The sequence below is a fragment of the Streptosporangium sp. NPDC048047 genome (assembly GCF_040653115.1).
Lineage (GTDB): Bacteria > Actinomycetota > Actinomycetes > Streptosporangiales > Streptosporangiaceae > Streptosporangium.
This window is the reverse complement of the sequence record NZ_JBEZNH010000012.1, coordinates 111,277-195,395: the sequence shown is the minus strand read 5'-3', so window position 1 is coordinate 195,395 and position 84,119 is coordinate 111,277. Positions and strand designations below refer to the sequence as shown.

Sequence of the window (84,119 nt, the reverse complement as noted above, 5' to 3'; positions counted from 1 at the left end):
CAGACCGCCGGCGATCTCGTATCCCATGCAGGAGTAGCCGTACTCCACGTGGTAGTTGCCCGGGTCGGCGGCCCGCCACAGCTTGTGCAGGTCACCGGGCATCGACCCGGCGGCGTTGACCACCACGCCGTCCGCGGCGATCTCGTTGAGCACGCCGAGCAGCACCGGCTGGGTCAGCTCGGTCCCGCCGTAGATCCGGTCGGTCTCGGCCCGCCAGCCGTCGGCCAGGCTCGCCGCCCGGCCGGTCCAGCCGGCCTCGGCCCGCCAGTCGTCCGGCCGCAGGGCCTCCAGCGCCTCGCGGGCGTCGGCCACCAGCGTCTCCCCGGCGTGCTTGGCGGCGTCGAAGGCCGTCACGTTGACGTTGAGGAACGCCGCCGGGCCGAACAGGGTGCGCGAGGCGGTGGTGAAGTCGGTGTAGCGGGTGCCCACCCCGATGACCAGGTCGGCCTCGCGGGCCAGGGCGTTGGCCGCGGCGGTGCCGGTGTGCCCGATCGCGCCGACCGCGCACGGGTGGTCGTGCGGCAGCGCGCCCTTGCCCGCCTGGGTCTCGGCCACCGGCACGCCGTGCCGGGCGGCGAACGCCGCCAGCGCCTCGCACGCCCCGCTGTACTTCACCCCGCCGCCCGCCACGACGAGCGGCCGCCGGGAGCGGCGCAGCATCTCCAGCGCCCGGGCCAGCGCGGCCGGTTCGGGCACCGGCCGGGCCACGTGCCACACCCGGCGGGCGAACAGCTCCTCGGGCCAGTCGAATGCCTCGGCCTGCACGTCCTGCGGCAGGGCCAGGGTGACCGCGCCGGTCTCGGCGGGGTCGGTCAGCACCCGCATCGCGGCCAGCAGCGCCGCGGGCAGCTGCTCGGGCCGGTCGATCCGGGCGAAGAACCGCGACACCGGCCGCAGGGTGTCGTTGACCGACACATCCGGGCCGCGGGGGTCCTCCAGCTCCTGAAGGAGCGTGCCGGCGGCGCGGGTGGCGAAGACGTCCCCGGGCAGCAGCAGCACCGGCAGCCGGTTGATCGTGGCCAGTGCCGCGCCGGTGACCATGTTGGTCGCGCCGGGCCCGATCGAGGTGGTGCAGGCCAGGGTGGACAGCCGGTCGCGGGTGCGGGCGAACCCGGTCGCCGTGTGCACCATGGCCTGCTCGTTGCGGGCCGGGTAGTACGGCAGCGCTCCGCCGACACCGGCGCCCTGCTCGGCCAGGGCCTGGCCGATGCCGGCCACGTTGCCGTGGCCGAAGATGCCCAGGCATCCGGCGATCAGGCGCTGTTCGGCGCCGTCGCGCTCGGACCACTGACTGGCCAGGAACCGCACCAGCGCCTGCGCGGTGGTGAGCCTCATGGGGTACCTCCGGTAAGTCCGCTCCGGATCTCGGTGACGCGGCGTGCCACGCGCGGGTCGATCGTCTGCTCGGCCCAGGAGGAGCGGATCCAGGCGTGCCGGGGATCGTCGGCGCAGGCCATGGTCCGCTTCTCGGCGGGACCGGCCAGCACGTTGAGGTAGTACAGGTCGTAGCCGGGGGCGGCCATCGACGGGCCGTGGTAGCCGCGCGGGACGAGCACCACGTCCCCGCCCGCCACCTCCGCCAGCGTCTCGTGACCGCCGTAGACCCGCTGGTAGCCCGGCCCGCCCTCGAAGTAGTAGATCTCCTCCAGCACCGCCTCGCACTCCGAGGCGGTGTCGTGCTTGTGCGGCGGGTAGGACGACCAGTTGCCGCCCGGGGTCAGCACCTCCACCGCGACCAGCCTGTCGCACTCGAAGGCGTCCGGCGCGCAGAAGTTGTTGACCTGCCGGGTGGCCTGCCCGGCCCCGCGGATCTCGACGGGCACGTCGCGGGCCGCGCCGTACCGGACGGGGAGGGAGCGGGTGGCGCGGGCCGAGGGGAGCGCGAAGCGGCCCGAACCGGTGATCCGGACGGACGTCCCGATCGGCAGGTAGGCGAAGTCGGTCACCCCGTCGAAGACCGACGCGCGCCCGGACAGCGACAGCCGCCGGCCCGCGGCGACGACCTCGCACGGGCCCGACAGCGGCAGGACCAGCATCTCCTCGTCGCCGGTGTCGAACTCCACGGGACCGTCCGCCAGGTCGGCGACCCGCAGTCCCGCGTAGGTCCAGCCGGCCGTCCCGGGAGTGATCTCCACCGTCCACGGGGGCGCGGCGGCGGAGCCGCTCGGGATGTACGTCATGCCGCCTCCAGCAGGCTCACCGCGGCGTCCACGGCCGCCGCCACGTCGCCGTCGGGCGGGTAGAGCAGTGCCCGGCCGACGACCAGGCCCCGCACACCGGGCAGGCGCAGCGCCTTCTCCCAGGTGTCGAGCATCCGGTCGGGCCCGGGGTCGCCGCCGAGCAGCAGGACCGGCAGCGTCGTGGCGGCCAGGACGCGTTCCATGTCCTCGACGACCGGGAGCTTCAGCCAGGTGCGGGCGGAGGTCGCGCCGAGCCCCTGGCCGACGCTGATGGCGTGGATCATCGCCTCCGGCGACAGGTCGTGCCGCACCACGCCCTCGACGCGCTTGGACCAGAACGGTTCGACCATCGCCATCAGGCCGTTCCGGGCCAGCCGGGTGACGGCCTGCCCGCAGCTCGCCAGCGTGGCCGCGGTCGAGGTGTCCTCCAGCGCGATCCGGCAGAGCATCTTGCCGCCGTCGAGACCCATCTCCACGAGAGAGTCGGCGTCGTAGGCGGTGAAGCGGTCGTCGAACTCGAACGCCGCCCCCTGCACACCGCCCCGGTTCATCGAACCGATGACGATCTTCTCGTCGAGGGCGCCGAGCAGCAGCAGGTCCTCGACGATGTCGGGGGTGGCCAGCAGCCCGTCCACGCCCGGCCGCGCCAGCGCGGTCATGAGCCGGTCCAGCAGGAGGGTCCGGTTCTCCATGGCCATCGGGTGGCCGGCCGCGCCGAGGGCCCCCCTGGCCGGGTGGTCGGCCGCGATGATCAGCAGGCGGTCCCGGCCGGTCAGCAACGGTCTGCGCCGGCGCGCGGCGGCCGCCTCGGCCACCCGTTCCGGGTGCCAGGCCCGGTCGTCGCGCAGGCGGCGGTAGTGGTCCTCACGCATCCGCGACGCCTCCTCGCAGGGAGCCGGCCAGCGGCTCCGGGGATCCGCCCGCCAGGACGGCCTCGATCTCCTCCACCGTGGGCATCGCGGGGGCGCACGCCAGCCGTCCGGCCACGATCGCCCCGGCCGCGTTGGCGAAGCGCAGCGTCCGCGCGAGCGGCCAGTCCGCCAGCAGACCATGGCAGAGGGCGCCGCCGAAGGCGTCGCCCGCCCCCAGCCCGTTGACCACCTCGACCTCGACGGGCGGTATCTCCACCGTCGTGTCGGCGGTCATGCCCAGCACCCCGGCCGCTCCCTGTTTGATGATCGCCAACTCCACCCCCGCGTCCAGCAGCGCCCGTCCGGCCGCGCTGGGATCGCGCGTGCCGGTGGCGACCTCGGCCTCGTCCAGGTTGCCGACCGCGACGGTCACCTGTCCCAGTGCCGCGCGCACCCGTTCCCGGGCGGTCTCCGCGTCCCGCCAGAACATCGGCCGGTAGTCGAGGTCGAGCACGGTGTGCCGGGCCCGGCCTCGCGCCCGCCATGCGGCCAGGTGCGCGCCGAGCGACGGCTCGGCCGACAGCCCGGTCACGGTCGTCCAGAACAGCGCCGACGCGGTGACCGCGGGCAGGTCGAGCTCCTCCGGGAGGATCTCCAGGTCGGGGGCCTTGGGGTAGCGGTAGAAGTAGAGCGGGAAGTCGTCCGGCGGGCGGATCTCGCAGAACGTCACCGGGGTCGGCAGGTGCGGCACCGCCGTGACGTAGCGGTCGTCGACGCCGTACTCGGCCAGCGCGTCGTGGACGAACTCCCCGAACGGGTCGGCCCCGGTGCGGGTGATCACCGCGCTGGAGCGGCCCAGCCGGGCCGCGGCCACGGCCACGTTGGTGGGGCTGCCGCCGAGGTACCTGCCGAAGGACGTGACCTTCCGCAGCGGCACGCCCACCCGCAGCGGGTAGATGTCCACCCCGACCCGTCCCATGGTCAGCACCTCGAAGGCGGGGGCCGGTGCACCGGGCCCGTGCGCGGGGGCGCTCATGCGGTGATCCCCCGCAGGAAGGCCAGGCTCGCGCGGACGTCGCCGGCCGGGTCCGCGTCCTCGGAGGCGAGGACGACGTCCTGCTCCATGACGTACCAGCCGGCGTATCCGGCCGCGGTCAGGCCGGTGACGATGCCGGTGACGTCGACGTCCCCCCGGCCGAGCGGGCGGTAGATCCCCGCCCGCACCGCCTCGGTGTAGGTGATCTCCCCGGCCCGGACCCGCCCGGCGAGCGCGGCGTCGACGTCCTTGAGGTGGACGTGGGCGATCCGCCCGGGGGCCCGGCGGACGACGTCCAGCGGGTCGGTCCCGCCGGCCAGGAGATGGCCGGTGTCCAGGCAGAGGGGGACCCCGCTGCCGTCCAGCACCCGGTCCACCTCCGCGCGGGTCTCCACCATGGTCCCGACGTGCGGGTGCAGGGTGACCGGCCGGGACGTCTCGCGGTGGATCCGGTCCAGGTTGCCCAGAAGCGTCCGCCAGCCCTCTGCGTCCAGGACGGGGCGGGCGTCGTAGCCGTCGGCGCCGGTGGCGGCGGCCAGGACGACCACCGCGTCCGCCGGGAAGGAGTCCAGTACGGCCGGCAGCTCCGCGAGCGGGTCCCGGTCGGGGTCGTGCAGGACGACGGGGACGAATCCACCGATCGCCCGCAGGCCGTACCGGTCGAGCAGCCGGGCGCGGTCCTCCGGTTCCGGGGGCAGGAACCCGTCGGGGCCCAGTTCGGTGGCGGTCAGGCCCAGCTCGGCCATCTCCGCCAGGACTCGGTCCGGGGCGAGCTGGAGGCCCCAGCCGGGCACCTCGCACACGCCCCAGGAGATGGGGGCGGCGGCGATTCTCACTTGGCAACCTCCAGAAGACGAACCGGACGGTCGGTACGGCGGGACAGATCCGCCGCCTCGGCGATGTAGAGGGCGGCCAGGGCGTCCTGGACCGTGCAGGGGCTCTCGCGCTCGCCGCGCGCCGCCGCCAGGAACGCCTCCATCTCCGCGACGTAGGCCGCGTCGAACCTGGTGAGGAAGTCCGGCCACGGCTCGCCGCCCGGGGTCAGGCCCTCGACCGAGCGCAGCGGGGCCCGGTCGCCGAGCCCGACCGCCCAGGTCGCGCGGGTGCCGGCGATCTCCATCCGCACGTCGTATCCGGCGCCGTTGTAGCGTGAGCCCTGCAGGGTGACCAGCGTGCCGTCGTCCATGGTCATCAGCGCGGAGCTGGTGTCGACGTCACCGGCCTCGGCGAAGAAGTCCTCGCCCCGGTTGGCGCCCGTCGCGTAGACGACGTCCACCTCGTGCCCGGTGACCCAGCGCAGGATGTCGAAGTCGTGGATGTGGCAGTCGCGGAAGATGCCGCCGGAGAGCGCGACGTATTCGGCGGGCGGCGGCGCGGGGTCGGCGGTCACCAGGTGGACGCGGTGCGCCTCACCCAGTTCGCCGCCGTGCAGCGCCTCGCGCGCGGCGGCGTAGCCGGCGTCGAAACGCCGCTGGAACCCGATGTGCACGAGGGTGCCGCTGCGTTCGACGGCCTCGGCCACCCGCAGGGTCTCCGCCACGCCGGGCGCCACGGGTTTCTCGCAGAACGCCGGCACTCCCAGCTCGCACGCCCGGAGCAGCGCCTCCGCGTGGGTCGACGTCGGGGTGGCGATCACCACCGCGTCCGCGTCGAAGGGGTCGCCGACCCGGGCCCCGAGCCGCGCCGCCACGTCCTCGGCTCTGGCCCGGTCGACGTCGGAGACGACGAGTTCGTCGGCGAGCGTCGAGAGGGTGGTGGCATGGAAGAGGCCTATCCGACCAAGGCCCAGCAAACCCACACGCATGTTGGCTCCTCGTCCAGGGGACTTCAGTTCTAAACGACCATCAAGAACTAGTCAATAGTTTGTCCTGACATTCGGATGAACTGACATCCAGCAGAGCCATCGGGCGCCGTACGGCCGGCGCCCCGCCCGGCCGTCCCCGGCGCCCCACGCCCTCAGCTCTCTCAGCGCTCTCAGCGCTCTCAGCGCTCTCAGCGCTCTCAGCGCTCCACGAGCGTGACCTCCAGCGCGTAGTGGGAGGCCCGGTAGACGTGCGAGCCGTGCTCCACGGCCCGGCCCTGGTCGTCGTAGGTCGTGCGGACCATCGTCAGCAGCGGGCAGCCGCGGCGCTCCTCCAGCAGGCGGCCCTCGGCCGGGGTGGCGGCACGGGCGCCGATCCGCTGGTTGGCGACCCTCATCCGGACGCCGGCCGAGCGCAGCAGTTCGTAGAGCCCCCGCGCCTGGAGCGCCTCGGCGGTCAGGGACGCCGTACCGGCCGGCAGCCAGTTGTGCAGCAGGGCCAGCGGCTCCCCCGAGGCGTACCTGAGCCGCTCCAGCCGGAGCACCTCGGTGCCCGGCTCGACGCCGAGGACGCGGGCGATGTCCTCCTCCGCCAGGACCGTGTCGATCGACAGCACCCGGGTCTCCGGCTGCTGACCGGCGCGGCGGAGGTCGTCGTAGAGGCTGGTGAGCTCGACCGCCCGCTTCACCTGGCCGTGCACGACCTGGGTGCCGACGCCGCGCTTGCGGACCAGCAGCCCCTGGTCCACGAGATACTGGATGGCCTGGCGGACGGTGGGGCGCGACAGTCCCAGCTGGTCGGCGAGCTGCACCTCGTTGTCGAGCCGGGTGCCCGGGGACAGCTCGCCGTTCTGGATGGCCTCCGCGATCCGCTCGGCCATCTGGAAGTAGAGCGGAACGGGGCTCGATCGATCGAGGTCGATGTCCAATCTCGTCACAGTCACGGGAAAACGGTAACTGACATCAGAATGTCCTGACCAACGGTCAAACCGTCCAACCTCGCCTGGTTACGGAAGTGTTCCGGATGCCGCAGGCAAGTAAGTATGTCTTGACAAAATATTCACATGACGTTCATCGTTGAGCAACCGCGGCGCCGGATCGGGGGCTCTGGGCGGCGCCCACCACCCCGAGAGGCAAGAGGAGTGACGCCACTTGAGGCGTACCCGGAAGATCGTGCCCATGGCACTGCTGGCGCTGGCCGTCGCGGCCTGCGCCCCCTCCACCGCCACCGACGCCCCGTCGGCGGCGGCGACGGCCGCCCAGCCGCTTCCCGCGGCCTCGATGGACGCGACCCTCGACCTGGACGCCCTGGTCGCCGCCGCCAAGAAGGAAGGCAGCCTGCTGGTCTACGACTCCAGCGGTGACATCGAAGAGGTGGCCAAGGCGTTCACCGCGAAGTACGGCATCACCATGGAGGGGGTCAAGTCCGACACCCCGCAGACCGCCGAGAAGATGATCAGAGAGCACGCCGCGGACAACGTCACGATCGACGCGGCGATGTACGAGGACGGCGGGGTCCTGGTGGGCCAGCTGATCCCGCAGGGCGTGGCGCAGACCTGGGTGCCCGCCGACCTGAAGGACCAGATCCCGGCCGAGAGCCGGAATCCGCTGCTCGCCCTCTCCAAGGCGACGGTCTTCGCCTACAACCCCAAGCTCTCGCCTGAGGGATGCCCGGTGAAGAACGTGTGGGACCTGACCGAGCCGGAGTGGGCCGGCAAGCTGGTGATGCAGGATCCCTTGGGCAAGCCCACCGTGCTGTCGTTCTTCACCCAGCTGGACGCGCACGGCAACCAGGCGCTGCAGGACGCGTACCAGGCGAAGTACGGCAAGCCCTTAGAGATCAAGGAGAAGAGCGCCGCCTACGAGTGGATCAAGCGGATGGCGGTCAACCGGCCGGTGCTGACCGGCTCCGACGAGGACATCTCCGGAGCGGTGGGCGCGCCCAACGCCACCGACAAGAAGATCGGCTTCATGTCGATCTCCAAGTTCCGCAACAACGAGGACAAGGGATACGCCCAGAAGACGTGCGAGGGCATGGCGCCGTTCGCAGGCTTCAGCTATCCCAAGTTCGTCGGGATCGCCACCAAGAGCAAGCATCCCAACGCGGCCAAGCTGTACGTCCACTTCATCATGACCGAGGAGGGCGTCAAGCACGAGATCGGCGAGGGCGGAGTCTCCGGCAACAGCACGGTCAAGCCGCTGGTCGTCCCGCCCGGTCTGCCCGACTGGCAGGGGCAGCTCTTCCACACCGACCCGGCCGCGCTCCTCGGCGACCTGCGCGGCCGCCAGGCCGTCTCCGACTTCTGGCGAGTCAACCACGGCTGATCCGGCGGCGGGCGGCGCACGCGCGAGGGGAGCACTCCGGTGGGGGTGCTCCCCTCTTGACGTCCGGCTCCGGCTCCGGACGGACCTCCGGCGTCCGGCTCCAGCCTCGGACCGACCTACGGCGGCCGGCTCCGGCTCCGGGTGGACCTCCGGCTTCGAACCGACCTCCCGGCGGCCGGCTCCGGCTCCGGACGGACCTCCGACGTCCGGCCCGGATCTCCCACGCCCGGTCCGGCGCTCCGGGGTCCTGTCCCGACCTCCCGGTGTCCGGCGCGGAGGCGGAGCGGACACGCGACAGCCCCCGGTGGCAAGGCACCGGGGGCTGTCCGTCTCTCAGGTCACTCAGGTCACTCAGGTCACTCAGTCACGCGGGTCCCAGCCATCGGTGTCCACGTCCAGGTCGAGCGGTTCGGCGATGTCCTCCCAGGCGGTGAACTTGAAGTTCGTGATCTCCCGGCCCGGCTCGGCCGGCGTGTTCTCGCCGTCGTGCGCGACGAACAGCCCCTCGTCGAAGTCTCCCAGCGGGACGTTCAACACGGTGGAGCCGTCACTGTGCTCGACGCCGTCGATGCCGTCGTGGTCGCCGACCCGGAACTGCCCCAGGTAGGCGTTCGACCCCTCCCTGCGGTAGGCGGCGAAGGTGCTGTCACCCTGGCTGGAGGCCAGCAGGTAGCCCTTGCCGTCCTTCCGGTAGTAGATCGTGAGTCCCTCGGCGTCGGCGGCCAGGTGCTGGCCGCCGTAGCCCGGGTTCGCACCGGGGGTGCACTCATCCGTCACCGGGTCGTAGGTGCCCGGCACGCCGTACTCCCGGACCTTGTCCACCAGCGTGGGGGTCCCGGTGAGGTCCGCCCGGATCCGCCAGATGCCGACGTCCTCCTGGGCCGCGTAGAGGACGTCCCTCTCCTGGTCCACGACCATGCCCTCGACCTGCGGCTGCACACCGGGCTCCAGACAGGGCGTCCACGTCTGGCCGTTCGGCAGGGTGAACGACGTGGGGAGGTTCAGCGTCCTGACGAGCTGGTAACCGACCTTTCCGTTCGGCTTGGAGAGGAGCTTGACCAGGCCGACCGAGGTCCTGTGGCGGCGGCTGACGAGAGCGTAGGTGCCGGTCGAGTCCTTCCAGGTGGTCAGACCGTAGGCGGTTTCGGCGTCGTTGACCTGCTGCTGAGTCGTGTTGAACACGAACGGCGCAGCCGGGTCGGTCACGTCGGTGAGTTGGCCGTTCGAAATGGCATAGATCCGGAGCTTGTCCTGGCCACGGTCGGAGACCACGGCCAGGTCCCGCTTGTTGAAGCCGTAGGTGACGTCAACGTTGTTGAACCGTCCGGCCTCGTCGTCGGGCCCCGGGGCCGCGGGTGCGGGGAGGTGCTGTAGCTGGCTCCCGTCGAGGCCGTAGACGAAGAGCCCGGCCTTCTTGGCGGTGGCGATCACCACGCTCTCGTCGTCGTCAGAAGGGTTGACCCAGATCGCGGGGTCGTCACCGTTGGCGTCGCCGCCCGCCTCGTCGTCGTACAGGGCGGGGGTCTCCACCTTGGCTGCCACCGACGGGACGGCCAGGCCGGACGCAGGCATCGCCAGCCCTCCCGCCAGCGAACAGGTGAGGGCCGCCAGAAGAAGCCTGGACAGGGGACGCATCGCGCCTCCTCGGTTGGGGGATGTTCTTGCCCAAGAAGGTAACGACAGATTTACTTTAAATCAATAGGACGTACATATGTCATGACATAAGGACGCGCGGCGAGCCCTGGTGAGCCGGGTGATGGGATGGGAAAGACAGTCCCCGGAACATCACCGGCCCGCGTGTCGCCCCCGGTCCCGGGAAGGTGTCCTCCGTACAAAGGTCCACGTGGGCATCGCCGCGGCGGCTTCGGCGCCGCACCGGTGGGTAAGACGACGTGCGGCCCGGCGGCCGGGGAACGGCCGCCGGCCCCTCGCCGCGCTCGTCGTGGCCGTGATGGCCGTGATGGCCGTGATGGCCACGACGGTCATGTCGGTCACGGCCTCCGCAGCCGTCTCCGCCGCACCCGGCCCCGCCTCGTTCGGCCCCGTCCCATCCGCACCCGGCCCGGTCTCGCCCGTGCCCGGCGCCGTTGCACCCGGCCCCCCCGCGCCCGGCCCCGTCGCGACGGCGGGGAACTGCCGGGTCCGCGCCTTCGTCACCAACTTCGGCTCGAACACCGTCTCGGTGATCGACACCGCCACCGGCCGCGTCATCAGGACCATCCCCGTCGGTCTCGGTCCCAGCGCGGTGAAGGTCACGCCCGACGGCACCCGCGCCTACGTCACCAACTTCGGTGCGGGCACCATGTCGGTGATCGACACGGTCGACGGAACCGTCATCACGTCCATCACCGTCGGCGCCACGCCCATAGCGGTGGAGATAACCCCCGACGGCTCCCGCGCCTACATCGCCAACTTCGGCACCGGCACCGTCTCGGTGGCCGACGTCACCTCCGGGAAGGTCGTCGCCACCGTCCCCGCCGGCCTGGCGCCCATCGGGATGGCGATCACCCCCGACGGGAGGCGCGTCTACGTCAGCGACGCCGTCTCCAACACGGTGTTCGTGATCGACACCGCCACCGACGAGGTCACCAAGGCCGTCCCCATCACCGTCGGTCAGGAGCCGTTCGGGCTGGCGCTCACCCCCGACGGCAGGTTCCTCTACGTCACCAACCTCCGTTCCAGCACCATGTCGGTGATCGACACCCGCACCGACACGGTCTCCGCCACGCTCGACACCGGGAAGTCCCCCCGTCAGGCGATCTCCTCCCCCGACGGGAACTTCGTCTACTTCAGCAGCGCCTACTTCAACATCGTGTCCGTGATCGACAACAAGACGCTCACCCCGATAGACGTCGTCCAGGTCGGGGACGAGCCCCGCGGCCTCGCGATCCTCCCGAACTCCACCCGGATCTACGTCGCCAACCAGGGCTCGGGCACGATCTCGGTGATCGACTCGGTGAGCAAGGACGTGGTCGCCACCATCGACGTCGGCGACAACCCCATCGGGCTGGGCATCGGGTGCGTCCCCAGCCCCTCCGCCGTGCGGGGCGAGCAGTCGCCGGGTGCGGGGCCGCGGGCCGCCCCGCCGGGACGCGGCACGGAGCACAGGCCACGACCCGGTGGTGCCGGGAAGACGACGGAGCGCGGCGGCCGGTCGCCGTCGGAGCAGAGCGGCAGGCAGGACGGCAGGCAGGACGGCGGGCGGCGGGAACACGCCGGGGGCGAGATCCGCTCCGTCCAGCGGCAGCGGCAGGTCGTCCGGCTGGACCGGACGGCCGTCCGCCGGCCGCACCGCGCCGTGACCGGGCGGCCCCGGGGACGGGCGGCGCCGCGGGCGTCGCGGAGGCCCGGCCGGATCCGGTGATCCCGCGGCTCCGACGGCCGGGCTCCGTCCCGCGTCCCCGGCCGGGCCGTACCGGGGACGCGGGGGAACGCGCCGGGGCGGCAGGTCAGGCCGGGTCCCGGTCGCGGGCGCGGGCGACGGCCCGCCGGGCGAGCACCCGGGCCAGATGGGCCCGGTACTCGCCCGAGGCGACGTCGTCGGACTCGAAGACGCCGTCGAGCCGGGGCTCGGAGCCGTTCCCGGAGGCGGCCGCCGCGGCGTCCTCCAGTTCGGGGACCCGGCGGGCCGGGCCGGGCCCGCCGCAGACGGCCACCCGGCAGGCGCCGACCGCGCCGCCGGGGCGGAAGGTCAGGCTGACCGCCACGCCGCAGAGCGAGGAGAGCGCCGCGGGCTCGGCCAGCCTCTCGTAGGCGCCCCGGGCCGTCGTCGCGGGGATCTCCACGGCGACGATCACCTCGTCGCCCGCGGGTCCCTCACCGGCGAGGAACCGCTCGACGGAGACGCGGCGGGACCGCGCGCCCCCGCCGCGCAGGTGCAGCCCGGCCTCCAATGCGATGAGCGCCGCGGCCACGTCGGCCCCGGCGACCACCGCGCCGCCCGCCGTCGCCCGGTTCCTGACCTGGGCGTCCGGCATCGCCGCCGCGGCGTCCGCGAGCAGTCCCCCGGCGTGGGAGCCGCGCACCAGCGGGTCGGCGACCAGGTCGGTGATGGTGGTCGTGGAGCCGATCTCCAGTCCGCCGTCCGGGCCGCGGCGCACGCCCCGCAGCTCGTCCAGCCGTCCGAGGTCGACCAGCAGCGGGATCCGCCGGGCCCGCCGCTTCATGTCGAGGATCAGCCGGTGCCCGCCGCCCATGGGGCGGGCGCCGGGGGTGGCGCGCAGGGCCTCCAGCGCCTCGTCGAGGGTGGCCGGCGCCGTGTAGTCCAGCAACTCCATGATCAACCCTTGGCCTCTCGGATGGCCCGCCAGATCTTCTCGGAGGTGTACGGCATGTCGAGGTGCCGGACGCCGGCCTCGCGCAGCGCGTCGCACACGGCGTTGGCCACGGCCGCGGTCACCGGCACCGTCGCGATCTCGCCGGCGCCCTTGACGCCGAGCGGGTTGTGCGGCGACGGCGTCTCCGTGGTGTCCATGACGAACCGCGGGATGTCGTGGGCGCGGGGCATGGCGTAGGTGGTCAGGTCGGCGGTCAGCAGGGCGCCCGTCTCGTCGTAGCGGGCCCGCTCCATCAGTGCCTGGCCGAGACCGTGCGCGATGCTGCCCTCGAACTGGCCGTTCACCACCAGCGGGTTGCCGATGGGGCCGACGTCGTGGACGGCGACGTAGCGGACGATCTCCACCTGGCCGGTGGTCTCGTCGATCTCGACGACGGCCAGGTGCGAGCCGTACGGGTAGTTGAAGTCCGGCGGGTCGAAGAAGGTGGTGACGTCGAGGGTGGGCTCCATGCCGGCGGGCAGGCTCCAGCCGTACCACAGCGCCATGGCCATGTCCTGGAAGGTCTTCGACGCCCCTTCCCTGCCGGGTACGGAGAACGTTCCATCGGCGTACTCGACCTGGTCCTCGGGAACGCCGAGGAAGTGGGCGGCGGCCGTCCTCATCTTGGCGATGACCTGCCGTGCCGCCAGGGCGAGGGCGGGGCCGCCGACGCTGTAGGAGCGGCTGCCGTAGGTGCCCTGGCCGTACGGGGCCTTCTGGGTGTCGGCCTGGAAGACCGTGACCGCGGACGGGTCGATGCCCAGCTCGGAGGCGACGATCTGCGCGAAGGTCGTCGTGTGGCTCTGCCCGGTGGAGGTGGACCCGATGGTGGCCGCGACCTCGCCGTTGGGGTGGACGCGGATGTTCGCGCTCTCCCAGGTGCCGCCCAGCATGCCCTCGGCCTGCATCCGGGTGGAGGGGCCGACGCCGCAGATCGCCACGAAGGAGCCGATGCCGACCCCGAGCAGCTTGCCGCGGTCGCGCGCCTCGCGCCGGAGGACCTCCAGCTTGGAGTAGTCGGCGAGCTCCAGGGCGCGGCGCAGCGCGGTGGGGTAGTCGCCGGAGTCGTAGGTCCAGCCCAGGCCGTTGTCGTAGGGGAACCGGTCCGGCGGGACCATGTTGCGCAGCCGGATGTCGGCGGGGTCGGCGCCGATCTCCTTGGCGTACAGGTCGAGGACCCGTTCGGTGATCGTGGTCGCCTCGGCGCGGCCCGAGCCGCGCTGCGCGCCCAGCGGGACCGTGTTGGTGAAGACCGCGTGGACCTCGCAGAAGGCGTTCGGGATGGCGTAGGGGCCGGTGACGCTGCGGCCCATCAGCGCGGTGGCGACGCCGGGGCCGATGGTGGAGGGGTAGGCGCCGAGGTTGGCGTAGCTGGTGCAGCGCAGCGCGGTGATCCGGCCGTCGCGGGTCCCGGCGAGGGTGACGTGCTGGAGGTGGTCGCGGCCCTGGACGGTGGAGCGCATCAGGCCCTCGCGGGTGTCGGCCCACCGCACGGGCCGGCCCAGGGTGCGGGCGAGGAAGAGCACCAGCGGCATGTCGGGGTAGAGGTAGCCCTTGGTGCCGAAGCTGCCGCCGATGGGCGGGGCGATGACGCGGAGCTTGTTGAACGGGATGCCGAGGACCAGCGCGGACAGCAGGAAGCGGTGGTTGTGCGGCGACTGGGTGGTGGCGTAGAGGGTGTACTCGTCCTTGACCGGGTCGTAGTCGCCGACGGCGGCGCGGGGCTCGATCGGGTTGTTGATCGTCCGCTGGTTGTACAGGTCGAGTTCGACGACGACCTCGGCCTCGGCGATGGCCGCGTCGGTGCGCTCGGCGTCGCCGCAGGTCCACAGGGCGTTGAGGTTGCCGGGCACGGTGTCGTGAAGCTGCGGGGCGCCCTCGGCGAGCGCCTGCCGCGGCGTGGTGACCGCCGTCAGGGGCGTGTAGGCGACGGCGACCTTCCGCGCGGCGGCCCTGGCCTGCTCGGCTGTCTCGGCGACGACGGCGGCGACGGGCTCGCCGATGAACCGCACCACGCCCTCGGCGAGGACGGGGCCGGCGCCGGGCACGCCGTACGGGTGGGGCGGGAAGTGGCTCTCCACGCCGCCGGGGATCCAGATGCACGGCATCGGCATGAGCTTGCCGGCGAGGTCCTCGCTGGTGACGACGGTGACGACGCCGGGCATCTCCCTGGCCCCGGCGGTGTCGATCCCGTCGATCCGCGCGTGGCCGTGCTCGCTGCGCACGAACTCCATGTGCAGCATGCCGGGGAGGCGGAGGTCGGAGGTGAACGTCGTGTCGCCCCGGAGCATCGCGGGGACGTCGCGGTCCTTGAGGCCCGCGCCGAACGTCTCGGTGGTCATGACTTGTCCTTTACCTTCTGTACGGCGCGCACGACGGCGCCGTACCCGGTGCACCTGCAGAGGTTCCCCGCGATCCCGGCGCGGATCGCCTGCTCGTCCGGTGCGGAGTCGTGTTCGAGGAGGTCGGTCAGGGACATGACCATGCCGGGGACGCAGAAGCCGCACTGCGCTCCGTGCTCCTCCCACAGGGCCTCCTGAAGAGGGGTCAGCTCTCCGCCCTCGGAGAGGCCCTCGACCGTGGTGACCTCGGTCCCGTCGGCCTGTACGGCCAGCATCTGGCAGCTCTTGACCGAGCGGTCGCCGAGCCGTACGACGCAGGTGCCGCACTGGCCGGTGTCGCAGCCGACCTTCGCGCCGGTGAGGTCGCAGGTGTCGCGGAGCAGGTCCACGAGGAGGACGTTCGGCGGGACGTCCAGCTCGACGCGGTCTCCGTTCACCGTCAGGGTGATCCGCATGGCCGTCACCGCGCCGTGGACAGTCGCTTGGCGAAGGCGTCGGCCAGCGCCGTGGACGAGTAGGGGTTCTGGCCCGTGATGAGGTTGCGGTCCTCGACGACGCGGGAGTCCCAGATCACATCCGCCTTCTCGTAGCGGGCGCCGAGCCGTTCCAGCTCCATCTGCAGGACGAAGGGGAGCTGGCCGGCCATGTCCGTGACCATCTCCTCGTCGTGGGAGAAGGCGGTCATCCGGTAGCCCTCCAGCGGCCAGCGGCCGTGGGAGTCGCGCAGCGGCAGCAGCGCCGACTGGCCGTGGCACACGACGGCCAGCGGGAGGTCGAGTTCGAGGATCCAGCGGACCACGCGGGTCAGGTCGGGGCTGTGCGGCATGTCCTCCATGGCGCCGTGGCCGCCGGAGATGTAGACGCCCGCGTATCCGGCGAGCCGTTCCCGGGTGATGTCCCCGACGTCCATCGGCGCTTTCAGCGCCGGCAGGGAGCCGATCACCTGTCTGTAGTGCTCGACGCTCTCCTCGTCGTGGTCGGGTGAGCCCTGGGGCCTGGTGAGGCCCACCACGTAGGGGGTGAGGCTGCCTTCGTCCGGGGTGGGCGCCTCCCCGCCCACCGTGGCGATGTCGACGTTGTGGCCCTCGGCCACGAGGCGCTCGTACGGTACGACGAACTCCTCGGCCCAGAACCCGGAAGCGTGCTGTCTGCCGTCCAGCAAGCCGAGGGTCTTCGCCTTGGTCATCAGAATGAGGACGTCGGCCATCTCGGTCACTCCTTCTCTTTCCGGGCATTTCAAGCACACGATGGCGGCAGTTCCGGAAGGCGGCAATGGCGGGACGGAGCGGCGGGCGCACTTGATTATCTAGAACGCCGGACTTTATGACCTCGGCAAGATACTCCCATGAATGACCTGGGCGGGATTGGACCCGGGGGAACACTCCCCCGACAATCGTCCCCATGAACATTTCGCTCCCCCAATGGTTCACCGAACGCGTGGACCCCGTCCCCGACCACGAAGAGCTGCGGGTTTCCACGATCGAGCTCTTCTTCGACCTGGTGTTCGTCTTCACGGCCACCCAGCTCACGGTCCTGCTGGCCGCCGACTTCGGCAGCATCCCCCAGGTGCTGCTGATGTTCGGCGTCCTCTGGTGGATGTTCGCCAGCTACGCCTGGGTGACCAACGCCGTCCCCCCGCTGCGGGTGGTCCGCCGGTTCTTCATGCTGCTGGCGATGGCCGGCTGGCTGATCATCGCGCTGGCCATCCCCGGGGCCTTCGCCGAGAAGGGCACGGGCTTCGCGATCGGCCTGTTCGTGATCGTCGTCGTGCACGGCCTGCTGTACCTGCAGTCGACCTGGCGCTTCCTGCGGATGTTCACCACGAACCTCGCCGGCGCCGTGCTGATCCTGTTCGCGACGGGGGCCGACGGCGGGCTGAAGTACGCGCTGTGGGGGGCCGCGCTGCTCGTGATGTGGATCTCGCCGTACCTGACCGGCCAGGAGGGGTTCCCGCTGCACCCCGGCCACGTGGCCGAGCGGCACGGCCTGGTGGTCATCATCGCGCTGGGCGAGTCCGTCGTCGCCATCGCGGTCGGCATCGGCAACGGGCACGGCCCGCTGGACGCGCCGACGATCGGGACCGCGCTGATCGGACTGGCGCTCAGCGCCAGCCTGTGGTGGGCGTACTTCCACGCCGACCTGGAACGGGCGGAGAACGCGCTGGTCATGGTGACCGACCAGGTACGGCGCACCCGCCTGGTGCTGTTCGGCTTCTTCTACGCCCACATGCCGATCCTGCTGGGCATCATCGCGGTGTCGGCCGGGGTGAAGAAGGCGGTCGCGCACCCGGGCGACCCGCTGTCCGTCGGCGCGGAACTCGCCCTGGCCGGCGGGGTGGCGGCCTTCCTGCTCGGGTCGGCGGCGTTCCGGATGATCCTGGGCCTGCCGGGCGGCCTGGCGCGGGCGCTGACCGCGCTGCTGGCGCTGGCCACGATCCCGGTCGGCGGGGTGTCCGCGGTGCTCCAGCTGAGCCTCCTCGCGGTGCTCCTGGTGGCCGCGCTCGTCATCGAGGAGAGGGCCGGCCACCTGCAACCCGCGTGAGTGTAAGGGCGAACCTCCAGAAGTATCCCCCTATTTCTAGACAACCTCCCCTAAACCGCGTTTCCGTGAGGAAGCACGACCGATGCGAAAAACGGTCATCTCGAAGCGCCGCCGGTTCGGGTCTCAACCGGCGTGAAGCGCGCTACCCACTGACAGGTAGGGGAGAGAAATGTCTGCTACGCAACTTCCGGCGCTGCTCGACAAGCAGATCGGACAGCTGAAGGCGCACGACCTCGACGCGATGATGAACAATTACCACGAGGACGCCGTCGTGATGCGGCCCGGCGCCGTCGCCCGGGGCCGCGAGGAGATCAGGGACTTCTTCGCCGAATACCTGAAGATGAACCCGCAGATCGAGGACATCATGACCGCCGACGGCAGCGAGGACATCATCCTCTACTACGCGACGATCAGGATCGGCGACCAGTCCCACAAGGACGTGGGCACCTGGGTGCTCAGGGACGGCCTGATCTGGCGGCAGACCGCGGTCCTCGTCTCCGAGGACTAGCAGCAGGAACCCCCACCCCGCTCTCCGGGCGGGACCGCGTGAGCGGCCCCGCCTGGTGAGCCCTGCCCGGAAGTCCCCCGACACGCGGAGTCCACCGTGACCAAGAAGATCCTGATCATCCTTTCCGAGTACGGCTACTGGGGCGAGGAACTCGTCGGACCCCTCGGCGTCTTCGACGACCACGGGTACGAGACCGTGATGGCGACGCCCACCGGCGGGCGGCCCCGGGCGCTGCCGCCCAGCATGGACCCCGGCTTCCTCGACCCGCCGCTCGGCCGGTCCGTCACCACCGAGGACATGGCCCGCCGCGTCCGCGAGGTGGACGAGTCCGACCGGCTGGCCAAGCCCGTCGACATCTCCTCCTGGGTGCCCGAGCGCCCCTACCTCAGCTCGCCCGGCTACCTGCGCGAACTGGAGGCCTACCACCGCGCCCGCACCGAGCTCCAGGCGACCGTCGCCGACTACGACGCCATCCTCATCGTCGGCGGCAGCGGCCCGATCGTGGACCTCGCCAACAACGAGCGGGTGCACGCCCTGATCCTGGCCTTCCTGGAGGCCGGCAAGCCCGTCGGCGCCGAGTGCTACGGCGTCGCCTGCCTCGCCTTCGCCCGCGACTGGGACGACCGCAAGAGCATCATCTGGGGCAAGCACGTCACCGGGCACTGCAAGGAGTACGACTACAAGGACGGCACCGGCTTCATCGGCGTCGACTTCAACATGGGGCCGCCGCCGTACCCGCTGGAGTACATCCTGCGCGACGCGACCGGTCCCGAGGGCCGCTACCACGGCAACGTCGGCCACCCCGTCTCGGTGATCGTGGACTACCCGTTCGTCACCGGCCGCTCCACCCCGGACTCCATCACCACCGGCGAGAAGATGGTGGCGGTCCTGGAGCACGGCCTGCGGCGCTACGGCTGGTAGCCCGTGGCAGCCACGCGAACCGGCACCTCAGCGCTCCTGGAGCAGCTCCGCGCCGACGGGATGACCACGGTCTTCGGTAATCCCGGCACGGTCGAGCAGGGTCTCCTGGACGCGCTGAGCTCCGCCGGAGACTTCCGCTACGTCCTCGGCCTGGCCGAGGCCCCCGTCGTCGGCCTCGCGGACGGCTACGCCCGCGCCACCCGCAGGCCCACCCTGGTGCAGCTGCACTCCGGCGTCGGACTCGGCAACGGCATCGGCATGATGTACCAGGCGATGCGCGGCCACGCCCCGCTCGTCGTGATCGCCGGCGAGGCGGGCGTGCGCTACGACGCCTTCGACGCCCAGATGGCCGCGGACCTGGTCGGCATGGCGCGGCCGGTGACCAAGTTCGCCACCCGCGTCGTCGAGCCGGGGTCGGTGCTGCGGGTCCTCCGCCGGGCCGTCAAGATCGCGGCCACTCCCCCGTGCGGCCCCGTCTTCGTGTCCCTGCCCCTCGACGTGCTGGACGCGCCCAACGACGAGCCCGCCCTGCCCACCGTCATCCCCGACACCCGTACGGTCCCCGTGCCCGAGCTGGTCGCGCGCGCCGCCGGCCTGCTGGCCGGGGCCGAACGGCCGATCATCGTGGCCGGCGACGGGGTGGCCGAGGCCGGCGCCCAGTACGAGCTGACCCGGGTCGCGGAGCTGCTCGGCGCCGAGGTCTGGCTGGCCGACAGCTCCGTCGTCAACATCGACGCCGCCCACCCCCTGTACCGGGGGCAGCTCGGGCACATGTTCGGCGAGGCGAGCGAGGCGGCCGTCCGGGAGGCCGACGCGGTCCTCATCGTCGGCACCTACGTCTTCCCCGAGGTCTTCCCCTCGATGCGCTCCCCGTTCGCGGCGGGCGCGCGGGTGGTGCACGTCGACCTGAACGCCTACGAGATCGGAAAGAACCACCCCGTGGACCTCGGCCTGGTCGCCGACCCGCGGGCCACCCTCACCGCCCTCGCCGCCGACCTGGTACGGCGGGGCGCGCCCCCGGCGCCCGCCCGCCCCCGCGTCCAGGCCGCCCCGGCCAGGGGCGACAGCGTCTACGAGCTGTTCCTCGCCGAGCTGGCCGCGCAGCAGCCCGACGCGGTCGTCTTCGACGAGGCGCTCACGTCGAGCCCCGCGCTGGTGCGGCACTTCCCGCCGCGCCGCCCCGGCCACTACTTCCTGACCCGGGGCGGATCGCTCGGGGTCGGCATCCCCGGCGCCATCGGCGTCAAGCTCGCGATGCCGGACGAGACGGTGATCGGCTTCACCGGCGACGGCGGCAGCATGTACACGATCCAGGCACTGTGGACCGCGGCGCACCAGCGGATCGGCGCGAAGTTCGTGATCTGCAACAACGGCAGGTACGAACTGCTCAACGAGAACATCTCCGTGTACTGGAGGGAGCGCGGCGTCGCGCCGCACCCCTTCCCCTCCTCCTTCGACCTGAGCGGCCTGCCCCTGGGGTTCACCGACCTCGCCCGCGGCATGGGCGTGCAGGCCGTACGGGTGGCCGAGCCCGAGGACGTGGGCCCCGCCGTCAAGCGCATGCTCGCCGACGACGAGCCGTTCCTGGTGGACGTCGCGGTGGACGTCCCCCCTCCGCCGAACGGAAAGGACTGAGCACGTGAAGCAGATGACCCCGCCCGACTGGGTGGTCGAGGAATGGGTGGCCAACTGGTACCGCGCCCTCGACCGGCACGACGACATCGAGCGGCTCTGGTACCACCTCGCCGGCGACGAGGACCTCGTCATGGTCTTCCCCGAGGCCACCGCCCGCGGGCACGACGACTTCCGCAAGTGGTACGAGACCGTCACCAACCGCTTCTTCGACGAGCAGCACCGGGTCACCTCGGTGAAGGTCGGCGCGTGGCGGGACGGCGCGGCCACCCTCCAGGTCGTCGTGAACTGGCAGGCCCGCGTGTGGAACCCGCCGGCGCCCACCAGCCTCTGGATCGGCTTCGACGCCTACCAGACCTGGGAGGTCACCGCCGACGGGCCCGACCACCCGCGGATCAGGAAGTACGTCGTGGACCGTCTGGAGCCGATGCCGGGGAGCGCCGAGCTGTGAGCACACGAGAGACGATCGACCTCTACTACGAGTACGCCAACGCCGGCGACTGGTCGAGCTGGTGCGACCTGTTCACCGAGAAGGCCGTGGTCGACGAGCAGCTCGCCGGCCGCCTGGAGGGCCAGGACACCCTGCGCGAGGCCGTCGCCGGCTTCCCCGCGATGTACCGCTCGTTCAAGAACGTCCCCCGCCACGTCGTCGTCGACGGCGACCAGGCGGGCGTGGTGTCCCACCTGAGCGCGGTCACCGCCGGCGGCGAGCCCATCGAGGCCGAGGTCATGAACTACTTCCGGCTGGAGGACGGCCGGATCTCCTACATGGCCAACTTCCACGACACGCTGCCCTTCCGCGGGCCCCTCGGGATGGAGGGCTGATGGCGGCGGAGGAGGAGTTCGACTACGTCGTCGTCGGCGCGGGGGCGGCCGGCTCGGTGCTGACCCGCCGCCTGGTGGAGTCGGGCGCGGGCTCGGTGCTGCTGCTGGAGGCCGGCGGGAGCTGGATCCCCTCCGGGGTGGACGCCGCGCCGCTGTGGTTCACGCTGCTCGGCTCGGACATCGACTGGGACTACCGCAGCGTGCCCCAGCCGGGACTGGGCGGGCGCAGCACCCACGAGCCGCGCGGCAGGGTCGTCGGCGGCAGCAGCAACTTCTACATCATGATGCACATCCGGGGCCACCAGTCGGACTTCGACAACTGGGCCTACCAGGGCGCCGCGGGCTGGTCGTACGCCGACGTCCTGCCGTACTTCCAGCGCCTGGAGGACCAGGAGGACAAGACCTGGGAGGGCACCGGCAGCGGCGGCCCGCAGACCGTCACCAACGCCGGCCTGCACGACCCCAACCCCTACTCCCGGACCTTCCTCGACGCCTGCGCCGAGCTGGGCCACCCGATCATCCCCGACTTCAACGGGCCCGCCATGGCGGGCGCGGGCTGGCACCACATCAACGCCGAGGGGGGCCGCCGCCGGGGCGCGATGCACTGCTTCGTCGAGCCGATCCTCAACGACGGGCGGCTGACCCTGCGGCCCCGCGCGCGGGCCACCGGCCTGCTCTTCGAGGGCGAGCGGTGCACGGGCGTGGAGTACGTCCAGGAGGCGCCGGTCCCGGAGAGCGGCGAGGGCCGCAGGCTCGCCGGGCGCGCGCTCGACGAGTCCGGCGGCACCGGCCCGCGAAGGGTCCGCGCCCGCCGCGAGGTCATCGTGTGCGCCGGGGCGATCGAGTCCCCCAAGCTCCTGATGCTCTCCGGCATCGGCGACCCCGGCCACCTGCGCGAGGCCGGCGTCGAGGTGCGCCTCCCGCTGCCCGGCGTCGGGGCGAACTTCCACAACCACGTGCTCACCGGCGTCATCCGGGAGACGAGGGAGGCGGTCCCGCCGGGGGCGAACAACCTGTCCGAGGCCGCGCTGTTCACCTTCTCGCAGAGCGGCCTGCCCGCCCCCGACCTGCAGATCGCGTTCGTCCACGTGCCCTTCGACATCATCGTCGGGCAGAGCCACCCCAACGCGGTCAGCATCCTGCCGGGCGTCGTACGGCCCGCCTCGCGCGGCTGGGTCCGGCTGGCCTCCGCCGACCCGTTCGCGCCGCCCCTGGTCAACCCCAACTACCTGGGCGACCGCTCCGACGTCGACCGGCTGGTCCAGGGCGTCGAACTGGCCAGGGAGATCTTCGCGACCCGCGCCTTCGGCGAGGTCCTCGGCGACGAGCTCCTGCCCGGCCCCGCGACGGCCGACCGCGAGGCGCTCACCGCGTTCGTCCGCGAGCGCGCCGACACCTACCACCACCAGGTCGGCTCGTGCCGCATGGGGAGCGACGACGACGCCGTCGTGGACCCCCGGCTGCGGGTGCGCGGCGTCGAGGGGCTGCGCGTCGCCGACGCGAGCGTGATGCCGGCGGTGACCTCGGGCAACACCCACGCCGCGATCCAGATGATCGCCGAGCGGTGCGCCGACTTCATTCTGGGAGGTTCCCGTGGCTGACCTGCGCGGGGCGCGCGTCGCGGTCCTGATGGAGAGCGACTACTACGAGCCCGAGATCTTCTACTACCAGCGCCGCTTCGCCGAGGAGGGCATCCGCCTCGACCTGCTGACCCGGCTGTGGGGGCAGCAGGAGATCACCTTCACCGGCCACGAGTACCGGGCGCCGCTGACGGTGAACGGGTCGCTGGAGGGGCTGGACGACGACGCGCTGCGCTCCTACGACGCGATCGTCGTGCCGTCGGGCATGGTCGCCGACCGGCTCCGCTTCAGCGAGAAGCCGCTCGACCCGTCCCCGGCGACCGAGCTGATGCGGCGGGCGTTCGCCCTGCCCGAGGTGCTCAAGGGCGTCATCTGCCACGGCATGTGGCTGCTGGCAAAGGCGCCGGAGACGGTTCGCGGACGCCCCGTCACCTGCCACAACAACCTGGTCGGCGACGTGCTGAACATGGGCGCCGAGTACCGCGACGAGGACGTCGTAGTCGACGGGGACCTCGTCACCGGCCGCAGCGGCGCCCACTGCCACCTGTTCGCGCGCGCCCTGCTCGGCGAGCTGGCCGTACGGCGGGGCGGGGAGAGGCCCGCATGAGGCGGCCGCGCACGGACCCCACGGACCCCACGGACCCCACGGAGCGCCGCATGATGCGGTCGCGCACGGACCCGCGGAGGACCGCATGAGGTGGTCTCACACCGCGCTGAACTGCAACGACGTGGACGTGACCGCCGAGTTCTACTGCCGGTGGTTCGGCTTCGCCCGCGCGGCCACCTTCCCCGTGGGCGACTCCAAGATCCTCTTCCTCCGCAAGGGCGACGTCTACCTGGAGCTGTTCCAGGCCGGGGACGGCGCGCCCGGCGGCGACGGGCCGACCGCGGCCGGCACTCTGCGGCACATCGCCCTGCAGACCGACGACATCGACGAGGCCCTGGCCGGGATGGGCCCGCAGGCCCAGGTGTCGCTGGGCCCGCTGTGCTTCGACGACTTCATCCCCGGCTGGCGCACGGTGTGGGTGAAGGACCCCGACGGCACCGTCGTGGAGATAACGCAAGGTTTCAAGGACCAGACTTCCGAAGGCGGAGCAGATGCCGAGTGACGTGAGCTTCCGGTTCAGCGACCTGATCGCGGGCAGGGTCACCGCCCCCATGGACGACAAGGGGACGTTCGGGCTCGTCACGGCCGACGGCCGCGAGTTCGACGTCACCGTGGACGACACCACCTCAGCGGAGGTGCTGCGCAACCTCGAATACCCCTACCTCGACGCCTCCGACCACCGCGACGACATGATCAGGCCGGGTCAGGACCTCTTCGCCTACGGCGTGCACGCCCCGCAGGACCGCGGCTGGGAGTTCGCCGCCAAGCGGCTGGTCTTCGTGGGCCGCCGGCCCGGCGAGTACCGCTTCGAGGAGCCGGACTGGTGGATCCACCAGCTCGACCGGATCGCCGCCTTCTACCGCAAGGCGCAGTTCGGCTCCGGCCCCGTCGACTACCGCGACTACCGCACCGTCCTGCGGCTCGACGGGCGCAAGACATCGAGCCACGTGCAGGAGACCGACACCATCTCCCGCCTGGTGTACGGCATGGCCTCGGCGTACATGCTCACCGGCAAGGACGACTATCTCGACACCGCCGAGCGCGGCGTGGACTACCTGCGCGAGCACATGCGGTTCGCCGACCCGATGCACGACGTCACCTACTGGTACCACGGCATCGAGGTGCAGGAGGACCGGCCGGAGAAGAAGCTCTTCACCTCCGAGTTCTCCGACGACTACGACGCGATCCCGATGTACGAGCAGATCTACGCGCTGGCCGGGCCGACGCAGACCTACCGGGTCAACGGGGACCCGGCGATCCTGCGCGACGCCGAGGGCACGATCAGGCTGTTCGAGAACCACTTCCGCGACACCAAGGGCGGCGGCTACTTCAGCCACATCGACCCGATCTTCATGGACCCGCGGCACCCCTCCATCGCGCCCAACGACGGCAGGAAGAACTGGAACTCGGTCGGCGACCACGCGCCCGCCTACCTGATCAACCTCTACCTCGCGACGGGCCGCGAGGAGTACGCCGACTTCCTGGAGCGCACGTTCGACACGATCGCCGAGCACTTCCCCGAGGACGACCGCAGCCCGTTCGTCCAGGAACGTTTCAACGAGGACTGGAGCCCCGACCGCGGCCACACCTGGCAGCAGGACCGCGCGGTCGTCGGCCACAACCTCAAGATCGCATGGAACCTCATGCGGATGAACTCACTGCGGAGCAAGAAGGACTACCGGGAGCTGGCCGAGCGGATCGCCCGGCGCATGCCCGAGGTCGGCAGCGACCAGCAGCGCGGCGGCTGGTACGACGTCGTGGAACGGACCAAGGCCGCCGGCGAGCGGTGGCACCGGTTCGCCTGGCACGACCGCAAGGCCTGGTGGCAGCAGGAGCAGGCGATCCTCGCCTACCTCATCCTGTCCGGCGTCACCGGCGACCGGGACTTCCTCCAGGAGGCCCGGCGCGCCTCGGCCTTCTACAACACCTTCTTCCTCGACCACGACGAGGGAGCCGTCTACTTCAACGTGCTCGCCGACGGCATGCCGTACCTCCTCGGGACCGAGCGGTTCAAGGGCAGCCACTCGATGAGCATGTACCACTCCTCCGAGCTGTGCTACCTGGCGACCGTCTACACGAACCTCCTCGTCGAGAAGGAACCGCTCAACCTGTGGTTCAAGCCCGGACCGGGCGCCTTCCCCGACCGCACGCTGCGCGTCGCCCCCGATCTGCTGCCGCCCGGCTCGATCCGGATCGAGTCCGTGGAGGTCGACGGGAGCCCGTACCACCGGTTCGACGCCGAGGAGCTCCAGGTGGACCTCCCCGACACGCAGGACCGGCTTCCGATCCGCGTCACCCTGACCCCCGTGTCCGAGAAGTAAGGACGAGAGACGAGATGCCCACGCGAACACTCGACGTCACGGTCTCGAAAGAGGGCGAGCTTGCGGTGGTCGCACTCACCGGCGACCTGGACAGCAGGACGGCCCCCGTGGTGCAGGAACATGTCGGCAGGGCGCTGGCCGAGCATCGGCTGCTGGCGCTCGACCTGTCGAACCTGCGCTACATGTCCAGCGCCGGCCTGCGCGTCATGCTGCTGTCCTACCGGCAGGCGCAGTGCGCCAGCGGCCAGATGGCCGTGGTGGGACTGTCGGAGGAACTCCGGATGCTCATGAGCGCCGTCGGCTTCCTCAACTTCTTCACCGTCGCCGAGGACCTCGGCAAGGCGGCCGAACTGCTGACGGAGACACCATGACCAGTCCGATGCTGGACCGGATCGACTCCTACCCCACCCATCGCATCTCCGGGTTCCCCGTGCGGCACGGCAACCCCCTGCTGCCCGGAGCGACCTTCCTGCACGGCGGGGTGAACTTCGCCGTCTGCTCCGAGAACGCCACCGCGGTCAGCCTGGTGCTCTACCACCACGGCGAGCGCGAGCCGTACGCCGAGCTGCCGATCCCCGACTCCTTCCGCACCGGGCACATCTGGGCGCTCATCGTCTACGAGCTGGACGGCCTGGACGACCTGGAGTACGGCTTCCGCTGCAAGGGGCCGGCCGGCGAGCCGGAGCGGGTCCTGTCCGACCCCTACGCCAAGCTCGTGGTGGGCCGGGAGGTCTGGGGCCGGGAGCCCGACTGGTCCGAGCCCTACCAGCACAGGTCGCGGCTGATGTTCCACGACTTCGACTGGGGCGAGGACGTCGCGCCGCGCATCCCCCGCGAGGAGCTCATCATCTACGAGGCGCACGTCCGCGGGTTCACCCGGCACCCCAGCTCCGGGGTGTCCGCGCCGGGGACGTACGCGGGGCTGCGCGAGAAGCTCCCCTACCTGAAGTCGCTCGGCGTCAACGCCATCGAGCTCATGCCGATCTTCGAGTTCGACGAGTTCGAGAACAGCCGGATCAACGCGGAGACCGGCGAGCGGCTGTACAACTTCTGGGGCTACTCCACCGTCTCCTTCTACGCCCCGAAGTCCGGCTACGCCGCCAGCGGCAAGTACGGCATGGCCGGCGACGAGCTGAAGGCGCTGGTCCGCGAGTGCCACAGCAACGGCATCGAGGTGATCCTCGACGTGGTCTTCAACCACACCGCCGAGGGCAACCACGACGGCCCGACGATCTCGTTCAAGGGACTGGACAACGACGTCTGGTACATGATGACCCCCGAGGGGTACTACTACAACTTCAGCGGCACCGGCAACACGATGAACTGCAACCACCCGGTGGTCCGCAAGTTCGTCCTCGACTGCCTGCGCTACTGGGCCGTCGAGTACCGCATCGACGGCTTCCGCTTCGACCTCGCGGCCATCCTGTCCAGGGACGTGGACGGCACCCCGCTGCCCAACCCGCCGATCCTTCAGGAGCTGGCCTTCGACCCGGTGCTGCGCGGCTGCGTCCTCATCGCCGAGGCATGGGACGCGGCGGGCCTGTACGAGGTCGGGTCCTTCCCCAACTACCACCGCTGGTCGGAGTGGAACGGCCGCTACCGCGACACCATCCGCCGGTTCGTCAAGGGCGACACCGGCGTGGCGGGGGAGATGGCCACCCGCTACGTCGGCTCCCCCGACCTCTACGCCGGGCGGGCGACGGCGGCGTCGATCAACTTCGTCACCGCGCACGACGGCTTCACCCTCTACGACCTGGTCTCCTACAACGAGAAGCACAACGAGGCCAACGGCGAGGACAACCGGGACGGCGCGAACGACAACAACAGCTGGAACTGCGGCGCCGAGGGCGAGACCGACGACAAGGAGATCAACGACCTGCGGCGCCGCCAGGTCAAGAACTTCCTCGCGCTGCTGCTCACCAGCCAGGGCATCCCCATGATCCTGGCCGGGGACGAGCGGGGCCGCACGCAGTGGGGCAACAACAACGCCTACTGCCACGACAGCGACCTGAGCTGGGTCGACTGGACGCCCAACCCGCTCACCGACGAGCTGGTGAGGTTCACCGGCGACCTCGCCAGGTTCCGCGCGGCCCACCCGGCCGTCCGCACGGCCGAGCACCCGACGGGCCGCGAGGTACGGCCGGGCCTGCCGGAGATCAGCTGGCACGGGGTGACCGCCTACGCGCCCGACTGGTCGGAGGGCAGCCGGCTGATGGCCGTCATGCGCTGCGCCCCGCTGGGCGACGCCGTCGACTGCGTGTACGTCGTGGCGAACGCGCACTGGGAGCAGCACGACGTCGAGCTGCCCCTGCTGCCGGACGGCGCGCTGTGGCGCCTGGCCGCCGACACCGGGGCGGTCGACTGCAGTTTCCCGCTGGGAGAGGAGCCGGCCCTGGACGACCAGCACGTCCTGCGCGTCGGACCCCGCTCGACGGTCGTGCTCTGCGCGCAGACCGTGTGACGAACCGGATGACAGGGGATACGAGATGTTCCAGGCAGATCTGATCACCAGTGGCGACACCGTCACCATCCAGATGAGCGGCGACCTCGACGCGCTGTCCGCGCCGAGCTTCCACGAGATCCTCCAGCAGGTGGCGACCCGTTCGCCCAAGAAGCTGTGCCTGGCGATGCACAGCCTCTCCTACATATCCTCCGCGGGGGTGCGGGGGCTCGTCTTCGCCCGGCAGAAGATGGGCGACGACATGGAGGTGATCGTCGAGGGCGCCAACGAGAACGTCGCCGAGACCATCCGGATGACGGGATTACAGCACGCCATCACGATCCGAGAGTCGTTCTCCGCCTGACCCGCCGCCCGCATGGAGACACTACGGGTGCCCGCGACCGTCGCCTCGCTGGCGGCGGTCGCGGAGTTCGTCGGCGGCGCCGTGTCCGTCGCCGGCCTGGGCGACAAGGACGCCTACCGGTTGCGGCTCGCCGTCGACGAACTGATCACCAACGTCATCACGCACGGCTACCCGCCCGCCTCGGCGGGTGAGATCGAACTGCACTCCTCGGTCAGCGACGGCTGGGTGCTGTTCCTCATCGTCGACTTCGGGACGGAGTTCGACCCGACGTCCGGACACCGTCCGATCCCCGTCGTCGACCCCGACGACCTGCCCGTGGGAGGGTTCGGTTTGAGCCTCGCCAGGATGAGCGCCGACCGGCTCATCTACGAGCGCGTCGGAGAGCTGAACCGGACGATCGTCGTCGTCCGCCGCTCCGGCCGCGACCTGGTCGCCCACGACGACCGCCGGGCGCCATGGATGAGCTGACGCTCCTGATCGTGGGAGGACCCGAGGAGGGCGCCGACGGCGCGACGCACGAGCTGACCGGCGCGCTGGCCGGGTGCGGCAACCGCCCGGTGCTCTCCTCGGGTCCCGAGGTCCTCTCGGGGGCGCACGACGCCCTCGAACCGGACCTCCTGCTGCTGCACGCCTCGATGACCGCGCAGGAGGTGGCGCTGGTCGGTCAGAAGTGGCAGCACCTGCGCACGCCTCCGGGGGTGCTGCTGTTCTGCGGGCCCGACCACGTCCCGCTGGACGCGCACCTGGGCCACGAGCTGGGATTCCTCGTCCCGCCGTTCACCCCGGCGCTGGTCCGCAACCGGCTCGAACGCGAGCACCAGCGCAGGCTGCTGGTCCGCACCGCCGCCGAGCTCGGCCCCTTCCCCGCCTTCAGCTTCCTCCAGCAGGACCGCGACCTGAAGATCGGCAGGCAGATCCAGCAGGGGTTCCTGCCGCCGGAGCTGCCCTGCCCCGACGGCTGGGAGGTGGCGGCGGGGTTCGAGCCCGCCCGGGAGGTCTCCGGCGACTTCTACGACGGGTTCTCCATGGCCAACGGGCGGCGGACGGCGTTCCTGGTCGCCGACGTCTGCGACAAGGGCATCGGGGCCGCCCTGTTCATGGCGCTGGTGCGCACCCTGCTGCGGTTCTCGGCGCAGAACCCGTGGGCGGGCGGGGCCCTGGCGCCGTTCCTGCTGCCCAGCCAGCAGGTCTTCCTCAGCTCGCCCAGCATCGGCGCCCTGCCGTTGCTGTCCACCGTGCACGCCGCCAACGGCTACCTCACCGCCAACCACCTCCAGCAGGCGTATTTCGTCACGCTGTTCTTCTGCGTGACCGACCCGGGCTCCGGCCGGCTCCTCTACATCAACGCCGGGCACAATCCGCCGATCCTGCTGCGCGGCTCCGGGGGGCACCGGCTGCTCCGGACGACGGGGCCGGCCGTCGGGCTCTGGCCCGACGCCGCCTTCACCATCGCCGGCGTCACCCTCGGGCCGTCCGACACTCTCTTCCTCTACACCGACGGCGTCACCGAGGCGAGGAACGGCGAAGGGGAGCTGTTCGGCCTGCCACGCCTGGTGCGGCTGCTGAGCGGCATGCCCGGCGCCGGGGCGGCCGACATGGTCGGCGGGACCCTCGCGGAGGTCCAGGCGCACACCGGCCGGGCACCGCAGTCGGACGACATCACCATGCTGGCGCTGCGGAGGCGCCGGTGACGGGGATGCGGATCGTGAGCGTCTCCTCCTCGTACGGGGGGACGGGGAAGACCACGCTGGCGGTGAACATCGGGGCCGCGGCGGCGCGGAGCGGCCTGCGGGTGGCCATCGTGGACACCGCCATGCAGTCACCCGGCCTGGCCGACGCGCTCGGCGTGCCGGCGACGTGGTCGCTGGCGGACTACCTGTGCGGCGACTGCGACATCGCGCGCGCGGCCCACCACCTGCCGACGGGGGCGGCCGGGGGCGAGGGCGCGCTGTTCGCCGTGGCCGCGATCCGCGGCCCCCAGGACGCGGCCGGCGCGCTGGTCGGAGGCTACGACCCCGGCCTGCTCGTGGAGGGGTGCCGGCGGCTGGTCGACGCGCTCGACCTCGACCTGCTCCTGCTGGACACCCCCGCCGGGCTGACCACGGAGGCGGTGGTCTGCGCCGGCATCGCCGACGTCAGCCTGCACGTGGACCGGATCCGCGGCAGGCCGCCCCTGCGGCTGTCGCCCTCGTTCCTGGTGGTCAACATGGTGCCCGCGTCGCTGGCCGAGCCCGGCATCCTGAACGAGGCCCGGTCGGTCCACGGGGACGTGCCCATGGCGGTCCTGCCGTACTCCCCGGAGCTCGCGGAGTTCGCGCCCGCCGGCGACGGGGAGGCGTTCGTCACCGCGCACCCCGAGCACGGGCTGTCCTCCCGGATCCGGGCGCTCACGCGGGCGCTGACCGGGTAGCGGCTTCCCTGAAAAAAGATTCACATCATTTGTTCATCCGGTTGTCACCGTCCGTGTCATGGACGGCGAACCGGTTCTGTTCTGCATTTCCCGGAGAATAAGGCCGGGCCGGTTCTCCGTCCGAAAGAGGGCCCAAAACAACGGAGCGCCACCCTTCTCCGGTCGCGGTGACAATCGGTGATCGATTTAGAAAATTTTTCGCGCTTCTCGACACGGACAGACCGCAGATGTACTTTGATCTGTGGCCGATCCGGCATCGGCAAGACGCACCAAAGGGCACGAAAGGGGTCACGGGTGCCGTCAACAAAACAGGGGCAAAGCCGGCTTGGATCATCGTCCCATATCGCCTCCCTGGTAAGGGAGGAGATCTTGGAGGAGTTCTGCAGAGAACTTCTGGGCTCACTGAGCCGGCGAGATCAGCGCAGGTGGGGGTGGATGTATATCCGAGGACTCCTCGTCTCCGACGGGCGGAAATCAATGCGCAGCATAGCCGCCACCTGTCGCCAGCCCGCCTCCCAGCAGAACCTCCAGCAGTTCGTCAGCAACTCCACCTGGCAATGGATGGAAGTCCGCCGTCGGCTGGCGAGGATTATCTGCGGAAATCTCAAGGTATCCTCGTGGGTCATCTCACCGCTTGTCATTCCCAAGGCGGGCAGCAATACCGTCGGAGTTGACACACAATTTGTCTCCCATTTAGGAAGATCTGTCAACTGTCAGCGGGCGCTCGGCATATGGCTGGCGCAACCCGGGATGAGCTGCCCGATGGACTGGCATCTCGTCCTGCCGCCGAGTTGGGCCGACGACACCTTCCGGCGCCGTTCCGCCGCCATTCCGTCGGATGTCAAGAGCGGCTCACCTTGGGGGATAGGTCTTGACGCGCTTGTCACGATCATCAACGACTGGGGGCTGCCGGTGCGGCCCGTCGTCCTGGACGCCCGCGAGGCCGACGCCGCGGAGGCGATCGCCGAGCTCCACCGGCTGCGCATCCCGTTCATCGTCCGGGTGAACCGCGCGACCCGGTTCACCCGCACGGGATGGGGCGACGGCCGGCGTCACGAGGAGACCGGGCAGTCGGCCGAGTCCCTGGCCAGGTACCTCAAGGAACAACGCAGGGTGGTTCAGTGGCAGGACACCGAGCAGAACGCGAACCAGGGGGTGCTGGCCGCCGCGATGCACGTCGACGTGCCCGGCGCCGAGACGGAGCCGAACCCCTCCGTCTCGCCTTTCGCGCCGGTCAGCACCGACCTGCCGCCGGGACGGCGGGCGTTCGTCCTCATCGCGGAGTGGCGCGACTCGGTCCAGGGCAGGCCCAGCTTCTGGGTGTCCAACCTCACCCGCATGTCGGTGCCGTCCCTCCTGGCCTGCGCCAACCTGGGCCGCCAGGTCTACCGGGACCAGGAGCGCATCAGCAGGCTCGTCGGTCTGTACGACTTCGAGGGCAGGTCGTTCGGCGGCTGGCACCGGCACGTCACCCTCGTGTCGGCCGCGCACGCCTTCATCGTCCTGAACCGGCTGCACACGCTGCTGGGCGAGACCCCCCGGGCCGGAGGCGCCGCCACGACAAGGAACGTGAAATCTCCTTGGCAGGAGACCTGACTCATCTCCTGACAAGAGACCTGACTTGAGGATCGAGGTCACTTGATGACGCACGACAGGCTGAGCGCGCTGCTGCGGGAGGCGTCCCGCCTCGAACACGACATCCGGAACGGGGAGGGACCGGATCTCGGCGAGGACGTCGCACGGCGGCTGCGCGACAGCGTGATCGCCCCCTTACGGAGGACCGTGGGCGGGGACGGCGGGCCGGGCGGCTCGGGCGACGGTGGCTCGGGCGACGGTGTGCGCGCGGGCGGCGGCGGTGTGGACGGCGACGGCGGGGCGGGGGGCGATGGCGGCGGCGCGGGCGAGGGCGCCGGCGGCACGCCCTCGGAACGGCTGTGGACCCTCACCCTGGCGGCGACCGAGGAGCGGGCACGGGCCGCGGGGGAGGCGGACGCCGGGCTGCAGGAGGCGACCGCCGCGCTCCAGGCGCTCTCCCTCCTGACCGCCGCCGGAAGCGGCGACGGGGACGGAGGCGGGACCGGGGCCGGAGGCGGGAACGAAACCGGGGACAGGGGCGGCGCGGGAAGCGGCACCGGAGCCGATGCCGGAGCCGAGCGCCTGGCGGAGCTGCGCCGCCTGATGGCCGGGGTCGAGAGCGGGATCGAGGTGGCCGAGGACGGCCCCTACCTCGCGGCCAACGTCACCCTCTACTCCTGGCTGGGAGAGAGGATCGCCACGTGCCCCCAGGTCGCCCTGTGCCGGTGCGGCGCGTCGGAGACCAAGCCCCTGTGCGACGGGAGCCACTCCCGGATCGGCTTCTCCGGCGCCAAGGACCCCAAGCGGGTGCCCGACCGCCAGGACTCCTACCCCGGCGTCGGCGTGACCGTGCTGGACAACCGGGGGATCTGCGCCCACTCGGGCTTCTGCACCGACCGGATCTCCTCGGTGTTCCGGCTCGGCCAGGAACCCTTCGTCGCGCCCAGCGGCGGGCGGGTGGACGAGATCATCGCGGCGGTGCGCGCCTGCCCGTCGGGCGCGCTGGGCCTCTCGATCGACGGCCAGGAGGCACGCGAGGTGGCCGACCCGGTCAGGGAACCGGCCGTCGAGGTGTCCAAGGACGGGCCGTACCGCGTCACCGGGGGCGTCCGCCTGACCGGTGAGGGCGGCGCCGCCGTACCGCGCAACCAGGGCGCCTCGCTGGAGCACTACAGCCTCTGCCGGTGCGGGCACTCGCTCAACAAGCCGTTCTGCAGCGGCATGCACTGGAACACCTCGTTCAAGGACCCGGTGCCGGACCCCGACGCCGAGGTCACGCTGTTCGAGTGGGCCGGAGGGCTGCCCGCGCTCACCCGGATGACCCGGCTGTTCTACGGGAAACTCGTCCCCGAGGACCCGCTGATCGGCCCGCTGTTCGCGAGCATGTCGCCCGACCACCCGGTCAGGGTCGCCAAATGGCTCGGCGAGGTCTTCGGCGGTCCGCGCGCCTACAGCGAGGGGTACGGCGGGTACGAGCGGATGATCTCCCAGCACGTGGGGAGGTGCCTCACCGAGGACCAGCGGGCGCGCTGGGTGGCGCTCATGTGCCGGGCCGCGGACCAGGCGGGGGTGCCGCAGGACGCCGAGTTCCGCGCCGCCTTCGTCGCCTACCTGGAGTGGGGGTCGCGGATCGCGCTGGAGAACTCCCAGCAGCAGGCCCAACCGCCCGCGCACATGCCGGTGCCCCGCTGGTGGTGGGTGTGCGACGCCACGCCGGGAGCCCGCGTCTCGGCCCTCGCCGTACAGGAGGAGAAGGAACCGGTGGCGCTGCCCGCCGACGGCGAGGCGGTCTCCTACGGCTCCCACATCAAGTCCCTGTTCCGGCCGCAGGACCGCAACGCCATGCGGTTCGCGTTCGACCTGTGGTCCTGCGAGGACGTGCGGACGCACGCGGAGGAGATCCTGAAGCGGCTGCGCGGCGGGACCATGCCGTGCGACGGGGCGTGGCCGGCCGAGTGGGTCACCGCCTTCGAGCGGTGGGTCGAGACCGGCATGGCCGAGTAGGTTCCGTTCTCCGGCCCCCTGGACACCCCGCACGGCGGAGATCCACGGAGTGGAACCCGGAGGCGCCGCTCCGGCGGGCGCGTCCCCGCGGCCCGGGAGAGGGTCCGCGGGGGCGCGCCTCGTCTCGGAGCCGGCCCGGCACCCCGGGCGAAAGGCCCGGGGGCGCGCCGCGGGGCCGCAGGAGTGTGGGGCGCGCCTCGACGAGGGGGCCGGCTCTCAGCCGCTCGCCCTGGCGATGACCTCCTCCGCCGTGAGGGGGGCCCTGGGGTGGTGGGTCAGGCACATCGGGACCCGGGTCTTGCTGAAGGCCCTCCCCTCGGGGGCCAGGTAGAACTGGCCCGCCGTCAGGCGGGAGACGTCGGTGACCTGCCCGCCCTTGGTCCGCGCCATCTCCTTGGCCGCCTCGATCTGGGCGGGGGCGTTGAGCAGGCCGAAGAACTGGGTCGCCGCGTTCCCCGGGACCTGGTTGTGCAGCCCCTTGGGCGCCTGGGTGGCGAACACCAGCCCGAGCCCGTACTTGCGCGCCTGGGCGGCCAGCACCAGCGTGCTCCGCGTGCAGGGGGTCATCGCGCCCGACGGCGCGAAGGTCTGGGCCTCGTCCATCACGAACAACCCGCCCAGCGGGCGGTCCCCGGCCGGATGCCTCCTGATCCAGGCGAACAGCGCCAGCTGCAGCTGGTTGACGAACCCCTGCCGCTGTTCGTCCGACTGCAGGCCGACGAAGCTGATCACCGACACACGCGCCCGTCTGCCGGGCGGCGGGGTGAGCAGGACGCCGGGGTCGGCCGGGGTCCCGGCGCCGGCGAACAGCGGGTCGTTGACCATCGCGGCCCTCAGCGTCTGGGCCAGCCCGGCGCCGATGCGCCCGGCGTCGCCGAGCCCGCTCACCCCGTCGGGCAGGTCGGCCAGCAGCTCGACGAGACCCGGCAGGCCCCGCCCGCCCGCGCGCCCGTAGTGCGCGACGGCCTCCCGGAGGACGGCCCGCCCGATCAGGGCGTTCTTCGTCTTCGAGTCGAGCTTGGCGCGCGGCACGAGGGAGGAGACGGCCGCGTCCACCGCGGCGGCGAACTCGTCGGCGTCCCCGGCGACGGCCGCGAGGTCGGGGAGGGGCTGGAAGCTGAGCGGCCGTCCGGCGACCCGGCCCGGCGTCCAGACGACGACGTCGGTGGCGGCGAGGTACTCCGCCGCCTTCTCCGCGTCCCCGGGGCCCCACCGCTCCGGCGGCTCCGGCCAGCCGTCCCCGAGCCGCGCCAGGTCGTTGTTCGGGTCGAGCACGATCGCCGAGACGCCCTGGAGCGCGCACTCCTCGACCAGGCGGCGGATGAGGACGGTCTTGCCCGAGCCGGAACCGGCGAAGACCACCGCGTGCTTTCTGAGCGCCTCCAGTTCGATCCCGACGGGCCGTCCCCCGAGGACGGCGACCCCGAGCGGGATGTACGGCACGCCGTCCCCGGCCCCGGTGACCACGCTCCCGCCGACGGGTCCGGCGGCCGGAGCCTCGATGATCATGGATTCCGGACCTCCGGGGCCGGTGGTCACCGGGGCCGGGGCCGGTGGACCGGTGTGCGCGGGCGCCGGGGTAGCGGCGCCGACGGTCACCGGTTCGGACGGCGCGTGTCCGGTGTGCGTCGTCCCGGCGTCGTCCAAGGTCTCGGCCAGCAGCCTGACCTCCCGGGCCGGTCGCCGGGCGGCGAGCCAGGCCCGCAGGTCCGGCGGGTTCTCCGCGTACAGCTCCCGCAGCGCGGCCAGGATCCTGAGATCCTCCTCGTCCACGTCCAGCATCCGCCCGCCCGCCCGCTCGAACTCGGCGAGCGCGGCGACCGTACGGGGCCCCTTCGACCAGGGGATCCCGCGCAGCACGAACAGCCGCCTGCGGGGGACCTCCGCGGTCAGCCCGGCCATCACGGCGGCGGCGCGCAGGCGGCTCAGCGCGGCCACCGGGTGGGGGGCGGCGATGGCGCGGAACGCCCAGTGCGCCTCGTCCTCGGTCTCCTCGTCCAGGGTGAGCCGGAGGCGGGCGTGCAGCGGCGGCCTCTTGCTGGGCGGCGGATCGACGCTGAACCGGCGCCCGGCGTCGCCGAGTCCGTCGATCCACGCCGACAACCCCGCCGCGAGCAGCGCGGGCATCACCGCGTCCTCGACGTCGGCGTCCAGCGCGTCGAGAACATGAGCCTTCCGGCGCAGCTCGGCGAACCTGGCCTCGATGCCGGTGAAGTCGTGGCTCCGCCGTACGGGCTCCCGATGCGGAGCCCCGGCCCGGTCGAGCCGGTCCAGCTCACGCACCTCCTGGTCGACCACGCACCCGGTGACGTGCTCGTCGATCCTGATCAGCAACTGCCGGGGGGTGTACTCGCCGGCGTCGTCGAAGGCGGCCGGCCGTACGGGCCACGTCGGGTGGGGCGGGGTGAAATCGAGCTGGGCGAACCGGGCGGCGAACCGCTTCTCGACCAGGGCGCGGGCGGTGCCCGCGTCGGGCAGCGGCTTGAGGTGCGGCATCGGCCGGAAGCGGTCGCGGGCGGTGTCGGTGGCGTACTTCTCGATGAGGGTCCAGGTGTGCGGCAGGCAGGAGACGACGGTCAGGGTCCTGCGGGTGACCTCGCGCAGCGCCATCAGGCCGCCCGCCACCTGGTCCGCCACGATCAGGTCGCGCCAGTCGTGCACCGCCGTACTGTCACTGGAGATCGCGGACTGCGCGACGAGGACGTCGATCTGGTCGACGGCGATGACGGACGGCCCGGTCAGCGCGAGGAGGCGGGAGAGGTCCCTGACGATCTCCTGCGGCGTCTTCGGGAACTGCCGGATGCCCCAGGCCGCCCTCCCGCCCGGCTCCTCCTCGGGCAGCGCCTGAAGGAACCCCTCGCCGACGTCCTGCGCGCGATGGTCGGCGCCCGCGCGCAGGACGAGGGCGCGCAGGGTGTCCTTGGCGTCCTTGCCGACGTGCGGGTTGAACCGGCGCAGCGCGTCGGCGAAGGCGTCGAGGCTTCCGGGCGTCACCCCGCGGTTCCCGATCACCTCCCGCCGGACCCCGCGCGGCACGTCGGCCAGTTCGGCCAGCCGCCGCAGCAGGACCTTGAGCTGGCTCTCCCCCTCGTCGCCGTTCCGCGAGAGGCCGTCCAGCATGGACAGCAGCGTGCTCTCCCAGAAGGTCCGCGCGTCCAGCAGGCCGACCAGGAAGAAGTAGCCGCCCTCCCGCTGGATCCGCTCGCGGACCCAGCCGAGCAGGTGGGTCTTGCCGGTGCCGCGCTGCCCCTGGAGGACCAGGCCGATCGGGCTGGTGGCGCCGCCGCCGACCACGTCGGCGATTCCGCCGAGGACGCGGCGCTCCACCACCGGGTTCAGTGCCTCGACGTGGAAGGACGAGGGGCTCCAGACGTCCTCCGGCCCCTCGGCCCAGTTGAACCTGAGCGCCTGGAGGGCTTCCAGCTCCCGGCCGCTCATCGCGCCCCGATCGAGATGAGGTGCTTGTCCTGGTCGCCGATGACCACCGCCGCGGCCCTGTCCTCGGGGGTGAGCGTCTTCTGGTTGTTCTCCGGCACGATGCTGACCTCCGGCAGGTGGATCATCCCCTTGAGCGCCCGGTCCACCTCGGCTCTCCCGAACCCGCCGAGCAGCGGCCGCAGGCGGGCCAGGCCGACCCAGGCGCCGGGCCGGGGGGCCAGTTCGGCGTAGGCGACGCGGATGCGTTCGGTGACGTCCGCCTCCCCGGCGGGAGGTCCGGCGACGTCCGGTGCCTCCTCCACGGGGCCGTCCTCGTCGCCGCCCGGGTAGAGGTCGCTGCCGGGGTGGAAGAAGTCGGCCGGCGCCTGTCCGGTCCGCGTCAGGAACCGGCTCAGCCCCGTCAGCAGGGCGCGGCACATCGCCCCGGCCGAGCCGCTGGGCAGCGGGATGCCCGCCTCGATCATCTCTCCCATCCGGGCCCAGCCGTGGTCGGTCAGGGTGTGGACGAACGCGCGGCCCTGCTTGCGGCTCTCGACGAGTTTGAGGCCGTTCAGCTTCTTGCGGGATTCCCCGTCGAGTTTGAGGCCGTAACGCTCCTGGAGTTCGGGGTTGGAAATCCCCTCCGTCTCCGCCATCAGCACCACCAGCACCGACATTTCCGGAAGCTTGAATTCTTTTTCGGTCATGTCCTCATCCTTCTGACGGGCCACGGCGGGCTTGGAGGAATTTCCTCAGTTCACGCAGTACGGAGGGCAGGTCGTTCATGACGCGGTCGTTGTCGAAACGCAGGACCGCGTAGCCGTCGCCGCGGAGCCGCGCGTCCCGCGCCCGGTCCCGGGCGCGGTTCTCCGGACCGCGGTGCTCCGGGCCGTCGAGCTCGACGACGCAGCGCTCCGCCCGCCACAGCAGGTCCACCCGGATGGGGTTGAGCAGCGGACCCGGCTGGTACGTCTGGTTCCAGGCCCGCCCCGCGGCCCAGGCGCAGGAGCCGAGCGCCCGTTCCAGCGCGGACTCCACCGTGCTGCCCGGGTGCGGGCGCCCCCCGGCGGGGGATCCGGCCGGTCGCGCGGGCGTCCCTCCCGAACCGCGGGACCGTCCGGGGCCCGGAGACGGCACGGGCGGCACACCCGGTGCGGGGCGCGCGGGCGGTGCGATCGGCGCGGGCCGCGCCGGTGGCGTCCGCCGTGACGGGAGCGGCCCCGGCTCCACGGTCACCACCGGCACCCCGCCCGGAGAAGCGGGGCCCGCCCCGGTGAGCCAGAACCCCAGGCCACCGTGGCGGATGAGCCACTCTCCGGCCTCCACCAGCCTCTCCTCCCCGGCGGGGGGAAGCCCCTCGGGGACCCGGACGAGGATCGCCGTGCGCGTCCGCCCGAAGCTCACGGCGTACGCCAGGGCCAGACCGGCGGCGCGCACCTCGGCGGGCGTCCGGGGAGGGTTTCGGAACGTTCCATCGACCAGAGAGCGCGCGGCGAGATCGGCCAGGAAGGGGGCGAGACCGCGCCTGCCCGCCGCCATCCGCCCGGCGAGCTCCCGTACGGCGAGCACCGCGGCGCCTCCCGCGCCGCCCACGCCCTCGGCGCCGGGCAGCCAGGCCGGGAAGAGGGCGATGACGGCCCGCTCCAGCTCGTCGAGGACGGCGCCGACGATCTCACTCGCGGTTCGCGCCTCGTCGACGAAACGACCGGGCCGTTCCCGTCCGGGAAAACGGGCGGGCCGTTCCCGCTCGGGAAAACGGACGGTCTCAGGGAAACGGGCGGTCTCGGGGAAACGGGTGATCCGTTCCCCGTCGGCGGCGCGGGGGATCCGTGCCTGGTCGGCGGAACAGGTGAGAACGGCGGGAAGACCTTCGGGGAGCGCGTCCGCCGCCACCTCCACGGGCGCGGAATCCATCCGGCGCACCCGGACGACATGTCGCATCGGCACTTCGGTCCACGACTGCGCCATGCCGTTTTCCTTTGACATATGGACGCTTCGACCTTGCCGAGGTTAAGGGAGCGAACACGGTTACGCATGCGTTTTCAGTGAATTGTCACGGAAATCCACCGGCTCCACTTCTGCGGCCCGGTGACCGGCTCCCGCGCCCCATGACCGGCACCTCCACCCCGTCCGCGGAACCGCACCGCGCCGTGTCGTCCGTACCGGCGAGCCGGGGTGACCGTCACGGACGGCGTACGGGAAAACCGCGCGTCCGTGAGAAGGCGGGCGTACGGTGAACCCATGCCGAAGGCACGCCTTTCCGGTGCGGAGGCCACCATGCTGGCCACGCTGTACTGCAGGGCCCTGGACGCCCGGTCGCCGCGTCCGATGCTGGGCGACACACTGGCCGTGGCGGCCCTGCGGGAGATCGAGTTCGACCCCGCCGACACGGGGGTCCGCCGCGGTGACCACGTCACCATCGCCCTCCGGGGCAGGTTCCTCGACTCCTGGACCCGCGACTTCCTCGCCGGCCACCCCGAGGCGACCGTGCTGCACCTCGGCTGCGGCCTGGACAGCCGGGTGCACCGCGTCGATCCCGGTCCGGGCGTGCGGTGGTACGACGTGGACCGGCCCGCTGTGATCGACCTCAAGCGGGAGCTCTACCCGGCGCGCGACGGCTACGAGCTGGTCGCCGCATCCGTGACGGACCCCGCCTGGCTCGCTGAGGTGCCCGCCGACCGTCCGGTCCTCGTCGTCGCCGAAGGCCTGACCATGTATCTGGAGGAGGACGAGGGCCGGGCGCTCTTCCGGCGCGTCGTGGACCGCTTCCCCTCCGGACGGTTCGTCTTCGACGGCTTCAGCAGGCTCGGCGTCCGGATGCAGCGGGCCAACCGGATCGTCCGGAAGGCCGGGGCCACCCTCCACTGGGGCATCGACGGCTGCGCGGAGCTGGAGACGATCGCCCCGGGCCTGCGGTGCACGACGTCCATGAGTGTCTTCGACGACCCCGGATACACCGGGCTGAGCCGGGGATATCGGGCGCTCGTGGCGTCGGCCCGGCTCCTGCCCGTGATGCGGCGGATGTCGGTCTACTACCGGCTGGACTTCTGACCCGCCCGGGACCTCGCCCGGGCCCCGGACTCCGCCCCGGCCCGCCGTACGGTGAGCCGCCGTGGCCGGTTCGCCCGCGGCCACGGCGGTCCGGGGCTCCTCGGCGGCGGCGCGAGGGGCCCCACCCGGTGGAGGCGGGAGGCGCGCACCGCCGGACGGCGGGCGGTCAGCGGCGGCGGGCGAGCGTCCACAGGGCGAGGGCGGCTCCCGCGACCACCCCGACGCCCGTCGCCGTGCCGACGGCGAAATCCGCGCCGTCGTCGCCGCCGAAAACGCCCCGCATGACCCATCCCGCGGCGATCACGAGGAGCAGCCAGGCCGCCAGGAGCAGCAGGAACCGCACGCTGAGGAACAGCCGCCCGCCGGGCGCCGGGGGCGGTGAGCCGATCTCGGCCGCCGGGCCCTCGGAGGCGGCCCCGGGGCGCTTGAAGTACTCGTAGAGGAACCAGGTGCCGCAGGGCTCCCAGCCGTCCGGGGCGAGCCGTTCGGTCACGGCGCGCCTGCCCTCGGGCCACACCGTCTCCCGGCGGTACTCCCAGCGCTGCGGCCGCTCGGGGTCCCGGCGGCTGACGAACATGCCGCGCCGGTCGACCCGGTCGACCTCCCAGCCCTGCCCGCCGAACTCGTTGAGCCGCCGCTCGTCGGCGAAGATGTCGGCCGTCCACGACCAGCTCTCCCCGGCGGAGGCCGTCCGGTCGTCCCCGCCGGCCGCGTCGCCCTCGGTCACACCGCCGAGGCTGTCGGCGAAGGCGGCGACGGGGCCGAACTCCTCCTCCGGGGCGGCGCCGCTCTCCGCGACGTGCCCGGCCAGCTCCTCGATCGTGGAGGCCACCCGCTCCGCCGGGACGCCCCTGTCGCGCAGCAGCGCCGCCAGCTCGTCGAAGTAGTCGCTCATCCGGCCGCTCCCTTGGTCAGCATGGCCCGCACGGATTCGTCGAAGGCGAGCCACAGCCCGCTCTGCTCGGTCAGCGTCTCGCGGCCCCGCTCGGTGAGCCTGTAGTAGCGGCGGCCCGGACCGCGCTCGGTGACCCGGAACTCGGCGGCGAGCAGGCCCGCCTCCTCCAGACGGTTGAGCACCGGGTAGAGGGTTCCGCCCTTGATCTGGCCCAGTCCGGCCTCGGCGAGCGTCTTGGAGATCTCATAGCCGTAGCTCTCGCCCTCGGTCAGGCTGGCCAGCACCAGCAGGTCGAGGACACCTTTGAGCCAGCTCGCGCGTCGGTCGGTCGCCATGACCTCATCCTCGCACGGTAGCGATGCCATCTAGCGTGTCACGCTTACCAGCCGGGGTGAGGAGCAGCGAGCGGATGTCGACGACGGCGTGCATGACGACCGGGAGCAGCAGGCTGCCGGTCCTGAGGTAGAGCAGGGTGAGGCCGAGCCCGGCCACCGCCACCATGGCCATGCCCCGCCATCCCTGGTAGAGGTGGCCGGCGACGAACACCGCGAGGGCCAGGCCGGCGGCGACGGGAAGGGGCAGGCCGAGCACGCGCGTGCCGAGCGCGATGAGCAGTCCCCGGTAGACGATCTCCTCGCAGATCCCGGCGCTGACGGAGAGCGCCAGGGCGCCCCGCCGCTCGGCCGGGGTGCGCGGCAGCATCGCCCGGAAGGCGGCCTGTCCGGGCACCGGCCTGCCCGCCCTGGTCATCCGGACGGTCACCAGCACGACCACCGCCGAGGCGACCGTGAGGCCGATCAGCATCCCGGCGGTGGTCTCCGGGTCGGCCGGGAGGACGAAGCCCGCACCGGCGAGGTCCAGCTCCGGGGACAGGCCGACGATCAGGAGGGCCACCGCCGCCAGCGCCCACAGCTCCGCCGTCCACGCGGTGAACATCCGGACCAGGATCCGCCCGTCCCGGTCGCGCTCGCGCTCCAGGCGCGCGTAGGAGCGCCTGCCGAGCCAGGGGCTCACGAGGGCGAGGTGGACGACGAGGGCGGCGGCGAGCACCAGGGAGGGCATGGGGGTCCTTTCGTCGTGTGTGCCACCTAGAAGATAGAGCAAGCTAGTTAGAAATACTACCTAGATAGATGGACGACTTTCCAGGCCGGATGGAGACCCGCCCGGTCCGTGGGGAAGACTCGGCATGGATCTCCGTCGGCCGGGCTCCGCCCCGCCCCGGACCGCTTCTCCGCACCGGGCCGGCCCCGCGCCGGACCGGCCCCACATCGGACGGGGCCCGCGCCGGACCGGCCCCACGTCGGACGGGGCCCGCGCCGGACCGGCCCCACACCCGAGGGGACCTGCGCCGAACGGGGATCCGCGCCGAGCAGGAAGGGACCGCATGCCCGAGACCACGCCCCCCGCCCCCGCCTTCCGGACACCCGAGGCCGGGAGGCGCTTCGCCGCCGCCTACGCGCGCGTCCTCGCGCGATGGCCCGCCGCCACCGAGGAGATCGACGTCCGCTCGGAGTACGGCACCACCCGGGTGCTGGCCTGTGGGCCCGCCGACGCGCCCCCGCTGGTGCTGTCACACGGCGGCGGGGCCACCTCGGCGGTGTGGTTCGCCAACGCCGCCGCCCTGGCCTCCGCGCACCGCGTCTACGCGATCGACCGGATCGGCGAGCCGGGACACGGCGCGCGGGGCGACAGGCCGATCCGCGACGAGGACGACCTGCTCGACTGGCTGGAGGCGACGTTCGCGGGTCTCGGGCTCGACCGCGCGGACCTGTGCGGGCACTCGTACGGGGCCGAGATCGCCCTCGCGTTCGCGCTGCGCGCGCCGCACCTGGTGCGCCGTCTCGCGCTCCTCGACCCCACCCGGTGCTTCACCGGGTTCAGCCCGCGCTACCTGCTGCGTGCCCTGCCGACGCTGCTGCGCCCGACGCCCCGGCGGGTGCGCGCCCTCACCGCCTGGGAGTCTGGGGGAACGCCCGTGGACGAGGGCTGGCTGGAGCTCTACGTCTCGGGTGCGACGGACCTCCCGCGCTCGAGGATCATCCCCATCCGCCGTCCGGACGCCGCCCTGCTGCCGACCTCGGCCGTGCCGACGCTCGTCGTGGCGGCGGAGCGCAGCCGGGCGCACGACGCCCGCGCGGTCGTCGCCGGTGCGCGGCGGCTGATGCCGCACGCCGGGACGGCCGTGCTGCCGGACGTGTCGCACCACGGGATCCCGACCGAGCGGCCCGAGGCGCTGAACCGCCTGCTGCTGGAGTTCTTCGCCCCCGAGGACCCCGAGGACCTCACGTAGGGTGGGCGATCGTCGAGAGCAGCGCGTTCTCGGCCTGGCGCGAGTCCAGGCGGGTGTGCTGGACCACCACGGGGACGTCGCTGCGGAGGACCGAGGAGTACGGCGTGTCACGCGGCACGGGCTCGGGGTCGGTCAGGTCGTTGAACCGCTGGTGCACCGTCCGCCGCGCGGGCACCGTCACCCGGTACGGCCCGACCGGCTCGCGGTCGGCGAAGTACAGCGTGATCTCGACGTGCGCGTCCTCGTCCGCCGCGTTGAGTATGCACGCGGTCTCGTGACTGAGCATCTCCGGCTCGGGGCCGGTACCGCCGGAGGGGATGTAGCCCTCCGGGATGGCCCATGTGGTGGTGCCCACCGCCGTCATCGCGCCTCCTGCCCCCGCATCCGGCACGCGTCCGTCGCCGTCCTCGCCGCTCTCCGGACCTCCGTGCGTCCGGCGGACCTCTGCGTCCGCCGTCACCCCCGGCCATTCCCGGTTCGCGTGCGTGTGTACCCCCCGTCACGCAGGGAAACGAGTCCGCATGACCCCTTTGACGACGTACGGCCGCGCCTCCCGGCCCGGTTCCCCCCGGTACGGCCGCGGCCGCCGGCCCGGTTCCCCCCAGCCGACCGGGTCCGCCGGGCCGTACCCGGGCCCGCGCGTCCGGTGACGGGACGGTCGCGGATGCGGTTCCACTCCGACCTGCACATGCACTCGAAGTACTCCAGGGCCTGCAGCGGGGACAGCGACCTCGAACACCTGACGTGGTGGGCCCGGCGCAAGGGCGTCACGCTGATGGGCACCGGCGACCTGACGCACCCGCTGTGGTTCGAGCGGCTGCGCGAGAGCCTCGTCCCGGCCGAACCCGGGCTGTTCCGGCTGCGCGAGGAGATCGACCGCGACGTCTCCCGCACGCTGCCGCCCCGCCTGGCCTCCGCCGAGGTGCGCTACATGCTCTCCACCGAGGTCTCCACGGTCTACCGGCGGGGCGACCGCACCAGGAAGATCCACCACCTGGTGTACATGCCGGACTTCGCGGCGGCCGAGAGGTTCAACCGCGAGCTCGCGAAGGCCGGGAACCTCGCGGCCGACGGCCGGCCGGTCCTCGGCCTGGACTCCCGTGACCTGCTGGAGACCGTCCTGGACAGCGGCGAGGGCGCCTACCTGGTGCCCGCCCACGTCTGGACGCCGTGGTTCGGCGTGTTCGGCTCGAAGTCCGGCTTCGACACCGTCGAGGAGTGCTACGGCGAGCTCTCCGGTCACATCTTCGCGCTGGAGACCGGGCTGTCCAGCGACCCGGCCATGAACTGGCGGGTCTCCGCCCTCGACCGTTACCGGCTGGTCAGCCACTCCGACGCCCACTCGCCGCCCATGGTCGCCCGCGAGACCACGGTGTTCGAGACGGACCTCGACTACTTCGCCGTCCTCGAAGCGCTGAGGACCGGCGACGGGTACGCCGGAACCGTCGAGTTCTTCCCCGAGGAGGGGAAGTACCACGTCGACGGGCACCGGAAGTGCGGCGTCCGGATGACCCCGAGGGAGACCCGCGAGCGCGGCGGACGGTGCCCGGTGTGCGGCAGGCCGCTCACGGTGGGCGTGCTGAGCCGGGTCGAGGACCTGGCCGACCGGCCCGAGGGCGCCCGCCCGGACGGCGTGCCCGGCTTCCGCAGCCTCGTCCCACTGCCGGAGATCGTGGGCGAGATCCTGGGCGTGGGGCCCAGGTCGAAGAAGGTGGCCCGGGAGATCGACGACCTCACCGCCGCCCTGGGTCCCGAGTTGGCGATCCTCCAGGACGTGCCGGTGGACGACATCGCGGCCTGCTCGCCGCCGCTGGCCGAGGCGGTCGGGCGGCTGCGCCGCGGCGAGGTGATCCGGGATCCCGGCTACGACGGGGTGTTCGGCGCGATCCGGTTCTTCCGGCCCGGCGAGCTCGACCGGGTGACCGCCGAGGCCGCCGCCCCGACGCTTTTCTAGCTCCGCCGACTCCGGGCTCCGGTTCCCGGTCGGGAACCGGGGCACGGCAACCCGTCCGGCCCCGGCCTCTGAGGCCGGGGCCGGACGCGTGTCCGGGGGAACCTCGCCGTGGGCCCGGAGAACGGACCCACCGGACGACGGCCCCGGTGAACGACGGTCCGCGGGACGGACTCAGACCGCCCGCGGAACGTGTCTAACGGTCGGCGAAGTAGTCGTCGGCGGTGTCCTCGGCTTGGGACTCCGTCCGCGAACCACCCGCCGCGACGAGTTCCTCGCGCAGCCGATCGAGATCGATCCCGTGGTTGCCGTACTTGAGCTCGCGCGCCACCTTCGCCTGCTTCGCCTTGGCTCGACCCCGGCCCATTGGCTGTACTCCCTACACGCAGGTCCTGCTCGACCTCTTGTCACCGGTTGCGTTTCGCGGCGAACACGGCCCGGCACGGCCTGCGCGGTCGCTCAGGACGCGCTCGCCATGGCCGTCCTCGGCGGCACCCCGCCTCGTCCCCGACCGGAACGGGGTCGGAGCCGGCCGGGCGGTACAGGAGAACAGGCCATTACCATTATCCTACCCAAGATCGTTTCAATGTGAAAAACTCCGCCATTCCCGGGAATGGCAATCGGTGATCTTCTCCTGCACCATGTAAATCACTTCCGGTCAGGGAGAACACATCGACACCGTGAGCCCCCCGGGCCGCCCGCGACGGCCCGGCGACACGGCCCGGCGCTCACGGAACACGCCGGACATCCCGCCCTGACCAGGGCGTACATCCTTCCGGACCGGCACCGCACGAAAGTTCCCGGCACGGCGCGGCGCGGGCGTCAGGACGTGCCGAGCATCCCGTTCGGGTCCAGGACGTACTTGCGGGCGGCGCCCTCGTCGAACTCCCGGTAGCCGCGCGGCGCCTCCTCCAGCGGGATCGGCGTGGCGTTGACCGCCTTGGCGATCTGCACCCGATCGTGCAGGATCGCCATCATCAGCTGCCGGTTGTACCGCATGACCGGGCACTGGCCGGTGAAGAAGGCGAGCGACTTGGCCCATCCGAGGCCCAGCCGGATCGACAGCGCCCCCTCCCGGGCGGCCTCGTCGGCGGCCCCCGGGTCCCCGGTCACGTACAGCCCGGGGATGCCGAGCGCGCCGCCCGCCCGGGTGACGTCCATGAGCGTGTTGAGCACGGTGGCCGGGTGCTCGGTGGCGGCCTCGGCCCCGTGGCCGCGGGCCTCGAAGCCCACCGCGTCCACGCCGCAGTCCACCTCGGGGACGCCGAGGATCCGTTCGATGTGGTCGCGGGGGTCGCCCTGGGACACGTCGGCGGTCTCGCAGCCGAAGCTGCGGGCCTGCGCCAGGCGGTCGGCGTTCAGGTCGCCGACGATCACCACGGCGGCCCCGAGGAGGAACGCCGAAGCCGCGGCGGCCAGGCCCACCGGCCCGGCGCCCGCGACGTAGACGGTGGAGCCCGTGGTCACCCCGGCGGTCACGCACCCGTGGTAGCCGGTGGGGAAGATGTCCGACAGCATCGCCAGGTCGAGGATCTTCTCCATCGCCCGGTCCCTGTCGGGGAACCTCAGCAGGTTCCAGTCGGCGTAGGGCACGAGGACGTACTTGGCCTGCCCGCCGACCCAGCCGCCCATGTCGACGTAGCCGTACGCCGACCCCGGGCGGTCGGGGTTGACGTTCTCGCAGATGCCGGTCCTGCCCTCCTTGCAGTTGCGGCAGCGCCCGCAGGAGATGTTGAACGGCACCGAGACCAGGTCGCCGACCTTGACGAACTCCACGTCCGGGCCGTTCTCGACGACCTCCCCGGTGATCTCGTGGCCGAGGACGAGGCCGTGGGGGGCGGTGGTGCGGCCGCGGACCATGTGCTGGTCGCTGCCGCAGATGTTCGTCGCGACGGTCTTGACGATCGCGCCGTGCGGGACCTTCCGGCCGACGTTCGCCGGATTGACCCCCGGCCCATCCTTCAGCTCGAACGTCGGGTAGTCGAAGTCCTCGACCACGACCCTGCCCGTTCCCTCGTAGACGACGCCCCTGTTTCCGGCCATGGCGCACCCCCAGGCGGTTCCCGCTTCTCTTCCCGGGCATACCCGCGACTCGGCGCGGAGATGTACGCCTATGAGAAGTTTGACCACATTTCTGGCGGTTTGAGGGGTACTGCGTCATGGCGGCTCGGGAGCGGGGCGCCGGGCGGGTTCCGGGATGTGACGCCGTTCCGGTCCGGGGGCACGGCGCCGGGCCGGCTCGGGAGTGAGGTCACGGGCGGGTTCGAGGTACGGCGCCGGGCCGGTCCGGAGGCACGGCGCCGGGCGCCGGAAGGCGGCATCGCCGGTGGTCACCGTCCCGCTCGGTCAGCCCCCGGCGGTCGAGGTGCTCCAGCAGCGGCACCGCGACCCGGCGGCTGGTGCCCAGGGCCTGCCGGGCCTGGCTGACCGTGAACGGCTGCGGCAGACGGGCCAGCGCCCGCGCCGCCCGGACGTCCGCGCCGGGCAGCAGCACGATCCCGTCGGCCACCCGCAGCAGCGCTCCCGCCGCCACCGCCGCCGCCAGCTCCCGGGGCCCCAGCCCCAGCTCCGCCAGCCGTCCGGCCTCCGGCGCCAGGAAGGGGCGCGCGGACAGCTCCGCGCCCAGCCGGGCGACCGCGCGGGCCACCGGGGCGGGCAGCGCGGGCCGTCCGCCGGAGATCCGCCCGTCGGCGACGGAGAGCGGCGGCCGGACGAGCGCCGCCACCAGCCGCCGGTCGGGCAGCCCCAGCACGTGCCTGGCGGCCTCGACCGGCATGCCCGGCTCCAGCGGATGTCCGGCCGCGTATCGTCGCACCGCCTCGGGAAGTCGCGCCGCCAGCCCCGCCCAGTGCTCCGGGTCGGCGTGCCAGTCCCCGCACACCGGCTCGTCCGCGGGCGGGCAGCCCATCGCCCGCAGCTCTCCGGCGCGCAGCAGCCGGTGGGTCCGCAGCAGGGCCGCCGCGCCGGGAACGGCCCCGGACAGCTCCGCCGCGCGCTCTCGGGCCGCGCCCCGGCGGCTCACCGACGGCGGCCGCACGTCCAGCACGGTCGCGCCCGCCAGCACCCGCACCTCGCCGCGCTCGCGGCCCGGGTCACGCAGCAGCAGCACGTCGCCCACGTGCAGCGGCAGCGGCCTGGCCAGGCGCAGCCGTACGACACGGCCACCGAGCGGGCGCACCGAGCACACCACGGCCGCCGAACCGATGTGCGCGGTCAACCGGCCCGGCAGGCGCTCCACCGGCGCGCCGGGCTCCTCCGGCCTCGTGGCCGCTCCCCGGGCCCCCGGCGCGCCCGAACCCGTCCCCGGTTCTGTTCCCCGGACGTCCGGCGCGCCCGGTCCCGCGCCCCGGCCGGCCGTGCCGACCGGGGAGAGCCGCACGTCGACCAGATCGGTGGCGGTCCACGCGCCCGGCGTGACCAGGGCCTGCCCCCGCTCGGGCACGGCCCGGCCGCGCAGGTTGAGCGCCACCCGCGCCACGCCGGTCACCGCGGGCAGCGACTCCTTCAGGGACTCCAGCGCCCGGACCCGCACCGGCCCGCCGGGCAGCTCCAGCTCGTCGCCCGCGGTGATCCGGCCGTCGGGCAGCGTCCCCGTCACGACCGTGCCGCTGCCGTGGACGCTGAACGCCCGGTCGATCCACAGCCGCACCGGCGCCCCGGGATCGGGCGCGGGCAGGCCCGCCACCAGCCGGTCCAGCGCCCCGCGCAGCTCGTCGAGTCCCTGTCCGGTGCGTCCGCTCACCGCCAGCGCCTCGATCCCGGAGAGCCCGCCGGCCGCCAGGCGCGTACGGGCCGCCTCCATGGCCGGGGCGGGGTCGGCGAGGTCGGCGCGGGTCACCACGAGCAGGCCGTGCCGTACGCCGAGGGCCTCGACCGCGGTCAGGTGCTCCTCCGACTGCGGCATCCAGCCCTCGTCGGCGGCGACCACGAACATGACGGCGGGCGCGGAGCCGACCCCGGCCAGCATCGTGGCCAGGAAGCGCTCGTGGCCGGGCACGTCGACGAAGGCCAGCCGCTCCCCCGAGGGCAGGGCCGTCCAGGCGTAGCCCAGCTCGATCGTCAGGCCCCGCCGCCGCTCCTCCGCAAGCCGGTCGGGCTCCATCCCGGTGAGGGCCCGCACCAGCGTGGACTTGCCGTGGTCGACGTGCCCGGCCGTGGCCACGACGTGCATCAGCCCCTCCCTTCGAGCCCGGAGCCGTTCGCCCCGCCCTCCCGGAGAGCGCTCGCCTCCCGATCCGCGGAACCGCCCCCGGACTCGCCTCCGGAGCCGTCCGCCCCCGCGGAGGCGACGGCCCGGAGCACCGCCCGCGCCACCTCCTCGTCCGCCTCCGGCGGGGCGGCCCGCAGGTCGAGCAGGAGCCTGCCGCCCTCGATCCGCCCGACGACCGGCGACTCACCGGTCCGCAGCGGTACGGCGAGCCCCGCGGGCAGGCTCACCGCGGCGCTGGGCAGCGTCACGCCGGGCGCCCCACCGCCCCCCACGGTCGCCTCGCTCGGCACCGCCCGCGCGTCCGTCCCGGCCGCGGCCAGCCGTACGGCGAGCGCCTCGGCCCGCTCCCGCAGGACCGCCGGGTCGGCGTGCAGCGCCCGGTGGACGGGGGTCTCGGGGCCGCGCAGCGTGGCCTCCAGCGCGGCCAGCGTCAGCTTGTCCACCCGCAGCGCGCGGGCCAGCGGGTGACGCCGGCACCGTTCGACCAGGTCGCGGCGGCCGAGCAGCAGGCCCGCCTGCGGCCCGCCGAGCAGCTTGTCGCCGCTGGCGGTGACCAGGTCGGCCCCGGCCCGCAGCGCGCCCGCAGCGTCGGGCTCGCCGGGCAGCAGCGGCTCCCGGGACAGCAGGCCGGAGCCGATGTCGGCCACGACGGGCACGCCCAGCCCGGTGAGGGCGGACGCCTCCACCGACCCGGTGAACCCCTCGATCCGGTAGTTCGACGGGTGGATCTTCAGGACGAACCCCGTCTTCGGCCCCACGGCGTCCCGGTAGTCGGCGTAGGAGGTGCGGTTGGTGGTGCCCACCTCGCGCAGCCTCGCCCCGGTGGACACCAGCAGATCCGGGATGCGGAAGCCGTCCCCGATCTCCACCAGCTCGCCCCGGCTGACCACGATCTCCCGCCCGGCGGCGAGCGCGGTGGCCGCCAGCACGAGCGCGGCGGCGTTGTTGTTGACCACGTGGACGGCCTCGGCCGCGGGCACCGCCCGCGCGAGCGCCTCCAGCGCGCCCCGTCCGCGGCGGGCGCGACCCCCGGCGGCCAGGTCGAACTCCACGTCGGTGCAGCCCGCCGCCGCGGTGACCGCCTCCACGGCGGCCTGCGACAGGGGAGCCCGGCCCAGGTTCGTGTGGACCAGGACGCCGGTCAGGTTGAGCACCGGCCGGAGACCGGCGGCGTACCGGGGCAGCGCCGCCACGGCGGCGTCGGCCACCTCGGCGGGAGCGAGGCCGCCCTGCCGTACCCGCCGCTGGGCCTCGGTGACGGCCTCCTTGACCACCGCCCGCCCGAGCCTGCGCTCCGCCGCGGCGAGCCGCGGGTCGGCGAGAACGGTGTCGGTACGCGGAACGTGCCTTCGTGGGTCCACGTAACGAAAATAGAGCCGGACCGGAAGCGAACCCCACCCGCCCTGCCGGTACGGCCCGCGGCCACGTCCTCCTTGATTACGGATCCACACCATGTTCACAGTGTGTGAACTCCCGCCATTTTCGACGACTCCCCGGAGTAATCTCCCGGACACGGTCAGAAACGGCGGAAGGAGCTCGGAGATGACTGCTTCACCGGAACCGGATCCCTATGCGTCCCCACGCATCCGGTTCGGCGCCGAGTTGCGAAAGGTCAGGATGCTGTCCGGGCTGAGCCAGCGGAAGCTGGGCGACCTCGTCCACCTGTCGGCCAGCCAGGTCAGCATGATCGAGAACGGCCGCCGCGCCCCGGGCCTCGACTTCGCCCGCAAGGTGGACGCCGTCCTCGGCCGGGGCAGGGAGCTGACCGACCTGCTCGACCGGCTGACCAGGGAGGCCGACCAGATGCCCCGATGGTTCCGCCCCTGGCTCGACTTCGAGGCCGAGGCCGAGTCGCTGCACGTCTGGCAGCTGGCGATGGTTCCCGGCCTGTTCCAGGTCGAGGGCTACGCGCGGGCGCTGATCGCCAACGAGCCCGGCACCACCTCCGACCAGGCGGAGGAGCGCCTGGCGGCCCGGCTCGACCGGCAGCGCCTCCTCGACCGGCCGGGGCCGCCGATGATGTGGGTGGTGCTGGACGAAGGCGTCCTGCACCGCCCCGTGGGCGGCCCCGAGGTGATGGTGGAGCAGATGCGGCGGCTGCTGGAGCTGGCGGAGAGCCCCCGCGTCTCGCTGCAGGTGCTGCCCTACGCCGCCTACGGCACCGTCGGGCTGCTCGGCAGCTTCGTCGTCGCGGAGATGCCGCGCGAGTCCCCGCCGGTGGCCTACATCGACTCCCAGAGCACCGAGGATCGGGTGAGCGATAGGTCGGAAGAGGTAAAAAGCTTAATATGCAGACATGGCGTGATCAGAGCGGACGCCCTGTCCCGGAGAGAGTCACTCGGCTTCATCAAGGAGACGATGCGCAGATGGACGACCTGACCCGCGAGCTTTCCACCGCCCGGTGGCGCAAGTCCAGCCTGTCCGGCGGCGACGGAAGTGACTGTGTCGAGGTCGCGGCCCTCTCGGGTGGGCGCCGCGCCGTCCGCGACACCAAGGACCGCACCGGCCCGGCCCTCGTCCTCACCCCCGACGCCTGGTCCGCCCTCACCACGGCGATCAGGGAAGGCCGCCTCGGCTAACGGCGGCTCCTCCCGGACCAGCAGGCCGTGTAGCGATGCGCAGTGCTCGCCGTTCCTGTCGATGGTTTGAGCTTCCTCCCACAAGACGACACCTCATCTGAGTCGGCCTTGCACCGACGGGGAAGGGAGAGCCGTGCCTGCACCACACTCGCCGCAGCGCAAACCACGACTCGGTTCACTGTCAGGCGCTTACCTTCAACTGGTGGACACGCTGCTTGGACAGACCCATGACGCGTGCCGTATCTGGCTTGAGCTGCTGGAGTTGAGCAGCGGGAACCGCGGCGTCCGGCTGGGCGACGGTGGAGGCGAGGTCGCTGGAGCCAGTGCCCCAGAAGACGATCAGAGCACGGCGCTTCTCATCGACCGCATACCTGCTCATGATCCACTCCGATGGCAAGGCGGAGGCGTTCTCGATTGGTGAGACGGTCGTAGCTCTGTACCTGGCTGCTGGTTGAGGGCACCCCAATGCGGAGATGACGAACGCGGCCCCTGATGATCGCCGGTGTCTATCCGGGCGATCATCAGGGGCCGCATTCGCGTGCCATCATCCCCGATAGAGGTGCTCGCCCGCCACTCCGAGCACGTCGCAGTTTCCGACCCATGGGCCGACCTGCCCATCCTGGCCGAGGTCCTGGACGTCCTGCCCGACCCGCGCAGCCGCCGCGGACGCCACTACCGGCTCGGCCCGCTGCTGGCCCTGACCCTGCTCGCCGGCCTCGGCGGAGCCGCCTCCATCGCGGCAATCAACCGATCCATCCACGGATACGACCCCAGCGTCCTGTTTCGCGCCGACCTGCCCGGCACCATCCGCCTGGCCACCAGCACCCTGCGCAGGCTGCTCGCCCGCCTGAACGGCGACGCCTTCGACACCGCGATCAGCGCCTACCTGGCCACCCTCACCTGCGACACCCCGCCCGCAGACCCACCCCGCTGATCGGCCTGGCCATCGACGGCAAAGCCCTGCGCGGCAGCCGCACCGCCGACGGAACCATGATCCATCTGCTGGCCGCCGTCCGCCACGACACCCACACTGTCCTGGCCCAGCGGCAGATCGCGGTCAAGAGCAACGAGATCGGCGCGTTCACGCCCCTACTGTCCGGCCTGGAGTTGTCGCACGCGGTCATCACCGCAGATGCCCTGCACACCCAGATCGAGCACGCCCGCCAGATCATCGCCGCAGGCGGCCACTACATCTTCCTCGTCAAGGGCAACCAGCCCACCCTGCACCGGCGCCGCCTCAAAGCCCTGCCCTGGCGGGCGGCGTTCCTGAACCACCGCACCGACGAGCGCGGACATAGCCGCCGCGAGATCCGCCGCATGAAGATCTGCACCGCCCGGCCCGGCCTGCCCTTCCCCCACGCCGCCCACACCATCCAGGTCAAATGCCGCCGCACCAACCGCAGGACCGGCACGACCACCATCGCCACCGTCTACGCGATCACCAGCCTGCCGCCCGGCCGCATCCCCCACGCCCGCCTCGCCGCGCTGATCCGCGGCCACTGGAGCATCCAGGCCCTCACCACGTCCGCGATGTCACCTACCGCGAAGACGCCTCCCGTGTCCGGACCTGCACCGCACCCCGGATCATGACGAGCCTGCGCAACCTGACCATCGGCCTGGTCCGTCTGATCGGCTGGGCCAACATCGCAGCCGCCACCGACCACTACCGCAACCATCCCGCGGACGGCCTTCAGCTACTCAATCTCACAACGTGAGAACGCTTCGGCCCTGGCTAAGGTGGTCACGAGGTCTCTGGTGTTCAGGTTCTTCTTGGTCGATGAACCCCTCTACCGGAGACCTCACTGAGGCTTTTTCATCCTCGGGTAATCTCGTAGTTCTGCAGGACGGCGATGGCCTTGCACAGGTGTCCGGCCTTGCTGGGGCTGCAGCGGAGCCTGCGCAGGAGGCGCCAGCTCTTGAGCTGGGCGTTGGCGCGTTCGCCGGGGCCGCGTAGCCGGGCGTGGGAGCGGTTGGCCCGCTTGCGGGAGACGGGCTTGTTGCGCCCTTTGTACGGCGTGACGAGCGACCCTTCGGCGCCTTGGTAGCCCTTATCGGCGAGGGTGACGACACCGGCCCGCTCCAGCGCGCGCGGGATGCCCCAGATCCGGGCGGCGCTCAGATCATGGGCTGAGCCCGGTAGCGCACCGGAGGTCCAGATGATCGTCCCATCGGGAGAGGCGATAACCTGGATGTTCATGCCGTGGACGCGGTGCTTGGCCGAGTAGTACGGCCAGTCGGCCTTGACCCGGTCGGTGGGAATGAGCATGCCGTCCAGCACCAGGTAGTGCAGCCCGTCCCGCCTGGCCGCACGCAGTGCCCGGCCCAGCTTCGGGGAGAGGGCCGACAGCAGCATCACGGTCTCTTGCACGTACCGCCAGGCGGTGGCCGTCGAGATGCCGAACCCGGCGACGATCTCGGTGAACGTCTCACCTTTGCGCAGGTGAACCAGCACGAGCAGGGCCTGCTGCCCGGGGTTGAGCCGCCGCCAGGGCGTGCCGATCGCCGTGCGGTGCCGCCGGATGACTCCGGCCACGTAGTTCAGCGTTGAACGCGACAAATCGACCGCGGCACGGTAGAACAGCACCTGAAGCTCCTGGTTGTGGCGGACGTGATTGTGGTGATCAACCCGTCTACCAGGAGCTTCTCTACGTCATCAGGTGAACGCCGTACCTGCGATCATGCTGTGACCCGCCACCTATCCGCCGAGGATGAAAAGCCTCGCTGCTTGTCCGGGCACGACACGCCGCCATACAGCCGACTTCGAAGCAGGGCCTAGTTCTCAGCCTCCCGGATATATAAATATCCCACTCTATGGTAAATAACGGCATAAACAGGTCATTCTGATCCAGGCATATCAATGCGAATGCTTGCGCAACGGACGCGGTGCCCCGCAACTCGTGGCACCCTATAGTCATGAGTTCACCGACACCTCAGCGTCGCCTCCAGCAGTCGAAGCGTCCGACCGTCGACCGCAGCGTCTACTTCTATCGAATCGATGCAGGCGCCGATGAGACAGGAATCCCGAAGAACATCAGCGCTGATCTTGAGGCCGGACTCAAGGCTATTAGCGATCTTCCTTTCGATGCGGCTAATCGCCGCTACATGAACCAATCAGACGGCAGTAGTCTGTGCGCCTGGGTAGACGCTACAGGGGAGGTAATCAGGCTACGTCTGGGGACTATTAGAAAGAATGCTTTGCCACAATCAGAGTCTGGGGGAACGCTCCGCAATCTCGTGCTCGGCGAAGAAGAAGGGCTGTGCGAGACGTCACATATTTGCCTCTTCCCCGATGGTATCGTCGGCGTGGAACATAACTTCTACGGCCCTCGCGCAAAGCGCTTACCTATATACATGATGTACACCCTCTCGGGGGCAATTCCATCATTTACGATGGAAGCCCTGCTTAATCACAACATAGCCAAGCAGTTGGAGGGGAACAAATCCGTCCGCAGGCTGACTCTGCGGGTTCGCAGATCCTACACGTCCACTATTGCGGAGGCTAATGAGTCTCTGGGGCGAGCACTCGATGCTGCCGCTTTGGGAAGCGATGCTGCAGTTGTCGGGCTCATCCTCCAGCCGGAACCCTACAAGAGAGTGGACCTCAAATCCGACCTGATTAACTTCTTGCGTCGAATGATGAGAAAAGAAGATCTTCGCGACCAAGCTGAAGAGCTCAGGGCCACTATCGTTAACAAGCAAACCGGAGGAGCCGATGAAATAAACCTCCTTGAGGATCAGCTCATCAGCAAGAAGACAATCCTGCGGCAGAGTCCAAGATCTAGAGTGCTCAACAGTGACGATGCTTACCGAAAGATAGAGGAAGCCTACGGGGAGCTACGCGAAGATCTTTTGTCGGCCTCGTCAGCTAGTGTGTCCTCGAAGGGGTCAAACCAATCTCCCTAAGAGGTGCAACTGATGGTGCGACGACTTCCCTCCTTCGCCAAAGAGCTCTTCATGTTCGCCATCATATCTCTGATAACTTACAAGCTATCGCTAGTTTCGGAAATAGATAGTCCACTGCGGAGCATTCTGCTAAACCGGCGGAAGGAAATTTATGCAGCAATCCTCGGACTCCATGGAACTCTCTTAGGGTTCATCATTGCAGCCATCACCATTGCTCTTACCTCCGCAAGCTCCCCCAGATTCGAAATATTGCGTAGGACCAAGCAGTGGCCTCGTCTGTTCGGCTCCTATACGAGAAGCATGAGATGGGCAGCCATGGCTACCTTCTTATCACTTGCTGCGTTACTAGTCGACAACGACACCAACCCAAATCGGCTAGCAGCGACCCTGTGCTTTTCATCCGTTCTCCTCGCAGCGTTGGCCATTACGCACATACTTTGGGTCACTGAAAAAATGGTAAGGGTGGTAATCGCAGCGAAACCCAGAACGCCTGGAGAGTAATGCAGATGGATGGGCTGCAGGCTGCTCCACCCATCGACAACTCGACTCATGGCACGATGCGTAGAGCGGGGCGCTGGTCAGGCATGCCGAGGAGCTCACGGACACGGGTGACGGGCCAGGCGAGCTGGGTCGCCATTTGCGCCATGGTCAGACCACTTTCGGTGACAGCGAGGTCGAAGGCCTGGCGCAGTAGCACAGGTTGCTCGCCGGGGTAATTGCTGATTGGCTCGGGAGCGAAGCCGGGCTGGTCGCGCAAGGTCTTGAGACGCTGGTAGGCACGACCAGCAGCAGAGTCGGAGATCAGGCCGACCTCGCGGCAGCGGTACAGCAGGGAGTCGACCGACACGCCCCAAGTGTGCTTTAGCGCCACTAGGCGGCGCAGGTCCAGACGGGTGGGTAGCTCGGGCAGGATGCTGTCACGGGGCGTAAGGAACTCAGCAGCAAAGACATCGGCCTCACGCTCCTGCTGGGAGTCGCCCGAGGCAGCATCGCCATGCAGGACCAGGTGGCCCAGCTCGTGGGCGGCGGTGAAGCGGTAGCGGTGAATGTCGTCGAACCGGTTGGCGGTCAACACCACGATGGGCCGGGGCAGCTGGGAGGTGGAGAAGGCGTCCACGGTTGTGGCGTCCTCATCTGGCGGGGGGAAGACCACGACGATGCCGTGGGCCTCCATATGCCGCACGATGTGCGAGACCGGCCCGCTGCCCAGCCTCCACAGGTGGCGCAGGGCGCGGGCAGCCAGGGCAGGCTCACGTGGCACCTCGACGCCGGAGTGGACCTCCCCACCGGAGAACCCCGGAAGATCCACGTGTGGCAGCCGGACCCGCTTTTCCAGCGCGTAGGCGAGTTCCCAGACCTGTTCAACGAAGGCGACGGCCTTGGCGCGCTGATGGGCACGGGTGGAGCGCAGACTACGGAAATGAGCCATGGACCCGTCGAGCTTGCCGTGCGGGCGGCCGGAGAGGAAGAACGCCGCCGGCACGCCGAGCACGTCGGCGAGGCAGGGGATGAGATCGGGCCGGGGACGGGTGGTGCCGGTCTCGTACTGGCCGATCGCTGCAGGCGTCACCCCGATCCGCTCAGCTAGGTCCTTCTTAGTCAGCACCGCCAGGTGCCGGGCCTGGGTGAGCCGGGCCGGGTCAAAGGCATCGGCGATGGCCTGCGGGCTCAGGTTGCCTAGAATGGATCTAATAGCGGTTTTGATGGGGCGGGGGTGATCAGGGGTGCTCATTGTCGCTGGTGACCGCGGTTTCCTCGGGTGCCTCGCTGCTGACGGGGAAGATCGTGCCATTCTTCCGCTCGATCGGCGATCGGGCGTGCAATGCCAGGTCAGGCAGCGAGCCGTGGTCGAAGCGTGCCGCGGTGGCGGGTGGGATGTGCCACAGGGGTGCGGCGGATCCGGAAGGCAGGCCCGCCAGTGGGACCGGCTCGCAGTGCAGCCAGCGGATCCGGCCGAACTCGTCGATCAGTTCGGCCTCACCCCAGTACAGCCGGAGCAGGCCGGCCTGGGCGTTGCCGGCGTAGGCGACCGGGATCAGGCGGGTGTCGGCGGGTAGCCGCTCCAGCTCGACCCGGACCGAGGCTCGCTCTGCCTCCTCCTGCGCTGACAGGCACAGCTCCTCCTGGTGGTAGGAGGGCGCGGGGCCGAAGCGGTCGAACAGCTCGCGCACGAGCGCGGAGATGCGGCCGTCGCTGACGCGGGCCTCGGCGATCGACGTGCGATCGTCCTTGGCATAGCGAAACGGCAATAGCAAGTTGCCGTCCAGAACCACCAGATGGTGCGGCGAGCCGTACGGTCGGACGGTCTGAAAGCCCGATTCATTCTGGAAGCCTTCGACGATTGCTTCGTATCGGCGGGTCATCAGAGCGCTCCCGTAGGCGAAGTTCTTGTCGCTGAGCGAGGACCGCTGGGCGTCTTGGGCGTTGCCCACGGCCTCCAGCAACGAGGTGGCAAGCTGCCGCCGTACGGCGTCGGCACGTTCGCCGAACCGCTCACGCGCCCAGCCCGACAACGGTGATGCCCCTGCGCTCATCGACAACCTCCACCCCGGCTTCGTCTGCCGTCAGACAGCCGTCGCCAGCACTTCATTTTCGTGCATCATACTCCCAGCCAGACTCAAGCTGATGTTGTTCTCTCACGGTGCCATAGCTGAAGCCCGTGCGATGACCGGGTGCTGGGGCTTGATGCCGCACCGCCGGTGTCCGGGCTGCTGGGGGAAGCTAGATCCTGGGGTATCACTCACGTGACACGCTCGATGGGCGTAATAAAGGGGTGCTCTGACAACGTCTTGTGGACCTCGGAGCGCCATCCGTCCTTGAGGTCACCAACTCGCAGGAACATGTCGGCGACGACGCCGAGGAACCGTCGTTCGTCAGTGAGCGGGATGTCCGGAGAGGGACGTGGTCTGTGCTGCTCGACGGGAGAAGGTCCAGTCGGAACGAGGTCGAGTATGAGGTCGAGGGTGCAGGCCCGCACGCCCCGCTTTGCATGGTCGGTCTCGTTCTCGCTGTGCACCAACTCGCAGCCCACCGCGCGTAGGCCGGCGCTTTGCAGCGCGCCGAAGACGGCGACCCAGGCGCGTGGGCTTCGATTGGCGTAGCTAAAGACGAGATGTCCGTCCGGTCGAAGTGTACGTCGAGCCTCTTTGAAGATGCGGCCGAGCAGCGCCTCGTAGGCGCCGTCGTCGACGAGTTGGCCGGTGGCGCTATTAACCACGGCTTCACCGGTGAGTGCCTCGTTGGTGAGCTTCTCGTTCGCGAGACGAGCCCACGCGCGCAGGGGGCCGGACAATTCTGCATACTGCACGTCGTCGTGGTACGGCGGATCGGTCAGAACCAGGTGCACAGACTTCGACGGTAGGACCATCTGCTCGCTGCTGCCTTCGACAACGCGTACGTCCCACTCGTTCATGGCGGTGGCCGGTGTGCTACTGGTGAGCGGGCCTTGGACGAGCAGCTCACGGCCGGTCTTCTCATGCAACCATGCCGCGGACTTGACGAGCTGGTTGAGACGTCGCAGAACGGTTCCGCGTCCGCGGCCGACACCGCCCCAAACGTTCGGCTCGACAGCCAGAGTCGTGAGGTTGAATCGATGGCCTGCCATTGATTCAAAGCTCTTGAGGTAGAACCGGTCCCAGCGGGACAGGTGCCCGGCCATCTCGGCACTTCCGATAACGGCCAGTTCCGCCGCGCGCAAGACTGAAGGATCTTTCGAACAGCGGCTCGCCAGATCGAGCATGCGCTCGAGCATGTGGCGCTGCCGGTCCGGGTACAGGTCCTGCCAGCGCTGGAAGCCGTGACGGGTGAGTACGCTCGTTTCTTGGCCTGGTGGGATCGGCCCCAGGTCGTGAGCCGGTTGCCAGCGACTCGAGTCGGCCCGCTCGCGTTCGGCCTCGGTAGGGATGTCGACCTCACGTGTGGTGCGGCTGGACCGGTCGACGAGGACGATCTCCCATTGCCAGGTCTTGGCACGATCGGAGAGGCGGTCGGTTTTACCGCATTCGCAGGTTATCGTCCGCATCGGAGTGTAGGTGGCTGTCGGCTCGACTAGGACGTGGCAGGTCGGGCAGCGTCGACGTTTATCGGAATTGGCTGAGAAGAGGTGGCCACGCCGACAGGCCATCCATGCTTGGGGGTTTCCGCTCTCTTTGCGGACTCGCAGCGATACAAGCGCGTGGGGGAACATACGGGCGCGCCGAGCGCAGCCGGTGCACTCGCCCGTTGCCACACGGATCGTGTGGGAGACGACGCCTCTGGTCCCGTTGGTGAGAGTCGTGCCGTAGGCGGCCTCGACCTCGGTGTGGACCCACTGCTCGATCGTCGCTGCCGCCTCGCGGAGTTTGTCCGGTGCGGGAAGCCCGAGCATTGCGGTGAGGCCGGCGGCCGGCCAGGGGTTTAGGTCCTGGGCGTACACCTGGTGGCCTCGCGCGACGGCTGCGAGCGGGATGACGCCGCCTCCGGCGAACATGTCGGCAACGAGAAGCCGGCCAGGCGTCATTGCGTTGAACGCGTCGATGACGGCACCATTGACGGCGCTCGTCCGCCGGGCCCACCAGCGGTAGGTGCTGACCGGCGGAAGGTGAACCTCTCGATTGCGGCTCTCGGCTCGTGCTTCCTCGCTGACCTTGCGGTAGTCGAGTCCGCCGAGAGGGCTGCGAAGTGGTTCAGGCTGCAAGGATGATGGGACCGACGGTTGTGGGTCGGTCGTCGGGGCCGTCATCACGGTCATGTCCATCCTATGTTCACTCACTGAACCGTCCCGGACGTTAATATCACGGACGTGCGGGGAAGCGTGTCGTACACCCGAATGACCGATCATGTTACGGTGCCGTTCGCCCCATGGGGAGTCGCCTTTATGTAGCACCAGCTCAGCCCAGTTCGTTCGGTTTCTTGAGCGGGAGACCGGGCCGCAGGCACTGGGCACTGATCGTGATCCGGCATGACGCCCAGCGGCCTCGAAGCTGGCCTCCGCCGAGTGGCGGGTCTGTGGGCAGCGCCTGGGCGAAATCGCCGTGCGTGAGCCAGCCGACCACCTGCATTACCGGTTCGGTGATGGTGGGATCATGTTCCCGCCGGGTAACCACCAATGACCAGCGCGGATCGCGTTCGGCGACAGTGGCTTCATTTCGGCTGATGAAGAACTCCACCCAGCCTGGTGGCGCCGAGGTCGCCTTGACCTCGAGGCGGTGCCGCTGGCCAGCGGCATCGGGGCTGGCGATGTCATAGCCTAATGTGTCGTCGATCAGGCTGACCTGGACCACATCGGCGAGCATGTGCTGCATGCTGGCGCTGCGAAGATGGGTCCGGCATGCCTCAAGTACCGCCTGCTCACCTTCGTCCCCGAATTCTTGTAGCACCTGAAGATCGACTTTTCTGGCTGCGGCAAGCAGCAACGCGTCGCGTTCTCGCACGTCTTCGAAGGTCGAGGCAAGCGCGGTGGCTACGTCGTACGGCACGAGTTCCCAGCGGACCTCATCGGTCGTCGCCATCTGCGCTAGCCACACCTCGCGCTGGTCGGTCAGAATCTTGAAGAGCAGGGCTTCGACGAACGTGTCCACCGGTAATCGGGCCATGGCCAGCAGGTTGTCGGACGGAACGACAAGGTGCCCCCGGGTCGCGAGCAGGCCAGCGCGCGAGAGCAGGCGTTCGCCCTCGGCGAGACTGCGGTGATCGTGCAGTGCGCCTGTTGCGAGGCTGCGGTAGCTCCGGTCGAGGGCGTGTCGGAGTTCGCCATCCGGCTTGAGTAGACGAGCTACGTAGAACGCCGCCTGGAGGTGCCGGTGACTCGGATGGACCGGGAACGGCTCGGGCAGCACCGTTGCTCACTTATCCGGGCCGTTGATGTGGGCAAGCAACGCGGCCATGTCTGCATCGGTCTCGATCGGAGATCCGTAGTCCTCGTCGTCAGGCAGCGACATCCGTACAAGCTCCTTGTCGTCCAGAGCGCGAGCAAGGTTGGTGGCCTTGTCCCGGATTCGCATGTCAACGACCTGATCGACGGTGTCATCCGTGATCATGAAAAGCAAAGTAGTGCGCTGGTCGGGATTCATGCCGAGCCGGTGGATGCGGTCGATGCTCTGTAGGTAGTGGCCAGCGTTGAAGGTTCTGTCGAAGTAGACCGCGTTATGGCATTCGTGGTGAAGGCTGACGCCTTCGCTCATCGCCGCAGGATTGGCGAGCAGGACCTTGCAGTCGTCGTCCTTGCGGAAGCGCCGCAGCTCCGACTCTCGGGTGATTGCCGCAGTCGGCGCGCTTGCGACGGACGGGATCCCGCCATGAATCATGGCGGGCTGGTACTCGGCCAGCCACCGTTTCAGGCCTTCGAGGTTGGAAACGAAGTTCGACCACACCAGCGTCTTGCGGGGACCGGCCGGATCAGCGACGTTCTGAGCGATGATCTCCAATAGACGGGTGAACTTGGGGGGTGTCTCGTAGCGGCTATAGCCGACGATCATTTCCCACAATCGGCTCCCGGGTTTGACGGGCAACGGTGGATGGACAAACTCACCGGGTAGGTCACGTGACCCGACCGCAAGCAGTTGGGGGTTGCTCGCCGCCTCGAGCAAGTACATGATGATCGTGCCCATGCGGGCCAGTTCGACGCGGTCATTCATCGACACGCGCAGCATGCCTGCGTAGCGATCGCGAAGACTTGAATAGATCTCCCGCTGCAAGCCGCTCAACGGGACTACGACCCGCCTAAGTGTGGGCCGAGGCAACTCCAGCTCGCTCTTCGTGGTGCGCACGAAGAGCGGCCTTATGGCCCGGTTGATTGCGTGGAGTGTTTCCGGTTGGGGGTTCCTCGTCATCACCTCGGCCGGCAGGATCCGCCGTGACTGCCCTGGCCACAAGAACTCATATAGGGGGACGAAGTCCTGGGCTGACTGCGGAGCGGGCGTCCCCGTCAGAATGTCCCGCCGTGACGCGGAAAACGCAAGGTCGAGACACGCGCTGCCGTGCTGGCCGACACGGCCCGCCTTCATCCGGTGCGCCTCATCGAGCAGCACCAAGGTTCGCCGTCTACGGACCCACTTGGTGAGCTCGCTGAGGTATGCCGCCAAACGGTGATAGTTAACCAGCAGGATCTCAGCATCCTGGCTGCCCGGCGTCCCGAACACCTTGATGACTGGGGCCATCCCCGGCTTGAAGCACTCCCCGATCTCCGTCTCCCATGCGTCGAACGCTGAGAGCGGCGCAACGACCAGGAGCTGGTCAACTTTCTTAGCAAGGTGCTCCGCCTCATAGACGGCGTATGCCACGGATGTCTTGCCGGCGCCGGGTACGGAGAAGTTCGCGCCGTGCGCCAGACCGAGTAGTTTGGCCGCGTCGCGAAGTTGGAACGGCTTGAGCGACCTGGCGAAGCGGCTCCCGTTGAGGCGGCGTTCCACGTCATCGGGGGTTATCGGCGCGTTGATCTCCTGACGTGCGCGTTCGAGCTGCCTGCGTTCAAGCTTGATCGTCATGATGATCGCCTCGGCGGCAGGTGCCCACACGATATCGACGTTGTAGCGGTTACAGGCTGGGCCCAGCCAGCCGATGTTCTCGCGGAATCGTTCGAGCGGTACCCGGACGGACCGGGCTGGGTCGCCGTCGTAGCCCCACTCGACGCGCAGCTGGCCCCAGAACACATCCGGGACGGCGCCGATCTTCTGGGCAAGGACCATGTTTGCCGCTGGGTCGAAGTCGAGCGAGATAGCAGGACCGTCGGTCACAGTAGGTTCTCCGCGGCGGTGAATCCGCGTTCTGCAAGGTAATGCAGCAGTTCATCGTGCGAGCGCAGATAGGCTTCGAGCGCGTGCTCGAGCGCTATCGGGTCCGGCTGATCGCCATCGTCCTCAAGCTCGTCGTACGCCCGGCGTACTCGGTCACATGCGGCACCAGCAGCGTTCAACTGACGCCGCGGGAGGTCGAGGGCGTCCTGGCCTTGATCGTCCTGCGCCTTGCTGTCCGCAGCTATTTGCATCGCAGCCTTGACCGCGTCGAAGAACGTATTCTTCGGCAGCCTCGTGGTGCCCTCGGTGGTCGGTATCTCCACTTCGGCGTCCCAGTCAGCGTCGCCGTCGCCCCTGCTGTGGCGGACGAGCACGTCGAATAGCGGTTGCAGGGTGACCTTCCCGGGTTGACCAACAGGCGAGTCCTCGTTGAGGTCATCGAGGACAGAAAGCCCTCCCAGGTCTGCGCGAGGGACTTCCTGTTGTCCAATCGCCAGGGACTTGGCGGCAGGCCGCAAGTTCGGCTCTTCCTCGAGCGCCTGGAGCACATAACTATCCAGATACGACTCATCGATGCGCCTTACCCGGCGGTAGTCCATCCCGGCGAGGAGACCGACGAGTTTCGCCTGCTTGACGCGGCGCGCTGCATCTGGACCTTTGCGCGCGACCATCCTCCGGTAGGACTCGTCGATCTCGATCAAGTTCTGCCGGTCGTCGTCGAAGTCTGGCCAGTGCAGCGCTCCACTGCTTGCGGCGATCAGTTCCTCGATGATCTGCCGAAGTCGGTCCTCGGCTTCCACTTCTTCGGCGGCTGCACGTCGATCCTTCGCAGATGTCGGATCGTAGTGTGGCTTCATCTGCACGCCGATTTCGTCCGGCTTTAAGTTGGAGTCCAGCAGATCCTTGATGAACAGTAACTGATTCGTGAACGAGTAGGGCTGCTGGTAGTTCCGCCGCATCTGGAAATTGAATTCCAGCTGCATGATTTCGGTGCTGTCGGCATTATCTGGCAGCACCTGGACCTTGATGAATGCGAAGGCTCTCTCGTGCCGTACCTCCTCGTGCAGATCTCGCAAGGCAACCGCTCTGGTGTTTGCATTGACCAGTACGCCTTCGTGCGTGATGAGCCCCGGCTCGCGCTGCTTTTCGTGGCGAATCATGGCCTTGACCTCGTTGTACCCGCTGGTCTGCCGAATGAGGTCGGCCAGTAGCTGTTGCGCTTCTTCGCTGTGCGGGTTGGTATCGATGATGGTGCCGCCAGCCCCGAGACTCTCGACCTGAGCGCGTACGCGGTGCGTGCGGTGGTTGAGTAGAACATCACCCACCGGGACGGTGACCACGGGCAGCATGATGTTCTCGCCGCGCCATTCGAACGGTCTGCGTTCGGTCTGGTCCGTAACTGCCGCCTTGGCTGCCGCAATGACCTCGCGCCGGGCCTGCTGGGTCAGTGAACTCATGGGCGGGGCTCCAATGGACCGTCAACCGAGTTGGTGGACTGTATGCTGCGATTCTGCCCGACCGGTACAAGGCTTTCGCCCTGTGCAACTATGCCGCTGAGCGCGTCCGCAAGCTCGGGGACTGTCCGCTCGGTGTAGATTCGTCCATTAAACGGACGAGCGAGTTCGGCCGTGGTGTTCCGTTCCGCCCATCCCGGTCCTACCAACACCACACTGCAGGCGATGCCGAGGCGCGCCGGAAGCGTCCCGAGCCTAGCTCCGCTCTTCCTTGCCGTTCCGCCGTCCCGTGCGACCGAGACGGCGACCGCGTGCGTCAGTGCCGGTGAATGCACCAGCACGGCGAGTTGTCCGCCCTCGTTACGCCCGTCCTCCGCAGCAGCGCTCGGGTTGGCTCCCACCCGCGTCAACAGCTCCCGTGACGCCGCGTTCATGGCAAGCCGGTGATAGGGCACCGACCGCTTGTCAAGCAGCTCGCATAGAGAGGTCGTTACCGCAGCTTGCACCTTCTTGCCCGTGCTGCTCCTGTGGGCGACCCATGCACTGCCAACTGCTCGCTGGGTCAGCAGAAGCTCATATGGGACACCATGGGCCCTCATCTGCTCAACCAATGCCCATCCGCGCTGCCGCTCAGGCTCGTCGTCGATCTCGGGCAGCAGGTGTTCAACCGGCCGGGCCGGCTGGGCAGCTGGACTGCTTGCCGTAACTTGGCCGGTGATGACTGCGTCGATGACGTCAAAGACCGCCTTCAACTGGTCGTTCTTCCACTTGCCACGTAGATCGGTGGGGACTGACGCATCCCGGACTCTGGCGCGTAAATCTCGGTAGGACAAGCCAGCCGCTGCGCAAAGCGTGGTTACGACATTGCGGTCGTCCTGTTGTGCAGCGATGACGGCGGCCAGCGTAGTGCTTGTCAGGGTCCGAGTCGCGGTCCTGGCGGCCAGCGCGTCAAGGGCAGCTTTGTACTGCGCCGGCCGCAGCACCTCATCGAGCGCGAGAAGCTCCTGGCTCGGATCCAACTCGGAAACCACCTCGGACCGGCAGACCTGCCGAATCACCCGGCTAGCCAGCCCTTGGAGGTCTGCCGTCAGCGCCTGATCCTCGATTATTAGCAACGACGCCAGCAGGTTCGGTAGATCGATCGGCCGAGGCACCGCGCGCTCCTCGACTAGCCACGCCAGCGCATCCTTGGTGGAGGTTCTCCGGGTGACTTGCCGAATGTAGGCCTCGGCGTCTTGCAACTCCAACCTAGATCCTTTCGAACGCACGAGACGAACAACAGCATTTCACCGGACGCGCACTGTGGTCGCTCACGCCGGGGCGGCGATGAACGACTCAGTCTGAGCTTCTAATTTTGCCGCACAATGACGAGGAAAACCTCCCCTATCGAAGTACGGACCGCCACATTTTGGGCTGGCAGGCCACATTAGCCAAAGTGAGGCGTCCTACGGCTTCCGGACATTCGGGATCACAACCTGACAGAGAGCCTGGAAGGGGCAGGTACGTGACGAGACATCGCCGGCGGTTCTCGCCGGAGTTCAAGGAAGAAGCTGTCCACATGGTGCTGGATGGCCCGCGCACGGTCGCCTCAGTCACCCGTGAGTTCGGGATGAACCCCACCACCCTCGGCAGCTGGGTCAACATGCACAAAGCCCTCCACCCCCAGACCGACCAGCCGCTGTCCGGGCCCGAGCGCGCCCGGATCCGCGAACTGGAGCGGGAGAACGCCGACCTGCGCGAGAAGCTGACCTTCCTCAAAAGCAGCGGCCTTCTTCGCGGCCGAGACTCGATGACGCTCGCCAAGTACGAGCTGATCGAGGCGGAGAAGGCCAACCACGCGATCGTGCGGATGTGCGCCTGGCTGAAGGTCTCCCGCTCGGGCTTTTACGAATGGCGTAGCCGCCCGGCCTCGGCCACTGCGCAACGCCGACAGCAGCTCCAGACCCGCATCACCGCCGTCTTCACCGCCAGCCACGACACCTACGGCTACCGGCGGGTGCACGCCGCCCTCACCCGCGCAGGCGAAGACTGCTCACCAGAGCTGGTCCGGGCGCTGATGCGCGAGTCGGGCCTGGTGCCGGTCCAGACCCGCACCTTCCGGCCGGCCACGACCGAACCGGGTGATGCGCGCGGCATCCCGGACCTGGTCAGCCGCGACTTCACCGCGACGCGTCCCGGAGCCAAGCTGGTCGGCGACGTCACCTACATCCGCACCTGGGAAGGGTTCGCCTACCTGGCCACCGTCATCGACTGCCACAGCAAGGCCGTGCTGGGCTGGGCGATGGCCGACCACTACCGCACCGATCTGGTTAAAGACGCCCTACGCAAGGCGCTCGGCACCGGCCTGATCGAACCAGACGCGATCTTCCACACCGACCGCGGTTCGAACTACACCAGTGACGCCTTCGGCCGCTTTTGCACCGACCTGCGGATCCGCCGCTCGGTCGGCCGCGCCGACGTCTGCTACGACAACGCCATGGCCGAGTCGTTCTTCGCCGCGCTCAAGACCGAATGGCTGGACCGGTTCGTCTTCACCACCCGCGCCAAGGCCCGGCAGCAGGTCATCCGCTACATCGAGGGTTTCTACAACCGGCGGCGCCTGCACTCGGCCCTGGGCTACCGTCCGCCGTCCGAAGTCCTCGACGAGCACCACTCACATCCACGAGCCGCATAGGCTCAAGCCCCATACGCCGCCTGTCCGGAAAGTCTTGGGCACCCCACCCATCTACGTAGTTTCGAGGGCGTCATCAACCTGTACGTCGGCGATCCGTCCGAGGCGCACGACTACTTCGCCGCCTCAGTCGCGTCACTCGTCGCGCCGCGGGAACGAGTGCAGCGAGCGATCGTGGCGACCGACCAGGCGATCGCCCGCATTCACCTCGCTGATCCGCGGTCGGCCGCCGCGCTGTTGCACGAGTGCATCGATACCGCGTCCGAGGCGGGCGGCAGAGTCGCCGCGATCCGCCTGCGCCATGCGCGTCGCGATCTGCGTCTTTGACGGCGTGAGGGTTTCGTGGCCGACCTCGATGACCACTTGATCGAGTCATTCGGTGTGTGAGCAGGGACGTCGGGAGAATCCCCCCGACTTCCGGTTCGGAACTTGATCGGCTTACCGGAGCGACCGGAATCCGCGACCGGAGAACAGATGGTCATCGGTCTGAACGAGCGGCCACCGCCGGGTACGACCGTCCCGGGGAGCAGGGCCGGCCTTCTCTGGGTATCCGCCCTGGGAGACCGTACTCGGTGAGCGTACGGTGAGCCGGGTAGGGAAGGGCGGCGCGCGGGTCGGCGCGTCGCGGGCACCCGAAAGGACGGGCATGACGGGAACGACGGCGGAACCCGGTCTCGGAGCGGGCCCATCGGAGAGGGTCCGGCTGACGCAGTACGCGCACGGGGGCGGGTGTGCCTGCAAGATCCCGCCCGGGGAGCTGGAGGCCGTCGTGGCGGGCCTCGTGCGGCGGCCCGCGGAGGGCGCGACCGGGGAGGGCATGTCCGCGGACGGCGCGCCCGCGCCGCTGGGTGAGCTGGTCGTGGGCCTGGACGACGGCGACGACGCCGCCGTCGTCAGGATCGAGGGCGGCCGGGCCGTGGTCGCCACCGCCGACTTCTTCACGCCCGTGGTGGACGACCCCTATGACTGGGGGCGGATCGCCGCGGCCAACGCCCTGTCCGACGTCTACGCGGTGGGCGGCGAGCCCCTCGTCGCGGTCAACCTCCTCGGCTGGCCCCGTGATCGGCTGCCGATGGACCTGGCGAAGGAGGTGCTGCGCGGCGGCCTGGACGTGACCCGCGCCGCGGGCTGCCACGTCGCGGGCGGTCACAGCGTGGACGACCCCGAGCCGAAGTACGGCATGGCCGTCACCGGCCTGGCCGACCCGGAGCGGCTGCTGCGCATCGACGCCGGCCGGGCCGGGCTGCCGCTGTCGCTGACCAAGCCGCTCGGCGTCGGGGTGCTCAACACCCGGCACAAAGCCACCGGGGAGGTCTTCCCCCAGGCGATAGCCGCGATGACCACGCTCAACCGGGACGCCTCCCGGGCGGCGCTCGCCGCGGGCGCCCGGTGCGCCACCGACGTGACCGGCTTCGGCCTGCTCGGTCACCTGTACAAGCTGGCCAGGGCGAGCGGCGTCACGGCCGTGGTGGACGCGGCGGCCGTGCCGTACCTGGAGGGCGCCCGCGAGGCCGTGCGCGACGGTCACGTCAGCGGCGGCACCCGCCGCAACCTCGCCTGGGTGGAGCCGCATCTGGACGCCGGGAGCCTGGCCGAGGAGGACGTGCTGCTGCTGGCCGACGCGCAGACCTCCGGCGGCCTGCTGGTGGCGGGCGAGGTGCCCGGCGCACCGGTCATCGGTGAGCTCCTCCCCTTCGACGGCACGGCCCTGCGGCTGCGCTGACCCGCCCCGGGACCTGGCGGGGCCAGAAGGACGGGAGCCGGGTGAGACCGGCGGGAGCGCGGAACGGCCGGGAAACCGGTGGACGAGCCCGGCCCCCGGTCACCGGCCGGTGGGTCAGGGCCAGGAGCGGGACGGGGCCGGGGTGGAGGCGCGGTCGCCCGACTCCAGGCGCTGACGCTGGGGCACCACGGTGTACTTCGGGTCGGCGGCCGAGGCCCGGCCGGCCTCCAGGACGCCGAACCGGGTGCACAGGGCCCCGCCGGTCAGCGCGAGGCCGGACAGCGCGGTCAGCGTGCGGCTGCGCCCGGCGACCGCGGCGAGCAGGCCGCCGCCGGCGGTGAGGGCGCGGGCGGCCCGCATCAGGCGGCCCGACTTCCCCTCCCGGTACGGCTCGCCGACCAGGCCGAGCCGGCGTTCGATCACCGTGCCCGCGGCCAGCTCGACGGCCGCCCCGGCCGCGGCGGCGACGCGGGCCGGGCCCGCCTGGGCGCGGGGGGTGGCCAGCATGCCCACGGCGCCCGCGCTGGCCAGAGCGCTCCCGGCGAACAGGAACGGCAGCTCCCGGTGCGCCTCGTGCCAGGCCGGCACGGCGGTGTCGGCGACGAGCACGGCCGTGTAGGTCGCCATCAGCGGGCCGGTCAGGGCGGTGGCCATGGCCGCGGCGTCTCCGGCGGCGGGCAGCAGGGCGGCGACCCTCCGGGGCAGCCGGGCCGCGACGGCCGAGGAAGGTGCGGCGGACGTCACCGCCGAGGCGGTGGCGAGCGCGGTCAGCCCGCTGTGCGCGGCCAGGACCCAGGAGCCCACGCTCATCGGCGAGGTCGGCTTGAAGATCCGCAGCATGTTGAGGAACCGTTCGGGCCTGCCGAGTTCGGCGACCAGGAAGCCCGCGCCGAGGACGGCCCCGGCGGCGGCGGTGACGCGGGCGGTGAGCCCGAGCCGGTCGTGCCCGGCGAGCCGGGCCGCGGCCGACATCAGCGACGCCCCGCCGGACAGCCCGCCGAGGTAGAGGTAGAGCGGCATGTGGGGCACGTGCCAGACCGGAGCCTTGATCACCGGCTGCCCGTAGTAGGACCGGAACTCGGCCTCGGGCACCATCGCGTCCTCGCGCCTCACCACTGCCTCACCGCTCTCCCCGGAGGAACGCGGTCACGCGCGTCCTCGCGTCCTGCCGCCGCCTCACCGCTTCCCCCGCAGGAACGCCGCGGCCATGACGCCGGCCATGGACAGCGCCGCGCCCGCGGCCCAGCCCCACATCGCGGGCAGGTCTCGGGTGGTGACCACCGGGTCGGGCGGCAGGCCGTACACCTCCGGCTCGTCCATAAGCAGGAAGAACGCGCCGTCGCCGCCCACGCCGTCGGTGGGGTCGGCGCCGTACAGCCGGGCCTCGGTCCTGCCCTGCCCGTGGAGCTCCGTCACCCGCTCCTCGGCGCGGGCGAGCAGCTCGTCCAGCGGGCCGAACTGGATGGACTCGGTCGGGCACGCCTTGGCGCAGGCCGGCTCCAGGCCGCCGCGCAGCCGGTCGTAGCACATCGTGCACTTGAACGCCCGGCCGTCGTCCTCCCGGCGGTCGATCACGCCGTAGGGGCAGGCCGGCACGCAGTACCCGCAGCCGTTGCACACGTCGGCCTGCACCACCACCGTTTCGAACTCGGTGCGGAACAGCGCGCCGGTGGGGCATACGTCCAGGCAGGCGGCGTGCGTGCAGTGCTTGCACACGTCGGAGGACATCAGCCACCGGTCCACCGGGCCGCCGGCCGCGGCGCCGGGCCGCTCGCCGTCCGGGCCGATCTCGACGCCGGGGCCCACGGAGTCCGCGGGCGGCTCGCCGTCACCGGGAGCGGACGCGGGAGATGACGCGGGGGCGGGGACGCGCTGCTCGATGAACGCCACGTGCCGCCAGGTGCTCGCGCCGAGGCCGCCGGTGTTGTCGTAGGAGGTCGCGCGGAAGACGAACCCGTCGTCGGGGACGTCGTTCCACTCCTTGCACGCGACCTCGCACGCCTTGCATCCGATGCAGACGCTCGTGTCGGTGAAGAACCCCACCCGCTCAGCCACGGCGGTACTCCTCCATCAGTTCGAGCAGAGCAGGTCCCCTGGGACGCCGGCCGGGCCGGATGTCGCAGGTCGCGGCCTTGCTCTCCTGGATGTAGACGTTCGGGTCGAGCACCACGGGCATCAGGTCGTTGGTCACGTCGCCGGTCACCACGCCGCCGCCCCAGCCCCAGTGGTACGGCAGGCCGACCTGCTCGATCCGGCGGCCGTCGAGCCGCAGCGGGCGGATCCGGCCGGTCACCAGGACGCGGGCCTCGATCGCGGCGCGCGACGTCACGATCGTCGCCCAGCCGCCGTTGACCAGGCCGATCTCCTCGGCCAGCCGGGGCGACACCTCGCAGAACAGCTCCGGCTGGAGCTCGGCGAGGTAGGGCAGCGTCCGGCTCATGCCGCCCGCCGTGTGGTGCTCGGTCAGCCGGTAGGTCGTCAGCACGTACGGGAAGCGCGACGACTCCGCCGGGTTGTAGACCACCTCCGGGCGGTCGTAGACCTTCCGGCAGGGGTTGGCCCGCCGGCCGTACAGCGCGTTGGGCACGGGCGACTCGTGCGGCTCGTAGTGCGTGGGCATCGGCCCGTCGGCCATGCCCGCCGGGGCGTACAGCCAGCCCTTGCCGTCGGCCTGCATGATGAACGGCGCGCTGCCGGAGATGGCGTCCTCGGCCGTGGCCTCGTCCGGGGGCAGGTAGTGCGGCGGCTTGTCCTTCTCGAAGTCCGGCACGTCGAGGCCGGTCCACTCGCCCTTGTCCTCGTCCCACCAGACGAGCTTCTTGCGCTCGCTCCACGGACGGCCCTCGGGGTCGGCGGAGGCGCGGTTGTACAGGATGCGCCGGTTGGCCGGCCAGGCCCAGCCCCATTCCCGGGCGATCCGGTCCTGCTCGTGGCGTGACTTGCGGCGGGCGGCCTGGTTGACCTCGTCGGCGTAGACGCCGCAGTAGATCCAGCAGCCGCACCGGGTGGAGCCGTCCGGCTCCAGCTCGGTGTAGGCCGACAGGGCCCGTCCGTCGGCGCCGGTGCCGTTGATCTCGCGCAGCACCGCCTCGGCCGACGGCTCGGCGTGCTCGCCGTGCTCGGGGTAGTCCCAGGTCAGCTCGCGTAGCGGCAGGTCGATGTCGTCGTCGGACAAACGCTGCCTGATCCGCTTGGCGAGGTGGTGGTAGAACCACAGGTCGCTGCGGGCGTCGCCCGGCGGGTCGACCGCCTTCTCACGCCACTGCAGCAGCCGCTGGGTGTTGGTGAAGGTGCCTTCCTTCTCGACGTGGCTGGCGGCGGGCATGAAGAACACCTCGGTGCCGATGTCCTCGGTGCGCATCTCCCCGGTCTCCAGCTCCGGGCCGTCCTTCCAGAAGGTGGCGGTCTCCACGAGCCGCAGGTCGCGCACCACCAGCCAGTCGAGGTTGGCGAGCCCGAGCCGCTGGAGCTTTCCGCCGGAGGAGCCGACCGCGGGGTTCTCGCCGACCACGAAGTAGCCCTTGACGGTGCCGTCGATCTGTCCCAGCACGGTCGTGTAGTGGCCGTGGTCGCCGGTGAGGCGCGGCAGGTGGTCGAAGCGGAAGTCGTTGTCCGGGGTGGCCGCGTCGCCCCACCACGCCTTGAGCAGGCTCACCATGTAGGAGCGCTTCCTGCCCCAGAACCCGGTGTCGGCGCCCGCGGCGGCGACGTAGCCGTCGAGGTCCTCGTGCCGGTGGGCGTGCGGCATCGGCAGGTAGCCGGGCAGGATGTTGAACAGCGTCGGGATGTCGGAGGAGCCCTGGATGCTGGCGTGGCCGCGCAGCGCCAGGATGCCGCCGCCGGGCCGTCCCACGTTGCCGAGCAGCAGCTGCAGGATGGCGCCCGCGCGGATGTACTGCGCGCCCACCGAGTGCTGGGTCCAGCCGACCGAGTACACCCAGGCGGTGGTGCGCTCCCGGCCGGAGTTGGCGGTGATCGCCTCGGCCAGCTCGGCGAACGCCTCCGGCTCGATGCCGCACGCCTCGGCCACCATCTCCGGGGTGTAGCGGGAGAAGTGCCGCTTGAGGATCTGGTAGACGCAGCGCGGGTGGTTCAGCGTCGGGTCGGTGGACGGCGTGGCGTGCGTCCGCGCGCCGCCCGAGCCGTACTGGTCGGGGCCGGCCGCCTCGGCGTGCTGGGCTCCGCCCTCAAGCTGCTCAGGACGCTCCCCGGCCGCGGCCTCCTCCTCCGCGCCCTCGTAGGCCCAGCTCGACGGGTCGTACTTGTGTCCTTCGGCGTCGTAGCCGGAGAACAGCCCGTCGAGGTCCTCGGTGTCCCGGAAGTCCGCCGAGACGATCGTCGAGGCGTTGGTGTAGGCCAGGACGTACTCGCGGAAGTCGAGCCCGTTCGTCAGCACGTGGTTGATCAGCGCGCCGAGCAGCACGATGTCGGTGCCCGCGCGGATCGGCAGGTACCGGTCGGCGAGCGCGCTGGTCCGCGTGAAGCGCGGGTCGATGTGGAAGACCTTCGCCCCCCGGGCCTTGGCCTCCATCACCCACTGGAAGCCCACCGGGTGGCACTCGGCCATGTTGGAGCCCTGGATGACGATGCAGTCGGACTCGGCCAGATCCTGCTGGAAGTCCGTGGCGCCGCCACGCCCGAAGCTGATCCCCAGACCGGGGATGGTGGAGGAGTGTCAAATACGGGCCTGGTTCTCCACCTGTACGGCGCCGAGGGCGGTGTAGAGCTTCTTCATCAGGTAGTTCTCTTCGTTGTCCAGCGTCGCTCCGCCCAGGCTGGCGATGCCCAGGGTGCGCCGGACGACCTTGCCGTCCTCCTCCTGCTGCCAGGTCTCCCGCCGGGTGCGGACCACCCGGTCGGCGATCATGTCCATCGCGGTGCCGAGGTCGAGTGGCTCCCACTCCGTGCCGTGCGGGCGCCGGTAGAGCACCGTCCTCTGCCGGTCGGGGCGATTGACGAGCTGCTTGCTGGCCGAGCCCTTGGGGCACAGGCGCCCCCGGGAGATGGGGGAGTCGGGGTCGCCCTCGATCTGGGTGACCCGGCCGTCCTTGGCGTAGACCAGCTGGCCGCAGCCGACCGCGCAGAACGGGCACACCGACCGCGCGACCTTGTCCGCCTGCTCGACACGGGGGCGGAGCGCGTCGGTCTTCGCCGACCGCGCCGCGTCGCTCCGGGGATCCTCGCCCCTCAGCTGCCGGAGGACCGGCCAGCGGAAGATCCCTCTCTCCCGTGTCATGCGCCTCTTGTTACCCATGCTCCTGGCGGGCTAATCCGCTTTTCGGCTTTCTCCATATCTGCTGTCATGTCGCCTTTTGGGCGGCCAGGGTCCGGTAGGCGTCGCGGACGACCAGCAGGCGGTCGAGACGGAACCTCCCCGGTCCGGCGTCCCGCACCCGCCTGCCGCGCTCGGTCCAGAACGCCTCCCCGGGCACCTCGTCCCGGCCGGGCGGGACGAACTTGACGACCTCCTCCACCGCCGCCACGGCGACCGCCAGCGCCGACGCGGCCTCGCCCGGACCCGCCGGGGAGTTCCCTGCGACGGTGTCGGCCACCCAGAGCCACTCCCCGGCGTCCAGCAGCCGCGACGGCTCCGGCCCGCCGAACGCCGGGAACCGCGTGGGCGCGACCTCCCGCTCGGGCAGGGCGAACAGGGACTCCCGTACGGCGCCGCAGCCGGAGCAGGTCCCGGCGTAGCGGGAGACCGGATCCCCCGCCACGGTCACCAGCCCGCCCTCCCAGGCGGTGCCGGTCGATCCGCAGGCGCACGGGCTCAGGTCCAGGTAAAGGAGCGCCTCGTCCCTGCTCCGCGCCACCGGGAACGGCGCCGCGTCCCTCCCCGCCCCGCCTCCCGGGACCACGGCCCCCCCGTTCACCCGGTCCTCCCGTCCGTACGGCGCGCCGTGACCGCCGCCGACGGATCGGGCGCGTCCAGGGCCGGCGGGGCGAGGCCGGGGGACGGAGCCGGAGCCGGAGGCACGGTGCCGGGAGACGAAGGCGTGCCGTCCGGCGGCGTCTGGGGACGCAGTCCGCAGACGCACGGGCCGTCGGGCGGGCAGGCGCACTCCTCCGGCGGGATCCAGCCGGTGGAGTTGGTGAGCCTGCGCATCCGCCCCCAGTACCCGTCCCTCGTCTCGACCTTCGGTTCGGAGTGGTTGAGCAGGCCGTCCAGGCCGATTCCGGCGCCGATCCGCTGCGCCCCGCCGGCCTCCCAGGGCGGCACGGGCGGGACGCGGCCGTCGGCCAGCATGAGCCGCCTCAGCCCTTCGATCTCGTGCGCGTGATAGGCGCGCTCGTCCTCGGTGCGGGCCGCCCGCCAGCCGTCCGCGAGGTGCCGGTACTCGTCGTAGCGGACGTCCATGCAGTAGTCGTGGCGCGCGGCCTCGCCGACCGCGGCAAGCAGGCGGCGGAACGGGGCCGGCCCGGCCCGGTGGTCGGCGGCGGCCTTCCGCTGCAGGGCGTGGCCGACCTCGTGACCCACCAGCCGCGCCACCGCCTTCGGGTCCGGCCGGCTCGTCAGCAGCATCTCGGACGGGTCCTCGGCGCTGCCCGTCCGCAGCTTCGTCCGCCCCATCAGCCGCGACGACGGGCCGAAGTGCACCACCGGCATCCCCGCCGTCCGGTCCCAGCTCAGCCGCCTCCTGGGCCGGCCGATCCGGACCCGGAAGTGGTGCGTGTCGCCGTTCCGCAGCTCCACGACCAGCGTCGAGCCGTCGGCCGACCAGCGGTGGTCCCGGACGCCCCGGCCGAGGACGGACGGCCCGGCCTGCCTCAGTGCCGTCCGGACCTCGTCGTGGGTCAGGTCCGGCAGGTGGGGCGCCCGGATGTCCACCGTGAACGCCGTCCCGGGGATCTGCGGCGCCGTCGCCGCGAACGAGCCGCCGCCCGCGGAGGGGGCGCCGCCCGGCGCGGAGGTGACGGAACCCTGGTAGGTGCCGCCGACCGGCTGAGCCTGGTTCACGGTGTGCGACGCGGCGCTCGTCGCGGGGGCCGCCGGAACACCGGGCGGACTCAGCTCCCGGTCGACCATCGCGGTGAAGTCGCCGCCCTCCGGCAGGCGGTCGTGCAGGGCGCGCAGGTCCATCCGGCCGTCGGTGGCGGCCACCAGCGCCGGGGGGAGCGCGGCGAACGCGGCGGCGAACCCGCCGTCGGGCACCCCGACGACCCGCCGGCCCGTCGGATCCAGCGCGGCGCTCAGCAGCCCGCCGTCCGGCGTGGCGAGGTAGGGGCGCACGACGCCGCCGGGACCGCGAACCTCCAGGTGGACGGGGACGCCGAGCTCACGGGCGAGCGCCCGCGCGTCGTTCACCCGTGCCGCCTGCCACTCCGGGCCGGCGTCGACCGTGAGCAGAAGCGGCGCGCCGGACCTCCGGATGCCCGGCGCCCTCCGCCGTGCGTGCTCGGCCAGCGACCGGTACGGCTCGGCGGCGTCGAAATCCGGAGCGCTCTGCGACTGCTGGGACAGCTCGTCCAGGGAGAACCGGGTCGTGGGCCCGCCGCTCCCCCGCGTCCACCGGGCCCGCCAGCCGCGGCCGGGCTCACGCCGTACCGCCGGCTCGCCGAAGCGCCAGCCTCCGCCGCGGACCGGGGGCGCCCCCTGCTCGCGGCGGGCCTCCGCCATGCCCTCCTCGAACAGGGTCACGTCGGCGCGGCCGGCCGCGGCGCCGAGGATCTCGACCCGCCGGTAGAACGGCCTGCCGGGTACGACCGACCTGCGCTCGAACGTGACGTGGTAGTCGATCCGCGTCCGGACCGTGGTGACGTCGCCCCTGCGGAAACCGCTGGTCTCGGCGCGGCTGCCGGTGGTCCCGGAGATCCGCTCGGAGGTCTGCCGCCCGGTGGAGCCGTGCACGTTCACCCCGGACGGGCCGTGGCCGCCCCCTCCGGAGACGCCGTGCGACCGGCCCGACTCGACGGCCTCTCCGGAGGTCGCCTGGCTGCGCTCCACGTCACCCAGCTCGACGTCCGCGCGCCCCGCGGCGAGGACGCGCACCTGCGAGGGGACGGCCCGGACCCGTACGTCCACCACCTGGCCGGGACGGCCCGGCACGGGGAACCTCGCGATCCGGTGGCCGTTCGGCCCGGCCATCCTCCGCAGGTTGGCGTTCCGCGCCATGGCGGTGAGCGTGTGCTCCAGATCGTGCCGGTAACGGCGGGCGCCCCTGCGGCCGAGGACGTCGCGACGGGACAGCCCGTCGTACACGGCCTGGAAGAGCCCGGGGGCATGCGTCGACTCGGTGAAGAACGTCCTCGGGAACGCCAGCGGCCGGGTGTCCGCGGGCGTGTTCGACTCCGCCGCCTTCGCCGCCTCCACCAGCTCGGACGGCACGAGGCGGTTCAGGTGGCCCTTCAGCTCCGTCACGACGGGCCGGCGCCCGCGCCCGCGGCGGCCCGGCCGGTCGACCTCCACGGTGACCTTCACCGCGTGGGCGACCCGGTCCATGCCGTTGAAGGAGGCGATCCGCTGGAGCCGGGTGAACTGCTCGCCGGCCGACCCGGAGGTGGAGTGGCTGACGCCGCCCTGCACCTTGGCGTCCCCGCCCACCGCGCCGCCGAGGGCCGCGGGCGTGCCCTCGCCGTTCACGCCGCCGCCGAACGCGATGTTGAACGACTCCGACCAGGAGTTGTCCTGGTAGGCGTAGTCCTGGACGATCACTCCGGCCGCTCTCGTCCGGTTCAGCAGTCTCGGCGGGCCGACGAACTCCATCTTGACCCGGACGGTCAGCGGCCGGCCGTCGTTGCCCCGGACGCGCGCGGTGTAGGTGTGCGGCGCCCCGTCCGGGTCCAGCATGCTGTCGAGCTTGCCGTGCCACCGCTTGCCGCTGAAGTCGCGGAACAGGCTGCGCCACAGCGCCCGGTTCCTGCGCGTCGCCCCCGGGGCCTTCTTCTCGACCGCGGCGAGCACCTCGTCGAACAGCTCGATCTCCTCGCCGTTCCGCTTCAGCACGAGCTCCTCGACGCCGGTCTGGCCCATGGCGTCCCTGAGATGCTCGGGGAGCGTGGCCACCTCCGGGGCCACCGCCCGTTCGCGCCTGCTCAGCTTCGCGTCGGGGTCGTCCAGCAGCTTCTCCAGGACCGCGGTCCTGGCGCGCTCGTAAGCGATCATGCGGGCCAGCCGGCGGCCCGGGTTCCGGGGGTGCCCCAGCGCGCCGTACCGGCCGTCGGAGAGCGCGTCGAGCCTCCCCACCATCCGCTCGGCGGTGTGGCCGGCGGTCAGCACGGGCAGCGGCGTGCCGGTGCGGCGGGCGGCCGTCTGCTCGCTGAGGTAGCGGCCGACCAGCGGGGCCGCGACGTCCGGGGCGATCTCCAGGTTGCCGTCGAGGTATCGCTCCATCACGTCGGCCAGCTGGTCCACCGGCAGCCGCAGCTCTCCCTGGGCGTACAGGCGCAGGGCGTCACGCTCGGGGATCATGTAGACGACGGGACGGCCCGGCGCGCTGACCACCTTGGCGTTCGGCGAGCCGGGGACGCCGACGGTGACGTCGAAGTCGGCGCTCATCCGGAAGACGTAGTGCTTGCCGGTCTCGATGACCAGCCGCTCCCGGCCCCAGATGCCGAGTTCCTGCGCGGAGACCGCGGTGCTCCGCGACGCCGATCCGCTGAGCCCGCCGCCGGCCTTGGGCGCCGACTCCTGACTGAACCCGCGGGACACCGAGACGTCGCCCGCGTGACCGCGGGTCCGGCCGGCGGAGGCGGACTGGCTGCCCAGGGTGAGGTTGATGTCGCCGCTCACGTGGTCGACCGCGCCGACGAACTCCGACTCCCCCGCGCGGCCTCGGACCCACACCGGCGCGCGGAAGCGGCGCACGCCCCGGGACCGTACGGCGAGCTCCATGCCGGCCTCGCCGAACATCCGGTCCGGCTGCGCCATGAAGGCGCGGGCGTTGAGGAAGGACGCCAGCATGTTGACGATCACCGGGTGCGACCGCACCCACCTCGGCAACTTGGGCAGGACCCGTTGCAGCAGGTCGCCGGTGTCCACGGCCCGTAGCGTGGCGCGGCGCAGCGTGGCGCGGGAGGTCGGGTGCGGCGTCGGGGTCCGCACGGAGCCGTTTCCCGAGTCGTCCTCGGGCAGCAGGTCCGCGGGCACCATCAGCAGGGAGCTGCCCTGCTGGGTGGTGATGGGGTCCGCCATGGACTCGATGTCGGTGATCCTCACCGTGTGGTTCCGCTTGGCGACCGCCGTCAGCCCGGTGTTCTCCCCGAGGATCACCTGGTTGACCGTGCCGCCCTGGGACGACCCGGAGTTGACGCCCCTGCTGTAGGTGTAGCCCCCGCCCCGGGAGCCCGTGCTCTCCCCGTCCGCGCTCTTGTCGTCGCGCCCGCCCTCGACCCTCATGTCGTGACTCGCCGACTCGCCGCGCGACAGCCCGGACGTCTCGGAGTCGATGTCCAGGTCGACGGGGACCTCCGCGTCGGTGTACTGCCAGGAGCCCACCTCGTGCTGGTCGAGCGTCAGCACCAGCGTGACCCTCTCCGGAGCCCGGCCGGTGCGGTCAAGAGTGAAGGTCATCTGGATGCCGTCCTGGGCGCCCTGGTCGTAGGCGGCGGCCACCCGGCGCTCGTCGAGCTGCTCCTGCAGCTCCTGGGCGTTCCTCTCGTGGCTGGCCCATTCCCGCGGGTCGGTCGACGGGACCTCGTTGCCGTCGGCGTCCAGCGGGGCCAGCATGCCGCGCTCACGCAGGTACGTCTCGACCTCCGTCCGGTCGATCGGGGTGAAGTCCTGCACCTCCGACGGTCCCGCGCCGCGGACCCGGACCGGGTCGCCGGTCTCCCAGCCGGGCAGCTCCGCCTTCCGGCCGGGCGGCGGCCCGGCCTTGGGGTCGTCCCGGAACACCGGCGAGCCGTCGGGATTACGGAGCGGCGCGCCGGAGTCGTCCCGCGCGATCCCGTCCGCGTCGACCTTGGCGCCGTAGTCGTAGGCGTACCGCAGCGGGATCCGCATCAGCGCCCGGGAACGCTGGACGAACGAGGGGCGGGGCTTGGCCTCGCCGAACCGGTGGACCGTGATCTCATGGACCACCACGGCCACGTACCCCTGGGTGTCACCGGAGTAGCGGTACACACCCGGGCGGATCATGGTGCCCCCGGTGTTCGCGCCGGTCGTGCTGGACCGCCCTTGGGAGTAGCCGAACGCCGCCTTGGCCGTGGCCTCGCCGCCGGAGGACAGCATCCCGGGGAGGGGGCCCTTGCCGCCCACGGTGCCGCCGGTGTTCCTCGACCGGCCCGACGACGTCGATCCCGACGCGCCGGAGAACTGGACGCGCAGCCGTTCCTGGTGGTGCTTGTTGGTGCCGGAGCCCACCGGTTCCATCTCCGGCGCCGGCGCCCCGTCCGGGGCGGGGACCCACTCGACCCGGCTGCGGACCCGCACCGTGCCGAGCGGCCGGCCGCCGTCGGTGATGGTACGGCTGAGCCCCTCCGGACGGTTCATCGCCTCGTACAGCCGGCTCGGCAGGTCGTCCGCCATGAAGGTGCGGACCTGGCGGCGGGCCACGTCGCCCACCTCGGGTCCACCGAGCAGCCCGACCGTGTGGTCGACCCGCTCGTCCGCCCCGCTCATCGAGATCACCACGTGCTCGGGGAACGGGCCGTCCGGGTCGCGGCGGGCCGCGGGCTGCTGGGCGGTCTCGGCGGGGGCGTGGTCGGCGTAGGCGTGCGAGACGAGCACCCGCAGCCGCTTGGCGTCCCCGGCCGACGCGATGACCTCGGCCTCGCTGCCGGATCGGGCGTCGACCGTCTCGGGCGCCGTCCAGTCCGTCTTCCCCGCGGGGCGGAAATCGACGTCCCAGGCGACGTCGGCGACGTCCAGCAGGATCGACTCTCCCCGGTTGTCCTCGACCCCGCCGAACAGCGCGAACTCGGAGGCGCTGCCGCCCTCTCCCCTCGACCGGGACCTGCCGTAGCTGCCTTCGGCCTTGACGTACGGGTCCAGCACGTTCTCGATGAACCCGCGCACCCCGTTGTCCGGCGCCAGGAACATCCCGGCCAGGGTCTTGGCCAGCGCGACGACGTTGAGGCCGAACGACATCCCCTTGTTCCGGCCGCCACTGGTCGACACCGACCGGCCGCCCTGGGGAAGCTCGCCGATCATCGTCTCGGATCCCTTGACCTTCGGATCGACGATCTCCGCGAGGTCGCCCATCCGCAGTTTGATCCGCAGCTCTCCCCGCGTCGCGCCGCCGACCTGAAGGACGACGCCGTCGTCCGACGTCACCCGCCGGAACCGGGCCCCCAGAACGTGCTCCAGCTCGTCCGGGGTGAAGGACTGGTCCACTCCGTGGTCGGCCAGCACCCGGTTGACCACACCGGTCAGCTTGGTCATGTGGGGCAGCCGGTCGGCGGGCACGCTGCCGGTCATGGCGTCGCGCGGCGGCAGCGCCGCCCGCACCGCCTCGTCGTAGGCGGCGACGGCCTCGGCGGCCTCCCGGGAGAGCCGGGCGACCTCGGCGACCCGCTCGGCGGTACGGCCCGCCGGTCCCTCGGCGGCCAGGCCGTCCAGGGCGCGTGACGCCTCCGCCACGGCGGCGCGCGCGCTCTCGGCCCGTACACGGGCCTCCTGGTAGCGGGCGGCGACCCGCTTGTGGCGCGCCCCGGTCGCCCGCTCCACCCGGACATCGGCCAGGGCCTTACGGCGCCGCTCCGGGGCTCCCCGGTCGCGCTCCTTCTCCGCCTTCTCCGCTTCCCTGAGTTTGCCCGCGATGTTCTTCCCGGCCTGGCGGGAGGCGTCCCGGTGGGACTTCACCCGCTCCTCCAGGCCGGTCTTGGCGCCGGCCAGGGACTCGCCCAGCTCCCGCACCCGGCCGGTCAGCTCGGAGAGCTCAGGCGACGCGGAGGGATTCGTACCGGTGCCCGCGGCCGGTGCGGTGTTCGGTCCGGTGGCGCCCGACGCCGCGGGATCCGGGGCCAGGGCCTCCGCCAGCCGGGCGATCTCCTCCGCGGTCCGGACCTGCGTGCCGGACCGCAGGTCGGCATGGGGGTCCGCCGGCGCCCTCAGATGGCCGGCCGCGTCGCGCATCAGCCGCCGCTCGCCGTCGCCCAGCCGGGCGGGATCCCACTGACCGGCGGTGTCGACCATCAACTCCAGCGTCACCCGCACGGCCGCTTCGTCGGTCTCGGGCGCCGCCTCGGTCAGCCGGTGGAGCGCCGCGACCGCGCCCTCGGTGTGGTTGCGGCCCTCGGCGTCGGCGAGTCCGGCGCCCAGCCAGGCCGCCGCCTCGGCACGCAGCCGTTCGGAGGTGACACGGTCCGCGGCCCGGAGCGTCAGCCTCCCGCGCACACCGCCGAGAAAGTCGGCGGAGAGGTGGACGAGCTCGCCGCTCGGCCCGGTCAGCCGCAGGTCACCGCTCCGCAGCAGCATCGCGTCGGGGGCCACGACCTTCAGGACCTCGTCGATCGCCGTGCCGGCGAGTCGCGACGCGGTCTCGGGGTCGGGGGCGGCGGCGGGATCCGGGGTCGCGGCGGTGGCCTGCGCCGCGGGGGCGGTGACCGGAGCCGTGGCGGGAGCCGGAGCCGTGGAGGGAGCCGGAGCCGTGGCGGGAGCCGTCCCAGGAGCGGGAGCCGCACCGGAGGCGGGGGTCGTCCCGGGAGTGGGGGTCGTCCCGGGAGCCGCGGCCGGGTCGGGCGCGGACGCCGGCGCCGTACCGGAGGCAGGGGCCGCCCCAGGAGCCGCAGCCGGATCCGGAGC

The 84,119-nt window shown here is 71.1% G+C and carries 68 protein-coding genes and 1 pseudogene; 31 read left to right on the top strand and 38 right to left on the bottom strand.

Translation table 11 applies throughout. The annotated features are described in order from the left end of the window. The 7 genes from AB0D67_RS13985 to AB0D67_RS13955 all read right to left on the bottom strand — a co-directional run. A partial coding sequence (locus tag AB0D67_RS13985; protein WP_362933845.1) for a thiamine pyrophosphate-binding protein occupies positions 1–1,335 on the bottom strand: 1,335 nt, incomplete at its 3' end. After that, a complete protein-coding gene (gene iolB / locus AB0D67_RS13980) occupies positions 1,332–2,180 on the bottom strand; it encodes a 5-deoxy-glucuronate isomerase (protein WP_362933842.1) in 849 nt (282 codons plus the stop codon). The genes AB0D67_RS13985 and iolB, both read right to left, overlap by 4 nt. After that, the gene (locus tag AB0D67_RS13975) at positions 2,177–3,052 is read right to left on the bottom strand and encodes a deoxyribose-phosphate aldolase (RefSeq protein ID WP_362933839.1); all 876 of its coding nucleotides are present in this window, start codon (positions 3,050–3,052) and stop codon (positions 2,177–2,179) included. The genes iolB and AB0D67_RS13975 overlap by 4 nt, the downstream gene beginning before the upstream one ends. Next, a complete protein-coding gene (gene iolC / locus AB0D67_RS13970) occupies positions 3,045–4,067 on the bottom strand; it encodes a 5-dehydro-2-deoxygluconokinase (RefSeq protein ID WP_362933836.1) in 1,023 nt (340 codons plus the stop codon). The genes AB0D67_RS13975 and iolC overlap by 8 nt, the downstream gene beginning before the upstream one ends. Beyond that, the gene (locus AB0D67_RS13965; protein WP_362933833.1) at positions 4,064–4,903 is read right to left on the bottom strand and encodes a TIM barrel protein; all 840 of its coding nucleotides are present in this window, start codon (positions 4,901–4,903) and stop codon (positions 4,064–4,066) included. Before AB0D67_RS13965 ends, iolC begins: the two co-directional genes overlap by 4 nt. Then, positions 4,900–5,871, bottom strand: coding sequence for a Gfo/Idh/MocA family oxidoreductase (locus AB0D67_RS13960; protein ID WP_362933830.1), 972 nt, complete (start codon positions 5,869–5,871; stop codon positions 4,900–4,902). Before AB0D67_RS13960 ends, AB0D67_RS13965 begins: the two co-directional genes overlap by 4 nt. A 197-nt stretch (positions 5,872–6,068) precedes the next feature. Continuing rightward, positions 6,069–6,812, bottom strand: a complete 744-nt coding sequence (locus AB0D67_RS13955) for a GntR family transcriptional regulator (RefSeq protein ID WP_362933827.1) — start codon at positions 6,810–6,812, stop codon at positions 6,069–6,071. Between the two features lie 208 nt (positions 6,813–7,020). Between AB0D67_RS13955 and AB0D67_RS13950 the strand changes: the two genes are divergently transcribed. Then, on the top strand, positions 7,021–8,193 hold the full coding sequence (locus AB0D67_RS13950; RefSeq protein WP_362933824.1) for an ABC transporter substrate-binding protein: 1,173 nt from the start codon (positions 7,021–7,023) through the stop codon (positions 8,191–8,193). A 360-nt stretch (positions 8,194–8,553) separates the two neighbouring features. Here the strand turns inward: AB0D67_RS13950 and AB0D67_RS13945 are convergent, their stop codons facing one another. Further along, positions 8,554–9,828: a phytase gene (locus AB0D67_RS13945; protein WP_362933821.1), complete on the bottom strand. Its 1,275-nt coding sequence runs from the start codon at positions 9,826–9,828 to the stop codon at positions 8,554–8,556. Between the two features lie 208 nt (positions 9,829–10,036). Between AB0D67_RS13945 and AB0D67_RS13940 the strand changes: the two genes are divergently transcribed. Further along, positions 10,037–11,557 carry a beta-propeller fold lactonase family protein gene (locus tag AB0D67_RS13940; RefSeq protein ID WP_362933818.1) on the top strand — a complete coding sequence of 507 codons (1,521 nt, stop codon included), beginning with the start codon at positions 10,037–10,039 and terminating at the stop codon, positions 11,555–11,557. An 85-nt stretch (positions 11,558–11,642) separates the two neighbouring features. Here AB0D67_RS13940 and AB0D67_RS13935 read toward each other — a convergent pair whose 3' ends face one another. From AB0D67_RS13935 to AB0D67_RS13920, 4 genes are read right to left on the bottom strand one after another with little or no spacing between them, the layout of a single operon-like run. Continuing rightward, the gene (locus AB0D67_RS13935) at positions 11,643–12,470 is read right to left on the bottom strand and encodes an FAD binding domain-containing protein (protein ID WP_362933815.1); all 828 of its coding nucleotides are present in this window, start codon (positions 12,468–12,470) and stop codon (positions 11,643–11,645) included. Positions 12,471–12,472: 2 nt separating this feature from the next. Further along, a complete protein-coding gene (locus tag AB0D67_RS13930; RefSeq protein WP_362933813.1) occupies positions 12,473–14,851 on the bottom strand; it encodes a xanthine dehydrogenase family protein molybdopterin-binding subunit in 2,379 nt (792 codons plus the stop codon). Beyond that, positions 14,848–15,306 carry a (2Fe-2S)-binding protein gene (locus AB0D67_RS13925; protein WP_362933811.1) on the bottom strand — a complete coding sequence of 153 codons (459 nt, stop codon included), beginning with the start codon at positions 15,304–15,306 and terminating at the stop codon, positions 14,848–14,850. Before AB0D67_RS13925 ends, AB0D67_RS13930 begins: the two co-directional genes overlap by 4 nt. Positions 15,307–15,311: 5 nt before the next feature. Continuing rightward, the gene (locus tag AB0D67_RS13920; protein ID WP_362933808.1) at positions 15,312–16,058 is read right to left on the bottom strand and encodes a type 1 glutamine amidotransferase domain-containing protein; all 747 of its coding nucleotides are present in this window, start codon (positions 16,056–16,058) and stop codon (positions 15,312–15,314) included. Between the two features lie 194 nt (positions 16,059–16,252). Between AB0D67_RS13920 and AB0D67_RS13915 the strand changes: the two genes are divergently transcribed. The 18 genes from AB0D67_RS13915 to AB0D67_RS13830 all read left to right on the top strand — a co-directional run bounded on the left by AB0D67_RS13915 (position 16,253) and on the right by AB0D67_RS13830 (position 34,579). Further along, complete coding sequence (locus AB0D67_RS13915) at positions 16,253–17,392, top strand: low temperature requirement protein A (RefSeq protein ID WP_362933804.1); 1,140 nt, start codon at positions 16,253–16,255, stop codon at positions 17,390–17,392. Positions 17,393–17,561: 169 nt separating this feature from the next. Continuing rightward, entirely contained in the window at positions 17,562–17,900 is a 339-nt protein-coding gene (locus AB0D67_RS13910) for a nuclear transport factor 2 family protein (protein ID WP_362933801.1), read from the top strand. Positions 17,901–17,996: 96 nt separating this feature from the next. Then, complete coding sequence (locus AB0D67_RS13905; RefSeq protein WP_362933798.1) at positions 17,997–18,821, top strand: type 1 glutamine amidotransferase domain-containing protein; 825 nt, start codon at positions 17,997–17,999, stop codon at positions 18,819–18,821. Between the two features lie 3 nt (positions 18,822–18,824). Further along, the gene (locus AB0D67_RS13900; protein ID WP_362933795.1) at positions 18,825–20,456 is read left to right on the top strand and encodes a thiamine pyrophosphate-binding protein; all 1,632 of its coding nucleotides are present in this window, start codon (positions 18,825–18,827) and stop codon (positions 20,454–20,456) included. A 4-nt stretch (positions 20,457–20,460) separates the two neighbouring features. Beyond that, positions 20,461–20,904 (top strand): nuclear transport factor 2 family protein, encoded by a 444-nt coding sequence (locus tag AB0D67_RS13895; RefSeq protein WP_362933793.1) that lies wholly within the window; start codon positions 20,461–20,463, stop codon positions 20,902–20,904. Next, positions 20,901–21,278 carry a nuclear transport factor 2 family protein gene (locus tag AB0D67_RS13890; protein ID WP_362933791.1) on the top strand — a complete coding sequence of 126 codons (378 nt, stop codon included), beginning with the start codon at positions 20,901–20,903 and terminating at the stop codon, positions 21,276–21,278. The genes AB0D67_RS13895 and AB0D67_RS13890 overlap by 4 nt, the downstream gene beginning before the upstream one ends. Continuing rightward, entirely contained in the window at positions 21,278–22,879 is a 1,602-nt protein-coding gene (locus AB0D67_RS13885; RefSeq protein ID WP_362933789.1) for a GMC oxidoreductase, read from the top strand. Before AB0D67_RS13890 ends, AB0D67_RS13885 begins: the two co-directional genes overlap by 1 nt. After that, positions 22,872–23,465 (top strand): DJ-1/PfpI family protein, encoded by a 594-nt coding sequence (locus AB0D67_RS13880; protein ID WP_362933786.1) that lies wholly within the window; start codon positions 22,872–22,874, stop codon positions 23,463–23,465. Before AB0D67_RS13885 ends, AB0D67_RS13880 begins: the two co-directional genes overlap by 8 nt. Positions 23,466–23,550: 85 nt before the next feature. Then, positions 23,551–23,967, top strand: a complete 417-nt coding sequence (locus tag AB0D67_RS13875) for a VOC family protein (RefSeq protein ID WP_362933783.1) — start codon at positions 23,551–23,553, stop codon at positions 23,965–23,967. Further along, positions 23,957–25,786, top strand: a complete 1,830-nt coding sequence (locus AB0D67_RS13870) for an AGE family epimerase/isomerase (RefSeq protein ID WP_362933780.1) — start codon at positions 23,957–23,959, stop codon at positions 25,784–25,786. The genes AB0D67_RS13875 and AB0D67_RS13870 overlap by 11 nt, the downstream gene beginning before the upstream one ends. 14 nt (positions 25,787–25,800) lie before the next feature. Next, complete coding sequence (locus AB0D67_RS13865; RefSeq protein WP_179822198.1) at positions 25,801–26,157, top strand: STAS domain-containing protein; 357 nt, start codon at positions 25,801–25,803, stop codon at positions 26,155–26,157. After that, positions 26,154–28,247 carry an alpha-amylase family glycosyl hydrolase gene (locus AB0D67_RS13860; RefSeq protein WP_362933777.1) on the top strand — a complete coding sequence of 698 codons (2,094 nt, stop codon included), beginning with the start codon at positions 26,154–26,156 and terminating at the stop codon, positions 28,245–28,247. The genes AB0D67_RS13865 and AB0D67_RS13860 overlap by 4 nt, the downstream gene beginning before the upstream one ends. Before the next feature lie 25 nt (positions 28,248–28,272). Then, positions 28,273–28,590, top strand: coding sequence for an STAS domain-containing protein (locus AB0D67_RS13855; RefSeq protein ID WP_362933774.1), 318 nt, complete (start codon positions 28,273–28,275; stop codon positions 28,588–28,590). A 27-nt stretch (positions 28,591–28,617) separates the two neighbouring features. Beyond that, the gene (locus AB0D67_RS13850; RefSeq protein ID WP_362933771.1) at positions 28,618–29,058 is read left to right on the top strand and encodes an ATP-binding protein; all 441 of its coding nucleotides are present in this window, start codon (positions 28,618–28,620) and stop codon (positions 29,056–29,058) included. Next, a complete protein-coding gene (locus AB0D67_RS13845; RefSeq protein ID WP_362933768.1) occupies positions 29,046–30,281 on the top strand; it encodes a PP2C family protein-serine/threonine phosphatase in 1,236 nt (411 codons plus the stop codon). Before AB0D67_RS13850 ends, AB0D67_RS13845 begins: the two co-directional genes overlap by 13 nt. 5 nt (positions 30,282–30,286) lie before the next feature. After that, positions 30,287–31,000: a P-loop NTPase gene (locus AB0D67_RS13840; RefSeq protein WP_362933866.1), complete on the top strand. Its 714-nt coding sequence runs from the start codon at positions 30,287–30,289 to the stop codon at positions 30,998–31,000. A gap of 177 nt (positions 31,001–31,177) precedes the next feature. Further along, positions 31,178–32,596, top strand: coding sequence for a transposase (locus AB0D67_RS13835; protein ID WP_362933765.1), 1,419 nt, complete (start codon positions 31,178–31,180; stop codon positions 32,594–32,596). A gap of 45 nt (positions 32,597–32,641) precedes the next feature. Beyond that, a complete protein-coding gene (locus AB0D67_RS13830; protein WP_362933762.1) occupies positions 32,642–34,579 on the top strand; it encodes a CDGSH iron-sulfur domain-containing protein in 1,938 nt (645 codons plus the stop codon). 216 nt (positions 34,580–34,795) lie between these two features. On the opposite strand, the gene AB0D67_RS13825 is transcribed toward AB0D67_RS13830, so the two are convergent. From AB0D67_RS13825 to AB0D67_RS13815, 3 genes are read right to left on the bottom strand one after another with little or no spacing between them, the layout of a single operon-like run. Continuing rightward, a complete protein-coding gene (locus AB0D67_RS13825; protein ID WP_362933759.1) occupies positions 34,796–38,017 on the bottom strand; it encodes a DUF87 domain-containing protein in 3,222 nt (1,073 codons plus the stop codon). Then, positions 38,014–38,703, bottom strand: coding sequence for a hypothetical protein (locus AB0D67_RS13820; protein ID WP_362933756.1), 690 nt, complete (start codon positions 38,701–38,703; stop codon positions 38,014–38,016). Before AB0D67_RS13820 ends, AB0D67_RS13825 begins: the two co-directional genes overlap by 4 nt. A gap of 4 nt (positions 38,704–38,707) precedes the next feature. Next, positions 38,708–39,964: a DUF559 domain-containing protein gene (locus tag AB0D67_RS13815; RefSeq protein ID WP_362933753.1), complete on the bottom strand. Its 1,257-nt coding sequence runs from the start codon at positions 39,962–39,964 to the stop codon at positions 38,708–38,710. A 273-nt stretch (positions 39,965–40,237) separates the two neighbouring features. Here AB0D67_RS13815 and AB0D67_RS13810 point away from each other — a divergent pair, with 273 nt between their 5' ends. After that, entirely contained in the window at positions 40,238–41,047 is an 810-nt protein-coding gene (locus tag AB0D67_RS13810; RefSeq protein WP_362933750.1) for a class I SAM-dependent methyltransferase, read from the top strand. 166 nt (positions 41,048–41,213) lie between these two features. Here AB0D67_RS13810 and AB0D67_RS13805 read toward each other — a convergent pair whose 3' ends face one another. Genes AB0D67_RS13805 through AB0D67_RS13795 form a run of 3 tightly spaced genes read right to left on the bottom strand, consistent with a single transcriptional unit; the run spans position 41,214 to position 43,004 of the window. Then, complete coding sequence (locus tag AB0D67_RS13805) at positions 41,214–41,942, bottom strand: hypothetical protein (protein WP_362933746.1); 729 nt, start codon at positions 41,940–41,942, stop codon at positions 41,214–41,216. After that, positions 41,939–42,277 carry a PadR family transcriptional regulator gene (locus AB0D67_RS13800; protein WP_362933743.1) on the bottom strand — a complete coding sequence of 113 codons (339 nt, stop codon included), beginning with the start codon at positions 42,275–42,277 and terminating at the stop codon, positions 41,939–41,941. The genes AB0D67_RS13805 and AB0D67_RS13800 overlap by 4 nt, the downstream gene beginning before the upstream one ends. Positions 42,278–42,281: 4 nt before the next feature. Further along, a complete protein-coding gene (locus AB0D67_RS13795; protein WP_362933740.1) occupies positions 42,282–43,004 on the bottom strand; it encodes a CPBP family intramembrane glutamic endopeptidase in 723 nt (240 codons plus the stop codon). Positions 43,005–43,326: 322 nt separating this feature from the next. Here AB0D67_RS13795 and AB0D67_RS13790 point away from each other — a divergent pair, with 322 nt between their 5' ends. Beyond that, complete coding sequence (locus tag AB0D67_RS13790; RefSeq protein ID WP_362933737.1) at positions 43,327–44,232, top strand: alpha/beta fold hydrolase; 906 nt, start codon at positions 43,327–43,329, stop codon at positions 44,230–44,232. Here the strand turns inward: AB0D67_RS13790 and AB0D67_RS13785 are convergent. Beyond that, on the bottom strand, positions 44,225–44,596 hold the full coding sequence (locus AB0D67_RS13785; protein WP_362933734.1) for a sensory rhodopsin transducer: 372 nt from the start codon (positions 44,594–44,596) through the stop codon (positions 44,225–44,227). The two genes, AB0D67_RS13790 and AB0D67_RS13785, sit on opposite strands and share 8 nt — an antisense overlap. Before the next feature lie 300 nt (positions 44,597–44,896). On the opposite strand from AB0D67_RS13785, the gene AB0D67_RS13780 reads away from it, so the two are divergent. After that, positions 44,897–46,186: an endonuclease Q family protein gene (locus AB0D67_RS13780; protein ID WP_362933731.1), complete on the top strand. Its 1,290-nt coding sequence runs from the start codon at positions 44,897–44,899 to the stop codon at positions 46,184–46,186. Positions 46,187–46,379: 193 nt separating this feature from the next. Here the strand turns inward: AB0D67_RS13780 and AB0D67_RS13775 are convergent, their stop codons facing one another. The 4 genes from AB0D67_RS13775 to selA all read right to left on the bottom strand — a co-directional run bounded on the left by AB0D67_RS13775 (position 46,380) and on the right by selA (position 51,754). Further along, positions 46,380–46,550 (bottom strand): DUF3073 domain-containing protein, encoded by a 171-nt coding sequence (locus tag AB0D67_RS13775; protein WP_362933728.1) that lies wholly within the window; start codon positions 46,548–46,550, stop codon positions 46,380–46,382. A 455-nt stretch (positions 46,551–47,005) separates the two neighbouring features. Then, positions 47,006–48,226 carry a formaldehyde dehydrogenase, glutathione-independent gene (fdhA, locus tag AB0D67_RS13770; RefSeq protein ID WP_362933725.1) on the bottom strand — a complete coding sequence of 407 codons (1,221 nt, stop codon included), beginning with the start codon at positions 48,224–48,226 and terminating at the stop codon, positions 47,006–47,008. Between the two features lie 208 nt (positions 48,227–48,434). Next, the gene (locus AB0D67_RS13765) at positions 48,435–50,354 is read right to left on the bottom strand and encodes a SelB C-terminal domain-containing protein (protein ID WP_362933722.1); all 1,920 of its coding nucleotides are present in this window, start codon (positions 50,352–50,354) and stop codon (positions 48,435–48,437) included. Beyond that, positions 50,354–51,754 carry an L-seryl-tRNA(Sec) selenium transferase gene (gene selA / locus AB0D67_RS13760; RefSeq protein ID WP_362933719.1) on the bottom strand — a complete coding sequence of 467 codons (1,401 nt, stop codon included), beginning with the start codon at positions 51,752–51,754 and terminating at the stop codon, positions 50,354–50,356. Before selA ends, AB0D67_RS13765 begins: the two co-directional genes overlap by 1 nt. Before the next feature lie 181 nt (positions 51,755–51,935). On the opposite strand from selA, the gene AB0D67_RS13755 reads away from it, so the two are divergent. Together AB0D67_RS13755 and AB0D67_RS13750 are read left to right on the top strand one after the other, a co-directional pair. Further along, complete coding sequence (locus AB0D67_RS13755; protein ID WP_362933715.1) at positions 51,936–52,772, top strand: helix-turn-helix transcriptional regulator; 837 nt, start codon at positions 51,936–51,938, stop codon at positions 52,770–52,772. Next, on the top strand, positions 52,760–52,972 hold the full coding sequence (locus tag AB0D67_RS13750) for a DUF397 domain-containing protein (RefSeq protein WP_362933712.1): 213 nt from the start codon (positions 52,760–52,762) through the stop codon (positions 52,970–52,972). The genes AB0D67_RS13755 and AB0D67_RS13750 overlap by 13 nt, the downstream gene beginning before the upstream one ends. A gap of 181 nt (positions 52,973–53,153) precedes the next feature. On the opposite strand, the gene AB0D67_RS13745 is transcribed toward AB0D67_RS13750, so the two are convergent. Then, positions 53,154–53,351, bottom strand: a complete 198-nt coding sequence (locus AB0D67_RS13745; RefSeq protein ID WP_362933709.1) for a hypothetical protein — start codon at positions 53,349–53,351, stop codon at positions 53,154–53,156. A 159-nt stretch (positions 53,352–53,510) separates the two neighbouring features. Here AB0D67_RS13745 and AB0D67_RS13740 point away from each other — a divergent pair, with 159 nt between their 5' ends. The 3 genes from AB0D67_RS13740 to AB0D67_RS13730 are packed head-to-tail and all read left to right on the top strand — an operon-like array spanning position 53,511 to position 54,687. Next, the gene (locus AB0D67_RS13740) at positions 53,511–53,906 is read left to right on the top strand and encodes a transposase family protein (protein WP_362933863.1); all 396 of its coding nucleotides are present in this window, start codon (positions 53,511–53,513) and stop codon (positions 53,904–53,906) included. Beyond that, positions 53,873–54,562, top strand: a complete 690-nt coding sequence (locus AB0D67_RS13735) for an ISAs1 family transposase (protein WP_362933860.1) — start codon at positions 53,873–53,875, stop codon at positions 54,560–54,562. Before AB0D67_RS13740 ends, AB0D67_RS13735 begins: the two co-directional genes overlap by 34 nt. Continuing rightward, positions 54,559–54,687 (top strand): hypothetical protein, encoded by a 129-nt coding sequence (locus tag AB0D67_RS13730; RefSeq protein ID WP_362933706.1) that lies wholly within the window; start codon positions 54,559–54,561, stop codon positions 54,685–54,687. The genes AB0D67_RS13735 and AB0D67_RS13730 overlap by 4 nt, the downstream gene beginning before the upstream one ends. 98 nt (positions 54,688–54,785) lie before the next feature. Here AB0D67_RS13730 and AB0D67_RS13725 read toward each other — a convergent pair whose 3' ends face one another. Further along, complete coding sequence (locus AB0D67_RS13725; RefSeq protein ID WP_362933703.1) at positions 54,786–55,556, bottom strand: transposase family protein; 771 nt, start codon at positions 55,554–55,556, stop codon at positions 54,786–54,788. A 329-nt stretch (positions 55,557–55,885) separates the two neighbouring features. Between AB0D67_RS13725 and AB0D67_RS13720 the strand changes: the two genes are divergently transcribed. Next, positions 55,886–56,875, top strand: coding sequence for a hypothetical protein (locus AB0D67_RS13720; RefSeq protein ID WP_362933700.1), 990 nt, complete (start codon positions 55,886–55,888; stop codon positions 56,873–56,875). A gap of 547 nt (positions 56,876–57,422) precedes the next feature. On the opposite strand, the gene AB0D67_RS13715 is transcribed toward AB0D67_RS13720, so the two are convergent. The 7 genes from AB0D67_RS13715 to AB0D67_RS13685 all read right to left on the bottom strand — a co-directional run bounded on the left by AB0D67_RS13715 (position 57,423) and on the right by AB0D67_RS13685 (position 67,288). Next, positions 57,423–58,607, bottom strand: a complete 1,185-nt coding sequence (locus tag AB0D67_RS13715) for an XRE family transcriptional regulator (protein ID WP_362933697.1) — start codon at positions 58,605–58,607, stop codon at positions 57,423–57,425. Continuing rightward, positions 58,594–59,409: a hypothetical protein gene (locus tag AB0D67_RS13710; protein ID WP_362933694.1), complete on the bottom strand. Its 816-nt coding sequence runs from the start codon at positions 59,407–59,409 to the stop codon at positions 58,594–58,596. The genes AB0D67_RS13715 and AB0D67_RS13710 overlap by 14 nt, the downstream gene beginning before the upstream one ends. Before the next feature lie 206 nt (positions 59,410–59,615). Continuing rightward, positions 59,616–61,604 (bottom strand): hypothetical protein, encoded by a 1,989-nt coding sequence (locus AB0D67_RS13705; protein ID WP_362933691.1) that lies wholly within the window; start codon positions 61,602–61,604, stop codon positions 59,616–59,618. A gap of 139 nt (positions 61,605–61,743) precedes the next feature. Then, positions 61,744–62,691, bottom strand: a complete 948-nt coding sequence (locus tag AB0D67_RS13700; protein ID WP_362933688.1) for a DUF3883 domain-containing protein — start codon at positions 62,689–62,691, stop codon at positions 61,744–61,746. A 6-nt stretch (positions 62,692–62,697) separates the two neighbouring features. Continuing rightward, a complete protein-coding gene (locus AB0D67_RS13695; protein ID WP_362933685.1) occupies positions 62,698–64,587 on the bottom strand; it encodes a DEAD/DEAH box helicase in 1,890 nt (629 codons plus the stop codon). After that, positions 64,584–66,044 (bottom strand): hypothetical protein, encoded by a 1,461-nt coding sequence (locus AB0D67_RS13690; RefSeq protein ID WP_362933682.1) that lies wholly within the window; start codon positions 66,042–66,044, stop codon positions 64,584–64,586. Before AB0D67_RS13690 ends, AB0D67_RS13695 begins: the two co-directional genes overlap by 4 nt. Continuing rightward, complete coding sequence (locus tag AB0D67_RS13685; RefSeq protein ID WP_362933679.1) at positions 66,041–67,288, bottom strand: hypothetical protein; 1,248 nt, start codon at positions 67,286–67,288, stop codon at positions 66,041–66,043. Before AB0D67_RS13685 ends, AB0D67_RS13690 begins: the two co-directional genes overlap by 4 nt. 257 nt (positions 67,289–67,545) lie before the next feature. On the opposite strand from AB0D67_RS13685, the gene AB0D67_RS13680 reads away from it, so the two are divergent. Further along, positions 67,546–68,715, top strand: a complete 1,170-nt coding sequence (locus tag AB0D67_RS13680) for an IS3 family transposase (RefSeq protein WP_362933676.1) — start codon at positions 67,546–67,548, stop codon at positions 68,713–68,715. 132 nt (positions 68,716–68,847) lie between these two features. On the opposite strand, the gene AB0D67_RS13675 is transcribed toward AB0D67_RS13680, so the two are convergent. Further along, on the bottom strand, positions 68,848–69,075 hold the full coding sequence (locus AB0D67_RS13675; RefSeq protein WP_362933673.1) for a hypothetical protein: 228 nt from the start codon (positions 69,073–69,075) through the stop codon (positions 68,848–68,850). A gap of 283 nt (positions 69,076–69,358) precedes the next feature. Here AB0D67_RS13675 and selD point away from each other — a divergent pair, with 283 nt between their 5' ends. Next, positions 69,359–70,435, top strand: coding sequence for a selenide, water dikinase SelD (gene selD / locus AB0D67_RS13670; RefSeq protein WP_362933670.1), 1,077 nt, complete (start codon positions 69,359–69,361; stop codon positions 70,433–70,435). 114 nt (positions 70,436–70,549) lie between these two features. On the opposite strand, the gene nrfD is transcribed toward selD, so the two are convergent. The 5 genes and pseudogenes from nrfD to AB0D67_RS13645 all read right to left on the bottom strand — a co-directional run bounded on the left by nrfD (position 70,550) and on the right by AB0D67_RS13645 (position 83,807). Further along, positions 70,550–71,548 carry an NrfD/PsrC family molybdoenzyme membrane anchor subunit gene (nrfD, locus tag AB0D67_RS13665; RefSeq protein WP_362933667.1) on the bottom strand — a complete coding sequence of 333 codons (999 nt, stop codon included), beginning with the start codon at positions 71,546–71,548 and terminating at the stop codon, positions 70,550–70,552. A 63-nt stretch (positions 71,549–71,611) separates the two neighbouring features. Further along, complete coding sequence (locus AB0D67_RS13660) at positions 71,612–72,325, bottom strand: 4Fe-4S dicluster domain-containing protein (protein WP_362933857.1); 714 nt, start codon at positions 72,323–72,325, stop codon at positions 71,612–71,614. 99 nt (positions 72,326–72,424) lie between these two features. Beyond that, positions 72,425–75,671, bottom strand: a pseudogene (fdh, locus tag AB0D67_RS13655) (formate dehydrogenase); the annotation flags it as partial. A gap of 64 nt (positions 75,672–75,735) precedes the next feature. Beyond that, positions 75,736–76,308, bottom strand: a complete 573-nt coding sequence (locus AB0D67_RS13650) for a hypothetical protein (RefSeq protein ID WP_362933664.1) — start codon at positions 76,306–76,308, stop codon at positions 75,736–75,738. Then, the gene (locus AB0D67_RS13645; protein ID WP_362933661.1) at positions 76,305–83,807 is read right to left on the bottom strand and encodes a hypothetical protein; all 7,503 of its coding nucleotides are present in this window, start codon (positions 83,805–83,807) and stop codon (positions 76,305–76,307) included. The genes AB0D67_RS13650 and AB0D67_RS13645 overlap by 4 nt, the downstream gene beginning before the upstream one ends. Between the last annotated feature and the right edge of the window lie 312 nt (positions 83,808–84,119).

Excerpts from the sequence above, each read along its gene's own strand:
- iolB (WP_362933842.1), bottom strand. The coding sequence starts at position 2,180 with ATGACGTACATCCCGAGCGGCTCCGCCGCCGCGCCCCCGTGGACGGTG.
- AB0D67_RS13975 (WP_362933839.1), bottom strand. The coding sequence starts at position 3,052 with ATGCGTGAGGACCACTACCGCCGCCTGCGCGACGACCGGGCCTGGCAC.
- iolC (WP_362933836.1), bottom strand. The coding sequence starts at position 4,067 with ATGAGCGCCCCCGCGCACGGGCCCGGTGCACCGGCCCCCGCCTTCGAG.
- AB0D67_RS13960 (WP_362933830.1), bottom strand. The coding sequence starts at position 5,871 with ATGCGTGTGGGTTTGCTGGGCCTTGGTCGGATAGGCCTCTTCCATGCC.
- AB0D67_RS13945 (WP_362933821.1), bottom strand. The coding sequence starts at position 9,828 with ATGCGTCCCCTGTCCAGGCTTCTTCTGGCGGCCCTCACCTGTTCGCTG.
- AB0D67_RS13935 (WP_362933815.1), bottom strand. The coding sequence starts at position 12,470 with ATGGAGTTGCTGGACTACACGGCGCCGGCCACCCTCGACGAGGCGCTG.
- AB0D67_RS13930 (WP_362933813.1), bottom strand. The coding sequence starts at position 14,851 with ATGACCACCGAGACGTTCGGCGCGGGCCTCAAGGACCGCGACGTCCCC.
- AB0D67_RS13925 (WP_362933811.1), bottom strand. The coding sequence starts at position 15,306 with ATGCGGATCACCCTGACGGTGAACGGAGACCGCGTCGAGCTGGACGTC.
- AB0D67_RS13920 (WP_362933808.1), bottom strand. The coding sequence starts at position 16,058 with ATGGCCGACGTCCTCATTCTGATGACCAAGGCGAAGACCCTCGGCTTG.
- AB0D67_RS13915 (WP_362933804.1), top strand. The coding sequence starts at position 16,253 with ATGAACATTTCGCTCCCCCAATGGTTCACCGAACGCGTGGACCCCGTC.
- AB0D67_RS13910 (WP_362933801.1), top strand. The coding sequence starts at position 17,562 with ATGTCTGCTACGCAACTTCCGGCGCTGCTCGACAAGCAGATCGGACAG.
- AB0D67_RS13885 (WP_362933789.1), top strand. The coding sequence starts at position 21,278 with ATGGCGGCGGAGGAGGAGTTCGACTACGTCGTCGTCGGCGCGGGGGCG.
- AB0D67_RS13875 (WP_362933783.1), top strand. The coding sequence starts at position 23,551 with ATGAGGTGGTCTCACACCGCGCTGAACTGCAACGACGTGGACGTGACC.
- AB0D67_RS13870 (WP_362933780.1), top strand. The coding sequence starts at position 23,957 with ATGCCGAGTGACGTGAGCTTCCGGTTCAGCGACCTGATCGCGGGCAGG.
- AB0D67_RS13865 (WP_179822198.1), top strand. The coding sequence starts at position 25,801 with ATGCCCACGCGAACACTCGACGTCACGGTCTCGAAAGAGGGCGAGCTT.
- AB0D67_RS13860 (WP_362933777.1), top strand. The coding sequence starts at position 26,154 with ATGACCAGTCCGATGCTGGACCGGATCGACTCCTACCCCACCCATCGC.
- AB0D67_RS13855 (WP_362933774.1), top strand. The coding sequence starts at position 28,273 with ATGTTCCAGGCAGATCTGATCACCAGTGGCGACACCGTCACCATCCAG.
- AB0D67_RS13845 (WP_362933768.1), top strand. The coding sequence starts at position 29,046 with ATGGATGAGCTGACGCTCCTGATCGTGGGAGGACCCGAGGAGGGCGCC.
- AB0D67_RS13840 (WP_362933866.1), top strand. The coding sequence starts at position 30,287 with ATGCGGATCGTGAGCGTCTCCTCCTCGTACGGGGGGACGGGGAAGACC.
- AB0D67_RS13830 (WP_362933762.1), top strand. The coding sequence starts at position 32,642 with ATGACGCACGACAGGCTGAGCGCGCTGCTGCGGGAGGCGTCCCGCCTC.
- AB0D67_RS13825 (WP_362933759.1), bottom strand. The coding sequence starts at position 38,017 with ATGAGCGGCCGGGAGCTGGAAGCCCTCCAGGCGCTCAGGTTCAACTGG.
- AB0D67_RS13820 (WP_362933756.1), bottom strand. The coding sequence starts at position 38,703 with ATGACCGAAAAAGAATTCAAGCTTCCGGAAATGTCGGTGCTGGTGGTG.
- AB0D67_RS13815 (WP_362933753.1), bottom strand. The coding sequence starts at position 39,964 with ATGGCGCAGTCGTGGACCGAAGTGCCGATGCGACATGTCGTCCGGGTG.
- AB0D67_RS13810 (WP_362933750.1), top strand. The coding sequence starts at position 40,238 with ATGCCGAAGGCACGCCTTTCCGGTGCGGAGGCCACCATGCTGGCCACG.
- AB0D67_RS13805 (WP_362933746.1), bottom strand. The coding sequence starts at position 41,942 with ATGAGCGACTACTTCGACGAGCTGGCGGCGCTGCTGCGCGACAGGGGC.
- AB0D67_RS13800 (WP_362933743.1), bottom strand. The coding sequence starts at position 42,277 with ATGGCGACCGACCGACGCGCGAGCTGGCTCAAAGGTGTCCTCGACCTG.
- AB0D67_RS13795 (WP_362933740.1), bottom strand. The coding sequence starts at position 43,004 with ATGCCCTCCCTGGTGCTCGCCGCCGCCCTCGTCGTCCACCTCGCCCTC.
- AB0D67_RS13790 (WP_362933737.1), top strand. The coding sequence starts at position 43,327 with ATGCCCGAGACCACGCCCCCCGCCCCCGCCTTCCGGACACCCGAGGCC.
- AB0D67_RS13785 (WP_362933734.1), bottom strand. The coding sequence starts at position 44,596 with ATGACGGCGGTGGGCACCACCACATGGGCCATCCCGGAGGGCTACATC.
- AB0D67_RS13780 (WP_362933731.1), top strand. The coding sequence starts at position 44,897 with ATGCGGTTCCACTCCGACCTGCACATGCACTCGAAGTACTCCAGGGCC.
- AB0D67_RS13775 (WP_362933728.1), bottom strand. The coding sequence starts at position 46,550 with ATGGGCCGGGGTCGAGCCAAGGCGAAGCAGGCGAAGGTGGCGCGCGAG.
- fdhA (WP_362933725.1), bottom strand. The coding sequence starts at position 48,226 with ATGGCCGGAAACAGGGGCGTCGTCTACGAGGGAACGGGCAGGGTCGTG.
- AB0D67_RS13765 (WP_362933722.1), bottom strand. The coding sequence starts at position 50,354 with ATGCACGTCGTGGCCACGGCCGGGCACGTCGACCACGGCAAGTCCACG.
- AB0D67_RS13755 (WP_362933715.1), top strand. The coding sequence starts at position 51,936 with ATGACTGCTTCACCGGAACCGGATCCCTATGCGTCCCCACGCATCCGG.
- AB0D67_RS13750 (WP_362933712.1), top strand. The coding sequence starts at position 52,760 with ATGGACGACCTGACCCGCGAGCTTTCCACCGCCCGGTGGCGCAAGTCC.
- AB0D67_RS13745 (WP_362933709.1), bottom strand. The coding sequence starts at position 53,351 with ATGAGCAGGTATGCGGTCGATGAGAAGCGCCGTGCTCTGATCGTCTTC.
- AB0D67_RS13730 (WP_362933706.1), top strand. The coding sequence starts at position 54,559 with ATGACGAGCCTGCGCAACCTGACCATCGGCCTGGTCCGTCTGATCGGC.
- AB0D67_RS13720 (WP_362933700.1), top strand. The coding sequence starts at position 55,886 with ATGAGTTCACCGACACCTCAGCGTCGCCTCCAGCAGTCGAAGCGTCCG.
- AB0D67_RS13715 (WP_362933697.1), bottom strand. The coding sequence starts at position 58,607 with ATGAGCACCCCTGATCACCCCCGCCCCATCAAAACCGCTATTAGATCC.
- AB0D67_RS13710 (WP_362933694.1), bottom strand. The coding sequence starts at position 59,409 with ATGAGCGCAGGGGCATCACCGTTGTCGGGCTGGGCGCGTGAGCGGTTC.
- AB0D67_RS13705 (WP_362933691.1), bottom strand. The coding sequence starts at position 61,604 with ATGACCGTGATGACGGCCCCGACGACCGACCCACAACCGTCGGTCCCA.
- AB0D67_RS13690 (WP_362933682.1), bottom strand. The coding sequence starts at position 66,044 with ATGAGTTCACTGACCCAGCAGGCCCGGCGCGAGGTCATTGCGGCAGCC.
- selD (WP_362933670.1), top strand. The coding sequence starts at position 69,359 with ATGACGGGAACGACGGCGGAACCCGGTCTCGGAGCGGGCCCATCGGAG.